The organism is Marinobacter sp., from assembly GCF_034669625.1.
GTDB lineage: Bacteria > Pseudomonadota > Gammaproteobacteria > Pseudomonadales > Oleiphilaceae > Marinobacter.
On sequence record NZ_JAXMOY010000004.1, the window covers coordinates 57672 to 172213 of the forward strand.

Genomic DNA, 114542 nt, shown 5'->3' on the forward strand with positions numbered 1-114542 from the left:
CGCGAAGAGTTACTTGCCATTGGTCTTTTCCGCGCTTTGCGTTTACGCATTTTGTGCGAGTCAGGATGGTTGCGCCGGCCTGTTGCGCTTTCTTGGCCGTCAGTACAACCAGCCTGGCATCGTCGACCCAGCCATCTGAGTATTCGAAACCGCGGGTCATTTCCGGCTTCAGTGGCCCGGAATCGTCAAAGCGGATAGAGCGGGAGCCCGGCAATATTTCACGCTTAGCCAGGTGATCATAGAGAAAGAGTCCCGTTCGAATCATCCAGGCCGGGCGCAAATGGGAGCGGTGGGGCAGGCGGAATCGCATCGGGCGCATAATATGCGGGGAGTTGCGCAGCAGAGACTCTCGTTCAGCCAGCGCTTTCTGCACCAACCGGAATTCGTAGTGCTCCAGATAGCGCAGTCCACCGTGGATGAGCTTGCTGCTATTTGAAGAGGTGGCAGAGGCCAGATCATTCATTTCGCACAACAGAACCTTTAGGCCCCGGCCTGCCGCATCCATGGCGATGCCCGTACCATTGATGCCTCCGCCCACGACGACGACATCATAATGTGGATGTTCTGCTGACATGGCTGATGATCTCCCGACGCCTTAATAAATTCGTTTCATCATTATGCGAAAGTCCGCAATGTTCGTAAAGGAAAATTGGAAAGAAAACGAAAATGGAAAGAGAGTGTTCGAGGCGGGTGAGAGGAGGGGGATCAAACCAAATGCAGGGTTACGCTGTGTTCTTTGAGCATCTTCGCAATTTCTTCAGGCGGCTTCTCATCGGTAAACACGTGATCGGCCTGGGTGATGGTACCCAGCCGCACCATTGCGTTACGACCAAACTTGGAGTGGTCTGCAGCCAGCAGTGTTTGGCCGGAGTTAGCAATAATGGCCTGTGCGACGCGCACTTCACGGTAATCGAAATCCAGAAGTGAACCGTCGTTGTGAATACCGCTGATCCCGATAATGCCGAAATCCATCTTGAATTGGTTGATGAAATCGCGGGTTGCCTCACCAACTATGCCGCCATCACGGCTCCTTACTTCACCGCCGGCGATAATGACGTGAAAGTCTTCTTTGGCGGAAAGGATCGAGGCCACATGCAGGTTGTTCGTCACCACCTGTAAACCGCTCTTCCCTAGTAGAGCTTTAGCAATGGTTTCAGTGGTGGTACCGATATTAATGAACAGCGAAGAATTGTCGGGGATGAGTTTTACCATGGCGTCGGCGATACGCTCTTTCGCTTCAAGATCCATTATTTTCCGGTCTTGATACGCGGTATTCACAGTGCTCGAGTCTATGCCCGCACCGCCGTGGTGACGCCGCAACTTCTTATGCTTGGCCAGCTCGTTTAAATCCCGGCGAATAGTTTGTGGCGTAACCTGAAACTGATCTACCAGCTGGTCGGTGGTGACAAAGCCGTTTTCCTGGATCAACTCCAGGATGAGTTCCTGCCGACGCCTTTGTGCCATTCAATATGCCCTGCCTATGCCAGTCTATTGTTCGAGTGTGAGTGTCACCGAAAATTCAGCGAAAGTTTAGTTGTTTTGCCAACTTTATGCAGCCGTTACGGCAGGTCGGATGCCGCTTTGAATGCTATATATGGGTAATGAACCGAAAAATCTTGGTATTTGTTGTTCAAAAAAGCAAAAATGCGAACAAAAATGAACGTGAGGCCGATAACGCATGAGTCAGTACCTACTTTCCATTGATCAAGGAACCACCAGCTCCCGAGCCATACTCTTTGATCTGGACGGCAATATACACGCAGTTCGACAAGAGGAATTCCCTCAGCATTTCCCGGACAGCGGTTGGGTAGAGCACGATCCCGAGGACCTTTGGTCAACGGTGAAGCGTACGTGCGACTCTGTGATGGCAGAAGAATTCGGCCCAGACGATGAAGTACTCGGGGTAGGTATCACCAATCAGCGTGAAACAACCATTATATGGGACCGAAAAACCGGCGAGCCGGTGTACAACGCCATTGTCTGGCAAGACCGGCGAACGGCGGATTACTGTAAATCCTTGAAGCTAAGCAGCCACGAACCCTGGGTGCACGGAAAGACGGGTTTGCTAATCGACCCTTATTTTTCCGCCACAAAGATTCGCTGGGTGCTCGAGAACGTTGCGGGTGTCAGAGAGCGAGCTGAACGTGGGGAGTTGGCATTCGGTACCGTGGATACGTTCATACTTTGGCGGTTGACCGAAGGCCAGGTGCACCGCACCGATGCCACCAACGCCAGTCGCACGCTCCTGTTTAACATTCATACCCAGCAGTGGGACACAGACCTGCTGGAAATGTTCGATATTCCGGCATCGCTGTTGCCGGAGGTTATGGACTCATCCGATGACTTCGGTGAAATTACCGAGGGCGGCGCGCTTAACGGTACGCGAGTGTACGGTGTCGCTGGGGATCAGCAGGCTGCCTTGTTCGGGCAGACTTGCTTCGAGGTTGGAATGGCCAAAAGCACCTACGGCACAGGCTGTTTTTTAATGCTCAACACTGGAGACAAGGCGCTGCGTTCGGAACATCGCCTACTGACTACCGTAGCGTATCGCCTTAATGGAAAAACCACCTATGCTTTGGAAGGCAGCATTTTTATCGCCGGAGCTGCCATTCAGTGGTTGCGGGACGGTTTGCAGCTGATCAACGACGCCTGCGATACCGAACCTTTAGCGCAGGGAACACCGGTCGACCATGGGGTGTATTTGGTGCCTGCATTTACCGGGCTCGGGGCACCTTACTGGGATCCTGACGCCCGAGGGGCTATCTTTGGATTAACGCGGGACACGGGAATCAAAGAGATTGTTACCGCCGGGTTGCAGTCCGTGTGTTACCAGACGAAGGATTTGCAGAAGGCCATGGAGAAGGACGGCATTCGGCCAACTACACTCCGGGTAGACGGCGGAATGGTTGCGAACAGTTGGGTATTGCAGTTCCTGGCTGACATTCTTGGGGCAACCGTAGACCGGCCGTCATTGGTGGAAACCACGGCTCTGGGTGTGGCGTATCTGGCAGGGTTGAAGGCCGGCGTTTACGACTCGCTGGAAGACCTTTCGGATTTGTGGCGATGCGATCGTCGCTTTACCCCGATGATGACGAAAGAGCATCGTGACCGTTTGTATGAGGGCTGGATTAATGCTGTACAAAAGCTATAGGCCGGCATGGCTTTGCCATCGTGAGCCCTTGTTCTATCGCAGCTAACACTGGATAACAGGGCGCGATTCGTTGCCCGGACACGTTTTCACAAGAACAACAAGGAAGACACATGTCCTTAACGCTCGAGAACCTTTCCCGAATAGTCGACGGTGTCGATTACATTCGGAATGCTAACCTGACATTTGAGGCCGGCTCGTTCAACGTTTTGCTGGGTCGGACGCTCGCGGGTAAAACCTCGTTAATGCGACTGATGGCGGGGCTGGACAAGCCGACACAAGGCCGGTTGATTTACAACGGAGACGATGTAACCGGACAAAGTGTCCAGCGCCGCAATATTTCAATGATCTATCAGCAGTTCATCAATTATCCGAACCTTTCTGTCTACGAAAATATCGCCTCACCGCTGCGGCTTGCGAAAATGCCGGAATCGGAAATCGATCGGCGAGTGAAAGAAACCGCGGCGATGCTGCAAATTGAACCGCTGCTGAAGCGGTTTCCCCTTGAACTTTCCGGTGGTCAGCAGCAGCGCACGGCGATGGCGCGAGCCTTGGTTAAAGACGCCACGCTTGTGCTGTTCGATGAACCCCTGGTTAACCTCGATTACAAGTTGCGAGAGGAGTTGAGGGCCGAACTTCGGGATTTGTTCCGGGAACGCCAGTGCATTGCTGTCTACGCGACAACCGAGGCAAACGAAGCCTTGGCCTTGGGTGGCACTACCACACTGCTGCATGAAGGCAAGGTGGTGCAGAGCGGCCCGGTGATGGAGGTATATCGCAAGCCGGTGAATACGCTGGCAGCTCAGCTATTCAGCGAACCGCCTATGAATCTGCTTCGCGGCCGCGTTTCCGATACCGAACTTTCGTTTGACGAAGACACCCGCCACGCTCTGACGCAAGAGCTAGCCAATCTAAAACCTGGCGAATACTGGTTTGGAATCCGGCCCAGCCATATCGCTCTGGCTCCCACCAACGATGACGACCTTGAAATACCTGTGGAAGTGGCTCTGAGTGAAATCAGTGGCTCTGAAACCTTTATGCATGTCGAGAACCGCCATTTCGAAATGGTGACTCAATCGATGGGGGTGCATCAATATCACACAGGCGCCCCCATCAACGTGTACCTGCCGATGAACAAACTGTTCGTTTTCGACACCCACGAACAACTGGTGCACATGCCGTCGCAGGTTTCGGGGAGGGGAGTGTAATGGCTGAGATTCACTTAAAGTCACTGGCTCACAGCTACAGTAAATCGCCCGCAGGCCCGGAAGATTACGCGATTCGTCAGCTCGACCACGTCTGGCACAAAGGCGGTGCTTATGCGCTCTTGGGGCCGTCCGGGTGCGGGAAGAGCACGATGCTCAACATTATTTCAGGCCTGGTTCAGCCATCGGAAGGCGAAGTGTTGTTTGACGGCAAACGAGTCAATGCGCTCTCGCCACGGGATCGGAATATCGCACAGGTTTTCCAGTTTCCGGTGATTTACGACTCGATGACCGTCTACCAAAACCTCGCGTTTCCGTTGAAGAACAACAAAGTCCCAGCAGCGCGTATCAAGGAGCGTGTGCAAGAGATCGCCGAAGTTCTGGAGATCGAGGACAAGCTGCACAAGAAAGCCAAGAACCTGACGGCCGACGAAAAGCAGAAGGTGTCCATGGGGCGAGGGCTAGTGCGAGAAGACGTGTCCGCCATCCTGTTCGATGAGCCTCTGACAGTCATCGACCCTCAGCTCAAGTGGAAGTTGCGCCGCAAGCTCAAGCAAATCCACGAGCAATTCGATATCACCATGGTTTATGTGACGCATGATCAATTAGAAGCGTCCACCTTTGCCGACAAAATAGCGGTTATGTATGACGGCCAGATTGTCCAGTTCGGCACGCCTACCGAGTTGTTCGAGCAACCCAATCACACCTTCGTTGGCTACTTTATTGGTAGCCCCGGAATGAACCTCATTGAAGTTGAGCGGTGCGAGGCTGGCGTCCGCTTTGGTGCAACGGAGGTGAACTTGACGTCCTGGCAGATCGAGCATTTGAATCGCCTTGACTCCAATAATCTTAAGATTGGTATACGCCCTGAATTCATGGAGTTAACTCTTGAAGATAAAAAGAATTCTTATGAGGTAGAGGTCCTGGATATGGAAGATCTTGGGACTTACAAAATAATCGATGTAGGGCTCGATGCCAAGACACTGAAAGTACGAGTCGATGAGGATTTCGAGGCGAAGATTGGCAGTCGCGTCCACCTTTCGATGCCACCTCAGTGGACGATGCTGTATGTCGACGAATTCCTGATGCAGGAGCGATCGTGATGGATAAGATCCCGAACAATCGAGCTTGGTGGTTGGTGTTGCCGGTGTTCTTGTTGGTGGCGTTTTCGGCGCTCATTCCACTGATGACCGTGGTCAACTATTCCGTTCAGGATATCTTTGGGCCGGGGCAAGCGTATTTTGTGGGTACGGAATGGTTCAAGGAGGTGCTCACCGACGAGCGCTTGCAAGACTCTTTGCTTCGCCAGTTTTTGTTTTCGGGCGCCGTGCTGTTGATACAGATCCCACTGGGCATCAGCGTTGCGCTGATGATGCCTAAGTCTGGCATCAAGGGCTCGCTGTGCTTGATTCTGGTGGCTATTCCGTTACTGATCCCCTGGAACGTGGTTGGAACGATCTGGCAAATCTTCGCCCGGGGTGACATCGGCTTGTTTGGCTGGGGGATCAACCAATTGGGTGTTGATTATAACTATACCGGTAACACCGTCGACGCCTGGCTAACGGTATTGTTGATGGATGTCTGGCACTGGACTCCCTTGGTAGCATTACTTTGTTATTCCGGCCTGCGTGCGATTCCTGAAGCCTTTTATCAAGCGGCAGAAATAGACCGGGCATCCAAGTGGGCGGTTTTCCGCTACATACAGCTCCCACGACTAAAAAGTGTGCTGATTATTGCTGTGCTGTTGCGCTTTATGGACAGCTTTATGATTTACACCGAGCCGTTTGTTCTAACCGGGGGGGGCCCGGGCAGTTCGACCACCTTCCTGAGCCAAACCTTGACGACCATGGCGATAGGGCAGTTTGATCTGGGCCGTGCGGCGGCATTCTCCCTGATTTATTTCCTGATCGTTCTGCTGATTTCATGGCTGTTCTTCACTGCGATCACTCACGCCGACAAAGAACAATAAGGAGAGTGTGATGAAGCAAGCCCGCTCGAAAAATATCGCGATCACGGCCTTTATTATTCTGTTGCTAACCCCCGTCTATTGGTTGTTGAACATGTCGTTCAAAACCAATCAGGAGATCCTTGGCGGGCTAACCATGTGGCCGGAGAATTTTACCCTTGAGAATTACGTGGTGATTTTCACCGACCCAAGTTGGTACAACGGCTATCTGAATTCCATGGCCTACGTGACCATTAACGTGGTTATCACGTTGCTGGTGGCTTTACCAGCGGCATACGCGTTCAGTCGATACAAGTTCCTGGGCGACAAGCATCTGTTCTTCTGGCTGCTCAGCAATCGTATGGCGCCACCCGCGGTTTTCCTGCTGCCCTTTTTCCAACTGTATTCATCGATTGGCCTGTTCGATACCCACATTGCGGTAGCGCTGGCTCACTGCTTGTTCAACGTGCCCCTGGCCGTATGGATTCTCGAAGGGTTCATGAAAGGGGTCCCTCGGGAATACGACGAAATGGCGTACATCGATGGTTACAGCTTTCCGAGATTCTTCGTGAAAGTGTTTCTGCCGATGATTCGCTCTGGTATCGGCGTCACGGCTTTCTTCGCTTTCATGTTCTCTTGGGTCGAGTTGTTGTTGGCGAGAACGTTGACGTCGGTGGATGCCCAACCCATTGGAGCCATCATGACTCGCACCATCGGAGCGAGCGGTATTGATTGGGGTGTTCTGGCCGCCGCCGGTGTGTTGACCATTATTCCCGGCTTGCTGGTGATCTGGTTTGTTCGCAACCACGTGGCTAAAGGCTTCGCGCTCGGGCGCGTTTGAGGAGAAAACTTATGATTGCATGGATGAACTGGACTCCCAGCGTTGCCATGTTCTTTGCGGTCATCGCTGCCATTTTGGCCGTTATGACGGTTTACGAAATCGTTTCACCTTGCTCGGAACGCAAGGGTTTCCTGCCCATTGAAACGACCCGCGGAGACCGCCTTTTCATTGGCTTGTTGTCAGCGGCCTATATTCACCTCGCCTTTCTGGCCGTCAGCGACATTAGTTTGTGGGTCGCATTGGGTGTCTCGGTGCTTTGGTTGCTGGTGCTGCTGCGGTGGGGCTAATAGACCCGTGTTGAAATTTGTAAAGGGTTCGTTTGCGAACTAGCTTGTAAACAGTGTTTGAAAACGCTCATCAAACCTAAACGAACACAATTTTCATGGTGTATGTGATGTTGAAATAAACCCCGAGTGCGGTTTGTGGCGCGCTCCCAACAAAAACAGTAAATGAGGTCGGATATGTCCAAGAATAAAAAACATCCCGGGGCCCTAATACTCAGCGCTGCTATCGCCGCAGCCACGATGGGGCTCAGCCTGCAAGCCTACGCGGATCAGTATTCAGATGCCGCTGAAAAGTGGGTAACTGACGAATTCAAGAGATCAACCCTGACCAAAGAGCAGCAGCTGGAAGAGATGGCCTGGTTCACCAACGCTGCGAAAGATTTCCGTGGTATGGAGATCAACGTAGTCTCCGAAACCATTGCGACCCACGAGTACGAATCCAACGTTTTAGCCAAAGCATTTTCTGACATTACCGGTATCAAGCTTAATCATACCTTGATCCAGGAAGGCGACGTTATCGAGAAGCTGCAAACCCAAATGCAGTCTGGCAGGAATATCTACGACGGTTATGTAAACGACTCCGACCTGATTGGTACCCACGTTCGCTACGGCAAAGTGGTGGCGGTCGAGGACATCATGAACGGGTCGGGCAAAGACCTGACGCTACCCACTCTGGATCTCGATGATTTTATCGGACTGGATTTCACCACGGGACCGGACGGCAAGCTGTATCAACTGCCTAGTCAGCAATTTGCAAACCTGTATTGGTTCCGCGCGGACTGGTTCGAAAGAGACGATCTGAAGAAGCAGTTTAAGGACCGCTACGGCTATGAGCTGGGCGTTCCTATTAATTGGTCTGCGTATGAAGATATTGCCGAGTTCTTTACCGTCTACGTGAAGGAGATTGACGGTAAGAAGGTCTATGGTCACATGGATTACGGTAAGAAAGACCCGTCACTGGGTTGGCGCTTTACCGATGCGTGGTTCTCCATGGCCGGTGCCGGCGATAAAGGCTTGCCTAACGGTCTGCCAGTGGACGAGTGGGGGATTCGTGTTGAAGGCTGCCACCCGGTAGGTTCGAACGTATCACGTGGCGGTGCCACGAACGGGCCTGCGGCGGTTTATGCGACCACCAAATATGTCGATTGGATGGAGAAATACGCGCCACCTGAAGCAACCGGTATGACGTTCTCTGAATCCGGCCCGGTTCCGGCTCAAGGTAATATTGCCCAGCAGGTGTTCTGGTACACCGCTTTCACCGCAAGCATGATCGAAGATGGCCTGCCAGTGGTTAATGAAGACGGCACGCCTAAATGGCGCATGGCGCCTTCACCTCGAGGCCCATACTGGGAAGAGGGCATGAAGCTGGGTTATCAGGACGTAGGTTCATGGACTTTCCTGAACTCCACACCCGAGAAGCGTCGTTTGGCCGCGTGGCTTTATGCCCAGTTCACCGTTGCCAAGACCGTGTCGCTGGAGAAAACCATCGCAGGCCTTACACCCATTCGTGACTCTGATATCAACTCGGAGCACATGACAGCGATGGCCCCGAAACTCGGCGGTCTTGTCGAGTTCTATCGCAGCCCGGCACGCGTCCAGTGGACTCCGACCGGTACCAACGTTCCGGATTATCCGAAACTGGCACAACTCTGGTGGCAGTACATTGCACAGGCTGCCAGTGGTGAAGCAACGCCGCAAGAAGCTCTGAACGGTCTTGCTGATGCTCAAGACCGTGTGATGGAGCGTCTGGAGCGAGCCAATGTCATGCCTAACTGTGGTCCGAAACTGAACAAACCCCGCGACCCTCAGTACTGGCTGGAGCAGCCAGGCGCACCTAAGCCAAAACTGGAGAACGAGAAAGCACCGGGCAGAACAGTTCCCTATGCGGAGCTGCTCAAAACCTGGGAAGATGCTCGTAAAAACTGATGTCTGAAAGGATCTGCCCGCCGTCGCTTTGTGCGGTGGGTAGATCATCCCGCCCTGAAGCCCAGTCCGTCTAACCTCGTATAGCGTTTGCCTAGCGGTTTCGCGACCATCAAGATTGTACTGAAGGGAGGTATTTTATGTCGCATAACGATAGGCTTTCCGATCAGGAAAAGCGTAAAGATCGTCGATTTTCGGTATCGGCCAATCGTGGCAATGCAAGCCACAGAATTCGCTATGTAGAATCGGGCGGAGCGGCGATTGATACGGAAGAGTGCACGTTCTGCCAAGCCTTGCCTGACCTGGAACGTGAAGGGGAAGTGGCGAAAACTGAAGTCGCCAAGAGCCACCACCCCAAGTAAGAGTGGTGGCACTTGGTCTCAAGCGCTCAGATATCGTCCCGGCCAGCGAAGGTGGCCTTTTTGCGTTCTTCTGCCATCTTGCCTCGAACTTCCAGCTGTTCACTATCGTTCGTGGGCATGGTCCAGCCTTGAATGTTCTCCTCAACAAGCTGCACCAGCGCATCAATGTGGCCCGGCGTGGCATTCAAGCAGGGGATGTAAGCAAAGTCGTCACCACCGGCTTCCATAAAGTACTCCCGGTTCTCCTCATCGATTTCCTCAACGGTTTCCAGACAGTCGGCCGAAAATCCGGGGCAAAACACATCTATGGACTTCACGCCGGCGGCGGGCAGTGATTTCAGCGTTTCATCGGTATAGGGCTGAAGCCATTCCTCGCGCCCGAAACGCGATTGGAAGGTGGTGTGGTATTCGTCACTCTTGAGTCCCAGCCGTTCCGCCAGCAGGCGAGACGTTTTATGGCACTCGCAATGATAGGGATCGCCCTTCAGCAGATACTTAAGCGGTATGCCGTGATACGAGAGAATCAGTTTCTGTTTACGACCGTGTTCTGCCCAGTGTGACTCGATATGCTGAGCCATCGCCTCGATATAGGCAGGGAAGTCGTGGTAATGGGATACGAAGCGGAAATCAGGGAGCCAGCGGCGGCCCATAAAGTTCTTGGAAATCGCATCGAAGGTGGAAGCGGAGGTTGAGGCGGAATACTGCGGGTACAGGGGCAGCACCAGAAGTTTATTCACGCCCTGCTGTTGCATTTCATCCAGTACACGGGGAATAGATGGATTGCCATATCGCATCGCAAAGCCAACCACAACGTTACTGCCATAGCGCGATTGTAATGCTTCTCTGATGCCTTCCGCTTGCTTGGCCGTGTGTACCAAGAGCGGAGACCCTTCGGGAGACCATACCCCTGCATAGGCTTTTGCGCTTCGTCTGGGGCGGATGCGTAGGATGACCCCATGCAGTATCAGCCACCAAAGTGGACGTGGTACTTCGACAACACGCGGGTCCCATAGAAATTCCGCCAGATATTTTCGTAACGCTGATGGGGTAGGTGCGTCTGGTGTGCCCAGATTGGTGACAAGAACACCCAGGCGCTCGGCCTGGTTGTGGCTGAAATTTTCAGTCCCTTGGTATGGCATTGAAACTTTCCGGTTGATGGGTGTTAACTTTGGTTATTTTGCTGCTGCATACGGCCAATCAGCCCGGTCAGATCATAACCCGCCCGATACGCTGCTGAGAGCAGGTCCTGTGGATCCTGTTCCCGCGCTGAGCTGAGTGCCCACAATACGGTACAACGGGTGCCGGATCGGCAAAACGCCAAGGCTGGTTTTTCTGCCTCCTGAAACATGGGGGCGAAGGCATCGACATCCTCATCGGTAATATGGCCGGAAGCAACAGGCAGATAGACCCATTTTAACCCATGTTCCTCGGCACTTGCCTGGATGTCGGACATCGGGGGCTGCCCGTATTCTTCGCCATCAGGCCGGTTCGCTATCAATGTCTTGAAACCAAGGCGGGCAATTTCGGCGATATCTTCGATGGCAATTTGGGGGGCAACAGAAATGTTGTCGTCAATTTTTCTGATATCCACGGGTCTTCTCCGAAGTTTGGGTGAGCCGGACGACTGATAAGTCCGGCACGGATATGAGCACAATCTTTGGATTAGCTTCCGACTGAATGCGCGCGTTTCCGCTCAATGAGTTCAAAGAGCATCATACCTGCCACCATGGACGCGACAAAGACTATCCCTTTAATTTCGCCTGCGCCAGCGGCAACCAAAGCCGGGCCAGGGCAGAAGCCAGCAATGCCCCAGCCAACACCAAACATTAAGCTGCCGCCGACAAGGCGTTTGTCGATCTTGGTGTTCGTCGGAAGCTTCATGTTAAAGCCGAGCAGCGATAGGCTTCGCTTGCGCGCGACCGAAAAGGCAAAAAGGCCGATGAGAATGGCCCCGCCCATAACGAGAGCGAGCGAAGGGTCCCAAAGACCGGCAAGGTCCAGAAAGCCAAGAACTTTAGCCGGGTTAGCCAAGCCAGAAATGATGAGCCCCAAACCGAAGATCAAGCCGGCACCCAAAGAAGCAACGTTATATTTCATGGGATCAGGCTCCGATCAGGTGACGAATAATATAAACCGTGACAAAGCCCGCTGCCATGAAGCTCAGCGTGGCAACCAGAGAGCGGGGCGACAGCCTCGACAAGCCGCACACACCGTGACCGCTCGTACAACCGGACCCGTAGCGGGTGCCAACACCGACCAATAGCCCGGCAATGATAATGGCCGGGAAGCCGGCGTTGATCTCGATTTCCGGTAGCTCGGCAAACAGCTGCCAAACGATGGGCATTCCGATCAGACCGCCGAGAAACGCCAGGCGCCAAATCATATCGTTACGCATCGGCGTAAGCAGTCCGCCGAGAATGCCGCTAATACCGGCAATGCGACCGTTCAACAGAAGGAAGCTGGCGGCGGCGAGGCCAATCAGAGCTCCGCCAGTCAATGCGCTGAGGGGCGTAAACTCACTCCAGGCAATGTCTATCATGGATCACCTCTTGATCAATTTCCGCGTTTGGAATAAGCATATAATAACAGGAGATAAGGTAAAAAAAAGCCCGGCTTGGGATGCCGGGCTGAGGCGTGCGAGTAGTATCCATGAAAGACTTCCAGACAAACCGGCATCAACTGGGACACCGGTATCGAGAAGTATTGACCATATTTCGTACAACTCAAGCTTTGAGCCATTTCCTTTGAAAACATTTCTTCATATGCCAACGTTCTTTATATTGCGGCCTTTCGTAACAAGGGCTCCAGCGGTATCGCTACAAGCACTGCAATCAAAAGGTGGCTGTAATATAATGGGCAACTAATCCTATTGCTCGTATTCAAGAGGTACTCATGTCTGAGCACGATGATCAAACACCCGAGACAGATCCGCAGCTTCCAGGAAAGATTAAGGACTCTGCTCGTCAGATCTGGTTGGCTGGACTTGGTGCCTATACCAAAGCCGAAGAAGACGCTGGCAAATTCTTTGAACGCCTAGTTCAGGAAGGTGAGCAGCTTGAGTCCAAAACTCGCGGAGTTGTCGGCAAGCAAATTCGTACCGTGGAAGACCGGGTCGACGAAGTCCGTGAGCGAGCAACCGGCACTTGGGATAAGCTTGAGCACATGTTCGATCAGCGCGTTTCCGGAGCTTTGCGTCGATTAGGCATTCATCGCAAGGAAGACATCCAGGCGCTGGAAAGTCGTATCGAATACCTGGAAGCTGAACTAGCCAAGCTTCGTGGAAATGGATCAAACCGCAGAGATGAAGAAGAGTAAGTGACCGTTAGATATAGGTTTCACTGATCAGCTTTACTTCCTCTTTATTGTCCTCGGTGAGATGGGGCAGTATCAGATGCAAAATCTGATACACCCCTTTACCGGGATCGACGAACTCCCGATCATCCAGATGCGAGAGTGTGTCGAAACTGCTCCAGTAGCAAACCGTCAGTGTTAGCTGTTGGCAGATGGCATCGAGTTCTTTCGCTTCAATGTTCATCAATCCCTGCCGCTGAAAGCTTGTGCACAGCGATTGAAAAGCCAGATTTTTCTTCTTCAATATCCGTCGAAAACGCACCTGTAGCTGATCGTATCGAGACAGCACGTTCACCAAATCCTGATACAGGAAGCGGTAGCGGGCAACCGTCTCGAACAGTAGGTGCAGAAAGAAGCTGAATTGGTCCAGTGGTACCTCTGCATCTTCCGGTACCGCGAGCAAATCCAGCATTTCAGCCTCAAAGCTCTCAAACAGCTCCTCAACAATGTCGCCTTTACTTTTGAAGTGGTAGTAAAGGTTGCCTGGACTGATTTCCAGCTCGTCAGAGATCAACAAGGTGGTGACGTTCGGTTCACCAAGACTGTTGAACAGCTGCAAGCTGATGTTGAGTATCCTGTCCCTGGTTTTTATTTTTTTCATGACGGATCTGTCGGCCTATCAGAGTTCGAAACTGGCCCAAATCGGGCAGTGGTCAGAGGGGCGTTCCATACCTCGGATCTCATAGCTGACGCCGGCGTCCTTAGCTTTCGGCAACAAGTTATCGCTGGCCATTACCAAGTCAATACGAAGGCCACGTTTGGGCTCGCGCTCAAAGCCTTTGCTGCGGTAGTCAAACCAGCTAAAGGTATCGGATTCGTCAGGGTTTAAGTGACGGAATACATCGGTAAAACCGCGAGCTTCTACCTGACTTAGCCATTCACGCTCTTCCGGCAGGAAGCTGCATTTGCCCGAGCGAAGCCAGCGCTTGGCGTTATCCGGGCCGATCCCGATGTCTTTGTCGGTCGGTGAGATGTTCATGTCGCCCATCAAGACAAGGTGTCCGGGCCGTTGGTTCAGTTCGTCCAACAGGTCCATGAGGTTCGCGTAGAACTTTTGTTTGGCAGGGAACTTGGTGGGATGGTCCCGGCTTTCCCCTTGGGGGAAGTAACCATTGATCACGGTGAGCGGCTCACCGTTCACCGTGAAATGACCGGTTATCAGGCGGCGCTGCGCCTCGTCGTCATCGGTTGCGTAGCCTTTCACCACCTCATCGGGCGCTTGCTTGGAAAGAAGCGCCACGCCGTAATGGGTTTTCTGACCATGAAAATGCACGTGGTAGCCGAGTTCCCGAATGGCTTCCTCCGGGAATTCCTCATCTCTGACCTTGGTTTCCTGAAGCCCGATAAAATCAGGGTTCAGCTGTTCAATAACAGCCTCCAGCTGGTGCAGGCGAGTGCGGATACTGTTGACGTTGAACGACACGAACATCATGGTTTTGGAGTCTCCGAATCAGTTTGATCCAGAGTTTACCATACCGAAGGCGTGTAGCAGGGTGGCCGTATGGCCGCGGGTAAAACCTTAGAAAGTCAGGTCACAGTCCGGGTATTGGATGATGCGATAGCGAATGTCGGCGGTGTAGTTGGTGTCGCCATTCGCGCGGATATTGGTCAACCCCTGATAATGGGTTAATGCACCGCTTTGGTTGTAGCCCAGGATGATGGGATCAACCAGAAACCGCAGCACCAGACTGGTTGGGCGAATCTGCACCACCACATCGGCATCCATCTTTGCTGCCGGAGCCGGTTCAAGTACGAACCCGTAATGATCCCCGCGAGTTGGCGCCAGAAACTGGAAAGAAAGAGACTCGCCGGCTTTGACTGCCGGCCAGTTGGCCCTGACAAAATGGTCAAAGCCCGCATCGACCACCAAACGATTGTCATACCTCACCCGGAAGCTCCTACGGCTATCTGAAGGCGGTTGCCAGTCAATGGTCAAGTAGTTTGAATCGGGGTAACGGATCTCTAACCGTTCACCGAAATCCGGTTGGCGGAAATCGACACTGGGTCGGCGCGGGTCTTCATCGTATTGCAGTGTTTTGAATGCAAACCGGCCATTGTCGGGACCTTTCTGGTACTCCACGGTGTGTGCAGCGGGTTCGAATCCAGCGTTTGTGCAGGCCCCGGTAACCCGGTGCAGTTCTTCGTAGAGTACATTTTGTTGGTTGACGGCTTTGGCGGTCCCGATAAAGGCAAATGTGGAGGCCGCGTGTGCCGTCGGCGCGGCTGACAAGAAAACCGCAAAGCAAGCCGCCCTTCGAATCATGATGACAGCTCCGAAACCAAATGTTTGCGAATGGTCAGTAGTAACGGGAACAGAACCAACCAGCCCACTGCGATGGCCGCCAGAGACACGAAGTGATTGGGGAGTGTGACCGCGCCCAGCTTGCTGGCAGACCAGTAGGCAAATGACCCGGCAATAGGCGCAAGAACGAACGGAAGCCATTGCCGCTTCGCAACCCAGCCGAGCGAATGGCACAAAGTTGTCATGAAGAGGGCCCAGATGGCAACGAGCCAAATGGGCGCAAATAAAGTGGTTTCAGCGCCTTCGATGCCGAGTACACCCATTCGGAACCACAGCGTGTCCAGCAGGCCGCCGAGCAGAATGCCAACTGCGATGAACTGGAGTTCAGCGCCACGCTGAGTGCTCACCAGCAAAACGTGAAGGGCGAGGAAAAGCACAGCCAGACCTGCGGCCGCGAGGCCGGGGAAGAGCACGCAAACCAGCCAACCGGCTTGAAACAGCAAAAAGTTAAGCGCATTGCGGCCCGTCTTGAAGGAAATCATGAACGGACAATGCTGGCGCGCTTGTTAGCAGGTTTGGCCATCAGTATATGGGCAACACCAATGGCCCGTTCACTGAAACCGGCTTCGCAATAGGCAAAATAGAACTGCCATAAGCGTTGAAATTGCGTGTCATAGCCTTGTTCAGCCAGCACCTCACGCTTCGCCATAAAGCGCTGACACCAGTCATGTAACGTGCGAGCGTAATGAAAGCCGAAATCGTCTACCTGCGTGAGCACCATGTCAGAGCCCCGGCTCATGGACGCCAGGATGGCACCAAAGGAGGGAATGAAGCTGCCTGGGAAGATATATCGCTGAATAAAATCCACGTTCTTCAAGGCGCGCTCGTAGCGTTGCTCGGGCATATTGATAGCTTGCACCAACGCGAGTCCGTCTGGCTTGAGCAACATGTTGATCCGGCTCAGGTAGCTGTCGAGAAACTGCGGGCCGACCGCCTCTATCATTTCAATGGAGACCAGCTTGTCGTACTGGCCAGTCAGATCCCGATAGTCGTCAAACAACAGAGTGATTTTGTCTTCAAGGCCTTCGGCTTTCACTTGTGCCCGGGCTAGTTCCAGCTGTTCCTTGGAGATGGTTGTGGTAGTTACGTGGCAGCCATAATGCTTCGCGGCATGAATAGCGAAGCCGCCCCAACCGGTGCCGATTTCCACCACTTGCTCGTCGGGCTGCAAGTCGAGTTTTTGGCAAATCACATCTAACTTATGGATGGCTGCTTCTTCGAGGCTTGATTCTTCGCTTGGGTAAATAGCGGAGGAGTACATCATGGTTGGGTCAAGAAACTGACTGAACAGTTCATTGCCCAGATCATAGTGAGCGCTGATGTTTTTACGAGAGCCTTCGGGGGTGTTGCGGTTCAGCCAGTGCAACCCTTTGAGTGCCGGTTTGCTGATCCAGCTGAATTTATCCTCGAACGCATTCATGGTATCCAGATTTCGAGTGAAAAACCGAAGCAGGGCGATGAGGTCGGGTGAACTCCAGTCACCGGCTACATACGACTCGGCCGCGCCGACGCTGCCGCCAGTCAGCAGATCTCGCCAGGTGCTGTGGTTGTGAATCAACAACTCTGCGGAGGGATAACGCGAGTCACCATCGCCAAACACCCGATCTTCGAAGCCGGCTTCCCGAATGCGAAGTATTCCTTTACCAAATTGCGCCAACTGATGGCAAACCAGCTGCTTTGCGATGCGACTTACCGCGGGCAATCGTTCGCTAACGTTGCCTGATTTATCGGCGGAGGTGTTCACGTTCGCCATGAGCTTACCCTTCCTTTCGGTTTTGTATCCAGTTGTTCCATTGTCTGCGGCTCGGTGATATCAAGACCCAAATCCTCTGAACCTCTCCGGTAGCCCGACTCATTTTCGTCAAGCTTGTCCGGATGGGTGTAGAAGGGCGTACCCTTAAGCTTCAGTTTCAGGGCGTTCCAATAAATCCCCGCAACGCCTTTTAAGGTTTCTATCGGGAACCGACGCAGGCTTCGATGAAGGCTTATACGATTGAGGGGCGTGCGTTGGACTACCAATGTGGCATCAAAATGTTTCCGCCGTTCCTGTTCCACATTCATGTGGATGCGCAGCTCTGATCCGCGAAAGCTGAATAACCATTGATAATGTTGGTCCATGCCGTTGAAAGGCGATACATGGAAGCGCTTGCTGAAGGCGAAGTGCTCGCTTTGCCACTGGCCAGAAATGTGAGTGCCGGGCTGTTGGCATTCCATGCAGTAGAGGTGACGCTCTTTCCAGGGCGTATTGGTGATTTGTGCAAGAATGACTTTGGGTACATCGCCTTGTCCCGGGCTCAATCCGGGCTCGTAACACAGATAAAAACTGACCGGGTTGAAGATATGGCCGAAATAGCGAGGATGGGTGATCAGCTGTATCGGACCATCCGGGAGCCAGCCGGTCGCTGCCTGAACCCGTTGGTCTACCGCTCGGCGCAAATTTGGCTCGTCGGGGTCAAGATAATCCTCCCGATGCAGCCCCAACCAGTTAAACCGCTCCAGTGAAAAGAACGGGCTGATGCTGGTCACCGAGTCCCAATCGTCAACATCCAGTGCCAGCATCCCGATGTCGTAACAAAACTGATGCTGTGTCGGTAACTTACGCCGATGTCTTATAGTGCCTTCTAGCCATTCGCTGGCCATGTTTAGAGCTCCACTCCAAAGGCTTTCGCTACTCGTAACCCACTGCGTACCCCGTCTTCATGGAAGCCATTGAACCAGTAGGCGCCGCAGAAGTGTGTGCGGTCATGGTTGCCAATTTCGTGGTAGCGCTCTTGGGCGGCCACCGCATCGAGAGTGAACACCGGGTGGTCGTATTCAAAGCGTTTAATGACTTTGTCCGGGGCTATGTCCTGGCTTCGGTTCAGGGTTACACAGAAGGTTTCCGGGGCGTCGTCAAAGTTCTGAAGAATGTTCATGTTGTAGGTGACCGATACCGGCTGAGTGCTGTGTTCCGGCAACATGTAATTCCATGCCGCCCACGCCAAAGGATTCGAGGGCAACACGCTGGCATCGGTGTGAAGCACAACATCGTTTTTCTGGTAGCCAATAGCGCCCAGAATGGCCCGTTCCTTATCGGACGGGTCGCTCAGCATGGCCAGGGCTTGATTGCTGTGGCAGGCAAGGATGATCTGGTCAAACCTATGGCTTTGGCCATTTGCTACGAAGGTTACACCGTTCTCATCGCGCTGGATGTCAGAGACACGGCTGTTGAGATGGGTTTTATCACCCAAGCGTTCCATCATGCGCGTCACGTAGGTAGCCGAGCCGCCTGAGATGACCCGCCAGGTAGGTCGGTCATCGACCGACAACATGCCATGATTGTTGAAGAACTGGAGGAAAAAACGAATAGGAAACTGCTCCAGAACCAGCTCAGGGGCGGACCAGATCGCGGCGCCCATGGGTACGATGTAGTGCTTTCGGAAATAGTGGCTGTAGCGGTTTCGATTCAGGTATTCGCCCAGAGTTTCACCTTCCGGGATCTGGCCATCGTCGAGATCGGCCCGGGATTCTTTGTTGAACCGAAGAATCTCGCGGACCATTTTCAGGAATTTGATGTTAAACAGGTTCGTGCGCTGGGCAAACAGGGTGTTGAGACTGGTGCCGTTGTATTGCAACCCGCTGGCGTGACTGTCCACACTGAAACTCATGGTGCTGACCTCTGAGGCCACCCCAAGGCGGTCCATCAACTTTATGAAGTTGGGGTAGGTCCAGTCGTTAAAGACAATAAATCCGGTATTCACCAGCCAGGTTTTCCCATCGAGATTGACCTGTTCGGTATTGGTATGACCGCCGGCGTAATCCGCTGCTTCAAACAATTCGACGTCGTGTTTTTCGCTGAGCAGCCACGCTGCGGTCAAGCCGGATATTCCGGCACCGATTACTGCAATCCGTTGGCGTTCCTGATTCATCAAAGCAATTCCTGTAGCAGATCCATTCAAGCGTGGTTGTCGGTGTTTCGGGCCATAGCTGCCGCCAGACGGTCAATCAGTCCCTGTGGCAAACAGCCGAGGGCTTTCAGCGACCAGGTAAAACGTCTAGGAAAGGCGATTTCCCGTTTACCTTTGGCGAGACCCTGGTGAATGCGGGTGGCGGCTTCTTCTGCGCTCACCAGAAATGGCATGGGGAAATCGTTGCGGTCGGTTAAGGGGGTTTTCACAAAACCCGGCGACACGACAACCACCTCGATACCTTCTGTGGCCAGATCGGCTCGCAGTGACTGGGCGAAATAGGTGAGGGCAGCTTTTGATGCGCCATAGCCTTCGGCACGGCTGAACGGAAACCACCAAGCGGAGGAGCTGACAATGACCACGCTGGCCGGTTTACCTTTAGCGCGTGTAGCACGCAGGGCGGGCAGGGCAACATCCAGGCAGCGGGCGGTACCCAGCACATTGGTGGTGAGGTTGGCCTCAATGATCGAGCTGTCGTAAGCCGTTACGTCCAGGTATTCGCAAGTGCCTGCGTTGAGAATGACCATGTCGAGGTCGCCAAAGTGATTCAGCGTGTCGCCAAGAGTGGCCAGTTCCACTCGACTGGTCGTGTTGGCCACCGCGGTGTGGATTTGCTCTGGCCATGCCTCTGCCAGTTGATTCAGCGGTTGCTGGCGACGACCACTGATCACGAGGTTGTGACCATGATTGGCTAATTCACTAACCAGCGCCGCGCCGATGCCGGATGACGCTCCCGTCAGCCAGATGTTTGATTTGGAAAGAACGCGCTTACTCATCCAGCATGCCTCTTCACCCAGCGGATAGCGCCACCGACCAACGGGAGGTGCTCGTACAGCAATTCGCCCACATCGAAGTAGTCCCGATGCGTACGTACTTTACCGTTCCGGATTTCCAAATGGCTGATACCCTCGACGTAAATGGGCTTTCCGCGTTGGATGCGCTTGTGGCTCAGCTCCATCACCCAAGGGATACAGCACCGCGAATGCTGCAAAACGGGTTCGCCGAAACGGAATTGGCACCGGATGACGTTTTGATAAGCCCCAGCCATGTATTCGGTTAGCGCATCCAGTCCGATAACCTGTCCGAACGGGTCTTGAAACTCGACTTTCTCCGAATACACCGCCGCCAATTCATTGAGATGGCCTTTGTCCAACTTGTTGTATAAGCGGCAGAACGCATTGACCGTAATCTGCATGGCTTTTTCTTTGGAGCCAACTTCCACAACATTGTCTGAAGGAGTCATTGTTTTGGCTTCCTTGATCGGTTTTGGTCTGTGGCCAGGGTTTCGTTCACGATGTGTGGCGGGATCGGTGCCAGATCCCAAATGATGCCCAGCTTGGAAAGAAACCATAAGCCGTACCAGGTAATATCAATCTCATACCAGCGGAAACCCTGACGAGCAGATTGCGGCCAGCGGTGATGGTTGTTGTGCCAGCCTTCACCCAGGGTCAGTAACGCCAGCCAGAAATTGTTGCGGCTGTCGTCGTTGGTTTCGAAGCGGCGCTTTCCCCACACATGAGACAGTGAGTTGATGGATACCGTGGCGTGGAACAAGGCTACGGTTGAAATGAAGAATCCCCACGCCAGCATTTGCAGGCCATTGGTACCGAGGCCGGGAGCCCATTTGGCCAAGGCTTCACCCATTAGATAGATCAGCACCGCGAAGGCCGCAGGAACCAGCGAATCAAATCGATTGATGAATCGAAGCTCCGAAAATTTCAGCCAGTCCCGAACTCTGCGTTCATCCATGACGAAGCCGGCGTCGCAGGTAAACCACCCCACGTGGGACCACCAGAACCCACCCTGATGAGGCGAATGCAAGTCTTCAGGTCGATCTGAATGCTGGTGATGGTGGCGATGGTGGGCCGCCCACCACAACGGACCACGTTGCGCGGAGCTGGCGCCCAATATGGCGAACACAAATTGAGCAACTCGGCCGGTTTTGAATGATTTGTGAGCAAAATAGCGGTGGTAGAACGCGGTGATCGAGAACATGCGCACCACGAAGAAAAGTACGGCAAAGCCGACAGCAAAGGCACTGGTTCCGGTGTAAAGTACCAAAAGGCAGGCTGCGTGCAGCGCTAAAAAAGGAAGAACCCTGACGATATTGAACCTTCGACACTGGGTGTCGAGGTGATCCAATCCCGCTTCAGAGTCGAACCATCTTAGAATGTTTGTAAACAAGTCATTAGCTCGGGTCATAAATAGCCATGGAAAGTGAAACCTCAGATAACTCAAGCATACGCAACATTGCCGTCATCGGATCAGGGCTGGCGGGATTAACCGCAGCGATTATGCTTGGCCAATCGGGCCATCGAGTGAGGGTCTTCGAAAAAAGCCGGGGGCCGGGCGGTCGCATGGCTTCGAAAAGAGTGGCAGACGGCGCTGTCGATGTCGGCGCGCAGTACTTTACGAGCCGAAGCCCGGCGTTTTTGGAGTTCCTTGAGCAATATGCCGGAAACAATTGTTTTGGCTCTTGGGCCGCGACCTTCGGATTTCAGCAGTCAGACAAAAGCTGGCAGCCGTTCCCGGATGAGCCGCGCTACGTTGGCATTCCAAGAATGACCGCCATTACCCGAAGGCTTTCCGAGCACGTCGAGCTCACGGCGCAGGTACGGATTGCGCGGCTGAATCGTATAGGCGCTCGTTGGCAGTTGGTTTGCACCGAGGGTAAGGAACATGGAGAGTTTGATCAGGTGGTGGTAACCGCACCTCCTGCGCAGACTCAAGAGCTATTGGCGGCGAGTGGTTTGACGTCCCTGATGAATGAAACGCAAGCACCGGGCGGCGACATACTGCCTTGCTGGGCCGTGGCGGCTTATTTCACGGAAGCCCCCCCGGCAGCATTTGATGCCATGCGACCGGATTCCGACGTGCTTTATTGGGTGGCAAACAATTCCTCAAAGCCGGGGCGAAACGATTCCGGGCAATGGTGGGTCTTGCACGCAACCGCCGAATGGACGGAGGCCAATGTCGATGCCAGCCCGGAACGAGTCAGCTACGATCTGCTGGCGGCATTTCGACAACTCACAGGGTTTAATGGCGCAGCCAGCGAGAGTGTGACTCATCGGTGGTTGTATGCACGGTCAGAATCCAGGGTGAAACCCGTTTATCTGTGGAATCAGAGTGAGGGCGTTGGCATTGCCGGTGATTGGCTGGTTGGTGGTCGGGTGGAAGGGGCCTGGACTAGCGCCAGCCGGCTGGCTCAGGCCATGAGGGCTGGCTAATTGTCGGGAACTGGCTTTATTCAGACAGCTCAGGGGGGTTGGCCGCAACCTCGGGCTGACGATAGAAGTGGATAATCGTGCCATCCTCGAATTTCGAGAAGAACGCGCTCACGTCAGTAATCTTGCGAAGTGAGCGCTTCCGGGTAATGGGATCTCTGGCCAGCACTTGAATGCCGTTAAAATTATCCTGAATATTTGAGAATCGGGCTTTCATGGTGCAAGTCACCACGTCGTCTGCTGATAAGCCGAGTTCGCCCGCTAGCCACTGACTGTGTTTCAGGATTTCCGGCTTGCTCAGGTTTTCCCGGGTATCCAGATGTTTGAGCTTTACCCGGTTCACGATCAGGAACGAGTAACTCTTGGGCTGTTTGCGGGCAACTTTACGGAAAGCCTCCCAGAAAAAGCTGTCGGTTAACTCCGCGAAAAAGCTCATATCGCTCAGGCAGGTATCAACCCATTCGAAACTTTCAGTATCTTCCAGCACTTCGTTAATGGCTTCCCGCAACAGCCAGTCGAAACCAAGCGCGGTTTTGTGGCCGTATACTTTGCGGTACATCTGATAACGGCTGTAAACGAAATCTTCCAGTGCCCCCAGACCCTTCTGGGTGATGGCAAGACCCATCCAGGGTTCTGATACATCCCAGCCAAACCGCAGGTTGCTAAGCAAGTGGTCCAGATTGAAGCCGCCGATGGTGACAGAACTGTGGAAGCCATCCCTTAGCATGTAATCGGCCCGGTCGGCGTCGATTTCACCTGACACGATAGACGACAACAGGCCCATCACCATCCCCGGAACTTCTTGCCCGCCGGTGGATTCCGACAAAGACTGATCGCCCGCAATAAAGGCGATAAAGGTATGAGCGTGGCGGCAGAAGGTTTCACTAGGCGTTACTTGAGTGGTTTCCATAATGCCGATGATATCTTCAGCGTGCAGACCGGCCGCTTCGAGATCAATCGACGACAGCACCTCGTGCGCCACCCGAACCGAGTAGTGCTCGTGTTCCAGCTCTTCGGGTTCCTCAGTGTGATATTGGGTGTAGTCTTGCCCTCGCCACAGCTCCCGAAAACGTTCAGGGCGTGACATGAGTTCCCGAATTCGGCGAGCCTGAGTGAACTGGTGAGAAAAACTGGAGTGCCCGCTGTCGTGCAACAAGCAGCCTAAGCGAATAATCTTGGCCAGGTAATCAATCGCGTCCAGTTGATTAAGGCTGAGCTCCGTCTGTTCACTGAGCTTCCGTTCCCGGAGATAGGCATCGATCATCGCCCGAAACATTCGCGTACCCACATGCATGACGCCGATGCTGTGTAGAAAGCGGGAGTGGGTTGCGCCGGGGAAAACGAGGCTGAGAATGTCGTTCTGGCAAATATTGCGCAGGCGCTGAAAGAGGGGGTGGTCAATAACCTGAATTTCGTGCCGGTAAAGTGGAATCCCGCCATGGACAGGGTCCATGATCAGTTTGTCGTAGGCTCCCAGAAGGTCGTTGACGGCACGTCGCATAGTTACAAATCCCCCAAAAAGATCAGTATGGCCTTGTTATATCACAAGGTCATGCCAGAATAGACTTTATAACGCCTATTTTTCTTTTACCGCTGGTAGTTTAGGGCAACTAACATGACCTCGCGCACCGAGCGCATTTTAATTATTGACGCCAATGAGCAGGCCCGTTCAGACCTGTCACGATACCTGGAAGCCAGAGGCTTCTATGTCAGCCTTTGTTCGGATATTGGCGCAGCCCGCAGTTTGTTCGCTGATACCATTCCCGACGCCATATTTGCCGATCTTGCTCCGGAGGTCATAGAAGATCTCTCCCGCCGCTTGGACGCAGCTGATAGCTATACGCCGATTGTTGCCTACACCAGTAGCTCATCCAGCACAGCGGTCGTCCAGCTGCTTCGTGCAGGTGCAGAAGATGTCGTTCTTAAACCGTGCAATGCCGACAAGGTTGCGCTGGACGACGTCATTGAAAAACTGTTCGATCGAATTCGGGTGAATCGCCTGAACAAGCTTTATCGTGAAGAGCTGGAAGAGGCAAATGTAGATCTTCGTAGTGGTATTGCTGAACTGCGGGCGGATCAAAATGCAGGCCGCAAAGTTCAGTTGAAAATGCTGCCAGATCATAACCAGGAAATTTGCGGCCTTCATGCCGATTACCTGATCAAGCCGTCTTTATACCTGAGCGGTGATTTTCTGGATTACATCCGGTTATCGAGTGACAAGGTGCTGGTGTACATCGCTGATGTCTCCGGCCACGGCGCCAGCTCGGCGTTCGTCACTGTATTGCTTAAAAATCTGACCAACCGATTGAAGCGAAATCTCCGGCGGCAATCCAGTGAAGACATTTTGCATCCGGTGCGTATTCTTGAACGTATTAACTCAGAACTGATGGATACGAGCTTAGGTAAACACGTCACTGTGTTTGTCGGGATCATCACGCTGTCAGAACGAACGTTAAGTTACGCAGTGGGGGCGCATTTTCCCATGCCAATATTGTCGTTTGAAGATGGAGAGACCCGGTTTCTCGAAGGAAGCGGCCTACCGGTCGGTTTATTTGATGACCCCGAGTGGGAGTTGTATGAGGTGAAACTGGACCGACCATTCCGCCTTTTGCTTTTCTCAGACGGCATTTTGGAGGTCATTCCGGACAAATCTCTGGACGAAAAGGAACGTACACTACTTGAACTCGTATCAGGAGGTAGTCACACTATCGCATCGCTGAGCGAAGCCTTGGGGTTAGAAGCAATCTCGGAGCTGCCTGACGATATAGCGATAGTATCGGTAACTGACCAGTTAGCTGGTTCAGATCAAACGTCGTCGACTTAGTGGCACTGTGAAAAAAATGGCTGGTTATAAAATCCTGCAAGCAGACAAGCAGGGAATCTACGTCCTGAAGTTTATTGGAGAAATCCGGCTGAACCTATGTTCGACGCTGGACCATCTGGTCGAAACCATAACCCGGGACCCAGAATTTAAAACCGTCGTTATCGATCTCACCGAAACAGAGATAGTCGATAGCACCACACTCGGTTTACTGGCCAAGATCGCCTTGGCAGCTCACAAACAGAGCCATTTTCTTCCGACTCTGATCTCCACGAACCCCGATGTCACTCGTATCATCTCCTCCATGGGCTTCGACAAAATCTTTATTATTGTCCGCGAGCCGGCTTCCCGAATCGAAGATCTAGAAGAAATTCCTGTCTTGAAGGCCAGCGAGCAGCAAGTTCGTGAGAAAGTGCTTGATGCCCATAAAGTCTTGATGGGAATGAACAGTAAAAACCGGGAAGAATTCAAGAATCTCGTTCGTGCCCTTGAGTGTGAAGAGCCCGGCTGATCGTTTGAGCTCCATGCCGGGTCTTGCCTAACACCAACCTACGGAAAAACTATGCCTGAAAACGTAATGCCTGAAACTGATATGGCTAAAACGCAGAATGTGGCCGTACTGGGCGGCGGTAGTTTCGGAACCGCCATGGCCAAGGTGCTTGGCGAAAACGGTCATACCGTGCATTTTTGGATGCGTGATGAGGGCCAGGTCGAAGAAATTCGCGCAACTCGCACCAATTCCCGCTACATGCCCGGCATCGTTCTTGAAGGCGAGATTCAGCCAACAACAGATCTCCAGAAAGCCGTGGGCAGTGCCGATGTGGTCTTTGTCGCGATTCCTTCGAAGGCGTTCCGTTCGGTCATTCGTGACAACGGCAGTGCCTTTAAAGATGAGCAAATCGTTGTCAGCCTGACCAAAGGTATCGAAGAGCAAGGCTTCAAGCTGATGAGTGAAATTTTGCTTGAAGAAATTCCGCGCTGTCGCTCAGGTGTACTGAGTGGTCCGAACCTCGCGGGCGAGATCGTGAATCGCGAGCTGACGGCTACGGTCATTGCCGCGAAAGATCCCGCTGTACGCCGCACCGTTCAGGAACTGCTCGGTTGTGAGTACTTCCGTGTGTACGCCAACGTCGACGTTTACGGGGTTGAACTGGCGGGGGCTCTGAAAAATATCTACGCCATTGTGGCCGGTTTGGCCTCGGCGCAAAATCTTGGCGAGAATGCCAAAGCCATGCTGATCACCCGTGGACTGGCGGAAATGAGCCGGTTTGCGGTCAGCCTTGGCGCCAACCCGATGACCTTCATGGGGCTGGCCGGCGTGGGCGACCTGATTGCAACTTGTACGTCCAGCAAGAGCCGAAACTTCAGGGTCGGCTATGCCGTGGGCACCGGCAAAAAGCTTGATGAAGCAGCTGAAGAATTGGGTCAGGTGGCTGAGGGCATCTATACTCTGAAGTTAGTAAGAGATAAATCTGAAGCCATCGGTATTCATATGCCTTTGGTGCGCGGGCTGTACGAGATTCTCTATAACGATGCTCCGATTGAGGCCGTTATCAGCAATCTGATGAATGCGGTTCAGAACTCAGATGTTGAATTCATCCTACCGCGTACAGTGGCTCAGTAATTCGGCGAACTCAACGAGGAGAGTGTTATGCAGCTGATCATCATGCGCCACGGTGAGGCAGGAAGGCACTCCCTCGATCATGAGCGAGAGCTAACAGAGGTCGGGCGCAAGCAGGCCGTCATTGTCGCCGAGCAGATCGCGAATTCCGATTCCAAGCCAAGCCTCATTTGGTACAGTCCATACATTCGCGCGCGCCAAACGGCGGCCATTGTTGCCGATATATTGGGGTGTCCGATGCAGGAGAAGTCATTCATTACTCCGGATGATGATCCGGGGCGGTGTCTGGACGCTCTGCTCGAAAACAAAGAATCGCCGCTGATGCTGGTATCGCACATGCCCTTAGTCGGCAGCCTTACGACCCTGTTATCGGACGGTCATCGCAATGGCATGCCATTCCTGACCGCGCAAGCGGTGATGCTCGATATGCCAGTAGCCGGGCCGGACTGTGCCATCTTGAAAACGCAGTTTGTGCCCTGATTGTTTGTCCTACCGTCTTCATTTTCCAATACGACTGAGCCGTTATGTACAGTTTCCCGATTGAATACATTGAACCGGTTTTTCGCCCGCCGAGTGAGGCAAAATCACTTATTTTGCCCGTCACGAATGGCTGCTCATGGAACCAATGCACGTTCTGCGAGATGTACACTCAGGAGCAGAAAAAGTTCCGAGCCCGTAAGCCTGCGGATGTTCGGGCTGACATAGAAAAAGCGGCTAAAGCGTTTAGCAGCGTTCCTCGTGTCTTTCTGGCCGACGGCGATGCTATGGTGCTGCCAACTCGGCGGTTACTCGAAATCCTCCACGAGTTGAAAGAGGCGTTTCCGGGGCTTCAACGGGTATCCAGTTACTGTTTGCCGAGAAATCTTGCCAAAAAATCGGTCGAAGACCTAAAGGCGCTTCGTGAAGCCGGATTGGGCATTTTGTACGTCGGTATGGAGTCAGGCGATGACGAAGTGCTGCGCCGGATCAATAAAGGCGAAACCTGGGAGTCCACCCGTTCAGCTTTGGAGAAGATTAAAAAGGCCGGTTTGACCAGTTCTGTGATGGTTCTGAATGGGCTTGGCGGCCAAACCCTGTCACGTCAGCACGCGATCAACACCGCGACCCTGTGCAACGAAACCCAGCCGGATTTTCTGTCGACATTGGTGGTCAGTTTCCCGCAAGGTGAAGAACGTTTCCGCGAAGGTTTTGGCGGCGATTTTGAGCCGCTTGACCAACAGGGGCTATTTGAAGAAATCCGTGTATTCCTTGAGCATCTGGAGCTGGAGAACACGACCTTCCGCAGTGACCATGCATCGAATTACCTGGTTCTTAAAGGCACGCTGGGTAAAGATAAGCCGCGCTTGCTGGATCAGGTGAACCTGGCCATTACTAATCCGGGCGCCGTGCCTCTAAGGCACGAGTCCATGCGGGGCCTGTGATATCTGTCGTTCCAAAGTAAAAGGAGGTCACGCGTGAGCAGTAAACCAGAAGACATAGCCAAGGTTGTCACCGAACACTCGAAAAAGCGCGGTCTGCCACCTCTGGATCAATGGCACCCGGAATTATCCGGCGACATGGATTTGGTGATCACTCGTGATGGGCAGTGGATCTTTAAAGGCAACCCGATTGAGCGCGAAGCTATTGTTAAGCTCTTTTCGACCATTTTGCGCCGCGAGGATGATGGCCACTACTATCTTGTGACTCCGGTCGAAAAATGGCGCATTCAGGTTGAAGATTCGCCATTACTGGCGCACACGCTCACAGCAACCGGAGAAGGTAACAGTCAGATCCTTCAGCTGACGACGAACATGGGCGAAACGCTCGAGATCGGCAACGACCACGTCCTGACAATCGAAAACTATCCGGATACTGACGAGCCAAGGCCGACCGTCTCCGTACGTCATGGCGTTGAAGCGCGGCTTCAAACCAGCGCGTTTTACGATTTGGTGGCGCTTGCTGAAGAGCGTGAAAACGACGGAAATGCAGTGGTGGGTGTTATGAGTCACGGAAATTTCTGGAAAATCGGGTAGGGCGGTTGAAAAGCCCCGTGCCGTCTCCATAAAGGAGGTAGAAAACGCAGTCTGTCACTTGTTAAACTGTGGTTTCTTTCTTGTTATCGAGCCAGGCTCTCTAACGAGGCCGGTGGTCGTTAGTCCCTCTGTGCAGTGCAGCTGTTCACGTTCCTTTCGATTACCTCCATTTTAAATACATAGTCACTGCGACTCGCAAGGAGATCACATGGCCCAACCACGTGTTGTCACCATCCATTACACGCTCACCAACGACCAGGGAGAGCAGCTTGACTCCTCCCGTGTAGAAGGCCGTGAGCCTCTGTCTTACCTGGAAGGTGCACAGAACATCATCGGTGGACTGGAAAGCGCACTGAACGAAAAGAACGCTGGCGACCAGGTTAAAGTTTCCGTAGAACCTGCTGAAGGCTACGGCGAAGTTAACGAAGAGCTGATCCAGCCTGTTCCTCGCTCCGCTTTCGAAGGTGTAGACACCATCGAGCCGGGCATGCAGTTCCAAGCACAAACTCCGGGCGGCCCTCAGGTTGTTCGTGTTGTTGAAGTGAGCGAAGAAACGGTCACTATCGATGCAAACCACCCGCTGGCGGGTGAGACTCTGCACTTCGACGTGGAAGTTGTAGAAGCTCGCGAAGCAACTGACGAAGAGCAAGAGCACGGTCACGTGCACTGATCTCTTCCGAAAGGTAGATTGAAAGCGGCTCCCTCGGGAGCCGTTTTTTTGTGCCATCAAAACACAAAAAGCCGGGAAAATCCCGGCTTTTTTGGTCATATCAGAACATTTTCTTACATGTTCGGATAGTTTGGTCCACCGCTTCCTTCCGGTGTTACCCAGGTAATGTTCTGTGAAGGATCCTTGATGTCACAGGTCTTACAGTGAACACAGTTCTGGGCGTTGATCTGGAACTTCTTACCGCTTCCGTCTTCGGCTTCAACCACTTCGTACACGCCAGCCGGGCAGTAACGCTGCGCGGGCTCGTCGTACTTTGGCAGGTTAACCTGCAGCGGAATGTCCGGGTCGGTCAGCTTCAGGTGAATCGGCTGATCTTCCTCGTGGTTGGTGTTCGAGATGAACACAGAGCTCAGGCGGTCGAAGGTCAACTTGTTGTCCGGTTTCGGGTAATCGATCTTCTTGCAGTCGGCTGCTGGCTTCATCGTTGCGTAATCGGGAGTGGTATCACGGAACGTGAACGGCAGGCTTCCGCGCAGAATGTTCTGCTCGAAGAAGGCAATTGCTCCGCCAACAAAGTTGCCGAACTTGTGCATGGCCGGGCCAAAGTTACGCTCTGCGTAAAGCTCTTTGTACAACCAGCTGTCTTCAAAACGCTTCGCAAAGCTGGTGATCTCTTCGCCGTTCTTGCCTTCTTTCAGGGCTTCAAACACCGCTTCAGCACCCAACAGACCAGACTTCATGGCTGTGTGGGAACCTTTGATCTTGGAGCTGTTCAGCGTACCGGCATCACAGCCCAGCAGCAGACCACCCGGGAAGCTCATCTTAGGCAGGGCGTTGTAGCCGCCTTTGGTGATGGCTCGGGCACCGTAAGCAACACGCTTACCGCCTTCCAGGTACTTCTTCACTTCAGGGTGGTGCTTGAGGCGCTGGAATTCTTCAAACGGGCTCAGGTGCGGGTTACTGTAGGACAGGTCAGTAATCAGACCCACATACACCTGACCACCTTCAAGGTGATACAGGAAGGAACCGCCGGTAGAGCCGGATTCGTTCAGTGGCCAGCCAGTGGTGTGAACAACCAGGCCTGGCTCGTGTTTAGCCGGATCGATGTCCCACAGCTCTTTGATGCCGATGCCGTAGTGCTGGGGGTCTTTGCCTTCGTCCAGCTTGAAATCGTTAATCAGGCGCTTGCCCAGATGGCCACGACAACCTTCGGTGAACAGGGTGTACTTGGCACGCAGTTCCATGCCCGGCATGTAGCCGTCTTTCTCGGAACCGTCACGGGCTACGCCCATATCGCCAGTAATGATGCCTTTAACCTGACCATCTTCAACGATGGTTTCTGACGCGGCAAAGCCTGGATAAACTTCTACGCCCAGCTGCTCGGCTTGTTCGGCCAACCAGCGGCACAGGTTGCCAAGGCTGATGATGTAGTTGCCGTGGTTGTGCATGTTCTTGGGCACAAACGCGTTAGGAATCTTGGTGGCTTTTTCCTGATCTTTAAGCAGGAAAATGTCGTCCCGGGTAACCGGAGTGTTCAGAGGCGCGCCTCTTTCTTTCCAGTCAGGGAAGAGTTCGTTCAAAGCGGTAGGTTCGAAAACGGTACCGGCGAGGATATGTGCACCAACCTCGGAACCTTTCTCAACTACACAAACAGTCAGTTCTTCACCGGCTTCTTGGGCCAGTTGCATGACTCGGCAGGCTGCCGACAGTCCCGCAGGGCCGCCGCCTACGATCAGAACATCAAACTCCATTGATTCGCGTTCCACGTTGGTCTCCTCATACAGCTTTAATGAATGTTATTTTCCGAAGGATAACGCATTTGACAAATCAAACAAACGTTTGTTTGAAATTTGCACTCACCTTTGGCATTGTACGTATACACCGAAATAACGTGTGTTTTGAGTCGATTTTTAGTATCGTCTCATTGCCTGGCCGGGTCAACCCGGTCGATTGGCTGTGAACGCAGGCCTGGAGCGTCGGATGGGGCAATTACCCCTTCTGTTTTAACCTGCAGTATTGTCATGCTTTCCGTGGCAGGCGCTCTGTTTAGCACTGTGCATCATTAAACCCATTGTAGAAGAACGAGGAATCTATGAAGGTTCTGGTCGCTGTAAAACGAGTTATCGACTACAACGTAAAGGTGCGCGTCAAGCCGGACAACACCGGTGTTGACCTCGCCAACGTCAAAATGGCAATGAACCCGTTCTGCGAAATCGCAGTTGAAGAAGCGGTTCGTTTGAAAGAAAAAGGCGTTGCCACTGAAATCGTTGTTGTATCCATTGGCCCGAAGGCCTCCCAGGAGCAAATCCGTACTGCTCTGGCACTGGGCGCTGACCGTGGTATTCACATCGAGACTGACGAAGAAGCCCAGTCCCTCGAAGCGGCCAAGCTGCTTAAAGCTGTCGTTGAGAAAGAAGAGCCCAAGCTGGTTATTCTGGGCAAACAGTCCATCGATTCCGACAACAACCAGACTGGCCAGATGCTGGCCGCTCTGACCGGTATGGGTCAGGGTACTTTCGCTTCAGAAGTAGTTGTTGACGGTGAAAAAGTTAACGTAACCCGTGAAGTAGACGGCGGTCTGATGACTGTTGCTCTGAACTTGCCTGCGGTTGTTACCACTGACTTGCGTTTGAACGAGCCGCGCTACGCTTCTTTGCCGAACATCATGAAGGCTAAGAAGAAGCCCCTCGAGACAGTAAGTGCAGCTGACCTGGGTGTTGAAATCGCACCTCGTCTGTCCACCCTGAAAGTAGAAGCACCTGCTTCACGTCAGGCTGGTATCAAGGTGGCTGACGTTGCTGAGCTGGTTGATAAACTGAAGAACGAAGCGAAGGTGATCTAAATGAGCATCCTGGTAATTGCTGAACACGACAACAGCAGCCTGAAGCAGGCTACTCTGAACGTTGTAGCGGCAGCCAAGGCCATCGGTGGTGACATCGACGTGCTGGTTGCTGGTGAGAACGTAGGCGCCATCGCTGAAGCCGCTGCTAAAGCAGAAGGCGTAAACAAGGTTTTGGTTGCTGACAACGCTGCCTACGGCCATTTCCTGGCTGAAAACCTGGGTGAGCTGGTTGCAGAAGTTGGTAAGGGCTACAGCCACATTCTGACCTCTGCCGGCACCACCGGTAAAGACTTCATGCCTCGCGTTGCTGCGTTGCTGGACGTTGCTCAGATTTCTGACATCATCCGTGTTGAATCAGAAGACACGTTTGTACGTCCGATCTACGCGGGTAACGCCATCGCTACTGTAAAAGCTAGTGACAGCATCAAAGTTATCACCGTTCGTCCGACTGGTTTCGATCCAGTAGCTGCTGAAGGCGGTTCTGCTTCTGTAGAACAGCTTGACGTTGTTAAAGACGCTGGCCTGTCCTCTTTCGTAGGTGAAGAGAAGGCTAAGTCTGACCGTCCTGACCTGGCTTCTGCCGGCATCGTTATCTCCGGTGGTCGTGGCATGCAGAACGGCGACAACTTCAAGATGCTTGAGCAAGTTGCTGACGTGATGGGCGCCGCTGTAGGTGCTTCCCGTGCCGCAGTTGACGCAGGCTTCGTGCCGAACGACATGCAGGTAGGCCAGACTGGTAAGATCGTTGCACCGCAGCTGTACGTAGCGGTTGGTATCTCCGGTGCTATCCAGCACTTGGCAGGTATGTCTGACTCCAAAGTGATCGTTGCGATCAACAAGGACGAAGAAGCTCCGATCTTCCAGGTTGCCGATTACGGCCTGGTAGCGGATCTGTTTGAAGCTGTTCCTCAGCTTGAAGAAGAGTTGAAGAAAGTTCTTTAACTTTCTGACTTCTCAAAAAAGGCACCTTAGGGTGCCTTTTTTGTTTTAGAAATAATGCGTTTTTCCGCTTTGTCGATGAACAGACTATCGGCCAGTAAATGCATGGCCCGATTGGTGGTTCTCACCACCTGATAAACCTGCTTACTTTTCTCGTGGTGGGTCTGCTTAACCTTACGAGCGGTGCTCTTGAACTCTTCATCTTTGGCGAATCGGTCAATCAAACCAAACGTGGTATTGGCGATGACCTTGTGCACTTTTTCAACGGCTGTTGCACCGCCGGACACGGTATCTTCCATAAGCTTGGCGCGATTGCGCACCTCAAACAGCTCCATTCTTCGTTGTTGAACCCGGGAACGGGCATGAAGACGACTGGTGTTAAGGACTCGAAGCTTTCTGCGAGAGCTTGTCGACTGTCGAAAGCCTGCGGCTAGCAAACACGCGCTCAAGGTTAAACAAACACCGGCAATGATTAGAGTGTTCATGATGATTTACCTCAGCGATATTCAATTTGTATGTCGACATCAATCTCACGCGATTCCAATTCGGTCGCTAATTCCTTGAGCACTTCCTGATACACCATTTTCTTCGCCATCGTAGGAAGGCGATCACCCATGATGCGGCCAGCTCTGGACTCCCGCTTGGCCAGACCGATGGGGTCAACCACTTTCAGTATGATTGCCAGTTCGGGGTCGGGTTGTTGTTCCGGTATGTCTTCGCGCTCAAGCATTTGATCAATCATCTTTCGCTGTTCCAGCAACTGCCATAATAGAACGCCGCTGAGGCACGCAAGAACAAGACTTGTTATAACCAGGAATGCAGTCACCTATGTCCTCCGAGGTATTTGTTAGGATGTCTCCAGTTTGAACCTGCTTGCGCTCTAAGCGATTGGCCGGAAGGACGGAGTTTTTCCGAAAAGATGAAAGTAACACGCACGATTAAACCTGTTACCATCGTTTTGATCATAAAATCGAATAAAGACAAGGACTCTCAATGACAACCACACAGACAAATTACGATCTGATTGTATTCGGGGCCACCAGCTTTGTAGGCCAAATACTCACCAGCTACCTCGCCAAGAATTACGGTGTAGGCGGAGACGTGAAGTGGGCCATTGCAGGCCGCTCCGAAAGCAAACTGAACGACCTTAAGTCCACGTTGGGTACTGAATCCGCTGACTTGCCTGTGCTGATTGCTGATGCCAGCGATGAAACCGCTTTGGTTGCCATGTGCGAGCAAACCAAGGTAGTGATCTCCACTGTCGGTCCTTATGCACTATACGGTGAGCCATTGATCAAAGCGTGCGTGGCGACCGGCACTGACTACTGTGACCTGACCGGTGAGGTTCAGTGGATTAGCCGGATGGTTAAGCGCTATGAAGATCAGGCCAAGCAGAGCGGCGCGCGCATTGTTCATTGTTGTGGTTTTGACTCAATTCCATCTGATATGGGCGTCTGGTTCCTGCAGCAAGAAGCTGAGAAAGCCTTCGGCCAGCCGTGTCAGGACGTTCGCATGCGGGTTAAAGCGGCCAAGGGTGGCATGTCCGGCGGTACCGTCGCTTCTATGATCAACATCGCCAAGGAAGCCGGCGCTGATCCGCAATTGCGTAAAGAGCTGGCGAACCCGTTTTCCATCTGCCCACCGGAGCACCGCTCGAACGTAAGGCAGCCTAGCCTGAAGTCCGCAGAATTCGATAAGGATTTCGGTGTTTGGCTTGCGCCGTTTGTGATGGGAGCCATCAACACTCGTGTGGTTCATCGCTCGAACGCGATGCAGGGCGCTCGCTACGGCAAAGAGTTCACCTACGATGAAGCTATGATGACAGGGAAGGGCACCAAAGGCCGACTGACCGCATACGGTATCGTGGCAGCGCTGGGTACATTCTTCACTGCGTCAGCCATCAAGCCAACCCGTTGGGTGGTTGAAAAGCTGGTTCCTCAGCCTGGTGAAGGCCCGACACCAGAAGCGCAGGAAGCCGGTTTCTACGACCTTCGCTTCATTGGCCGCACCCAGGATGGCAAAACCATGATCACCAAGGTGACTGGCGACCGTGACCCTGGATACGGTTCAACCGCGAAAATGCTGGGTGAAGCCGGCGTGTGTCTGGCTCAGGATATTAAGGACGATTTGCCGGGTGGTTTCTGGACTCCGTCTTCTGCCATGAACGGCAACCTGCATGAACGTCTGACCAGCAAGGCTGGCCTGACCTTCGAGGTGCTGGAAACCCGTTAAGGGCCTAGCTCAGGTGTAGTATGTGGTCGGCAGGCAGGAGTGCTTCCGACCTATGCCCCAGACTGATGACCGCCCGGCCTTCGAGCCAGCGGTCAATCAGCGGAGCAATACGAGTACGCGTGTCGGCATCTACCCCGGTGAAAGGTTCGTCCAGAATCACCAGAGGCGCACTCGATAGCAGCACTCGAGCCAGAACCAAACGGCGGGCTTCGCCCCCGGATAACCGATTGCCACTGCTCCCTAACCAGGTATTCAACCCTTCAGCTTCCCGCGTGAATCGCTCCGCCAATTCCACCAGTTCCAATACCCGCCACAATTCTGCATCCGTCGCCTTGGGGTCGCCCAAAAGGAGATTGGCTTTGACGGTATCCTCGAACACCACAGTACTTTGAGTCAGGTAAGCGCAAGCGGGACGTTCAAGATTCCCTGAAAGCACAGGAATGACGCCAGCCAAAGTATCTGCCAACGACGATTTACCACTCCCTGACACACCAACAATACCAAGCCGTTCTCCGGCACTGACCGTCAGCGAGAAATGCGTCATGACCGGGGCAGAGCCTGCATGCCCAATGGCAAGGTCGGAAGCGGTCAACGCGTCGTCGGCGGCCGTGGTGGCTGGGTTCACCGTTGAAGGCTTAACATCCTCATTCAACCGCTTTGCCGCAGCGACAGTCGCACCCAGCTTGCCGAAGGCATCGGGTAGCATCGCATAGACTTCGTTAAGCCCCAGCAACACGATGGGAAGCATCACCAAGACCGGCCCGGAGACAGATCCGTTCTGAAACAGTTGAAACCCGGTCCAGAGCACGAATACCGCAGAGAGGTTGATCAATAATTGCGTAAAGGCCAAATGCCAACCGGTCTGTGTTTCGATTACGGCTTGATCTTTGGAAAGTGCGAGCGATTGCCGTTTCAGCACTGCGGCATGTTTCCCAATCCTTCCGGCCGCGGTCAGCTCGGCAAACCCTTCCAGGTGTTCAATGACGTCGCTGCGCAAATGCTCTTGGCGTTCGTTCAGTTGCCCCGAAAGAGCCTGTGTTCTGCGATACAGTGCCCAGGTAGCGATCACAAACGCAGTCGCCAGAAACCCTAGCAAGGTTAAGGCAATCTGAAGGTTGAGCAGCAGCCAAACCAGCGCACCCACCAGCAATGCCACCACCGCAGCCAAAGCCGTCGGGGCTACAAGCCGAAGGTAGAGCGTATCCAGTGCGTCTACATCTGCTGTCAGCCGGGACAGCCAGTGAGCGCCTTTCTGACGACCCCGGTCGCGATGCCCAGACTCTGCCATTCGATTGAATAACGCCACGCGGATATCGGTTAACAAACGCAGAACCGTGTTGTGGTTATACAGCCGCTCGAAATACCGAGCCACGGTACGAGACACCGCAAAAAAACGGATACCGCCACCGGGTACGTACAGGTTGATGTAGGCCTGAATACCCGCCGCAAAAAATAGACCTACCAGCGCGGTTTCGGTCAAAAACCAACCGGAAAGGGCGAGGAGGGCAATGCCCGAAATCAAGGTTGCCAACAACAGCAGCGCACCAACCACAAGGCGCCCGCGCCTTTGCAATATCAAACGAAGCCAGGGCCGGAGGTTATGCATCTTTCACCTTACCGTCGTTGACGATCAACAACCGATCGGCCAGCGTGAGCAGGGCTTGATGGTGGGTCGACAGAATCAGCGTTTTGCCCGCTTGGGAGAGTTTGTGCAGGGCCTCCAGAACATGGATTTCACTGGTGGCGTCCAAACCGGCAGTAGGTTCGTCCAGAAGCACCAGATCATAATCAGCCAGAAAAATTCGGGCCAAACTCAAACGCCGTGCCTGACCGCCCGACAATCCCTGACCGTCTTCTCCAATCGTGCTGTATATGCCTTGTTCCCGGCGCTCCACCAAGTCGGCTAATCCCACCTGATGCAGAGCGTTTTCAATCGCAATGTCTGAGGTCTCAGGGCTGGTCATGCGAAGGTTGTCGGCCCAGGTGCCTTGAATCCAGAAACCTTTCTGGCCCAGCCACCCGACAGGCTCCTCACCAGCGGCCTTGCCAAAGATCGAGATTGAACCCGAATCCGGCTGAAGGAAACCCGCTAGCATGTGTAGCAACGACGACTTGCCGCCACCGGAGGGGCCCGTCAGTACAATGGTTTCGCCTTGCTTCACGGTTAGCGACACGTTCTTTATGACTTTTGGGCTGTTACCGTAGTTAAGGGATACGCCGTCGATCGCTATGACAGAAGCATTCTCGGTAGTAACCGAGCTTTCTGCTTGTAATGGTTGGGAAACCGGTTGATCAAGCCGGGCCATAATCTCTGCGCTGGCCCCGAGTGCAGCCGCCCGGTCGTGGTAATGCTGGGACAGAATACGTAGAGGTTGAAAGAATTCCGGTGCCAACAACAAGATAAACAGGCCCGAAAACAGCGTGAGCTCCGAGCTTGGGCCAAAAGAGATGTAACCAAGCAGCCCGAACCCGATGTAAATAGCGATCACCGCAATCGCCACGGAGGCGAAGAACTCCAACACCGCAGACGACAGGAAGGCAATCTTCAGGGTCTTCAGGGTGACCAGGCGGAACTGATCGGAACGCCGGTGCAGCGTTGCACTGGCTTGCGCGGTTTGCCCGAATAGTTGAAGCGTGGTCAGCCCGCGAACCTTATCGAGAAATTGGCCTGAAAGCCGGCTGACGGTTTCAAAATGTTGCTGATTCACCTTCTCAGCCCCCATGCCGACTAGCGCCATAAACAAGGGAATCAACGGTGCGGATAAAACCAGGAAAATTCCGGCCAACCAATCTAGCCAGAACACCACAACCAGAATCAGGACCGGCACAATGACCGCTAACATCATTTGCGGTAGAAACCGAGCAAAGTACCCATTCAAGGCTTCAACATGATCCAGCCATTCCCGGGTGAGGGAAGCGGCGGAAGCATCTGACAGGGCTACGGGGCCGAGGGATTGCCATTGACGATGCAGCAGTCGGCGCACTTCTCGGCGCACCTCCTCACTGCAACGGGCGGCAAATCTGGTTTGTAAGCCTTGGCCAAGGGCACGCAGTATGATTACGGCCACCAATCCGAGAAATGCCAGGGTCAGGCTGGCGACCGGTTGTTGCTCGATCACCCCTTGGTATACCAGCCAGGCCAACAGCGCCATCTGTGCGATGGTTGCCAGCCCGACCCATACACCGGCCAAAACCGTGGCGCGTATCCACCGCTGACTGCTCTTGGTTAACCCAGACAGCCAACGCCGGACACGAGCCGGGTCCGACGGTTCCACTTAGTGGTACCCCTCTCCGGCACGCACCTTGCCGCGGAATACCCAATAGGTCCATGCGGTGTATACCAGAATGATCGGGATGACGAACAGCAAGCCGAGCAGCAAGAAAAGTTGCGACTCATAAGCCGACGCGGCATCCCAGAGGGTGTAGTTCGGCGGTACCACATACGGCCAGCGGCTGACGATCAAACCCAAATAGGTGGTGATGAACAGCCCCATGGTGGCAACAAACGGCATGCCTTCAAAACGATTGCGAACCGAACGCCAGATCTGGAATGCGCACAGCAACGTGAGTGCAGGCAGTATCCAGATAATGCCCAGATTCGAGAACCAGCGATCCCAAACCATGTGGTCAACGAAGGGCGTCCACACGCTGATAATGCCGAATACGACTAGAACACTGAACAGCAATGGCGTGGTTATGCGGTAAGCCCAGTCTTGCAGTCGGCCTTCGGTTTTCAGGATCAACCAGGTGGAACCCAGCAAGGCGTAGCCCGCCAAGGTGCCCAGACCGGTTAACACGGTAAAGGGTGTTAGCCAGTCCAGTGCACCGCCGACATAGATGCCATCCACGGTGTTGAAACCCTGAATATAGGCACCAACTACGGCGCCCTGCGCGAAAGTGGCGATAGTAGAGCCACCCGCGAACGCCCAGTTCCAAAGGTAGCGCGAGCTACGGGCCTTGAATCGGAATTCAAAGGCAACACCCCGGAAAATCAAACCGGCCAGCATCAAAAACACACCGATGTACATGGCCGGAAGAATGATGCTGTACACCATGGGAAATGCAGCCAGCAAACCGGCACCACCCAGCACCAGCCAGGTTTCGTTGCCATCCCAAACCGGCGCCACCGTGTTCATCATGGTGTCCCGATCTTCTTCCGAAGGCGCAAAGGGAAACAGGATGCCGATCCCCAAATCGAAGCCGTCCATCAGAACGTACATGATGACGCCAAAACCGATGATAAATGCCCAAATGAGGGCCAAGTCGAACACTTCCATTATTGCTGCCCCCCTTCATTGGCTGTTTTGGCCGGGTTTGCCGAGTTTTCATCCGCATCGTATTCGAACTGAACGTGTGCCGCAGACAGTGGACGGGCAGGGCGGTCAGCTTCGTAATCGCCATCTTCGTCATCGCCTTCCAGCCCCACGTACAGTACCCGCATCAGGTAGTACAAGCCGGCAGAGAAGATGGAGGCATACACCACGATATAGCCGATCAACGTGAATAAGGCCATGCCGCCGGTCAGTGACGGTGTGACCGCTTCTGCCTGAGTCATAAAACCATAAACCAACCAAGGTCCACGGCCCACTTCGGTAACAAACCAACCCGTTAACACGGCAATAAACGGCGCAATACTCATGGCACGAAGCCCCTGCAAGTACCAGCGAGCCGTATATAAGCGGCCACCCTTACGCAGAGCCAGCCCGGTGAGCGCGAACAAAATCATAAGCAAGCCAAGGCCGACCATGATCCGGAAAGACCAGAACACAATTGCAACCGGCGGCTGCTTATCAACCGAAACCTCATTCAAGCCCAGAATCTCACCATCCAAATCGTGGGTTAGGATGAGACTGGCAAGGCTGGGAATGCCGATTTCGAAATGGTTGGTCTGGTTCTCTTGATCTGGAATGGCAAACAGCAGAAGCGGCACGTTGGTAGACGTTTCCCAGTGGCCTTCCATTGCGGCCACCTTCATGGGCTGGTGCTCCAGCGTGTTCAGACCGTGGAAGTCGCCCACAACCGCTTGAGTCGGCGCAATAATCAAAAGCAGCCACAAGCACATCGACAGCGCTTTCTTGTTTGCTTCAACTTCGCGGCCTTTAAGCAAGTACCACGCACTCACACCGGCAACCACAAAACTCCCGGTTAGGAAGGACGCCAGCACCATGTGCATCAAACGGTATTTAAAGGAGGGGTTAAAGATCGCCTCACTCCAGGACAAGATATGAAACGCGCCGTCTCTGAATTCTGTACCGGCGGGCGTTTGCATCCAACTGTTAGCGGAGAGAATCCAGAACGTGGAAATCAGAGTACCGGTGGCCACCATGATGGCGGAGAACAAGTGTGCCCCAGCAGGCACTTTGTCTCGCCCAAAGAGCAGAACCCCCAGGAATGCCGCTTCCAGGAAGAAAGCCGTCAGCACCTCATAGCTAAGAATAGGCCCTAAAAAGTTGGCTGACGCCTGCGCGAAGTTACTCCAGTTGGTACCGAACTGGAACGACATTACGATGCCAGACACCACGCCCATACCGAACACGACCGCGAACACTTTGGTCCAGAACGTGGATAGAGTGGTCCAGACCGGGTTCTTGGTTTTATAGCCAAGCCCTTCCAGTAGCGCGATGTAAGATGCAAGACCGATGGTGAACACCGGAAAAATGGCGTGAAATGACACGACAAACGCGAACTGAATTCGCGATAGGATGAGGGGATCTAGTTCCAAAGGAACCTCCAGTAATGACATGCTTACAAAAGGGCACAGCCCGCACAGCAACTGCCTGGTGCATCTTGTAAAATTGTTATTACCAGCGGTTTGGCCAATGCTACCGCGATCGTACCAGAGAAGCACGGGGCATTTTGTCGCACTCTTGACTTAGAACAACAACTAAACCAGCCAACACGGTGAACCGATGAGCTTTTACGAAAACCGAATTCTGCCTCACATCATCGACAAGGCTTGCTCTATGGGGCAGGTCATGAAACTTCGCAGCCAGGTGGTGCCCCGCGCTAAAGGCCGTGTTCTGGAAGTTGGCATGGGCTCCGGAATCAACCTTGAATTCTACGACCCCGACCGAATCGACATGGTGTACGGCCTGGAGCCCTCAGAGGGTATGCGCCGCAAAGCCCAAGCAAACCTGAACCGCTCGTCTATCCAAGTAGAATGGCTAGACCTTCCGGGCGAGAAAATCCCGCTGGAAGATGACTCCGTAGACACCATCCTGCTGACATTCACCCTGTGTACCATCCCGGACTGGCATGCCGCTCTTGAACAAATGAAACGTGTACTCAAGCCGGGCGGGGAACTGCTGTTTCTGGAGCACGGTGAATCGCCAGATGAAGGTACCTGCAAATGGCAGCACCGGATCACTCCGGGCTGGAAAAAACTCGCCGGAGGCTGCCATCTGAACCGCAACATCGCCGAGTTACTCAAGCAGGGCGGATTCGAGATCCAGGAGCTTGAGAATCTATACATACCCAAAGCGCCAAAAATTGCGGGCTACATCTACAAGGGCATTGCGGTAAACCCGGAAACCTAGCCAAATTGTTCGCGAAATGAACAGAGTGATAACGAAGTTCAAGAACGGAATTGCGTTAGGCAACGGAGCCTTATACAATCTCCGCCTTCAGATTTACCCCTCCGATGCCCGGATGGTGAAATTGGTAGACACAAGAGACTTAAAATCTCTCGACCGTTAGGTCGTGCCGGTTCGATTCCGGCTCCGGGCACCATTTAAAGCAATACGTTAGACAACCACTCCTTCGGTTTTACCATCTTCACTCTCTATATGTAGACCTAACTTAGCAAACTAGGATTGCGGCTTCTCGCCTTCCATTTGTCTCCGTGCTTGGTTCTGCGCAGTCAGCAAGTCATTCCATAATGATTTAGTTCTTCGATTCCCTTGTGGCATTTAGCATCAGCCAATGACGTGAAAAGCTTGCTAACTGATAGCTTGTGCAAGTTTCTGACGCTATCAGGTCTTATGGTAATATTTGCCAGTGGTTTTCTTTATGGCAAGTTGAGCGAGAGCCGAACGACAAGATTTATGAGACTGAATATTCTCAGGCAAAAAGCGAGGCGCGACTTAACTTTCTGGAAGCTCAGGAATGCCCTAATCAAGAGCAAGTGTTACCCTATTTTGCACCAAAGAAGCCCGGCGTCTCTTGACTGAGTTTCAGGCTCTCCGCCATATTTTCTTCTGGTCTATTATAGTGAGGCTAGGGATGACTGTAGGAGGGTTCTATCTTTGGTATCAAAAAGTACAAGCCCACCAGGATTTATTTCTTAAGCTCCAAGTTGAGGAAATACGTCAAAGTGCTAACCAATCGGTCAAGCGAACGCCATAACCTTGGCGGGTTCTGGTCCGCTGCGCTTCAGCGCCAGTTGCCATCAGCGTTATAGTTAAGTTAAGTGTTTCAATCTTAAAAGAGAGTTAATAAGCAATATGCGAGAAAGCAGCAATAATTTATCAGATCGGTCTTTGGTGCCTAAAGAATCTAGTTGTGGTGACACAAGTTGTTGTCCACCACCACAAACGCCAGTAACCAGGGTTGAACCAAAAATTGGGCGTAATGATCCTTGTATTTGCGGTAATGGTCGTAAATATAAGAAATGTTGCGGTAAAAATGCATAAACCATTGAAGAAAATAAAGAGCGTCATAGACGACCTAAACTAGGCATTGTAGTTCGCTCCGGCTCTCGTGGGGCCTCCACCGGTCGCGCCTTTCGGGCCGCCGCTTATTTCAGCGTTAAACAGCACAAAAAGAGATTCAGGCTGCTGGAGCCATTCTTACTCCAGCAGCCTAGGATGGCCTTTCGGCCAGAGAGCAAACGTTAGCTTTGTGGTTTGATCAGGAACTTCTCTCCGGTAGCCTGTTTGCCATAAACCGCGATCGCGTTCAGTTGTAAAGCACCGGCCAGGGATACTTCGTGAGTGTAGTGGCTGGCGAACGTGGTTTTTATCTCGGCGGCTATGCGTTTCCGCATGGCGATGGTGGTTTCCTTGCTCAGTTTTCCTAATGCATTAAACAATAAAAAGCCGTTCACTCCCCAGGCAAAACCAAAGCTGCGGCTTAGCGTGATGGGGCCGCGATCAAGCCCGCCATAAATATAAACCTGTTTAAAGATGTCAGATCCGTACACGCTGTATTCAGTGATGTTGCGAGCGACGGCGGCTTCCATGCAGGTGAGAATATCACTAGCCAATCTACCGCCACCAATAGGGTCGAACGCGATCGTCGCACCGGTTTCGATCAGTGCTTGGGTCAGGTCTGCCATAAAGCTGTCGCTACTGGAGTTAACCACGTATTTGGCACCCAATTCGCGCAGCAACGTTTCCTGTTCTGGCTTGCGGACGATATTCACCAGGTCGATGCCGTCGGCGATGCAGATGCGGTTGAGCATTTGGCCGAGGTTAGAGGCGGCGGCAGCGTGAACGATAGCCTTGTGACCTTCAGCGCGCATGGTTTCTACCATGGTCAATGCTGTCAGCGGGTTAACAAAGCTTGAAGCGCCTTCTGCTGCAGTAGTACCCGGCTCTAGTTCCAGACAGCTTTGTACCTTGGCACAGAGGTATTTGCGGTAGCTACCACCGCCAATTATCGCGACGGTTTTGCCCATCAAGCTTTGTGCAGCGGCTGATGCGCCCGCAGCGACGACTGTACCGGCCCCTTCGTTGCCTACGGGTATAGGCTTGCCAACCCGCTTTTTAACGGCACCCATGAACTTGGCCGGGACATCGGCACTGATGACCGGGCGATCGGCGCTACCGGATTGGGTGGCCGTCGTCATATCGGCCGCGCTGAACATCACCCCCAGATCAGACGGGTTAATAGGGGCGGCTTCGATACGGATAACCACTTCGTTTTCGCCGGGCTGGGGAATCTCGATCTCGCGCAGGGCAAGTTCCAGTTTATTGTCTTCGCTAATGGTGGAAATAAGTTCGATGTTGGCATCCGACATGTTTTACTCCTGAAAAAGTTTGGTGGCCTGGTACCTCGCTAACCGATGTTGCCTCGTAAAATGAGGGGCAAGCCCTCAGCAACTGCGTGACCCGCGTCGCTGGACTGTCTTATCGTAGCGAAAACCTGGGGTCAGGTTAGCATTTCACCCGGCATAATGTTCATCTGTCCCAAAAGACACCGACAATGAGCAGATGGGTGGGGTACCTAACACTGGCGCTATGAGTAACAAGGCACCACTACATACCACGATACCTTGAAACGGACTATTTTCTAGAACCTACGGGTATCATGATGTGTGCGTATGGAGTCCCTTTCCACATTACGTAAGGGCCACCAAGGTTAGGGTCCGTTGGTAATGACTCTAAGAGAGCTGCATCTGGAGTAATCATCATTAGATGTGGCCCTTCGACGATCCATTCATTATCAGCGGTTGGCCCCTCAGCGTACGGGTCTGTATTACTAGCCCCTTCATCACCTGCGAGCATGTAAGAGATTCCGATGGCTTTCGCCTGAAAAGGTTCTTTGTTCATCCAGGCTTGGGCCCAGTCTATCCATGGCCCATCCATACACATTGGTGCTTTTCCCGTGAGTTGGGGTGGGGTCGGGAAGCAGGTGTAGTTGCTTGTTCCTTCTTGAAGGACATTTTGGTCCCAGTCTAAAACGGTCACGGTGTCCCGTAATGTCGGAGGTGCGGCACTGAGCGCATCTTCTAATAGAGATTGCGGTTTTTCGGCAGCATACCCGCTAAAACTATAAGTTATAGCGAGTGCAAATACGGTCACGAGGGGAGTGTTCAGTTTCATGGGAATTATCCTCGAGGTATTTAACAAACGTAAAAACCTCAGGTAAATTATAAAAAAGCCACCTCGGTTGAGATGGCTTAAGTGATTAGGCTTTTCATTAATTATTATTTTTGAATTCTTCGCCTGGCGATTCCAACTCCCAACAATCCTAATCCCATCAAGGCGAGGATGCTTGGCTCTGGAACTTTCATCATCGGTTCACCCTGATAATAGATCGAGGCGTGCGACAGCCCCTTACCTGAGAACCATGTGCCGCTGAGCGGATCACCGACAGTCAAATCCAGGAGAAAGGCCCCGAATCCGTTTCCTGCCTTAAGCGTGATCACGATATTATCCAGTCCTGCAAGCGTATCGATTGCCCAATTCCCGGATTTAGCACCATTAACCGGTGCGGTGGTAAAGTTAATTGTGCCATCACCATCTGGGCCATCGTTCTTGTCCGCGAGCATCCACCCCGTCATTCCAAACAGCGAAAAACTAGCATCAATTTGGTTGCTGTCATTACCACTGAAACACGCGCTTTGCGTTGCATTAGACAACGAATAGGTTGTGGCAGAGGAACATGACATCAGCCCCGCCTGTGCTTGGCTGGCTGCCAGCAAAGACAACGCAAGAACATTCATTGTCATTAGTCGAATTGTAGTTTTCATAGCTACTTCACCTATATGAATCGGATAACGACCACACCGGTAGAAAAAAGCATTTATTGCACCACCGTGTGTAATTTCAATTCAATACAGGTGTTTATCAAACAAGCCGTTCGGCCCTGATACTTCAATGTGTAAAAAATTCCGACAAACTGCGGGCCGTTAACTTCCAGTTATTCATTTCTCCTTCTTATCTTTCTTTTCCTCACCCTCGGGTTTCGGCCAATTCGCTTTCTTTTTCTCGCATTCCACAATGCCACTGCTGCTTAGCCGCAGGCTCCAGCGTTGCGCGGATTCGTGGTCTTGGCCAGATTGGGAATACACCAGAAGCAGGTCGTAATCGTGCTGTTTCTCGATGGGGTGGGCTTTGATTTCCGAGGTGATGTCGCCCTTTTCGCTCCAGGCGTAGAGCTTGTTGTTGGTGGGCTGAATCATTTCGCACAGGGCTTCGCAATCCAGACTCAGGCGCTCCTGAAGGTGACTTTTCTCCAGTGCTGAGTGGTCCAGGTAAGTGACCGAGCGGTAGCACACGATTTGTTGCGCTTCGTTCGTTACCCATTTCCCGGAGCTTTCTTTCACTTGTTGGGGCAGGTCTGAGCGCTTGCGATAATCCAGCCACACGCGTTTTCCGGCAAAGGGTTTGTTGGTGTAGGGCGTTAGCAGGCGAATTTTCCACCGCGGCTTTCCTTTACGCAGCCAGCGGGTGATGGCGGTGATCATGTCGTCGCGCAGGAGATCCCGAACGGCGTAGATCAGCGCTATGCCAAACAACAGGCTGAGGGACAGTTGCTCACTGATGGTTCGGGTGTTGAACAGAATGTAAGTGAACAGCGCCATAATCAGCGTGGTTGAGACGGCCTTAACCAGCTTGCGCGTGCCGTCACCGAGCGCGATCACTTTGGGCCTGAGCAACACCGGATATTCGAGCAAGCGGTGGTAAAGGCCCATTCGGTTCCACACACGTGTTGCGTCGCCTTTGAAGCTGCTTTGGTATTCGTGTTCCTGCCGGTGCTGGTATTCCTGTTCCAGCAATTCGATAACAGAATCCCGGATCTCTTCGCCCAGCTTGTCAAAGCCTTCTATCGCAAGGCATTCCAACAAGAATTGTTCGGTATGCCAGGAGTAATAAATGTCCGCTAAGCGGTAATAGCGTTGTTGACTGCTTTTAGCCGGTGATGAGTTGCGCAAACGTTGGGCAAAGTTGCGGCTCAAGCGAAGCGCCCGTTTGATCAGGTCGACACTCAGGCCGGAGCTTTCGATTTGCTGGCGCAGGCGCTCCATCGAGGCCCGATACTGAAACAGCCAGGAGCCAAAGGTTATCTCGTAGTGGGGTGAGAGCAGGGCGAAGTCGTGGTTGGATTTGCTGATACGATCCTGCTCGGGAAGCCCCAGCAAGCTGTACCGGTGTTCGATCGAATTGAACAGGAACTGCTGCTCTGAAAGCGTCCAGGCAGTCAGGCTGTCTTCATGCGGGGTGAACAGGTACAGGTCGACCTGATAGCGACCGGGCTCCGACAGTGTGCGAGTCAGCTGTAGGCGGTGATTACCTTTGCGTTTCATTAAAAACACACTGTTCTCCCAACAACCAATACACGTTTCAGGGCTAGCCTTGTCGAATCCGGCGATTTATCAAGTAGCTAGGAACACCTTAGAGTATAGGGAAATGGCGCATGTTGCCGCCACTATTAGACAGGTAAAGCAACTTGTCTGATACTGGGCGCATCATAATAAACAGGACTTTCGGAGATATCGGCAATGACAGATCTGCTCACACTCACCACTGATGACAATGGCATCACAACGCTGAGTTTAAACCAACCAGACCGGCGCAACAGCCTCTCGATGGAGATGCTACATGCGTTAGGCGATGCACTTTCGGACATCTCGAAGAATGACGCCTCCCGGGTGGTAGTTCTGGCAGCAGCCGGCAAGGTGTTCTGCGCGGGGCATGATCTCAAGGAGATTCGTGGCCAGTTTGACAGCTATGCCTTTCAAAAAGAGCTGTTCGATAAATGCAGTGAAGTGATGCAGCAGATCGTCAACCTGCGCCAACCCGTGATTGCCCGTGTTGCCGGTGTCGCCACGGCTGCCGGGTGCCAGTTGGTTGCAAGCTGCGATCTGGCGGTCGCCGAGACGGGCGCACGGTTTGCGACACCTGGCGTCAATATCGGTTTGTTCTGTTCAACGCCGATGGTGGCGCTGTCACGCAACGTATCTCGCAAGCACGCGATGGAGATGCTGCTGACTGGTGACATGATCGACGCCGAACGGGCAGAGCGGATGGGGCTGGTGAACCGGGTTGTTGAACCGGCGATGCTGGATGAGACCGTTTACGCCATGGCCGCCACGATTGCGGGGAAATCCGCTCATACCCTAAACGTGGGTAAAACAGCCTTCTACCGCCAACTGGAAATGCCACTTAACGAAGCCTATGACTATACGGCGGAGGTGATGGCCAGCAACGTCGTTACGCACGATGCGAAAGAAGGTATTTCGGCGTTTCTCGATAAGCGCCAGCCCGAATGGCGCCATAAATAATCAGCGCGGGCAGGTGCCGTCAGGAGGCCAAATGAGCCGGTCACCCACTTCAAGGTCCTGAGACTTGAAGTAACCGGAATTCATTTCCACGGCGCTCCAGAAAGACGTTCCTGCCGGGTAAACCGGGCAACCTGAGCTGTGGGAGGATGTGCAGGGCAGCATATGGCGCATGCTGACAATCACGCCGTCTTCATCGAGAAATGCGATGTCGAGCGGTATGAGCGTTTTGTACATCCAGAACCCGTAGCTGGCTGGCCGCTCTTCCTGATACTCAAACACCATCCCGGCGTGCTTGTCCAAAGTGCGCCGCCCCATCAGCCCTTTTTTCCGGGCTTCTGATTCGCTGGCAATCTCGACCGTAACCGGGTAACTGGCGTCTTCACTGACAAAGCAGGCTCGTACACTTGCCAGTTCAGCGGGGGCACTGTCTTTACCCGCTTCTGCCGCGCCACAGCCCGCCAGGGCCAGCGCACAGAAGGGGATGAGATAGGTAAAGGCTTTCATGAGCGTAAACGGTAGCCGGTTTTAAAGATCCACCAGATGGTGGTCAGGCACATGCCGAGGAACATAAGGGTCATGCCCACGCTCACGCCAATGTGCACATCGGATACTCCGTAGAACGCCCAGCGGAAGCCGCTGATCAGGTACACCACGGGGTTGAACAGGCTGATGGTTTGCCAGATTTCAGGCAGCATATCGATGGAATAAAAGGTGCCGCCCAGAAAGACGAGGGGAGTCACGATCATCATGGGAACGATCTGAAGCTTCTCGAAACCGTCAGCCCAAATGCCAATGATGAAGCCGAACAAGCTGAAAGTGACCGCGGTCAGGGCCAGAAAGGCGACCATCCAGAACGGGTGAAGAACCGAGTAGTCAACGAACAGGCGAGCCGTCGCGAGAATGATCAACCCCAGCAGAACCGACTTGGTCGCCGCTGCGCCCACGTAGCCGATCACGATCTCCAGGTAGGAAACCGGTGCGGACAGCACTTCGTAAATGGTGCCGGAAAATTTCGGCATGTAGATGCCAAACGAGGCGTTGGAAATGCTTTGCATGAGCAAGGAAAGCATCACCAGGCCCGGGATGATGTACGCGCCGTAACTGATGCTGTCGATGTCGCCCATTCGAGAGCCAATGGCGGACCCGAACACCACGAAGTATAGGCAGGTAGAGATCACCGGCGACAACACGCTTTGCATCAGCGTGCGCCGCATACGCGCCATTTCGAACTTATAAATTGCTTTTACACCGTACAAATTCATTTTTATCTCCGTCCGGGCGCAGTGTTACTCGTTAACCAGGCCAACAAAAATCTCTTCCAGAGAGCTTTCCCGTGTTTGCAGATCACGGTACTCAATGCCCAAATCACCCAACGTACGAAGCAGTCTGGCAACACCTGCCTGTTGCTTCTGAGAGTCAAACGTATAGATAAGCTGGTAGCCATCATCAGATAATTCCACGGGCTCCAGCGTCAGCTCGCCCGGCACGGCTTCCAGCTTGTTCTGCAGGTGCAGTCGCAGTTCCTTTTTTCCCAGCTTCGACATCAGGCGATCTTTGTCTTCCACCAGAATGATCTTGCCCTGGCGAATCACGCCGATGCGATCCGCCATTTCTTCGGCTTCTTCGATGTAGTGGGTCGTCAGAATAACGGTGGTGCCGTTTTCGCGGAGCTTCCTTACCATTTCCCACATGTCGCGGCGCAATTCTACGTCAACGCCTGCGGTGGGTTCGTCCAGAAACAGAATGCGAGGTTCATGAGACAAGGCTTTGGCAATCATCACCCGGCGCTTCATACCGCCGGAAAGCGACATGATTCGGTTGTTTCGCTTATCCCACAAGGACAGGTCTTTCAAAACTTTTTCGATGTGGTTGGGTTTCGGGGATTTACCAAACAGCCCTCGGCTGAAGGAAACCGCATCCCACACCGTTTCGAACGAGTCGGTGCTGAGTTCTTGCGGCACCAAACCGATGGTTTCACGGGCTTTGCGGTAATCTTTAACGATGTCGTAGCCCGCCGCTGTGGCCTGCCCATTGGTTTTATTGACGATGCCGCAGATGATGGAGATCAGCGTCGTTTTACCAGCACCGTTGGGGCCGAGTAGGGCGAAAATCTCCCCTGGGTAGATGTCCAGATTGATATCGTTGAGCGCCTGAAAACCACCTTCGTAAATCTTGTTCAGGTTCTTTATCGAGATATCCGGCTGCACGGCTATGTGTCCTGTCTATGTGGGTGACTCAAACCAGAAAGCCGGACATTTTCTCATGGTGGCGGCAGTTTAGAAACCTTTGCCTTGTGCGCATATATCCCCATAATGCGTACCTGCTAACAAACGGGGGCTGATGATGTTTCGTGTTTTTGGAGTATCGATTGTTTTAATCGCAGTCATTGGGTTGGCGGTGTTTGCGTCACAGTACATGGGGGATTCTGAAGAGGACGTCGCTCGCCCGGAATGTGACCTTTTGGCTGGCCCATGCACGTGGGACACTCCCGAAGGGCAATGGAGCGTTAGCCTGATCCCTCAGCAAGGCGGTGCCGGTAAGCACCTGTATACGCTGAACGTGAAGAGCCCGGGTGCTCCCGACCGTTTTCTTGCCGTATTGCGCGGACGCACCATGTACATGGGGGAATACCCGGTTCCTCTCCAGCGGCAGTCCGCGACCCACTTCGTTGCTGAATTTGAGGCCCCGTTGTGTGCGACCGGCTCTGAGATGGTCTGGCAGATCGACTTACAAAGTGGCCAACAAAAGCTGGAAAGTGTGCCACCCATCCTATTCTTCAGAGCGCATAGGTAGTGGTATTTCCACTGGCTTTATTTTCGCGCTTTCGGGGAAAGAAGGTTAGATAAAAGCGTTGCTGGTAACCGCTTCATACAGGCTTGAGGTTGGTGGTACGTAGTGCTTTTCTTCCCAGAACTCTGCACCGTCCAGCCCCGCCCGATAACACGCCAGTAGAATGTCGCTGGATGTCAGCGTCGCAATGGCTTGTATGGCTTCCGATTGGCGAATGCCGGATTTACGACTGGCAATGCCCGCCACGATGCTGGCTAACGGCTCAGAGTGTCGCACAACGCTGGGACACAACGCGCAACTTGCGCCATAAAGCCAAACGGTTGCATACGTTCGCACAGCGTTCGGCGCTTCCGGTAACAACAGTCCTTTCGCCCGGCAATCACGCTCCTGAAGACCCACCAGAATGTGGAGCTTTGAAGAAAGCTCTGCGCGATCGAGGGGTAACGGCGTGGGATGGGTGGTCGACGCAATTGTACCGTGAGGAACGGTAAGCTCGGTCCGGCTCAAGGTGTACATGCGCACGCCTAACAAACCGACCAATAGCAGAAGCCCGCATTGAGTTATTGCCACCACTTCGTAAACCATCGCTTTAAGTCCCTGAAAACATAGCTGATGTAACGCTAGATGTTATGAAGTGTAACATTGAGTAACTAAAGGACATTGCAACCAATTCCACAGTTCAACGCGGATTTTGTGCGGTCTTGTGTATCTGTGACGCTCGTCCCAGATAAAAGAGCTAATTCAGCAGGTTGGCATGGTTTTGAGGGCAAGCTTGCGGCGAATATAACGGCCCAGAGCGTCCACACCAATATTGAGCAGCGCAGTAATCAGGATAAGAACCATCGCCCGATCGAAACGAATGTTCTGAATCGCGCTGTCGACGTAGAAGCCTAAGGTGTAGATACCCAAAATACCTAAGATGGCAGTTTCCCGCATGATGATTTCCCACCGATAAAACAGGAAGGCCAAAAAGGAACGGTAAACGCGGGGAACCAGCTCCCAGCTGTAGCGGGAAAAACCGGTCGGGGCATCAGGGCGAAGTTCAATGGTATTCGACTGCCTGCCAATCAGATATCCGATGATACCGCCGTTATGCAGTGCCAGAGCGACCACCGCAGGCAGCATGGAAGGCCCCCAAAGCTGGAGCAGAATATACGCCAGGATGTACTCCGGCGTGGAGCGCACGATCACCAACAGAACATGGCCAGAGGTGCGCCGAACCGGCCCACCGAAATGTTTGGAAATCAGAGGGAATGCCAACAATGACAAGATGCCGGTCGCTACCAGAGCAATCTGGGTGAGCACCACGGTGTTCCAGATGCCGGGCATAGCCTCGTTAACCCAGACATCACTCATCCACTCGGTAAGCCCGACCACACCCTCACCGTTGCGAATGGGCGCTGGAATAATGTCTTCCGTGAAGAAACGTTTCACGTTCCCCCAAATGATCGGCATGCCATCGCCAAGGAAGAACGGCGCGGCCAATATGTAAGCCGGCAGCAATTTAGGGCGCACCCAAAGCGGCATAGTGGCGATCAATATGTAAAACAGAATCAGCATGGCGCCGGCATCGGAATACAAACCTTGGGAGAAGGACGATTCCAGGTAGAAGCCCAACGTAGGCAATCCGACAAAGCCGAGAATGGCGGAAGAACGCATGCCGCATTCAAGGCGATACGCGGTGTAAGTTCTCAGCTGTACCCAGCAGTCAGGAATTTTGGTGTAAAGGAATGCTGAGATTGACCGGGTTTTAGGGGGTAAAAGCCGGCCTGGCTCGGGATCCGCCTCTTCAAAGATCTCAGAATACACTTTGGCAAAGATACCGGCGTAGGGAATGGCGATCGCCAATACGCCGGTGAGCGGATGAAAGCCGAAAAACTGTAAGAAGATCAGCGCCCAGAATAATTCGTGAATGGAACGAATAAACGCGCAGAACATGCGCACGGGTAAGAACCGATACGCCAGCGAAAGCAGGAAACCACATGCGCTGCCGAGAGCCACGCCGACAAATGCAAACGCGACCGTGCGCAGGAGCGCGGTCAGCAAGCCTTCGGTGCTGAAGAAGTTGGGCGTTACGATACCCAAAAACAGCCTGCCCAGATCTTGCCAGGGGTTTGCCGTGGTAATGGCAATGTCGGCCACCAACAATCCGCCTATGGCGATTGCCAGAAAAATGAAGCTGGTGCGGACGGTGGGGTAGGCGAACATGGGTCGTTATCGGCCGGTCAGTAAATCGAAGCGATGTCTGACGCCGCCAAATTAGACGCTGCTTCATCCAGCGCAATCTGGCCGTCTTGAATGCCGATAATCCGGTCGCAGTAAGCAAGTGCCATCTCCACATCGTGGAGCGCAACAATGCTGGTATTGAAGCGACGGGTGAGTAATTTCATGGCGGCATGTGCCATAGGGCCATCCAGGGCTGATATCGGTTCATCAGCCAGCAGTATTGGTGCCTGCCGATACAGGGCACGGGCAATAGCCACACGTTGGCGCTGACCGCCTGACAGTGCAGCTGCAGGAATCCAGAGCTTCTCGGAAATCGAGAGTTCTTCCAACAGGGTTTTAACGGCGTGTTTATCCTTCGAAAAGGGACGAAGCAACGTCAGCGTATTGTACCAAGTCGGGTGTCGGTCGAGCTGACCAATGAACACATTGTGGAAGACCGGCAATGCGTTAACCAGTCCCAAGCCTTGGGGAATCAAAGACGCTTGTTGCTGCAGGCGTTCGTAAATCACTTTAATCAATGTGGATTTACCCGCGCCACTTTTGCCGACCAGCGCGATGTGCTCACCTTCGCGGACATGAAGAGACAGCGGGCCAATAACCCGCTGTCCTTCAAAGCTGGCTGTCAGGCCATGAAAATCAAACTCTGACATTAATCGAGGATTCCGATGCTTTCAGCAGTCTTACGAATCGGCTCGTAGTCATCGTTAGATGCAGGAATAAATCCGGACCGTGGGAAGCTCTCCAGCAAGTCTGGATCATCCAGTTCCAACAGGGCTTTGGTGACACGATCCTTGAAGCCCTCACCGAAGGTTTCGTTTACATCGCCACGGATGGTCCACTGGTAATCAGGGTAGGCCGGTGTCTTCCAGATCACCTGAACGGCGTCAGTATCAATGTTACCATTGGCCAATTCTTTTTCCCAAACCTGGAAGTTCAGAGCGCCGACTTCATAGGTGCCAGCTTCTACCAGGCGCAGGGTGCGGGTGTGGTTGCCGCTGAAGCCTACGCGTGAGAATACAGAATCCGGCGCTTCATCAAAGGTGTCTCGAATGTAGAATTCTGGCATCAAACGCCCAGAGGTCGAGCCTTTGGAGCCAAAGGTAAACGTTTTTCCGCGTAGATTGTCTTCCAGGCTTTCCAGTGAATCGGAAGGTTCAATGCCGGTTTCGGTGTTGGCGATGAAATAGGTCTCGAACGCTTCATCTTCAACGCCTTGAGCGATGGCCTCGGAGCCATCAACCAAACGACGAGCCTGAACACCAGACAGGCCACCAAACCACGCAAGTTGTACCTGATTGTTGCGGAACGCTGATACGGCTGCGGCATAGGATTTAACCGGGATATAACGAACGTCTACGTCCAACTCTTCCGCCAGGTAATCCGCTACGCCCTGAAACCGTTCAACCAGTTTGGTTTCGTCTTCATCAGGGATTGCAGTGAAAATGAACGTTTCTGCTTGAGCTGTTGAAAACGCAGACATTGAGATAAGGCCAGTGGCTAACCACTTGCGCAATTGTTTCATCGCCATGGAATTCATTCCTTTGTTATTTCGGAGCCGCGAGGGAAAGGCGGCGGGTGCCAGTTTCTATTTCAGGATACCTTGAATTACACGTTTGATGAACCGCTTTCCAAGTCAACGCTTTACCTAACGCATAGACCCATGCAGAATCTTTGAAACCTCCGAACTTGACGATTATGAAACTCATTATTAATACCCCGGCTGGTCCGGATTCCAAAGCTGGCAACCGGGCAACAGCCGTTCGATGGCAAAGGCTGCTCCAAGAGTCGGGCCACCAGGTAACGATTGAAACGGAGTATCAGGGTGCGCAGTGCGATGTGTTCATCGGCCTGCATGCATGGCGCAGCGCTGCAGCGATCAAAGCATTCAAACGTGCGTGGCCAGACACACCGCTGATTGTGGTGCTCACAGGAACAGACATTTATCACCATCAGCATGCCTACCCGGAAGCCACCTATGAGTCGATGGATCTTGCCGACCTTCTGATCGGCCTGCACGATCGGGTAGGGCAGGACATCCCTGAACGCTATGAAAGCAAGTTGCTAACGCTACGCCAGTCGGCAGACAGGCCAGAGTCCATCGGCGGATCTCGCCTGGAACCCGGACAATTCCATATCTGTGTGCTGGGTCACCTCAGAGATGAAAAAGATTCCCTGAGAGCCGCCATCGCGAGTCACCACCTGCCAGAGGATTCAAACATCATTGTCTCCTGTGCCGGTAAACCTCACAGTGACGCGTGGCGAGAATTGGCATTGCAGGAGAGCCGAAGCAATCCCCGGTTTCATTGGCTGGGTGAGCTGAACGCCTCGGAGTTAGGGACGCTGGTAGCGGTCAGCAGTGTGATGGTGATCAGCTCCGTGATGGAGGGTGGCGCCAATGTGATTTCGGAAGCTTGTCGAGCCGAATTACCCATTCTGGCATCAGACATTCCGGGAAACAGAGGTTTGCTGGGCGATGATTACCCCGGGTATTTCCCTGTTAAAGATGACCGGGCTCTTGCGGATTTGATGGCGCGTGCCGAAAACGATGAAGAGTTTTTGGCGGCGCTTAAAAAGAAGGTGGTAAAACTGGCCGAGACCTTCGAGCCTGAACAAGAACGCCAGAGCTTGGAGAAAGCCCTGGCGCTCGTTGTTCAGCCAAAAGATTAAAGTACTTTTTTCGCTTCAGTAGAAAAGCTATCGAAGCCTTTTACGCTCTTAAAACCTTCCAGTTTTTTCTTGTCGGCGTCACTCGGATTCGCGATTTGTTCAATCGAGGTGATGCCGGCATCTTTCATTTTCTTGGCTGTTGCAGGCCCAATACCCTTAACCAGCGTCAGATCAGACTTGTCAGCTGTCTTAGTTGCTTTTTTCGCTGCTGGCTTCTTGGCTGCAGGCTTCTTAGCGGGGGCCTTTTTCGCAGCAGGCTTCTTGGCGGCAGGCTTAGCGGTTTTCGTCGCGCTTTTTGCTTTTTTAGCCGTGCCTTTCGCTAGCTTTTTAACGTCGGTTTCGACTTCTTTGGACGCGATCCCCAGCCGCTCAAGCAAGCTTGTCTGCAGCTCGTGGAAATCATTCATGCGGCGTTCAAGTTCGTCGTTAAAACGCCCGATTTCCCGTTCCCGAAGCTCTTCGACTTCCTTCAGAAGCTTCCGGACAGGTTCCTGAACCTGACTTTGCAGTTGGTCCAGCTGCTTCAAGGCATCATTGATCAGACCTTCAATCTGATTGGACGCTTTATCAAATTCTTTGTTTACGGATTTAACGATTGCTTCAATACTTGGCTTGGATTTCTTTGCCATCTGGCTGTCTCCTTGCGGGGTAGGCTTGGTTAGAGAACGATTCAGGCTGTTTGTCTTGATAGTAGTGAAGGTCCGCCAGCTCTGCGCGACCGGAGTGTCTGCTTCTTGTAGAGCACTTCTCGAATGCGGCGCATTTTTTCGGTCAGGGGCGAGCTTGCGTTTTCATCAAGTTGAATAAAATCAATCGAGTAAAAGAAGTTGCTACAGTGCTTTCGTTTCTCAGTGACGAGCCCGGATATGCCCTCGGCGCGGATGTCGTCCAAGGGCATTTTCATCACAAGATCAAGTGTTACTGTATCTCCAGGTTCGAAAGGCTTATCGGTTTTCATCACACATCCGAAGCTGTCCAGCTCATAGAGCCGGGCGTGAACGTCTTCTCGGCGAAAGAAGCCATGACGGTAGCGGAAGTGGGCGACGAGATCCGGTAATGCGTTATTCATGAAACCTGTTCTCTGTTTCCAATGATGGCAACTGGGAATGAGCGTAAATTGAACAATAGACGGACTCGAACCGTTTGGCAATTACACCCAGCCTTTGCTGATACACGTATACCGCTGTTTAGCGGTTCCTTATTTGATACAAATCAACCCGGCGATCTTTCAAATTGGTCACCGACCCTTCGTTCCGAACCAGCTTCAGTTTTTCCAGATCCATATCGGAAAACATGATCATTTCGGTGTTCGGTGTTGTCTCAGCCATCACCGCATCGTGAGGGAAGGCAAAGTCCGAAGGGGAGAACACAGACGACTGAGCGTACTGAACGTCCAGGTTCTCTACCTTAGGCAGGTTACCAACGCTGCCAGTAATAACAACATAGCATTCGTTTTCAATGGCTCTGGCCTGAGCGCAATGACGCACCCTCAGGTAACCGTTCTTGGTATCGGTCCAGAACGGCACGCAAATGATATCGACCTCTTGTTCTGCGGCGATACGCCCCAACTCCGGGAACTCAATGTCGTAACAAATAAGGATAGCGACCCGGCCTGCGTCGGTTTCAAACACGTTGAATTCGTTACCGCCCTCGATAACCCAGTCACGGCGCTCGTGCGGTGTTATGTGGATTTTACGTTGCTCATCAACGCGACCATCCCGGTGGCACAAGTAAGAAACGTTGTACACGCGATCATCTTCGATGAGGGGCATGGAGCCGGTGATGATGTTGATGTTGTAGCTGACCGCCATGTCGGACATTTCATTACGGAACTGCTCAGTAAATCCGGCCAGGAAACGAATCGCCCGGGTTTGATCCAGCTGATCCGTCAGCCCCATTAACGGCGCGTTAAAAAATTCGGGGAAAAGGGCAAAGTCACTTTTGTAGTCCGAGAGCGCATCCACGAAGTACTCAACTTGCTTGAGAACTTCCTCCACCGACCCAAACTCGCGCATCTGCCACTGAACAGCACCCATGCGAACCTGGGTTTTCTTTACATCCAACACAGAGGTAGGGGGCAGGTAGAGAATGTTTCGCCATTCCAACAGAGTGGCATAGCCCAGCGACTTTTCATCCTCTGGCAGATACTTATGCATCAACCGGGTAACTTGGAAGTCGTTGGAAAGCTGGAAGCTCAGGATAGGATCGTAAATCTCTTTTCTGTCTACGCGCTGAATGTATTCTTCCGGCGTGTATTGCTCGGCATACTTGAAGTAGTTAGGGATTCGTCCGCCAGCCAGAATAGCTCTGAGGTTCATCGATCGACAGAGTTCTTTCCGCGCCTCGTATAAGCGGCGACCTAAACGATAACCTCGGTATTCCGGGTGAATGAACACATCGAGGCCGTATAGCGAATCCCCGTTAGGGTTATGCCAAAGCTTTTCGTTTCTAAGAATCAGATCATCGTAGGCGTGGGGGTTGCTGAACCTTTCGTATTTCACTGATACAGTGAGTGCAACGGCGACGAGCTTGCCGCTCTCCTCAATACAGACTTGCCCATCCGGAAACTGTTCGACCAATGCTTTAATGGTGTCTTTTGGCCAGGCACCTCCGATGTCGTCATAGACATCGTCCATCAATGCTTGTAATTCACTGTAGTCATCAAGGGTGAGATTACGCAGATTCAGGTGTAGATCTTCGTGGGCCATTCAAACTCTCTCCGTTAGGTATCAGCATCGGCATAAGACGACAGTGCAAGAATCTTAGCAGAGTAGGCGTGCACCCACACGTTCATCTACAGAACGCCTTACGACCGCCGATACACTTGGTAACTGCTCCATCTAAGCATTTCAATTAGTATCGCGCACCGCTCAATTCTTGGAGGAAATTTACCGTGGAACTTTCATTCGGGCAGAAGCTGCTTATTGCGGTCGGCGTGCTGATTGCAATCATCATGGCCGCATTCACATTTACAGCTGATCGCCAGATCCAGAAGACCACATACACCTATTTATACGCGATGTTAGATGGTGCAATTAACCAGAGCACCGATACCATTGCAGATTGGCTGAATACCCGTTTGGATATGACGACGGCCGCGGCTAAGGCCCTGGCCAAAACTGAAACGGATGAGCAGGCACGTTTGCTATTAAACAGCATGACCGAAGGCAGCAACGCCAAAGATGTTTACGTTGGCACTTCCGAAGGCCGCATGATCATGAGGTCTGAAGCCTCCGAGCAAGGGCTAGGTGACAGCTTTGATCCCAGAGATCGCCCTTGGTACAAACAGGCACACGCGGAAGGCACTGTTTCGTTCACCGGTACTTATCAGGATGCGCAATCAGGCGAGACCCTCATCTCTGCCGTTGCACCGGTTTCTTCTGGCATTTTTGAAGGTGTTGCCGGTATGGACATCAGCCTGAACGTGATTCAAGAGCTTCTGGCAACGATCACGCTTGGAGATGCCGGCTACGCCATGCTGATGGATAGCAACGGTACTATCTTGTTTCACCCTGACCAGTCTCTGATCGGCAAAAGAGCACGGGATTTCCTGGGGTATACGCCCGAAAAAGATGGCACCCCGGCCAAATTTGAGCGAGACGGGGCAGAGTGGAGTGTCGCGCTCTTTCCCATCGCCGATGCTCGAGGCGTCGATTGGTATATTGGCTCTTTCGTTAATTGGGACAAAATCACCCAGCCAGTCGTCAATGCAAGAATTGCCGGCCTGACGGTTGCCATTATTGGTTTGATCGTCGCGCTTATCCTCCTTCATTTTGGCATTCGTGCATTGATGGCTCCGGTCCGCAGATTGAACGACGCCATGTCAGACATTGCATCTGGTGATGCTGACCTGACCCAGCGTCTTGATGACCGAGCCAGCGATGAGTTCGGGATTCTCGCGAATAGTTTCAACCAGTTTGTTGCTAATATTCAGCAAGTCGTGAGTGAAGTTAAGGAACGAAGTGAGGAGTTGTCCCGCAACGTTAAGTCGCTCAGACAAACCTCCAGCAATAGCCGCGACAGCGTGGAAGGGCAGCAAGGCGAGATCAACATGGTGGCTACTGCCATCAACGAAATGTCCGCTGCTGCGAATGAAATTGCGCAAAGCGCCCAGCAAACAGCGGAAGCCGCTGAACAAGCGGATCATGAAAGCCTGGGTTCTCGTGAAACGGTCGCGGCTTCTCGCGATGCCGTACAAAAACTTTCTCATGAGATTACGGCAGCGGCCGAGGTGATTGATAAGCTCGGTCAGGACGTTTCTTCAATCACCACGGTTCTTGAGGTCATTCAAGGGATCGCTGAGCAAACCAACCTGCTTGCGCTTAACGCTGCGATCGAAGCTGCCCGTGCCGGCGAAGCAGGCCGTGGCTTTGCGGTTGTTGCCGACGAAGTGAGGAATCTGGCGCAGCGCACCCGTGCGTCTACAGAAGAAATAAATAATATGATTGAACGCCTGCAGCAGGGTGCTAATGATGCTGTGGATGTGATGAAGGCATCAACTGCGGTTTCGAACGTGAGCATGGAAAAAGCCCAGGATGCGATGGAGTCTTTGAATCGCATTGCAGAAGCTATCACCTCAATCAGTCAAATGACCTCCCAGATTGCCACCGCGTCGGAAGAACAGACTTCTGTAACGGAAGAGTTGAATGCATCAATCACACGTATTGCCGAGCAAGGTCAGACTGCAGCGGAAGCCACCAGTGAGAATGATGTATACAGTAGTCAGATTGAAACCATCGGCCACACGCTTAACGATAAAGTGAGCCGTTTTAAAGTAGAGTGATCTGATGGATGTCGGGAGCGGTCAGGGATAGCCGCTCCGCGCATTTAATCGTCGTTGGTTAGGTAGTCAATTCTGCTTTTAAGATTATCCAGAATGTGTCGGGTAACATCCTCGGAATCTTCGGTCAGGTAAGGGTTGTCGATAGAAATGACCGTCCGGCGATTGAGGTTCAGGCTAGCCACACTTTTGCCAAAAGACTGCTTCAAGTAGATTGCAAAACTACCGTCACTCATCGCTCGCTCCAGCCCAAGTTGCAAGCGGTGTGCGGTTTCATGGTCAGCTGGAGCCACAAAAAAGTAAGAAGGCATGGGATAGGCCAATAGGAGCGTAGGTTCAATAACCAGCTCTTCCGAAGAATCGCCCTTAAGCTCAAACATCACCTCACTGATACCCCTTGCGAAGCATTCGAACCGGTGGTTTCTAAGCATCCCGAAAAGGATTTCATAGCGGGTGTGGGTGATAACGTTTACCCCGTTACCCTCCAGAATGGGCGTATCAGGCCAGTGGGCGCCCTGTCCGATACGAATATTTCGTGAGTCCATATCTTCAATATTTTGGATGCCTTGGAACATCCCCAGGTTTTCCGGTAATACCAGGCAGACTCGAAACCCTAAAAGGCCACCATCCACGGGTATGGGGATCGCTGTAAGCCCGTTTTCACGGTCGGGCGAGGAGGCTACATTGGCGATATCGACTAAATCAGAATGGTTACCGGTTAGCTCTCGAAGTGCGCGCCCCTGACTTAACTCCTGACTTCGAATCAACTGAAAGCTGCCGTACTCAGGCGTTTTTTCGAGCGCAAGCTCAACAAGAGCATGTATGGCTGGGTTGTCGTAATTTCGATACCAGAGAACGTAATCGTTGGATTCTGGCTTAACCGGTATTTCAGCAAAGAGTGGCGTTGATACCAGGGCGGTTATTAAGCCCAGGAGACAGCTTGTTTCTACTATTCGGATTCCGAAAAGGGGTGCCAAGCTCAAAGTCCTCCTTATCGCTGATAACACAATTAAACAGACTGCACTGTGAGTCACAGGGTAACGCAAAACAACGAATGTGCACGAAATGTAGGGGATATTCCTAGAAGTTTCTTGAACTAGGGCACTAGTATTGCAATCATTCCGACCTCAATAAGCATAGGAATCGGATTATGGCCATCATTGATACGCTCATCGGCACTGCGGGCCAGTGGGTTGGACATACTGATGCAAAAGCAACCTTGTTGCAGCCCGTAGAGTGGATTAAAAAGACAGGCAGTTATACTGCGATCAATCGAATCGTTGGCATGACGATTCCGTTTACCACTCGTAACGGTTTCTCCGTGCAGGAAATTCGCCCAGGCTATGTTCGTGCAAAGGTGAAGCTGAAGGGCAACAAAAACCACTTTGGCAGCCTGTATGCCGGTGCCTACTTTCTGGTGGCTGAGATCCCGGGCGGCATTTTGGCGCTGTTTGATCTTGGTCCGGCTTATACGCCGATATTGAAAAGCATGACGCTGGAATTTCTGCAGCCCGCCGATTCAGACGTAGAAGTTGAATTCACGCTACCGGAAGAAACCGTCGCCGCGGTCTTGGCCGAAGCGGATGCAACCGGGCGAGGCAAGTTCACGTTGGAAGGGGTGCTAAGAGACAAGAACGGTAACCATGTCGCCACGTCTTACGCTCAATACCGGGTGCGCAAGAAAGGCTTCAAGCCTCAGGTCTGAGCAATCTCGCGCAGCGTTTGCAGGAAAATGTCACCGTATTTCTCCAGCTTCGCTGCGCCGACACCGCTGACCTCTGCAAGCTCTTTCAGTGAGTTCGGCCGACGTTCCAGCATATCGAAGAGCGTGGTGTCGTGAAAGATCACGTAAGGCGGTACACCTTGCTTGTCCGCCAGAGCTTTCCGACAGGCGCGCAAAGCGTCCCATCCGGCTTGATCGGTAATCTGGTCTTTTACGTTGGCACCACTGCGTTTACCCGAGCCTGAACCGGACGACGACTTCTTTACTTCCGGATCTTTCCGCAATTCGATTTGCTGTTCGCCTTTGAGCAACGGGCGGCACATCTCTGTTAATTGAAGCGCTCCGTAGCCGTCTGGATCTGCCCGCAGGTAGCCGTTAGCCACCAATTGCCGGTAGACCGACTTCCATTCGTTTGCGGACAGTTCTGTACCAATCCCGAAAGTTGATATGGCCTGATGGCCAGCCTGAAGGATACGTTCGTTGCTTGAGCCTCTGAGCACGTCAATCAGATAGGTCACGCCGTAACGCTGACCCGTGCGGAATACGCAGGACAGCGCTTTCTGGACGGCAACAGTACCATCCCAGGTTTTCGGTGGGGTCAGGCAGGTATCACAGTTTCCGCAGGGTTCTTCCAGAGTATCGCCAAAATAGCGAAGTAAAACCTGACGACGGCACTGGGTCACCTCACACAGCCCCAGCATGGCGTCCAGCTTTTGGCGCTCAACCCGCTTGAATTGATCGTTGCCTTGGGAGGCTTCCAGCATCTGGCGCAGCTTGATCACGTCTTGCAGGCCATAGACCATCCAAGCCGTAGAAGGCTTTCCATCCCGCCCGGCTCGACCGGTTTCCTGGTAATAGGCTTCCAGGCTTTTCGGCAAATCAAGATGCGCAACGAAGCGCACATCGGGTTTATCGATGCCCATGCCAAAAGCAATGGTGGCCACCACAATGACGCCGTCTTCCCTCAGAAAACGTTCCTGATTACGCGACCGCTCTTCATTGGACAGGCCAGCATGATAGGGAAGGGCGGTATAACCTTTGTCGGCCAGTAACTTCGCCGTAGCATCTACCTTGTTTCGGGAAAGGCAGTAGACTATGCCACAATCATCCTGATGTTCAGCTTTAATGAACTCCAATAACTGCTTGTTTGCATTGATCTTAGGCGTGATTCGATATTGAATGTTCGGGCGATCAAAGCCGCTGACGAAATGCTTGGCGTTCGTCAGCGACAGACGCTCAGCAATCTCTTTACGGGTGCGCTCGTCTGCCGTTGCGGTCAGGGCAATGCGAGGCACACCGGGAAACTCTTCGGCCAACATGGTGAGCTGAAGATAATCGGAGCGGAAGTCGTGTCCCCATTGAGACACACAGTGGGCTTCATCAATCGCGAACATGGACAGCGAGGCGTTGTGAAGCAACTCGATAATGCGAGGTTGAATAAGGCGTTCGGGCGCGCAGTAGAGCAGATCCAGCTCTCCGGTCATCAGCGCATATTCGGTCTCGCGCGCCTGCTCAAAGTCCATTGATGAGTTCAGAAACGCCGCTTTGACGCCCAATTCCCGTAACGCGTTGACCTGATCTTGCATCAGAGCAATCAGCGGGGAAATAACAATCGCTGTACCGGTTCGAACCAGCGCGGGCACTTGATAGCAGAGTGACTTACCGCCGCCGGTGGGCATCAGTACCAGGGCATCGCCGCCGCTGATCACTTCATGAACAATCTCTCCCTGCAATGGGCGAAAGCTTTCATAACCAAAAACCTCATGGAGCACCTGTTCCGGGCTCTTGTCAGAAACCGATGGGCGCTCTTTGGCTAATTGCTCGAAGTCATGATCGTGGTACATGATGGGCGCTGGCCTTTGGGCAGGGTACATTTCAGGCCCGGAATCATACCAGATATAGGCTACTGAAGGATGCCCAAGGCACTTAGGTAGAGGAAAACCGGTAATAGACCGGCTACAATATCGCACCATTTATAAATTCGATTAACATCCGCGAACAACAACAGGGCCCGCATGCAGGATTTTGACTCAATTCGACCCTACTCGGACGAAGAAACTGCTCCAACCATCCAACGGCTGGTTAATGACTCTGAATTCCTGAACATGATCGGCCGCTTCAGATCCCCGCGACTGGCTGCTTGGGCACCTGCACCGCTGAGGTTCTATGTTCGCCATTGGCTGTTGAAGCGCTTTGGCCATATCAAGACTGTCGACGACCTCCAAACAAGCTTGTCGGGCTATGTAGCTGAGTTGGTTGAAAACACCACGCTAAAAGTCACCCACAGTGGCCTTGAGAATTTAAGCAAGACCAGTGCCCATCTTTTCATCTCGAACCATCGCGATATCGTCTTTGACCCGATGATCGTGAACTACCTGTTATTCCAGAATGGATTTCAAACGACTCGGATCGCTATCGGGGACAACCTGTTGTCCAACCGGGTGTTTGCCGAAATGATGAAGCTCAACAAGAGCTTTCTGGTACGCCGTAACATTACCAGTCCACGCGAGATGCGTGACGCCTATTTGACCCTGTCAGGGTTTATCAATCACAGCATTGATACCAATCACAGCGTATGGATTGCTCAGCGCGAAGGCCGGGCGAAAGACGGCATCGATGCCACAGACCCAGCCATCATCAAAATGTTCTATATGAGCAAGAAGAAGTCCGGACTCGGATTTGATGAGGCGCTCAGTCGATTGCACGTTGTGCCGGTGTCTATCTCCTACGAATACGACCCCTGTGATGTCGACAAAGCCAGAGAGCTGGAGATTCGGGAGCGTACCGGGACCTATCAGAAGACTGAGGGCGAAGATTCCGATCAGATCATTAAAGGCCTAACCGGGCCGAAAGGGCATGTTCACGTACACTTTGGGGCTCCTATATCTGAAGCGCCTGACACTCCCAAAGCGCTGGCCGCACACATCGATCATGAAATGCATGCCAACTACCATCTGCACGCCTCCAATCTCGCAGCGTATGAAATGCGCGACCTGCAAGTGGATACGCCAGAAACGGCAAACAGCTTAGGGATCGACGCTATCGCGGCAGGCGCTTATTCGAACGAAGAGCGAGAAGAGGCGAAGGCGGAAATCGCAAAGCGTCTAGAAGCTTGCGACGAAGCTGGCAGGAAGTATTTGCTTGATATGTATTCCAACCCGGTTGTTAATGCCCTGGCAGCACGTAGACAGGCTGAGATCATCGAAACCGAGCATGAATAACAGGTGTTCTGGCGCGGCAGGGTCAGCCGCGCCAGAACCCTGGTGATAGCACAATCACGACGCTCAGAATTTCCAACCGCCCCATCAGCATACCCACCGACAGAATCCATTTCGCAGCTTCTGGTAGCGGCCCGAACGTACCGGCAGGGCCGATAATGTCACCCAGGCCCGGGCCAACGTTGGTTAGCGACGTCAAAGCACCGGATAAGGACGTGATGAAGTCCAGCTGCAGCGAGGCTAGTAACACGGTAATCGCCAGCAGACACAGCAGGAACATAAAGGTGTAGGCGATCATCGATGAGATGATTTCATCACTGACTGCTCTGCCGTTGTAGTTTCGGGTAAATACGGCTCTTGGATGCAGAAGCCTTAAGAGCTGCTCCCGCAGAACAATCAACGAGAGTTGAAATCGGAAGATCTTCATGCCGCCTGCAGTTGAACCAGAACACCCGCCTACGAACATCAGAAAGAAGAACACTACGAACGCTAAAGGCCCCCAGGCGGAATAGTCTTCGGATGCGTAACCGGATGTGCTGATCACTGACGTAACATTAAACAGAACCGAAATGTAGTTATGCAGCGGATCAAAAGGAACCGGGGATACCCACCAGCGGTAGAGCGTGAGCAGCGCCGGAACGGTCAGCAGTATGGTCAGGAAAAGACGAACCTGCTGGTCCCGGAATAAGGCGAAGTGCTGACCGTGCATTTCCCGGACAAACAGGAAAAACGGCAAACTGCCCAGAATCATGAAAAAGGTGGCTTCTGCCAGTATCAGGTCGTTGAACTTGCCCATTGAGAAGTCGGATGTTGAAAAACCGCCGGTTGCGATGCTGGTCAAGCCGTGGTTAAAGGCATCAAACAGCGTCATACCCGATACCCAATAGGTCAACACTGCCACGGTTGTAAATATTAGATAAACGATCAACAGGCCGCGACTCAGGGTTTTCATGCGCGGAAGCGCTTTGTCCGTCCACTCAGAGGACTCAGTGGCAAACAGGCGCATGCCGCCCACTCGCAGGAACGGCAATACGGCAACGAACATGCCGATAATACCTATGCCCCCCAGCCACTGAAGAATCGAGCGCCATAGCAAAAGATCTTTATCGAAATCGTCGAGCCCCGTTAACACCGTTGCCCCGGTGGTGGTGATCCCGGAGGTGGCTTCAAAAATGGCGTCTGCGGGGGATAACCCGTTGTCACTCAGGTAAAAGGGGAGTGCCGATAACGCTGAAATGATGAACCAGCTAGAGACGGTCAGCACGAACATGTAGCGAGGTTTCAGATCTCTTGAACGGTGGCGGGTGCTCAATACGCCAATTATCCCGAGGATAAGAACCAGTGCCGACGACTCCGCGAACGCAATGGCATTGGGCGCACCGGACGGCGTGAAAAAAAGCAGAACAACCGGTAACGTCATGAATACACTGAGAAGTATAAACATGAAGCTGACGATTAAAATGACAGGACTAAGGTTTCTCAAGGGGTGTCCAAAACAGCTAACAGTGAGATGCGGAAGGATACCCCCCGTTCCGCGCAACCGCAAGGAAACAGGGCCTTCGACAAAGGATTAACGGGAGATTAAAAGACAGTAAATTTGGATTTTACCTATGGCTATATTGGCATTGATCGTCCACGTTAGTAAGAGAAGCAAAACAACGCTGTCCATGCTGAGGAGAATGCTGATGACTATCAAAAAGAACTTGCTGATTGCCTCTATCGCGACCGCCGGTATCGCCGCGGCAAGCACGGCATCGGCTGCGGACATGTACAAGTCTGGAGTTGGCGGGCTGTATGCGGGTCTGAATTACACGTTTATGGATCTGGATTTTGATGGAGAGGATGCCGATGTAGGCACTCTGTCAGGTAAGGTTGGCGTAATGGCTAACGACTATATTGGCTTTGAAGCTCGTGCTGGTTTTGGCGTTAATGATGACGATATTGGAGGGGTAGCAGATGTCGAAGTGAACAACTTCTTCGGCGGCTACGCGACCTTTAACATGGTTAACGAAAGCCCCGTGACGCCCTACGCTGTCATCGGTTTTACCCGCACTGAAGTTGAGGTCGACACCGCTTTTGGTTCTGATTCGGATGATGATTCCGACTTTTCATACGGGGCAGGCCTAAAGTTCGAGATGGCCCAAAACCTGTCAGGTAACCTCGAATACATGCGTTACTACGATGATGATGACGTGACCCTAGATGGCATTGGTTTAGGCGTTCAGTTTAACTTCTAATCCAGTCAGCCCAGAAATGCCCGTGAGCCAAAAGCCCACGGGCATTTTTCGTTAAGCGGTTATAAAACGACCCAACACCAACACGCCACCGTAACCCAACGAATAAGCCAGCAGCAGGTGCAGGGTATAACGCATATAGGCGCCGAAGGTGAGCCCGTCGATTTTGCTCATGGCAACAATACCGGCAGCAGAACCGATTACCAGTAACGACCCGCCGACACCAACCGCATAGGTCAGACCCATCCACTCAGCCGGACTCATTTCGATACCCGCTTTCAGCAACGCAGCGGTTAGTGGCACGTTATCGATGACTGCAGAGAAAATGCCCATCAGGTAATTGGCATAGATCGGGGGCAGGACATCGTAAATCGCGACAAGGGAATCCAAGGCGTGAATTTCCTTGAGCATGCCCACCAGCAGCAATATACCGAGGAAGAACAACAAAGTTTCAAACTCGATCACTCGAATGTATTCGAGGATAGGGTCCAGATCGTTGTCGTTGCTCATGAAGCGGGACACCAGGAACATAATCGAAAGGCCGAACAGAAAGGTAAGCACGGGGGGCACGCTGAACAAGGCGTTTACCGTGATGGTTCCGATGATGGTGACCAGGAATAACCCCGCAATCACCGCATCTACTTTGCGAACGGTGTTCGTGTTTCCCTTGAGTTCAACAGTGCCGTCTAAACCCCGAGACAGCAGTACTGCAAGTATGAACACGGTAATAGAAGCCGGGATGGCCAGCGTGAGCAAAGTGAGAATTTCAACTTTCTTAGCCAGGAAGATCATCAAGGTGGTGACATCACCCGTGATCAGAGAGACACCACCAGAGTTCACAGCAAAAACAACCAAAACAATAAATTGAAGCCGCTTCTTAAGATCAAGGTTTAACGATAAGATCAGCGAGCAAGACACCAGCGTGGCTGTAATGTTGTCTGCCAGCGATGAAAATAAAAAGCAGAATAGGCCCGTCAGGAACAATAAGCGCCGCTCTGTAACGTGCCGCGGCATAATCAGGTAGATCATGTTCTCGATCATGCCTTTTTTGTTCAGGTAGGCAACAAACGTCATTGCTGCAACTAGGAATAGCCAGAGGCCGGCAATTTCAGCAATACTCTCGGCCAAGCCCGCGCTAATGGCAGCCGTTTCATCCGAACCTCCGCTGAATAAAAACAGCAGCATCCAACTCAAGGTTCCGAAGAACAACGTCGTTTTTGCTTTATTTACGTGAATAACTTCTTCGAAGATAACGCCTAGCAGCGCCAGTACGGCAAAGGATATGAGGGCAATATCGAGGACAGTCATAGGGGCAGGGATCCTGATACTAGAGTGGTCGGAACATGACTAGTGGTCAGCCAAAATTTGAGCGATTCTAAACCTTTGATGATGAGCAAGCTATCACTAGGCTGTTCCGGACTTGATTCAGGTTAAGAGCACTTTTTCACGCTTCGGATGCCATGGGATTTCGGTGCTCGTAGGGTGTTGATTTTTCGCCTTTATATGCAGCGGCATAGCTAGAACAAAACGGCCTGCCGTTGTCATCATGTGAGACGGAAGTTTCGACTCGAAAGACCCGCCGGATCAAAGTTTCGGTAATGACCTCGCTCGGGCTGCCCGAAACCTCGAGCTGGCCCTCGGCCATAATGGCAATCTGGTCGGCGAATTGGGCTGCCTGATTTAGGTCGTGCAGGGACATAACCACGGTTAATCCATGCTCACGATTGAGCTTGGTTAACAGCTCCAGGACTTCCAGCTGATAGCCCCAATCCAGAAATGTGGTGGGCTCATCCAGCAGCAGAATACTGGTTTCCTGCGCCAGCGCCATGGCGATCCAGACGCGCTGTTGTTGGCCGCCTGAAAGTGACTCAACGGGCCGCCCAGCCAATTCGGATACCCCGGTCATCACCATGGATTCGAAGGCGATTCGATTATCGCCGGCTTGGTTATTCTGCCACCACTTTCGATGAGGAAAGCGCCCCAGCGCGACCAGATCTTTCACCAGAATCCCGTCGGGTACTATCGGTTTTTGCGGCAACATGGCGAGTCGCAATGCCAAACGCCGGCGATCCCATTCGCTCACCGGCATGTCGTCCAGCAAGACCTCACCGGAACGAGCCGGTAACAATCCGGCGAAACTTTTCAGTAACGTGCTTTTGCCAGACCCGTTCGGTCCCAGTAAACAAGTGATGCCGCCTTCAGGAATGGTCAGGGAAACGTTGTTTACAACCGGTGTTGCGCCATACGCCAACGAAAGCTGTTCGGTTCGTATCATGGTGGTATCAGGCCTCAGGATTGCCGCGATAACAGATAAAGGAAGAAGGGCACGCCAAGGATGGCGGACACCACGCCTACGGGCACCTCGTAGGGCGTGAACAGGGTTCGCCCCAGCACATCAGCGCCAACCGTTAACAAGGCGCCGAACACCACACAAAACACCAGTTGTACGGGAAGGTTTGCGCCAGCCAGTTTGCGGCTGATATGCGGGATCACCAATCCAATGAAGCCCACAGGGCCTACGACGCCAACCGCACTGGCTGCGAGCAGGGTTGCAATCAATAACGCAAACGCGCGCCAGCGATTGAGCTTCAAACCCAGGGTATGAACGTGTTGGTCGTCCAGCTGCATCACTTTCAACGGCTTTACCAGCAGGCCAACACCAACCAGCCCGATCACGGTCCAAGGCAGCAACGTAAACAGGTAATCCCACTTCGCGCCATACAGCGAGCCAGCCAACCACTGCGCCACCAGTTCGGTGTGAGCGTGACCCCAGAACGCCAGTACACCAGTGGTCAAGGCATGCAGCATCCCGGCAATCACGGCGCCAGTCAGGGTCATCTTGAGAGGTGATAATTGGCCGTTGCGCAGGCCGAGCAAATACACCGCGACCGCAGCCACCAATCCACCGGCCATAGCAAACCACGGCAAATATTGAAGTACCGGTGAGGTGTTGTTGTATGGATTCGCTCCGGACACAACCCAGTCGCCGATAACAAAAGCGATCACGGCAATCAGGCTGGCTCCCGCGGAAATACCCAGAATGCCAGGTTCGGCCAGGGGGTTTCGACTTAACAGCTGCAGCAACCATCCAGACACAGCAAAGTGAATTCCGATCAGCAGGCCAATGAGCGTTCGAGGCAATCGTATGTCGAAAATAACTCGCTGTACGTGTTCGGAACTGTCGCCGGTTAAACCTACCCAGATTTGGCCCCATGTAAGGTCTACAGCGCCTGACTGCACGCCAGTTACAATGGCCAGAATCAAGCCAATCCCACCTAGTATTATGCCAATGACTGCCCGGTTCGATGGCTTTTGAGCTGTTACGATCGCCGTCACCCTATACGCTCCGAGGTGATTGTTTGGTATTAAGAAGGTAAATCAGCCAAGGTGCGCCGATCAGGGCGGTCAGCATGCCCACCGGCAACTCCTGCGGGAAAGCCAGCTGTCGGGCTAGTATGTCGGCAGCCAGCAAGAGCAACGCGCCAAATAATGCACTCAGCGGGAGCCAGTGTTTGATCTGGCTGCCAATCAAACGTTTGGCTATGTGTGGCGCGACCAATCCGATAAATACGATAGGGCCGGTGAAAGCCACCAATGCAGCTGCAACTAGGAGCGCTAACAGCAAAAATGTGAGGCGCCAGCGCCCAACGGCTAATCCCATGGCAAGCGCAAGGTCGTCGTCCAATTGAAGCAGCTTGAACGGGCGGTGCATAAAGAACAAAACCACCAAGGGCAGTACTAGCCACGGCAAGACTAATTCGAGTTGCACCCAGCCGCGCCCCATCAGGCTTCCCGCCAACCAGTAGTAGAGTTCAGCGGCTTCAGCGCCAGAGACCAATAACAGGCCGGTGGTCACAGCCGTCGCCAGTGAGGTGACGGCGATCCCTGCGAGTACTACCCGCTCGGGCTGAAGTTGCTGTCGGCCGGCAATGACAAAGGTGAGCGCGCCGCCCACAAGGCCTCCGGCCAGCGCCATCAGGGGAAGCCAGAACGCATCCGGTGACGCTAAGGTTCTAAGTGACACCACTGCTAATGCCGCAGATGCAATCACACCGGTCAGTCCTGGCGACGCTAACGGGTTTCGTGTAACGCCCTGTATGACCGCTCCGGCGACGCCCAGTGCTGCACCGCCAAGCATTCCCAGCATATTTCTGGGTAAGCGTAACTCCACCACACTGATTTTGGTGAGCAAATCGCCACCACCGTTCAGCGCGGCCCACAAAGACGAAAGCGATACCCACCGGGAGCCTGCCATTAACCCCAATACAAATAATATCGACAAAATCAGTATTGCTAGCGCGTATAACCTGCAGGGGCGAACGGTGGGTTCACTTTCCATCATTCACCAACCACACTTTCAGGATGGGGCAACAACAGTCGCTCAATATCACCAAGGATGCGATCTCGCGCGATGGGACCTGCACCTTCTTTCCAATAGTGTGGCACCTCAAATACACGTTCGTCGCGAACTGCTTTCAGGTAGGGCCAGATCGGGTTCATTGTAAATGCACGCTGCCGGCTGGTTGGCAACAAAAGTATGGTGTCCGGGTTTAACTCGAGCAGGGCTTCGAGGCTGATTCGGTAGCCCAAAGGAATGCCGTGTTCCGGGTTTGGAGGCTCGCCACCAACATTGTCGAAGCCCAGACGTTCCAGCAATGCGGTCGGCAGAAAGTGATCGTAATAAATGAAGGGGGTCTCGCTGCCGCTGGTCAGCAACGCAATGGTCTTCCCGGACCTACCCACTTCATGCGCGGCGAGTGTTTCAATACGCTTCAGAAACTCCACATTCAGCGCCTCGGCCTTTTCCTGCGCACCCAAGGCACGGCCGGTCACTTCCACCGCACGAAGACTGTCTTGCAAGGTAATGAGATCAAGCGCGAGTAGGGGAGCGATGGATTCGATATGGGAACCGTCTTTCTCGGTATAGCGCCGAATGGCGATAACGAGATCTGGAGCCACTTCTGACAGCACCTCCAGATTTGGCTGATGCCGAGGGCCTAGACCTTGAACGTCTGCTAGTTGAGAGGCCAGATAATCCGGCACACCTTGAAGGCCGTAATCGGTAACGGCCACCGGCTTGACGCCAAGCGCCAGCGACACATCAGCGCCAAAGGTGGAAATCGCTGCGGGTCGGGCCGCCACTGAAGACAACCGCAGGGTAACCCCGCGGTCATCCATCAGCTCGATGTTCTGATTGCCCGCCCAACCGGCCGGTGCAATCAGAACAAAGACCAACGCTATTACCAGGTTCCGTAAACCAAGCATCAGAAATCGAGCTGTGCTTCGAGAACAAAGCTCCGACCAGGCTGAGGTACACGGCCAACCGGGCTGACGTCTACGCCACGGAAGTAATAGTCTTCATCCAGTAGGTTGTTGACCGCCAAACCAAGGTTTAACAAGTTATCGCCGCCGAGAGCGAAGTCACGGCCAACCCGGAAATTAACCAAGTGATAGTCCGGTAGTTCACCCGCGCTGCCGTCTTCGGTTTCCTCTTCGGTGTTGGCTGCATCGCTGTAGCTCGAACCGACGTAAACCCAGTTTAAGCGAGCATCCCAAGCCTGATAGTTGTATACCGCATCGGCACTGACTTTGTGGCGCGGCGCATTGGCCAGCTCGTTACCTTCGTTGTCGCCGGTTAGCTGTTCTGTATCAACGAAGGTATAGCCAAGCCCCAGCTCCCATTCATTGTTGAGGAACCAGCGGTTTGCCAACTCGATGCCTTGATGGCGGGTTTCGCCCAGGTTTTCGTAACGGCTGGTTGAAGAATCGTACTGAATCTGATCTTCATAATCGATGCGGAACAGCGTCGCCGAAGACTCGAGATCCGGTGTGACCTGAAGCCAAGCGCCCAGTTCGTAGTTCCATGCGGTTTCATTTCCCACAGTGCCTTCAAGAGTGGTTTGAGCAATCTGCACAGGAACAAGCGACCGCTGACCGTTGGCAAAGACGTACAGGTCGTCTGAAGCTTGGTAACCGATGGTCAGTCCCGGCAACCATTCGTCAACGTCATTTTCTTCCTTGGCGTTGGTCAGATTATCCCGGAAGTCCATGGCAACATCTTCATACCGAAGCCCCGGCGTTACCGTCAGGCGATCATCCAGGAACGACACTGTATCGCTCACGTAAAACGCCATGGCACGGGTATCCAAATGCCAAGCTCGGATGGCAGTTTCATCGCCTGTAGCCAGTTCAAGCCGGTTCACATCAAATTCAACATCTTCGCTGACAAACCGCGCGCCAAGCGTAATATCGTGGCTACCATGTTTAATCGCGAGTCGTGGCTCGGTGCTATAGACGGTGAACAAACGTGGGGAATCGGCGACAAGGGTAGAGTCTACCGCTGGATCTGCCCAATGGGCGCCACTTGTGAAATTCTGGCCGAAAAAGAACGTACGATCGGCATCGTGAATGAAGTTACGCAATTGAAACTCAACGTCATCCGACGGCGTATAGGTCCAGGTAAATGTGGCGCGAGTCATGTCAGCTTCGTAGCCATCGTACGGACGTTGGCTCTGAGCGCGATCATCCTCATAGGCCTCAGGTGAAAGTGCGCCTGGAAGGTCTGCATCGACACGGTAATATTGGAGCTGGGAAGCCAGTTCATGCTGATCGTTCAGGTAATAGCGAGCGTCCAGAATAAAGTTGTCGACTTCGGTGTCGGCATGATCACGGAACCCGTCACCACGCTGGATGTTTGCCTGAAGCTGCAGGTCGAGATTATCTGTGGCTCGCCCACCAACACGGTAATAGGTATCGGTAAAGACATTGCCGGTTTCTTCGGCAATGGTAATGCGCTCGCGCAGCGTTTGGGTGGTTTCCTCGGAAATGGGTTTAGTCACCATATTGACGACACCACCAACGTTGTTGGGCCCGTAATGCACAGATGCGCCGCCCCGCACTATATCCACGACTTCAAGGCTTGGAAGCGTGACCGGGAATAGTGAAACACCGACATTGCTGTAGGGCCCAATCGCAATCGGATAGCCGTCAACCAACAGCTGCAATCGCTCACTTCGTATAGGGCTCAATCCACGAACACCGATGTTCGGCAGAATACCCGTACCGGTTTCATCCAGCACCGTCACACCCGCTACCGGACGCAAAGCATCCTCCAGGTTCAGGGCACCGGAACTCTGTAACTGGTCTTTTTCTACCACGGTGCGGGCACCGGTGTAGGTTTTTTCAGATTCTTTGGTTGGAGGCCCTAACCAGTCCGCTGTGACAGTAAAACCGGGAAGTAGGGCAGTGCCTTCCGAATTGTCTTGGGCTGCTACTGGAGCTGCCCAGATAGCGGCAAACGACAAGGGAAATAAGGATATGGCAACAGCTAGGGGGTGGCGTTTCAGCGGCTTTACATCTTCTCGTTTGGACATGGAGGCTCCGGCGCTCTCAATAAAGAAAGTGCGCATTATACTGAGAAGCATTCTCATTACAATGCATGGTGACGGAGAAGTTTCAGTGAATTAACCTACAAATTACTCACCAGTATCCATGTGCCGACGCCTGCAAGTGTCAGCCCACCAAAGATTTCCGCCCGATGGCCCAGCAGGGAGCCGACCGTCCGTCCCAACAATACACCAATAGTGACCATCAGAGTTGTTGCTGCACCAATCAAACCAGCCGCGATCCAGATATTGACGTTGATGAACGCCAAACCAACACCTACCGCCATGGCGTCGATGCTGGTGCCGATAGCGGTCAGGCAAACTTTCAACGGCGAATGACTGGAGGGTTTTTCGACATCTTCAGCGCCAGGTTTCAGACCTTCATAAATCATGTGCGCGCCTAAACCCACGAGTAAGAAGAAGGCAATCCAATGCGCCCAGGTCTCAACATAAGCGGAAGCCGTTCGACCAATCAGCCAGCCAATCAGAGGCGTGATTGCTTCAATGGTGCCGAAAACCAGCCCCATACGCAGGGCATCAAAGAACCGAGGATTTCTTAACGTCGCTCCTTTGGCAATGGCAGCAGCAAAGGCGTCGGTCGACATGGCAAAAGCGAGTAACAGGAGCGCGACGGGATTCATTGTGTGGGTACGGACTCGTCTAGTTTTCGGAAGCAGGCTCAGGCTACTTCTCAAAGAGGCGCGAACTTTAGCAACGAGTCTTTCCGCTGACAACTTAACAACAATGATTTAACATAATATACATTATGCGCAGTCGTGGATGCGCTAAACTCTGTATATTCGAAAACCGTGGACAACCACAGAACGTGCTAAAGAATGGCCACAGAAAATCATGAACAAAAAAATCGTTGGCTATGTGTCATCGGCAACAACGCTCATCTACGGAGAACTTCCTGAAGGAAACGTTGCAGGATGCTCGGTACAAATTAGTGCAGCAAACGAAACCTTTGGGGCGCATGGATTATCACAGTTCAAACGCCCCTCGTATGCCACTGGTTTGCTTACCTGATTTAGCTCACTTGTCATGAGTCTTGTTGATCGCGCCGTATAGCTTCCCTGCCCCACTAAACCTAGGTTTCGTTGCTATTTGAGATGTTTTGGTGACTTGAGCGTGAAGTTCAGTATGGTCGCACAGCGAACATTCAGATTTTGGAATAACGCGTGCATAAACGGCGCCCGACTAGGGCGTCCGGTGGAGGCCCACCGGGCTGGAACGAATTTGATGTAATTGTTAGAGATCGTTAACCATGTAATTCCCGAAACGCCAAAGTCTCCATCAACGCTTCCTCAGTTCCGAAAAGAGAAAACGCATTGATATTCATCGAGTCCAGCCTACGCAAAATTTCGCGTCGCAGGTGACTAGGTATGAGGACCTTAGAAATCCTATCTTGGGTATCACTTGAAGTCCCGGTAGCCGCCTCGTGGGGGTGAAAACACCACTCACCGTCTATCTCTGCGATACAGGCCGTGTAATTAGACTGCTGGATAAAATGTCGCTTATGAGTAGTCACATACTGCCCGAGAGTCGCAATTTCAGGCCCACCAACGACTCCTCCCTTTCCATAGCCTAAGTTTCCCACATACATGTAGAGCGCCGAATCTTCATCGTGCATAGGCCCTGAACATGCAAAAAAAAGAGCTACGTATAAAGATCTAGTCCAGTCCAAAAGTGGTGTCGGAAACCCATGATGTCTTAGGTACACCATGAATTCGTATTGTCCCTTTAGAAAGCTCACATCAGAGAGTAAAAAAGTGCGTCCCTCTGTAACACCGTTACTAAAATGGAAGGTAAACTCCCTGTCAGTGAATGACTCAATGGCAGGCTTCACTCGACTCAAATATCGAAGATATTCCTCAAGGCTAAGATCTTGCTTACCAAAACGTTCGAGTGTGGTTTCTAGGCTCCAGCTAGCCCTTGAATGTCCACGAAAGAGAACTGGGGACACGTAAGAGTGCGGATTTGGCTTGCCTGAAAGACATTCTTTCTCCAGGGCGTTGGCAAGCTTTTCAATATCCTGAAATTCTGAAACTTTCTCAATGCTCAAAAGAAACCTCTAACGCCTCAATCAGAGGCAAAAAATAGTTGGTTGTAATTAGCGACGCAGGAGAAAAACCAACTGTTGTTTTGTCCTGCTGAATTGACTTGTTAGGGCTATGGTTTACACAGTATATGAGCTTGAACCCCAAAATCTTTGCACGAACTTATAAACGTATTAATAAGCCAAATTAACTGCACATAGTGAGGTTTGCATTTTTGACCCAAAGCTAATTTGTTTAATTCTCTAGCCAATTTAGTCTTACTCAAAAAAGGTGTCGCAAGTACAATTTTCTTTATAGAGTTAGGGTTTTGATTTACAGCGTCTAGAGCTATTTCTAAATCTTGCCAGTTTTTGGCACCTGTGACCCTACTAATATTGGTGCTTTCATAGTTCTTGTGCCACTCACTATCATATTTATTTTTAAATAGTTGCTTTTCTGCTTGAGTTCGACCAATGTTTTTTAATGCTTGAGCAACAACGTCATGAAAAGCACTAGCACCATATGTATCTTTCTTAGTAAATTTAGAGTGGATAAAAGAGATAGACGGAATAGCGCTATTGCTATCTATAGCAATATGATCAGCCCATTCGTCATTCATGTCATCACAGATAACAATATTATAAGGAACACAATATTGATCTTCTACCTTCCTAAATAGTGAGCTGGCAGGAAATCTAGTTAAATTGGCTGTATGCGGCTTCTCTTTTTCGCTAGAGGTACCAGTAAAGTTATAACTGTCATCGAAAATATTAAGTATTGACTGAATATTATTAACTAAGTGCTTATCTTCAAAACATGACTTTGAATAATATGAATAATTTGGCGAGTCGAACACCGCAGAAAAAGGCTTTTCTTTATTTATATACCCACCTATCGAATAAATATCAGAGCCATTTTCAGTCACTGAAATGCTATCAAGAAGTTTGTTTTTAATTGTAATCAAGCTTTTTGAGTATGATACTTTGCCCGCTAAAGTCACTCCTTTCACCTTCATTAAATTACCATCGACTAAAATAGGAGATTTTAATTGATTAAAAATACTATTAATTTCTCCCCTATCTAATTGGCTGCCATCAGCCTTAGTTAAAACCGCTACACCATTCAACACCTTATTTTCTATTTCAGTCAAATCTATGAGAATAGCCACGACTTTATGGCCTAAATCTAGAATATCCTTTAAGCAAATCGGGGACGCAAAATTACGAAGAAAATCACTTTGATTAGTGGTTACTTTAATTTCCTCTTTAATTTCAACAACCCAATCAACTAGCCCATCAAATGTGGATTTTTTATCTCTATGACTAACTCGAGAAGTACTTGGTGTTAGTGTGTATGAGTCTTCTCCAACTTTCATTCTGAAGTTACTTGGGATTGATCGACTAGACGAATTAGATGAGACAATACCATTCAAGCTTTTAGCTTCTAATGAGCGGGATCTAATGACTGCATTTGATATGCTCATATTTTTCATGGTAACTCGTTCATACTCAGGTTTTTTATCACCATGAAAATGACAGAATTTCTCATAATCAAACTCATCTATAAAAGAAGAAAAATGTTTCTCAGGTGAATCTACATACTTCTTCAAAATAGCCAAGGCATCATCACACTCTATTAATAACAAATAGGCGTACTTTTGTTCTTTAATCAAAGTGCCTTCTAAAAACGAGGGCTCTGCTTCTATCTTGTATGAAACAATAGAATATATGACTTGATTGCCCGATGCAGTTGTATGGTTTTCTTTAGACTCGTTTAAAAGGTAATTTCCTACACGATCTTGAGAGATCTCTTTGAATGTATCTTCAATAGATTTTTTGGTAAGTGCTTTATTTAGCTTATAAAACTGAGCATTCTTACTTAGACTTAAGTCACTAATCATTTTACTAAAATCCCTTTATATACGACTAAATCAGAAAAAATAGCCCTAACGCTTGCAGCATGCGCGCCTACGAAATGGAGCTGAAGACGCAATGTAGAGGGCATCGCCGTGCCTGCACTTGTTAAAACCTGCCATTAGGAACCACCAGGCTTAACCAGTCGCACTGCGACATTGCTGTCTTGCGACCCAGCTTCGTTTTCATGCTGCGAACCGAAAAGAATGAGCCACTGCCCCTGAACCAGCAACAACCCTCCGTTGCCAGCACTGCTCCCATAACTCGTAGTGTAATTACCAGAATAGCTGAATTGAGATTGATCAGACGAGCCAGAGACTGGCTTTAGCTCATAACCTATGGACAACTCATGTGAAGAAACAAAGCCTTTATCCACGCTCGATACTCCAACCTTTAAAAGACTCGACTCCTTCAGAAAACTGGGCAAAAGGTCAGAGGGTGCGCTATCAGCTTTGGTCGCTTGGCACTCACAATACCGAACCTCTAATACCAGCGACTTACTCGAGAGATAGTCTTCAGGAGCGGAGTTTTCGGCAAGAGCAAAGCCGGGGAGCAGGATTAGAAAGAGCAGAATAGACTGCCAAACAATTTGTGATGCTATCCGTTGCATGTGACCTCCTGTTTTTGAGTTTTAACGCTTGCAGCATGCGCGCCCTTGAAATGGAGCCGAAGGCGCAATGGAAAGGGGGTCGCCTTGCCTGCTTTTGTTATGCATCGATGATTCCATGGTTGACTAAATATTCGTATCCATCGTTCGTGACCGAATATTGACCAATTACATTGCTGGAGACTAACCCCTCCGACTCAGCTTGGCTCAAGTACCGTTCAAGCTTGAGGCGATGAATATCGGTAAATCCTGAAATCTTGCCAACATCGAGTTTATCGTACGGGCTTCTTTCAAACGCTTTCGCAATAGCGGTCATCGCAGCCTTCAGGCCATCCGCGGTCCGATCAGGTTTTGACCCGTGTAGTGGCTTGAAGGGGTTTGCCCCTATATCCGGTTTTTCGTATAGCGGAGCATTAAGGAGTGCCCGCAACAACTCATCGAGCGAATATTCCACTTCAGAATCATCAGAAAAATTAATGTACAACTTTGACTGCAAGAATGTGGGAAGAACTGGCGCAGAGGATTGTCGAACGACAGGGATAATTTTATTGCTGTCAATTCTCTTTAACAATGACGCTGTAACGATCATCTTTTCGTAGCCAACACCTCCCTCTCCTGCATTGGCTTTTGCTACGTAGGTTTCTGAGCAAACGATTATGACGTAGTCACATTTTGCCAATTCAGTTTCCATGAAGTGCGGTAGGTCATCACCTGGCCTCAAATCCCATTGATCTAAGGTAGCATCAATTCCGCGATTCCGGAGAGTAGTAGCAAAATCCAAAACCCAGCTTTTGTGTTCAGCTGAGTCATGAGAGTAGGAGATGAATACTCTAGGTGGTGTCATTTATATATGGCCCAGATTGAAATAGATCTCGATGTATAACGCTCGCAGCATGCGCGCCCTTTACATGGTGCCCCAAGCACCATGTAAAGGGCGTCACCGTGCCTGCGCTGTATACAGTCACTCGTCGCCCGGAGGCGCGGGCTTGTTAGTTGGGTTATCACCAGAACTGATAGGTTGATAGCCACCTTTCGGTCGCGGATCTCCAGATGGCATGTCTTGTGGCGACTGCGGCTGATAACCTTTTTTCTCTATATTTTTTGGTTGATAGCCTTCATGAATTGGTCTCTTTCCAGTCTTATCACTCATACAAATTCTCCTTAATTCCTGAGCTCTACGTGTGAAATCTCTGCATGTAATACAATGACGCCAGCAGTGTTATTCTTCTGCCGTTCAAATCCGCCTTTATCACCTACTATCCATGCCTCTTCCAAGTAAATTTGCTCCTCAGCGGGAGCGCTTGACGCAAACGAATTCTCAGCATATCGGCCAGCGATAACCGTACCATCCTTGAGCGTGATTTTTACCCAATATGGCTTTCTTTGGGAAAACACATAATCCCATGGCTTAGCTGTCGGGTGAGGTGCATTTTTCTGGAAAAAGTCTCTAGTTCTCAGATACTTCCAAGCAAGAACCCACATGATAGGCGCGAAGAAGAGAACAAAAATGTAAAAGAGGTAGTAAAGAAACGGATGAACAGAATCTAGCTGGCTATTTTCAACTGCAATGATCGGCAACATCAGAAAAGCATAGTTTATCGAACTGTAAGCAACTGCATCTACGAGCTTCTCTGACGTAGGCCGCTCAGTACCGGGAAATATAAGTTGATAGCACTTGATTGCGATAAAGCCGGGTATCACAAACGCGATAAAAAGCATCAGCTTATCGATTTCCCAGATGTCCATTTAGACTCCTTTGACTGTATAACGCTGGGCTTTGCGGCGGTTTTAGAGGAGCGAAGCGACGGAAAAACCGTCCGGCAACAGCCCTTGGTTAAATCCTGCCCAAGGCATACTGAACCGCCTGCTCAGCATGTATTTCTGTAGTGTCATACAGTTTAACCTCTGTGTCCGAGCTCTTGATCAAAAGGCCTATCTCTGTGCACCCCAAAATTACGCCCTGTGCACCACGTTCAGCCAATGATGCTACAACGTCTAGGTACACAGCTTTTGAATCCGATTTGACTACACCCTTGCACAACTCTTTGTAAATTACAGAATGAACGCTCTCTCTTTGGGACTCATTCGGCACAACAACCCGGATACCATGATCTTCGAGACGCCCAAGATAAAAGGTCTGCTCCATAGTAAAACGTGTTCCAAGTAGCCCTGCACAGGTTACCCCGTCCTTTTTGAGCAAGTTGGCCGTGGCATCCGCGATGTGAAGAATTGGAATGCTTACCGCATGTTCAATTTGGGAGGCGACTTTGTGCATTGTGTTCGTACAGAGAACTAAGAATTCTGCACCTGCCGATTCAACTGACCGTCCGACTGAACCTAGTATTTCCGCTGTTGCCTGCCAATCTCCTTGGTGTTGCAACGCCTCAATCTCGGCAAAATCCACGCTATAGAGAACAAGTTTTGCCGAATGGAGCCCACCGAGTTCGTCTCTTACTCTCTGGTTGATAAGTCGATAATAAGTCTGAGTTGACTCCCAACTCATTCCACCAATTAGACCTATTGTTTTCATCGAGCACCTCCCTGTCGGCACTTTGATTTAACGCCTTGGGTAAGCTGCCGGTGCGGAGCGCAGCGGAGTACCGGTCAGCTTCACCCGTTGGTTAGACGATTTGTGGCTGATAATCAGCATCACAATTTTGCCAAATCATCGATAAGCTGGGGATTTCTATGCATAAAGGTTACGTAAGACCGACCCCGCTTTGACAGAGTGTACCCTCCATTTTCATCCACCAATAAACCTGAGCTAACGGGGTATGCAACGTACTTAACCCAGTCCCAGCCTTCTAGGCCTTCCCCTACAAAATTTTTGATCTCTGTAAAGTGATTTTGCAGACCTTCCTTAGAAATGAAGTTATTGTTTTCAGCCATTATTGCAAATAGGTTGAACTGGGATCTGAAGATCACTTTGTTGATAGCAAAGAAATTAATCGCACTCTGCAAAAGCGAGATTTCTCGCGCCAAGATCTCCCTTTCTTCCTCGCGCGGCAGCTCGAGTGCTCGTAAATGAGTTGAGATTCCTTCATAAATTTCTTCACTGAACTCAGTGGCGGCACTTGAATGCTTTTCCTTGATGGCCTCAACAGTCATATTCTCAGGGAGAGAGACTGAGTTACTCCCGATCGATTCTCTTGTTTCAGTTGTCTGTTTTGCGGCAACGAATTTCGCCGAAATGCCAGCAGTAGTCGCGGAAACTTCCGATACTGCATTTCTCGCGAAGAACCCACGTACGGACTCCAAAATTCCAGATCGAAACCTAAAACCAATCGCTAAGACGACCAACGGCCATGCAAGCGCTTTTGTGATCTCAACGATTACCTCGGGAGTCCATGTACACGCTAAATCTTCCATGATCATTCCTCTCGTCGGTCGTCTAACGCTTACAGCATGCGCGCCAGCCGAAGGCGCAATGTAATGGGCGTCGTCGTGCCTGCAATTGTTATAAAATCACTGCTCGCTGATGTCTCTTGATTTGGGTGTGGGGATTAACCCTATAAACCTTGCCAAACTCAACAAAGTCATGAACAGACCAATCATCGCTTGCCCAATAACCAAAGAATACGCCAACACTCCCAATGGGGTCACGTTGTAATAACCAAAACTGGTCATAACTACAAAGCTTGTGTACACAGCACCAAAGACACTCTCGTGTGATCCTTCTACAGAGAATGAAAAAAGACTATCAAAGAAAATATACTGTGCTGCAAACCAAAATATTATTTCAAAGTAGTTTTGCATAAGAAGCACAACCATTCTTCGATAGCCATGCAGTGTGTAGTCTTTCCCTGCTTTTGTTGCCCTATACTCGTCGAACAGGAGGACATTAGTCTGATAAACAACTACTTCGAAAACTCGTAACAAGGCATACGCAGCAATAGTTAAACCAACGTAGTAGTTTTTTATATACAAAACAGCGGGAACTGATAAAACAGACAGTACCACATGCCCAAGTGCCCAAGCTTCGGAAAAAAGACCCGTTCTAGCGCTAGGAAACAAAAATCTCACAAAGTTAAAAAAAGAGACTTTTCCCAGCACTTTAAAAATAAACGCCCAAAAATCGAGAATGAATGCCTTTGGATTGTCCGAATTTCTCATGTAACTCTCATTTTTTATAACAGCTTATTAGTTTGAATTCTTATTAAACCGCAAACCCACTACCTCATTTAAAACTGCGTCACAGCTCCAATAATCGTTCTTTTTCATCGTTTTACAAGCCTAGTTTTGCGGTCGCAACCAGCCTCGCCTCTGTCAAAAGTTTGCACGCGGGTTTAGCGTGCACGTTTTTGCAAGTTAAATCCAGAGGGTCTAAAAATTCCGTTTCTTAAACAGTAACCTACAGAGGTGCTCTGTGAAAAGTGTGCAGCATTGTGCAAATTAAACCGCAAAAAATTTAGCATTTTTGAGGGTTTTTAATTATAACTGTGCATATATACAGTTATTTAGCCAAGGAGGGCGATTATAGTGAAATCACCGTTTCTGGAATCGATTCGCACAGAGATCAGAACAAAACAGTACAGCTACCGAACCGAGAAGTCCTATCTCTACTGGGTTCGCCAGTTCATTCTGTTCAATGACAAGAAACACCCGGAAATAATGGGAAATTACGAAATTGAGCGCTTTCTGAATCACCTGGCCGTCAATCGCGGAGTTAGCCCAGGCACCCAAAACCAGGCACTGTGCGCAATCATTTTCGTCTACAAGAACGTGTTGAAACGGGAGATCGAAAACCTTCAGTACAAGATGACCAAAACACCTCGGCGAATGCCGACTGTTCTCAACCCCGAAGAAGTTGCATCGATTCTTGGTAATCTGGAAGCTGAATATTGGCTCATCACCGCTCTCCTGTATGGTTGCGGTTTGAGAATCAACGAAGCACTTTCGCTGCGCATCAAGGATCTCGACCTGAAAAGCCGGAGCTTACTGGTGTTTAACGGGAAGGGCCGCAAGGATCGATACACACTCCTACCGGGCAATCTCAGAGAGAGCGTTAAACGCCAGGTCGCCCATGCCCGGGAGGTACATCAGTCCGATATCGCCGATGGATTCGGGCTCACATCAGTTCCGGGTTCACTGCATAAGAAGTATGGACCAGCGATGAAAGACTTCGGGTGGCAGTACCTCTTTCCTTCTTCAACGCGTTGCCTTCATCCCATTGCTGGATACGTTTGCCGGCACCACCTTCATCACTCAACGTATTCCCGACAGTTACGACAAGCCGTTCAGTCTAGTGGGATTACGAAGAGAGTAACGGCGCATACCTTCCGGCATGCCTTTGCAACAGAGTTATTGCGATCGGGAAGCGATATCCGGACAGTTCAGGAGATTCTCGGCCATAGCGACATTCGCACGACCGAAATCTACACGCACGTTATTGGCGATAAACGTGCAGGAACGGTGAGTCCATTTGATCGTTTGCCAGAGTGAAAACGACCAAATTACGGCGTCAATCTGAGCGGAAATTCAGTTGAAATGGGAGCAGTGCGAATGTTCGCTTTTGTTTACAGCTTGGGGGCTCTGCCTGTTCGCAACCGGATTGTGCAGATTTCTGGAATTACAACAGCCTTCGGCAGAGGCCAAAAAGCGCTTCTACTTGGTGGGTGTTGGCTGAAACAATCTTCTTCAGATCTTGAGTGTTATTCCTTTTTTCGTGGACGATTGCGCTCACACCTAAAAGAGAACGCCGCCGGCGTAATTCCTGTTTTCAAGGTTTCCGTAAGCAAGTTATCCACCTCAGAAACCTACGCAGATCCTACTATCCCAGCTAAGTTGCGAAATCCGCTTTCGGTAACGGCAAAGGCTACGAATTTGAGACGCCGAAACAGAAGAGCCAATGTCATAGTTTTCTCGACATACTAACTAACTTCGGAAACTACGAGCCTAGGTTTATACCGCCGAGACCAGACGCGTTGCGGAGTCAAACCAGTCGGCTTCCAACCCCATAGATTGACTGAATATCGCCTTCACAACGTTCGAGAAGGTGCCTGTCGAATGCAAGGACAATTTCATTAAAACATATATTTAACTTTATATTACATGTGAAATATATCGTTTGGAGAGTCAGGTTCGATAAGGTGAGCTCGGTTTTCGTAAGTGGCTGTTGTGGCCACTTACGCTCGCCATAGGAGAGCTTTACTAGAAAGGTACCAACAAGGACTCAATATGCTTAAAAAAACAGGCCTCAGCCTCGCCATTGCCGCGACAATATCGCTCACCGCATGCGGAGGGGGCGCGTCGTCGGGCTCACCAAGTGCCGCTGACAACAACACGGACAGCAATCAGACCACAACGGTCAGCGGTCGTGCCGCAGACGGTTACCTGGCACAGGCTCGAGTGTTCATCGACCTCAATGGAAATGGCGCTCTGGATTCGGATGAGCCGCGCACGGATACCGATGGTTCGGGCTTTTTCACGCTGGAAACTCCGAGCGTAGACGCCGCTCTGATCGTTGAGGCGATCCAGAACCTGACAGTGGATCTGGACACTAACCAGCCGGTACCGAACGCCTTCACGCTCCGCGCTCCGATCGTTGCCGACAACGCCGAACAGTTCGTCTCCCCCATCACCACGATGGTTTTGAACGAAATGGACGATGGCCAATCGCTCGAACAGGCCAAGCAAACCGTGGCTGATCGCCTAGGTACCACACTGGACCCAATGGATGACTTTCTGGCAGCCAAAGAGAGCACCGACCAGTCCGTGGCTGATAACGCCGAACGTCTGCACCGGATTGCCCAAGTCACTGCACGGATCGCCGCACAGGTTGAATCCCAGACCACACAATCCGATCTGGACGCACTGGGACTCACCAAGGCTGAGTTGATCGAATTGATTAACCAGCAGATTGAAACACTCTTGCCCGCCCTCCTGATCGATATTGATGGTTCACTGGCAGACGGGACCTTTGATCCGGACCTGGTGGTGGAGAACGGCGATTACGAGGTGACGCCACCTACCACAGAGAACCCGGGTCCGATTGACCCGCCTGAAGAGTTCCCTGAGTTGGATCAGCGGATTGCCAACGCCACAGCGGATTCACCCTTCCTGGACTGGAGCACCGGCTCTCCCCAAGGTAACGGGGAAGGTTCCGCCAACTATCTGAAGTTTGAGTCGGCAACGAATGGACAGTTCATCTATGATGGCATCCAGCAGGAGGTTCTATTCGGCAGTGAAGACAGTGCTACTGTCTCATCACGAGAATTCTTCCCGCGCCTCGATTCCACCGGCATCACCACCGAGATCGGCTTCATTAGTTCCGATAACAGTAATGTGTTTCTGTATCAGAACGGTGAATTTACCGGTGAAACCGTTGAGGACAATCTGATCGGCTTCCGCGAAGTTGGATCCGTGAAGGGCAACTTCTCTGGCTTTGAGCCCTCGGAAAAAGGAACAGAGGTTTCCTCCGCGTACAACTCCAAGATCACCACCGAAGCGGTGTATGAAACCATTGATCTCAGTGGTATCAGCATTCGCAACACCCTAATGCAGTTCTATCCCGAGCTGGCCGGCACCCTGGCCAACGAGACCGATCCGGCCGTTTTCTCCGAAGGGTCGACCGCATACCTTCGCGAGGAAGTATTCGGCAACGATATCTTTATGGTTGACTGGCGTGGCGGTCTTGGCTTCTCGGGTTGCGATTCCAGCTACAGCTATCTCGAACTTCAAAGCTGCAATACGGTCTACGGTGCGGGCACCGATGGCAACATTGATAACCCGTTGCCGGCAACAACGCTGGATGACCTGCTTTACCCAACGAGCACTCCCTCCGATCAGCTCTATGGCACGATTGGCTTTGAGAACAATGGAACCGATTACTACATGGCGCTTTATGGCAGCACAGCCGAAGGCTCCGGTGAAATCCGAATCTGGAAAGCAGGCGTCTCTGGACCCAATGGCGAGATTCCGTCACCCGTGGCAACGGGAACCTGGGAACTGTTCGAGCGTCCATTTACGCACCTGAAAATGAACATGCCGGATGGCTTCTACTTCCGCGCCTTCCAGAAAGAGCGTGGCGATCTAGATTACAACAGCTATCCGTTCCTGACCGAATTCAGGGACTTCGTTCGCGCTGGCCGATTCGCTCAGGTGGGAACCAACGTCACCGAGTTCTTCCGTCGTGACTCAAGCGCACCGCTTCTAAACAACCAGGCGCGGGACGAAGTGTTGGCCAAGCTCAACGAGTGGAGGCTGCTGACCGGCCATCCAGGCTGGGAGGATACTGGGCAACCGATCAAGTAAATTCGGTTGTTTTGAGACGCTTTAAGGCCGCACTCAATGCGGCCTTTCCGTCCTTGGAGGTAGGGTAAGACTCTGTTGAAGGATGGTAGCGTTCACGTCAGTGGGGTTTCCTTGGATTTCGCATGTGTAGAATACTGCGCGAAATCTCGGTTTAGCCAGGTAAAATGGAAGGAGCATAAAGAATGCCCAAGCACAAAGAAAAGAAGACATTTAACGGGAACGAAATTGAATTTGAAGCAGGAACCGGTCAAGTCCTTGATGAAAAGACATCGACCAGCACACAAATCTCTTAAAATTACAATGCAATAACGGAAACCGAATCGATTAATTCTTCTCAGACTCGGAAAGGCTCTATCCTCCTTTCCACTGACGATGGGAAAGAAGTTGCGCTGAACGTGACTAATTCAGACCTGACCATTCGCAATGGCTCTAATCTAGGCTATGTGCGAGTGACCATGCCTGGTAAAGGAAAAGCTGAGACGATGGGGGTCGCTAATCTCGATACCGGTGAATATGAGATGAATAATCACCCCATGGGATCGTTTCAGAAATGGTTTCAATGGATGTTACCGGGAGGTGGGTTTGCCATTTTTTGGTTTGGCGGGATATTTTTGCTAGATATGGTCGGCATTTCGTTTTTGGTAGATTTGCTGCTCAGTGGCCCGGTCGGGATTGTGGTATCCATCCTGATTTCTGTAGCGGCCTACCATGCCTGTCTTGGAAGATTTCACATAAAGGCTGTAAACATGGCAAACGCTATGACCAGTCACGCTCATGAAATGCTCCGGTCTCTGGTTGCTGAACACTCTTAAGTGAGCCTTTGCGCCCTGACGATGCGTTTGGGCGCCCCCCCCCCCCCTCTGACTCCAAATTTTTGAGGCATTCTAATCCTGCCTACTTTATATTTTTACAATAAGAACGAATGTTTTGGGTTCTATCCCGTTCCCACGGACGGTATTAGAACGACTGTGGACTTACACCGAAACACATGACAAACCACGACTCTAAGCGGAGGCCATTTCATCGGCCTGATTGCTCAACTTGAATGTCTGCTATTGTTTAAAAGCTTGGGGAGCTCGGCTTGGTCGCAAAGCGGACCTTCAGATCGATCACATTGCGAACGGCGTAATCCGACAACAAAGGAAGGCCTGAATAACCGCTACTACACACCCGTATCGGAATGGTTCGGAAAAACAACGAATATCCAGACGCGATGCTCTATGTTTGTTTTTTAACACCCGCCGTTTGACCGAACAGAAGTTTTTTCCCTTCATCGGTGACCGCTGGGCGAGTGGACCAGGGAAGCCCTTTCTCATATGCCGCGACCACTGCCGGCCTTGCCTGCATGACGCTGAACCACCGCTCAAGTTCGGGGAAGTCAGACAGAGTTTGCTGTTGCCGCTCGTGAGGAACGATCCAGGGATAGATGGCAATATCGGCGATGGAATAGTCGTCAGCAATCCAGGCCCGGCCCGCCAAGCGGGCATCGAGTACTCCGTAAAGACGGTTGGTTTCTTTGACGTAACGATCGATCGCATACGGAATTTGTTCAGGGGCATACTGGACGAAGTGATGGTTCTGGCCCGCCATCGGCCCCAGCCCTCCCATCTGCCACATCAGCCATTCCAGTACTGTTTTCCTCCCTCGGAGATCATCCGGAAGGAAACGACCGGTTTTTTCCGCGAGGTAAAGAAGGATGGCACCGGATTCAAACACGGTAACAGGTCTACCGCCATCTTCAGGGGCGTAGTCGATGATAGCGGGCATACGATTGTTGGGTGAGAAGGTGAGGAATTCCGGCTTGAACTGGTCTCCGGCACTGATGTCCACTGGATGGATTCGGTATTCCAGCCCCGCTTCCTCAAGAAATATGGTGACTTTGTGGCCATTAGGCGTGGGCCAGTAATAGAGATCGATCATTGCTTCACACCGCGTTGGGATTCCAGAGTCTCCGCCAGCAACTCAATCCGGTCCTGACCCCAGAACTGCTCCCCATTTAACAGGTAGGCCGGCGCGCCCAGCACCCCTTGGTCAACCGCGTCTTCGGTGTTGCGGTCGTACTGGTCACCGACAGCGACTGACCCACTTGCCGCAACCAAAGCTTCGGCATCCAGTTGTAGGTTGCTCAGAATCTCACGAATCACGGCTTCGTCCGCGATGTTTTTCTCCTCCGCCCAACAGGCTGCCAGAACGAGCTGAACAAACTCGCCAGGGTTTTCGCCGGCCTGTTGCAGGGCAATCACGCACCGGTCTGCCATGCCGGGGTCTGTTGGAAAATGCGCAGGTTTGAGGTTGATCGCCAGACTGCGTTTCTTCGCCCATCGCTCGATTTCGAGCAGGCGATACTCCTGACGGCATACCGGGCGCTCAGGGACGGGTTTCACGCCGGAATTGGCAAATACTTTTGCCAGCCTAACGGGCTTGAAGTTGACGTCAGCGCCAGTGGTTCTGGCTGTCTCAAGGAATGCCTGGTGGCCAAGATAGGTAAATGGGGAAATGCAGGTAAAGTAATAATCGATCTTCGGATTCATCGCTTCCAGCTCCTAGGCAATCACGGTTTTTTTTTCCGTCCGACCAGCACTCTAGCGATTATTGAGCAATCACTCAATTTAATTTAGCACCACCTCTCTGGAACGGAAGACCAAGGATCAATGGCTTTTACGGCCAGCGAAGCCCGCTTCACTGGACCATCCCGGCGCCGTAAAAAGGCCCGCTATCCCATAGAAGCATGCATCTTTAGAGCGGGCTTACCAATTGGATCTCTGCTACCGAAATCTTTAATCGGATCTTCTTCGTATTCCAGCAAGATGACCGGAACGTATGACGAGGCAGCAAGATAGAACTTTTCGAGCTCCGAGGGAGAGAGTCGAATCTTCTCCCGCTCGAGGAGCGCAAGTCTAGTGCTTTCACGCGTGACGGTGTATTCCGCCCAATCATCCGTCATTGCGGTGCGACAGGCCGCGTCAAATGCCCTGTGAAATGCGAGATAGACACCGATGTTGTTAGCGGCCGAGGCGCTTCCCCGATTGTTTCTCTCGAGTATACTCGCGAAGTTGCCATTGTTTTCATTATAAATGTTGGGTTTTGTGTAGCCCGGGACTATAGTTCGCGTCAATTATAATCAACGCCCAGACCCGGAGAATGTTCATGTTAAGGATAAAGCGCCCACTGATTGTTTTCGCCCTCTTTGGCAACGCAAGCCTGCTCGCGGGTTGTGGTGGTTCCTCTGATTCAGCATCCACTGAACAAGCGCCGGCGGATACAACGCCACCGAGCGTAACATCGGTCACCCCTGCGGCTGGAATGACCGATGTGCAGCGAGATGTGGAACTGACCGCCAGTTTCAATGAAGACATGCTGGGTACCAGTGTCAGTGATCGCACGGTGCACCTCTCGCTCAATGGCAGTGACGTACCTGCCAGTGTGACGTTTGATGGCGCCAGCAATGTCGCAACATTAACGCCGGAGAAACCGCTCAGCCTGCTAGGCCATTACCAGGTCACGCTGGATGCCGCTGTTGCCGATTTATCGGGCAATGGGTTGTCGTCCTCGGTAACGTCTTCATTTACCGTGCGTGACGGCGCATGGGGCAACACAGCGACACCGTTCAACATACAGCAACCTCTCGATAAATTTGATGTTCAGATAGCGACAGACACCGACGGCAATGCGATCGCCGCATGGGTGACGGCCCAAAATAAACCGGTCAGTAGCCGCTATACGCCGGAAGCAGGTTGGAGTACGCCAGTCGATCTTTATGACAATGATTACAACTATGCCATCGCCGGCACCCCCCGGGTTGCCATTGACAACGAAGGCAATGCTACCGCTGTCTGGTTTACCTATTACAACAACGGGGGTTATTACATCCTGTCCAACCGTTACACCAAGGGCAGCGGCTGGGGTACAGCGGTAAAGATAGATGACGACTACGTCTATCCAGGAGTGATTCAGCTTGGGTTTGATGAGCAAGGTAACGCACTGGTGATCTGGAGTGGTCGGAGTCCAACTAATATCCATCGAGTTCGGACCAATCGGTATTCTCAGCAGAGTGAAAGCTGGGGTGACGCGACCACCATTGCATCCACCAGTGATTCGATAGACTTGAAAGAACCGCAGATCGCTACCTCGGCGGATGGAAATGGGTTTGCAGTGTGGGTACAGGACAACGCCGGCACCTGCACCATCCAGGTCAGCCGCTACTCTGCAGACAATAGTGTTTGGGGGGCAGCGCAAAATGTCGGTCCGGGGCTTTGTTCCGCTAAGCCTCAGATCGGAGCAGATGGCGCCGGCAACGCCATCGTGGCATGGGAGCAGGCCGAGTCGGTTTTTAGTATCCAGGCAAACCGCTATACGGCAGGCGAAGGGTGGGGAACCATTCAGGAGATTGAGCCGAATGTACTCGCTGAAACATACCCGCAAATTGCAGTGACGCCGAAGGGTGACGCGATGGTGGTCTGGCGTCAGCGTCAGCCTATGTATACGGGCTACTGGATCCGTGCCAGTCGTTATATGAAACAGAGTAATAGCTGGAGCCAGCCGGAAAACATCGATGAGGGTGATAGCGACGAGATTCGCTTCCATCAGGTAGCGCTTGATGTGGATGGCAATGCGCTAGCGCTGTGGCGGCACGTTGAAAACAGTAAAGATGAAGTCCGCGCTGCCCGTTACGTCGCAGGCAGTGGCTGGAATGCAGCGGTGACGATTTCACCGGAGAACCCTGCCTACACCACAACCTCACTTCAGATAACCGTGGATCCCAGCGGCGCTGGCACTGCGTTTTGGGTGCAGACTCCGGGGTCTGACTCGGATATTTACCGCAAGCGCTTCGATTAAAGGCTTGGCGCTGTTCAGAGTCCGGCGCGATTGTGCCGGACTTTTTTGTCTGCCAAGTAACCGGGATCGGGAAGTGATATCCAAACGGTCCAGGAAATCCTCGGCCACAGCGATATTCGGACGACTGAAATCTACACTCACTCCTTGGTTTCAACGCCAACAATAAGCGGCGACCTGACAGCGGCGTCCGGTGGACGGCCGCTAGGCCGGGAACGAACTTGATTGATTTGTTAAATGTCGTCGCGCCATTCCCTATGCTTACACACCCTGTCGTACTCAAGCCATGGCACATCGTGCGACACCCAAATATGAGCCTCTGGCTTCAAACCGGGGTCATCGTCCAGAGTGGCTACCCGAACAATCACGTGTGGCTGCGCAGGCCTCTCGGCGACCAAATGAGAACCACAGCGTTTGCAGAAATGGCGCAATTTGCCAGGAGATGATTCGAACGTAGAAATAGAGTTTGTGCCGCTGAGCCAACGGAAATTCTCGCGCTTTACTCCCGCAGTGGAGGCAAATTGGGCCGCATGGGCTTTACGACAAGTCTGACAATGACAATGCACAATCGGCATATCCACAGAATCTATTTCGTAACTTATCTCGCCACACAAACAGCTTCCCTTCAGCCCCATGACGGGATCTCCTTCTGTACATTTAACAGCTTATTAGTTTGAATTCTTATTAAACCGCAACGCCGCCACCCCGTCCAAAACCGAGTATCGACCTGAGTAATCTCGACTCTTCAAACTCTTACTATCCGGCTCTTAGGCGCTTTTCCTCTACCGGGTCTGTGAAAAGTTTGCAGGCGAGTTATTGTTGCACGTTTTTTCTAGTTAAAGCCAAAATACGAAAAACTTCCTTTTCTAAATCAATGGGCTACTAGAATCCTCTGTGGAAAATGTACAGCGCCCTTAAAATTAAACCCCAGAATTTTTGGAATGTTCGGGGCTTTTAACGGGCGAGAAAGGATCAAACTCGCGCTAATTCATCGCCCTACTCGGGTTCCATTTGCACTTTAATCTGCTCTAGCATCTGACTGACTTCCTTAATAAAGGCTTCGACCGTGGGTCGAAGCGGATGCTGCATATAGTGAAGCTCGAGCGCTATTGGTGGTTGAGTTGGGCGCGGTGTGATAAAGACGCAGCCGTCGCTTTGCAAAAAACGAATACAGGCCGGTGCAATGGCCACTCCTATGCCGCTGGCAACCTGGCTTAGTAATGTTTGCATCTGAGGAGGCTGCCGTATCACCCGTGGGGAGAACCTGGCCTCGCCGCAAGCGCTGATTATCCTGTCGAACAGACCACTGGCCTGCCCTCGCTCAAACAGCACGAAGTCTTCCTGGGAAAGCTCATCTAAGGAAAGCCGCTTACGCTTGGCCAAAGCATGCTCTTGGGGAAGGACAGCCATTAAGCGATCCTCATAGACCAATAGGTTGGCCAAACCGAGATGAGCAGGCTCTGGCAGCGGACGGGAAAAACCTAGATCGATCTCCTGGCGTGCGAAGGCTTCAAGCTGCTGTTGTGCTGTCATCTCGAAAAGTTCTATGTGAACGTCAGGATGACGGTGGCTGAAGTGCCGGAGCAAAACAGGCATGAAGCGGGCGGTCGCTGAACCCATATAACCGATGCGAAGCTGGCCGCTTTGCCCTCTGGCTGCGCGCGTCACTCGCTCACGAGCCTCGCCCTCGAGCGCCAGCAAACGGCGAGCATCCTCCAGCAAAACCTCTCCTGCTGCCGTCACTCTCACCTCCCGAGTGCTGCGCCACAACAAAGGTGTACCAAGCTCCTCTTCCAGATCGGCAATCTGCCGACTGACGGCCGGCTGAACTGTATGAAGCAGGCGTGCAGCGGCCGAAAAGTTGCGTAACTCCGCCACTGCCACAAAGGTTTTAAGAGTTTTGAGTTCCATCAGGCTTTCCGGATTAATACAGCTCAGGTATAGATTACATACCATATCATTATTTCTGTTATCGAATAGACATCACTAAGATCGCCACACTGCTCGCTACTCGGGCGTATCTACTGAGGCGTAAAAATGTCATCTACATGTTCTAACGAGGCATCACTACCGCCTTCCAGGGTAGAAGCACCCTCGTCTTTTCTGCTGTTAATGATGGCGACAGCGGTGGCCTTTACGGCTGCCAACCTTTTCTACTACCAGCCTTTATTGCCAGCGCTGCGTGATGGCTTATCGTTGAACGATACACAGTTGGGACTGGTGCCCTTCGCCACCCAGGCCGGCTATGCCGCAGCCATTCTCCTGATCTCGCCGTTGGGCGATGTCATGCCACGCCGCAAGCTGATTGCAATATTGTCTTGCCTGCTGGTGGGCTCGCTTGTGATGCAGGCCACTGCCGTGAGCGGTTTGATCTTGGTGCTAGGCACATTTCTGATGGGACTGGGTGCCAATATCACCCAACAACTGATTCCATTAGCGGCCTCCATGTCGTCGCAACAGCAACGAGGCCGAGTGCTAGGCACGATGATGAGCGGCCTGACAGTCGGTATTTTGCTGTCACGGGTGTTCAGCGGCAGCATCGCAGAGCACCTGGATTGGCGAGCCGTATATTGGATGGCCGCTGCCACTGCGTTGGTTTGGGGGCTGGTGCTGTGGCGTCTTTTGCCGGATGAATCCTCCCGGGCTAATGACATGCGTTATCCAGCCTTGATCGTTTCTATGGCCAGTCTCTTTCGCAAGCATTCAATGCTGAGAGTATCAGCACTAACCGGCGCGCTGTGGTTTGCCGCCTTCAACGCCATATGGGCCAGCCTTGCCCTGCACCTGACGAATGCGCCACTCGACCTGAATCTGCAACAGGCGGGAATGTTCGGCTTTGCGGGCATGGCTGGCGTTGTTGGTGCTAAAGCGTCCGGTCGGTTGGTTGTGTCCTTCGGCACCTGGAGGACTATCGCCCTGGCGCTGCTGGTATTGCTGGTCGGTACCTTGGTGTTGTGGGGGTATCAATATTCACTGGTTGGCCTGGTCGTTGGCATCGTTCTGATAGACCTAGGCGTTTTCGCCGCCCAGGTGCCCAATCAGGTGCGCGTTTTTGCCATCGAACCCTCAGCCCAGAGCCGTCTGAATGCCGTCTACATGTTGTTCTATTACCTCGGTGCCGCAATAGGCGCTGCCGCCGGCGTTCAGTTGATGACCAGTTACGGGTGGCCGGGCGTGATGGGGCTCACGGTAGCACTGTCGCTGGGCGCATTGCTTCTGCACATTACAATGCGCAGAACAGATCCAAGCATGGCGTCGGCAGCGGTCTGATTATGCCCAACATTTGCACCCTCTGATGAACTTCAGAAAGTACTAAACAACATCCATCAGCGGGCCCTCCGCCCGCTGATGGATGTTAGCAGCAAACAACCTGATTTATGCTTTGGCGGCCAGATAGCTACCGAACAAGTTGCCGTAGAAATTCAGGTGCTCGCCCATGATCTGGCCGAGGCCCTCACCGGTTTCTTTGCGCCAATCCGCTTGCAGTTCGGCACCCACGGCAACCCAGGTCATCGGGGTAACACCGGCCTGCACCATGCGGGCAATTGACACTTCTTGCACCAGCTTGTTCCAGGTACCGGACGAATCGATTACCGCATATACGTCGTAGCCCGCCTTGATGGCCGAAAGCGCAACGAAGGCAACGCAGACCTCAGTAGAAATGCCGGCGATGATCAGCTTCTTTCGGCCTATCTCAGCAACGGCGGCGACGAAGTCGGCGTTGTCCCAAGCGTTGATTTCGCCCGGACGATGAACAACCGGTGCATTCGGCAGCTGTTGCGTGATCTGGGGCATCACCGGACCGTTGGGGCCATCGGCGGCGCTAGTGGTGATCACGGTCGGCAAATCGAACAGCTTGGCCAGTTTGGCCAGTGCGACAACATTGGTTGTGAACTCAGGCTGACTCTGATCAGCCACACCGTTGGCAAGGCCGGTTTGGTGGTCGATGAACAGAACGGCAGCGTTGTCAGGGGTAAGGCGGTCATTATTCATAGTCGTTTTCCTAGGGAAATCCAGCCAAGGCCGGAGGTATCGCCATTACTGGCAGGGGTGAATGAAATAGTTCGTTGCACTGGGGTGAAAAACACTCAGACCGGTTCCCGGGAATCCTGCCCGGACAGTAACAACAGATGGGCCGAATCCTTCGGCTCAATACGCAGATCGCCCGCGGAGAATTGCAAGCTCACAGTCATGGGCTCCTATGCGTTTAATCGATGAATTGAGTATATGCTCGCAATAACCGCCCGATAAGACGCCTAAATCACCAAAGATTGGTGCATCTATGCAACAATAGAGACATGGATGATTTAAACGACCTCTATTTCTTTTCCGCGGTGGTTCAACACAACGGGTTTTCCGCCGCAGCGCGCGTGACTGGCGTTCAGAAAACCCGGCTCAGTCGCCGGGTCGCGAACTTGGAAAAGCGCTTGGGCGTGCGATTGCTTCACCGGTCAACACGAACTATGGCGTTAACCGAAGCAGGAGAGCGCTTTTATGAGCAATGCGTTGCCACGGTAGAAGGAGCGCAGGCTGCCTACGAAAGCATCGCGGACTTGAGAAAGGAGCCGGCAGGCACCGTCCGTGTCAGTTGCCCTGTTGTATTAGCTCAGAGCTACCTTGCCCCCATACTGCCGGGCTATATGGCGTTACACCCGAAGGTTAAGGTGTTCATCGAGGCGACGGACCATTCCGTCAACTTGATCGAAGAGCGTTTCGACCTTGCCTTGAGAGCCCGGCAGCAGATAGAAGATACGGCCGGGCTGGTTGCAAAAAACCTCGGTAGCGCGAGACGCATCTTAGTGGCGAGTCCGGCATTTCTGGACCGATATGGACGACCACAAGCACCCTCAGACCTAGCCGAGCTCGATACGATGAGCCAGGCTTCAGAAATACACGATGAGTACGCACGCTGGAACTTGGTAAACACGGATGCGGACACCAAACAAGTTCAGCTTAAACCCCGGCTCATCTCCGGCGACCTGCGCGTGCAGCTTGAAGCGTGTACCCACGGCATCGGTATTGCACTGCTGCCAGAACCAATCGTTTCCACGGCGTTGCGTGCCAACTTGGTAGAGCAGGTATTACCGGACTGGTCTGCCCCTGAGCACATCATCCACCTTGTCTACCCGCCACCAAGAGGTATGCTGCCCTCGGTACGAAGCCTCATCGACTATCTGATGATTCACCTACCTGCGGGCATCATGGAAAGAAACGTTTAATGTCGCCGGTCACCTATGGGGGAACTCGTGGGTAAGTCTCTGATATGAGGTTCAGAAGTTTAGTACTTTCTGTGGTCGTCCACAGGCAGCACAAAATCGATATCGTCTAGCTCGTCTGCCAGAAAGTCCAAAAAGGCTCGTACCGCCGGCAGCAGGCCTCTACGCGACGGAAACACGGCGTGAAAGATTCCACCGCGTGGTCGCCAGTCGGGTAAAACACTGATGAGGTTCCCCGCAACCAAGTCATTTCCACCGACGATGAGAGGCATTTTCACCACCCCCAAACCGCCAATAGCGGCCTTGAGCAGTGTGAAAACATCGTCGGTCACCAACCGTGGCTGGTGATGGATTTTAACGGACGCACCATCGGGCCCATCCAGACACCAAACATGCTGTCCATCCCATTGCTCAAAATCGATACTGGGGAGCTTTGACAAATCATCCGGTGTTAGTGGTTTCGGATAATCCGCAACCAACTCCGGTGTTGCCATCAAACACTGAGGGCTCTGAGACAGGACCTTCATCGTCAAATCACTGTCTTCGAGGGGCGGGTATCTCACCCTCAACGCAACATCGAACCCTTCCCTAACGACGTCGACACGGCGGCTCGTTGCGTCCATCTCGACATTTATTTTCGGGTACTTCTGCATAAACTGGACAATCAGCGGAGCCATTAAAAAGTAGTTAATGCCCGACGGGCAACTTACTCGTATCGATCCCACAGGTTCGGAACGGGAATGATCAATGACTTCCTGAGCCGCTTCTGCCTCAAGAAGCATCGCCACGCAGTGACGGTAATAATCTTTTCCCAGCTCCGTAACGTTAAAGACGCGGGGCGATCGATTGATTAGCCGAACATCAAGACGTTCCTCAAGCTCTGAAATTCGCCGACTAAGCTTGGATTTGGGAACGCCAAGCGCCCTACCCGCTGGCGCAAACCCTCCATGCTCAACCACTTTCACAAAGTAAAAAAGATCGTTTAAGTCCTGCATATGCGATCGTCCTATATTTAGAACCCTGAGTATAAGATTTGTGTCTACTCAAGTCACTTTGCCTCAACTATCTTCAACTTTACCCTTCCATTACCAATAACGATTGGCAAGGGGGTAACAAGCTTGGTGCTACGCACCGCTCAAACAAAGGAAAGGAGAATGTCATGGGTAAACCTTACGTAAGGCTCGATAAAAACGACGCGGCTGTATTGTTGGTGGATCACCAAACCGGCCTGCTTTCCCTGGTCCGCGATATTGACCCGGATAAGTTTAAGAACAATGTGTTGGCTTTGGGTGATCTCGCCCAATATTTTGGTTTGCCCACCATTCTGACCACCAGTTTCGAAACGGGCCCCAACGGTCCATTGGTTCCGGAGCTGAAAGAACAGTTTCCTAATGCTCCTTACATTGCGCGTCCGGGACAAATTAACGCGTGGGACAATGAGGACTTTGTTAAGGCCGTTAAGGATACCGGTAAAAAGCAACTGATCATCGCCGGGGTTGTGACCGAGGTATGCGTTGCATTTCCAGCTCTGTCCGCTCTGGCGGAAGACTATGACGTGTTCGTCGTGACTGATGCATCTGGTACGTTCAATGAACTGACCCGGCACTCCGCCTGGGAGCGGATGTCACAAGCCGGTGCTCAGTTGATGACCTGGTTCGGACTGGCTTGTGAGCTGCACCGTGACTGGCGCAACGACATTGAAGGGCTCGGCACCCTATTTTCAAACCACATCCCTGACTACCGTAACCTGATTAACAGTTACAACACATTGACTGAAAAGCAGTAACGCAATGGCGAGGTATTCGCCCTAGTCGGTGAATACCTCGCTCCCCCACTGGCCTCTTTTCCAATCATCACACCCTAATTACGACCGTTCTAAAAACAGGACACTGAGTGCGAAAATTGCTGTCTATTCAAGATTCGCACACTGTTTTATTGTCATCCTGACGCATTAATAACATCGGGTCGAAGGACCCGCAGGAGGCCAAAGTGAATAAAATTCTGACAACCTACGATCCCCCTCGTGGTCATTGGGTGGGTGATGGCTTTCCGGTTCGTTCGCTGTTTTCCTACGATCGGATGGGCGCAGCAAACGTTTCGCCGTTTCTACTCCTGGATTACGCTGGGCCCAAGGAATTCCCACCGGCTCAGCGCCCGCGGGGAGTTGGCCAGCACCCTCATCGGGGTTTCGAGACCGTTACCGTGGTGTACAGCGGTGAGGTAGAACACCGAGACACCTCGGGTGCAGGCGGGCGCATTGGCGAGGGAGACGTTCAGTGGATGACAGCTGGCTCAGGTATCGTGCATGAGGAGTTCCATTCACAGCAATTCACTGAGCAAGGTGGTTTGCTGAACATGGTGCAACTCTGGGTTAACCTGCCTGCATCGGCCAAGGACACACCGGCGGCCTACCAAACGTTGCTTAATGAGGACATTCCCCAAGTGTCCCTCGAGGACGGTGCTGGAACGCTGCGAGTCATAGCCGGCGATTATCTCGGAAACAAGGGCCCTGCAAGAACCTTCACGCCAATCAATGTATGGGATCTTGCCCTGAAATCGGGTGCGCGTGTCAATGTACCGCTACCGAAAGGCCACACCAAATTGGTGGCAGTCCTGCACGGTTCGGTATTGATCGATGATACCGAGGTGTTGCGTGAAGCTGGGCTGGCGAACCTGGACCGCGAAGGACAAGAGATTGTGCTCGAGTCTAATAATGATGCCCGGGTACTGGTCTTGAGCGGGGAGCCCATTGATGAACCAGTGGTCGGTTACGGACCTTTTGTGATGAATACACAGGAAGAAATTCAGCAAGCCATAACCGACTTTCAATCGGGGAAATTTGGCACGCTCTAACGGGGGCTAAATGACTGGCAGAGGCTTGGGCCGGAGAAGGAACCGGCCCCAAGCCCTCATCAATAGGACGAACGCTATGAACGAACAAGAGGCTAATGCCGCCCCAAGTATCCATTACAATTCCGGTCGTTCCATCATTATCCGGCATACCGTGAAATCCGGTCTCCGGGATCAATATGAAACGTGGCTCAGGCAAATCATTGCCGCCGCGGCCCAATTTCCCGGGCATCAAGGCGTTCATATCGTGCGCCCCCCTGAGGGCCACGACACCTTTGAAATCGCGGTTCGTTTTTCCCATGCGGATGGAGCCGAAACGTGGCTGAACTCTGATGTTCGGCGGGAATTGATATCTGACATCTTTCCAGCGCTCGATTCTGAAGAGCACGTGGAGATTCGAACGGGCATTGATTACTGGTTCACTCCGCCCACGTCAAAGGCCAAACAACCTACGCGCTGGAAGCAATGGCTCATTACAACAGCGGTGATTTGGCCACTGACATTGATCGTACCGATAGTTTTACAACCGGTTTTTGATCTACTTCCCGCACTTGCGATATGGGGGGTAAGCCATGGTTTGGTAGCAGCGACTATCGTCGCATTCGTGGTCTATTTAATCATGCCCCGAGTGGTGCGACTCGTTGCAAACTGGCTTTTTCGTTAACCGACAGGTCAGTTTTGCCGAATGCTTTGGTGCTCTAACTCATCTTGCTTTATGTCGGCAACCCTTTGTTCAAAAGATCTCCATAGGATTGCAGGCGTTAAATATGATTCGTTAATGTCCACCCCGTTCCGGTTTGTCAGTCTGGATTTTAAAGATGTGTTTATTGACGATTTGAATCTGTTGGCTAAACGCATCCTTAGCCTCCAATGCACCGGAGATTAACAATATGGGTAATAAGCACAATAGAAATAACCGGTGTATATTTGAAATGGGCGTATCTCTCTCAGCGAGTAAAATCTAGATTTATACATCATGCGCCGCTATCGACTCGGATTTTCAATCGTGCCTAATCCAGCTAAAAGCTGGGCGAAATTAGACCACTTAATGAGATAGCAAGCTACTGTATAAACCCCTACCTTCTTCGGATTTTGTGCAGAAAAACGTAACGGATTTTGTATGCGTGTGAACCTGAGAACGTCGAATGAGTTCTTGGTGAGCCAGGTTAGAAAAATCCATCCGCTGCCGGACCTTGTCGAAATTTTTGTTCCTTTACCGCCGATTGGCAAATGTCCAATATTCAAAGCATTGGATCTTTAAAGGGTAAATAGCTACCCTTGGCTGAAAACCGAATTCAGTCAGGTTCCAGATGTCATCATTTTCAGGCCACCCGCTTTTTGATACCGCCGAAAACCTTGAAGACCAAGGTGATTTTCACCGGCACCCTTCCATACCGGAGTTCTTTCAAAACCTCAGCATTCCCGAAGAATTGCTGCGTGCGGACTACGAGATCACTCGCAAATTTCTTCTCAAATATTCCGATGTCCAAGGCACCTTTGTTCGATTCCGGTCTGAGGTTCAGCGTTTCCTGAACTATCTGTGGGTCACATCGAAACGCACCCTGGCGCAAACAGACTCCGACGTGATGACGGCGTATTTCAAAACACTGACCATGCCTCCTAAGAGCTGGATCAGTAAGGGCATTTACTCCGCCTTCCAGGACCGTCAGGGCCTTCGCTTACCGAATTCTCAATGGCGCCCTTTTGCGATCCGTTCCAAGCAGGAAAAAACCGAAGGCACGGTCAACTACGCCATTACTCAAGCCTCGCTCAACGCCAGCAAGACCGCTCTTCAGACGTTTTTCAAATACCTGCTGATACAAGACTACATCCAGAAAAATCCGATGATTGGCATGCGCAAGCGTGATCAAAAGGTTCAGACCATCAACGATGTCGATACCGAAACCGATGTTCGCCGGCTTTCGGATATGCAATGGGCTTATCTACTGGAATCGCTGCTGTTGGCAGCTGAGGAAAACCGGAAATACGAACGTCACCTGTTCGTTGTAGTCACCATGAAATCGTTATTTTTGCGGGTGAGCGAATTAGCAACAAGGCAGAGGCAAAACGGCTCAACAAGAACGCCGGTGTTTGGAGATTTCAAACGAAAATTCGTACAAGGTGAAGAGTACTGGGCCTATTACGTGTTCAGTAAAGGTGACAAGGATCGTACGATCACCCTTCCCGATGAATACCTGCCTTATCTTCGGCGTTGGAGGGAACACCTTGGCTGCTTGACCGCGATGCCGGTGCAGGGAGACAACCACCCTATTCTGCCCTCGGCCAAAGGCGGCGCTTTAAGTAAGCGCCAGATCCAGCGAGTGTATGAACAGGCCATCATGCTTACCGTCGAAAGATTGGATGCCGAAGGTCGAACGGAGGAAGCGCGCCAGCTCGAAAGCATCCGAACCGAAACCCATTACCTCCGTCATACCGGTGCCAGCCAAGCCATTGAGGCCGGCGCTGATATCCGGCATATCAGTGAAGAACTTGGGCATGCCAGCGCCGCCTTCACTGAATCCGTTTACGTAAATTCAGATCAGGCGATGCGGCGGTTCGCTGGGCGAAAACGGCGGGTTTAATGAATCAAATCGACTCAACTGACATTTTTTCTCAGCAACTTCTGTAATTCACCGACCAGTCCCTTTCGGAACGCCAACACGCAGATCACGAACACTACGCCCATGACGACATGGATATAGTTTGCGAGAGGCCCGGAGGCGAGAACATTCTGCATGGAAACGATACTCGCTGCGCCAACAACCGGTCCCCAGATCGTGCCCATACCACCCAGCAAGGTCATCAAAACCACTTCGCCCGACATGAACCAGTGAACGTCGGTAAGGGACGCCAGCTGGAATACCAGTGCTTTGGTGGAACCCGCAAGGCCTGCCAGTGTGGCGGAGATGACGAACGTCATCAGCTTATACTGGTTTACCTTGTAACCCAGAGAAATGGCCCGTGGCTCGTTCTCGCGGATTGCCTTCATGATCTGACCAAAGGGGCTGTGAATGGTGCGGTAAATGGTCAGAAATCCAATAATGAAGACGGCCAAAACAAAGTAATACATGGTCATGTTGTCGGTCAGGTCGATCAGACCAAACAAGTTGCCACGCGGGATGCCCTGAAGACCGTCTTCGCCGCCCGTGAACGGTGTCTGAAGGTAAAAGAAGAACGCCAGCTGGGCCAGCGCCAGGGTAACCATGGCAAAATAAATGCCTTCACGCCTAACCGCCAGTTTGCCGTAGACGAAACCAACCAGCGCGGACACAACAACGCCTGCGAGAATGCCAAGTTCCGGCGTGAGACCGTAGGTGGTCATCACATAGCCGGTGACATAGGCGCCAGTTCCCAGAAAAACTGCGTGGCCGAAAGAAAGCAACCCGGCGAATCCCAGCAGCAGGTTAAAAGCACAGGCGAACAGAGCAAAGCAAAGCACCTTCATAAGAAAAACAGGATAAAAAACGAAAGGAGCGACCAGCGCTAGGCCCAGTAACACCAGGTTGAGCTTTTTGTTGTACATGTTTGTTACCTCACAACGAATCAGCGGCGAAAATGTAGCGCAGGGATTTCTACGCTTCCTTGCCAAACAAGCCGGCTGGCTTAACCAGCAGCACCAGCACCATTACCAGGAAGATCACGGTATTGGAGGCCTCGGGATAAAAGTACTTGGTGAGCCCTTCGACAATACCCATCGCCAGTCCGGTGAGAATTGCGCCGCCGATGGAACCCATGCCGCCGATAACGACGATCGCAAAGACCACGATCAGGATGTTCGCCCCCATGTCCGGGGACACTGTGTAAACTGGCGCGGCTAATACACCAGCCAGGCCCGCGAGGCCAACGCCAAAACCATATGTCAGGGTGACCAGTAGCGGTACGTTGATCCCGAAAGCCTTCATCAATTGAGGGTTTTCGGTACCAGCACGCAGATAGGCGCCTAGTCTGGTTTTCTCGATCATGAACCAGGTGCTCGCGCAAACCAGTAATGAGAATACGATGATCCAGGCCCGGTAGTTGGGCAAATACATAAAGGACAGACGCGTCCCGCCTCTGAGCTCTTCAGGCATTGGGTAGGACAAACCGGAAGAACCAAAGCCGTGACTGAAAAGGCCTTGCAGTATCAAGGCAATGCCAAACGTGAGCAGCAGGCTGTATAGGTGGTCTTCGTTCGCGATGGGCCGGATGAGCACGCGCTCCATTAAAATTCCGAATGCGCCCACGGCCAGTGGAACCAGTACCAGCGCCCACCAATAGCTGATTCCCAGATAATTCAGGCCGATCCACGCGGCAAAAGCGCCAAGCATGTAGAGCGCGCCCTGAGAGAAATTAATGATCTTCAGCAAACCGAAGATGATCGCAAGGCCCAGAGCAAGCAACGCGTAGAAAGAGCCGTTGATCAATCCGATCAGCAGTTGTCCGAACAGGGCAAATAGATTGATATCGAAAAAAGTTGCCATAACCACACCCAACAGTAGCTAGAAGGAGGCCGAAGCTTCCCTTTCTTGTCGTAAATCAGGGATTAAGGGGCAGGCAACCCTGCCCCGGTCAGGTTACTGATGGTTCAGTGCGAATTCACAACCACCATCTTCGAGCTTCAAGAAGGCGTCTTCACCCTTGATCACTTTCTCGATTTCGAAGATATCGTTCGGATTGCTACGCTCGGCAGCGGTCTTGATCCGAACCTGCAGCATGTCGTGAACCATTCGGCCGTCCATACGCAGGTAGCCGTTACGTGAAAAGAAGTCTTCGACTGGCGTTTCTTTCATCTTGGCCATAACAGCATCAGACTCGTCGGTGCCGGCTGCCTCTACCGCTTTCAGGTAATGCATAGTGGAAGAATAAGCACCGGCCTGAGCCATAGAAGGGATTGTGCCGTCCATGCGGGCCATATAGCGCTTGGACCATTCGCGGGTCTGATCATCCATATCCCAGTAGAAACCAGTGGTCAGTTTCATGCCACCTGCGATGGCAGGATCCAGGGCCTGGGCATTCGGGGTAAACACCAGCAAACCGGCTACTTCAGCCATCTCGGTGACACCAAATTCCGCGGCTGTTTTAAGGGCGTTAACCATGTCGCTGCCCGTGTTGGCCAGCGCAATGACGTCTGCGCCGGAAGCCTGAGCCTGCAGGATATAGGAGGAGAAGTCGGTAGTAGCCAGCGGCGCACGCACAGCACCCACAACTTCACCGCCATTCGCCTCGATCACGCCCGTTGCAACAGACTCCAGTGAATGACCAAAACCGTAGTCCGCTGTGATGAAGAACCACCGGTTCTTGCCAGCCTCAACCATGGGTTTCACGGTGCCGTTGGCCAGCGATACCACGTCGTAGCTCCAATGCGCGTTATAAGGAGAGCAACCCTTGGTGGTGAATGCATGACTGGCTGGAGCGGCGATCAAAGTGATCTTTCCGGCGTCGCTCATGAGCTTGGTAACAGCACCGGTAACCGAGCTGGCAACCGCACCATTAATAACATCAACCTGCTCGCTTTCAATCCACTGGCGAGCGATCGTGGACCCGATGTCCGGCTTGAGCTGGGTGTCTGCACCAACCACCTCGATCGGCTTGCCGAGCACTTCACCGCCGAAATCATCGACAGCCATTTGTACAGCCTCGACGCTGCCCTGACCGGTGATATCAGAGTAGACACCGCCCATGTCGGTGAGGACACCAATTTTGACTTTGTCGTCTGACAAATTCCCGTGAGCCATGCCGGCAGCGGCAATCAAAGCAGTAGCAGCAGCAGTTTTGAACATCAGTTTCATAATAATCTCCAAACTCATTGTTTTTGTTACAGGTTATGCTTCGTTCAGGTAAAACATCCTCGGTTTTAGACGCCGAGGTAGGTATTCAACAGATCCGTCTTTTCGACAAGTTCGTGGGCTTTGATTTCGTCCACCATATGACCGTGTTCCATCAAGTAGTGACGGTCCGCGATCGGCGCAGCGAAGCGAAAATTTTGCTCTACCAGAATTATCGTCAAGCCACGTTCTTTGAGTTTCGCCAGCACGCCAGCGAGGTTCTGAACGATCACTGGAGCCAGACCTTCGGTTATTTCGTCCAGCAGCAGAATATTGGCTCCGGTACGCAGGATTCGAGCCATGGCCAGCATCTGCTGTTCGCCACCGGAGAGGCGAGTACCCTGACTTTTGCGGCGCTCGGCAAGGTTCGGAAACATGTCATAAATCTCTTCGACCGACATGCCATCAGAACGAACCTTGGGGGGCAGCATCAGGTTTTCCTCAACATTGAGGCTGGCGAAGATGCCGCGTTCTTCCGGGCAGAACCCTACACCCAGGTGAGCAATCTTATGGGCCGGTACATTCAGGGTTTCCTGACCGTTGATCACGATAGATCCGGTGCGCTTACCGACCATGTTCATGATCGCCCTCAGGGTGGTGCTTCGCCCTGAGCCATTTCGCCCAAGCAGAGTCACCAGTTCGCCCTGGTTAACCGTCATGTCGATGCCATGGAGAATGTGGGATTCGCCGTAAAAAGCGTGCAGATCGCTGATTCGGAGCTTTTCGCGGTTGGATTGAACCTTCGTCGCCGTGCTCATACCGATGCCTCCACGACCGGGCCATTGTGTTCGGTGCCCTCGCCCTCAAGCTGATCTTCTTCAACGCCCATATAGGCTTCACGCACCCTTGGATCTGCCGATACGGTCTCGTAGTTGCCCTCGGTCAGGATCGCTCCGCGTTGAAGCACGGTAATGGTGTCGGAGAGGTCTGCGACCACGTTCAGATTGTGCTCGACCATCAGGATGGTGCGATCCTTGCCGACCTCTTTGATCAGTTCGGCAACCACACTGATATCCTCATGACCCATACCTTGGGTAGGTTCATCCAGAAGCAGCAGTTCGGGATCAAGCGCGAGGGTGGTGGCGATCTCCAGCGAGCGTTTACGACCGTATGGAAGGTCGACGGCCTGTGCATGGGAGAACTCCCGAAGGCCCACCGAATCCAGCAACTCCAGAGCCCGACTGTTCAGTTCGTCGAGAATCTTTTCTGAACGCCAGAAGGCAAAGGTGTCTTTTCTTTTTTGCTGCAGCGCAACCCGAACGTTTTCGAGTACCGTCAGATGCGGAAATACGGCCGAGATCTGAAAGGAGCGAACAATCCCCATGTGCGCGATTGAGGCAGAATCTTTCTTGGTAATATCCTGACCGTTAAACAGCAGCTGGCCCCGGGTAGGCGTCAGAAATTTGGTCAACAGATTGAAGACAGTCGTTTTGCCCGCGCCGTTTGGGCCGATCAGGGCATGGATGGTACCCCGTTCGATTTTCAGATTAACGTCGTCGACGGCGGTAAAACCCTTGAACTCTTTGACGAGGCCTCTCGTCTCGAGGATCAGATCCTGGTTCATAGGTGTTCCTTGTTCTTATTTGTTGTTGGACATCGCCCACACCTCACCTTTCAACAACCGTCAAAAGGTGAGGCGAAGGGATGACTAACTGGCTGGTGAGTGCGTGCTAATGGCACTCAGAGGCATGAAGCAAGATTCAGTTTTATGGGAGCAATTCGCTACGAATTACCTTTTTATTGATTTTCCCAACACTGGTTTTTGGAATCGAAACAGCGAATTCAATTCGCTCTGGAATTGCCCACTTCGCAATTTCACCACTGTCGACAAACTGTCTGAGATGGTCCTTGATGGTATCCGGGGTGAGTTCTTCGCCTTCGCGAGGCACGATGGTAGCGACTGGACGCTCGTCCCAACGCTCATCAGGAATACCAACCACTGCCACCTCGGACACGCCAGGATGCTTGCTGATCAGGTTTTCCAATTCGATGGTGGAGATCCACTCGCCACCTGTCTTGATCACATCTTTAATTCGATCTTTGATCTGCAGGGTGTGTTTACTGTTAATCGAACCCACATCACCGGTATGGAGCCAGCCTCCTTCCCATAGCTCGGCGCTTTTTTCAGGTTCTTTCAGGTAGCCCTGAGTCAGCCAGGGTGCCCGCGCAACCACTTCGCCGACAGCCTCACCGTCGTGGGGAACGTCGTTGCCATCTGCGTCAACAATACGAATATCAACCAGAGGTGTTGCGATACCGGCGAGAATTCGGGCGGCGCTCTGCTCAGCAACTGGCAGCGCACGTTCCTCATCGCTCAGGTTCACCATCGTGATGACCGGACAGGTCTCGGACATGCCGTACGCAGTTACGAAATTAATACCTCGCTCTGCCATCTGAGCCGACAAAGCCTGAGTGGGTGCAGACCCACCAGTGAGCATATTCCAGCCAGACAGATCGGTCGTCTTGGCTTCTTCGCAATTGAGCACCATCTGCAGAACGGTCGGGACGCCATGAGAGAAGGTAACGCCTTCATCACGGAACAGCTGAACCAGACGATTCGGCTCGTAACGGCCCGGATAGACCTGCTTAACTCCGAGCATGGTGGCGATATAAGGAACACCCCAAGCGTGCACATGGAACATCGGCGTCATCGGCATGTAGACGTCGTCGCTCCGCAACAGCGCGTTTGAATCGGAGCTACCCAGCGTTATAGCTGTAACCAGTGTGTGCAACACTAACTGACGGTGGCTGAAGTAAACCCCTTTAGGGTTACCCGTGGTGCCAGTGGTATAGAAGGTTGTTGCAATCGAGTTCTCATCAAAATCCGGGAAATCATATTCAGTGCTAGCCTCAGCCAGCATCGACTCGTACTCGCCGACCACATTCAGGGTGGTCGAAGCGGCAGTCGGGCCGTCTGTCAGCTGGATAAAGTCACGAACCGTGTTGAGCTGAGGAGCAACCTGCTCGACCATCGGAAGAAAATCATCGTGAATCAGCAGAATGTCATCTTCGGCGTGATTCATGGTGTAAATGATCTGTTCCGGACTCAGGCGAATATTCACGTGATGCAACACAGCGCCGATCATGGGAACCGCAAAATAGGCTTCCAGATAACGGTGGCTGTCCCAATCCATTACCGCAACGGTATCGCCTGCACCGATTCCAGCTTTTTCCAAAGCATTCGCCAAACGTGCGATGCGCTCGTTCAGAGTCGCGTAGTCGTAACGAAAGATGTCGCTGTAAACGATTTCGCGGTTCGGAGAATAACGCTTACCTGACAACAACAGGCTTTTGATCAGCAGAGGGTACTCGTAAGCGTTTTCAGCAGAAGGAAGCAGTTTGGTTTTTTTCATGGTTGGCCTCGATTTTTTATTTGGGCTTTGCCGGGATAGAGCAATCCTGATGCCAACCTTAAAAAAAAGAATATTCCGCTGTTTTAGGCGAATAAAACCGAGATGAGTTTGAGAGAAGAGGAGTTATGAGCGGAAACCGCTCGGATTAGGCCGAACCGATGAGCGGTTTTCGCTCACCCCCTATCTGATCAAGAGCGGCGTGCGCTCATGATCAGATAGGATGGCAGTGACCGATCTCGATGCCTGACGGCTCAGCCAATCAAGGCTGAATTTCCGGCAGATAGATCTTCCAGTTGCCCAACATGCGTTTAGCGGGCGGATAGTTTTCATTGGGCTCCGATTCGCCGATGGCAGTCACCTGCATTATTTGATGACTCACGGGATCGATCCATGACTGAAACCCTGGCGGGTCTTCGGGCAAAGGCAGCTTCAGTCCCTCGAGCGTCCGGCGCATCCCTTCAGCGTCGGTGGTCTCTGCCTGCCGCCAGGCCTCGGCAACTGCAAATATCGCGGCATAAGCACTTTCGGCCATGAAACTCGGATACCGGCCGCTGCGTCGGTGAAACTCCGCTACAAACTCACGGTTTCTCGCCGTGTCCGGCCAATTGATATGGTGATGCCCTGAAAGAATGACTCCGGGAGGCAGGTCATTTCCAAGGGCGGCAATCACATCGTAACCACCGCCAGTGTCAAAGTTGGCCAGACGGCTGACTTCTAACAATCCCTGCAAATGCGCTTGGCGTACAAAGTTGGCAAAATCATCGCCGAAAAAATTGGAGATCACGATATCTGGAGGCGAGATCAAAAGTGCTTCAATATAAGCTGAAAAATCCGGCTCCGAGGGCTTGGGATAATACTCCCCGCTGATCTCAAAGGGCACATTGAGATCCTCCAGTCCTTCCAGCAAGTCCTCCAATGCCTGGTGGCCATAATCGTAATCGGGCCCGACGTAGGCTAGCGTCGTCCATGGCTGCTCTGACTTCATTTCCTTCAAGTAGCGCGCACCGGCCCTCATCGATTGCCGGCTGTCATTGTTGACCCTGAAATACCACGGATTAACCGGTTCCTGCGTCAGTCTTGACGAACTGTGCCCTGCGCCAATGAATAGCATTTCCTGCTGTTGCGCATAAGCACTGATCTCCAGTGCAATGCTTGAGTACACCACGCCGCAAAGAACACTGACGCCCTGCTCTTCAACCAACTGACGAGCAAGGGTTGCGCTACGATGGCGCTTACCTTTGCTGTCTTCAAGAAGAACCTCAAGACGGGGATAGAGCTTAGACTCGCCAGCCTCCGTCAACTGATGATTCAATTGCTGAAGTCGGTCTAAAGCCATCCCGATGCCAACATCCGCGTCGCGCCCGAAAAACCCCATCGGCCCGGTCAAAGGGTAAATGCAGCCAACCCTAAGCTCAGCTTCGGTCGGGGACGCTCCTGTCAAAGGCTCTTGCCCAGCGGCAGAGGCCAGCGAAGGCCAGAATCCAATGGCTATGCCCAAAGCCGCAGCCGACAGCCGCGTTAGATTCAAAACACTTTCAGGCTTCATTCGCTAATTCCCAACTTCTGCAGCCGTCGCTTCAGGGCATGGCGGGATATTCCCAGTTTTTCTGCTGCGGCGCCCTTGCGCCCACCCGCCTGATTCAAGGTTCTGAGAATGATATCCCGCTCGGTTTCCGCCAGACGCGATTCAATAGAGCCATCACCCGCGAGGATAGGTTGATCGGTCGGGTGCATTTCCGGAGGCAGCATGGAGAGAGTCACCACTTCACCAGGATAAAGCACCGTCAGCCGTTCCAGCAGGTTTTTCAGTTCGCGGATGTTTCCTGGCCAGTCGTAATCAACGAGGTGGGCCATAATATCCGCCTCAAACAACACCGGAGAACAGCCTTCACTGGCGGCCATTTTCAAGCTGAAATGTTCGATAAGCAGCGGGATATCCTCCCTCCGCTGCGCCAACTCCGGAACCCGCACCGGCATCACATTTAGTCGATAATAAAGGTCCGCTCTGAAGTTACCCTCTTCAATCGCCAACTCCAATTCCCGATTGGTGGCCGCAATAATCCGCGCCTCTGCCTGATAAACGCGATTGGAACCAATGGGCCGGTAGGTATGGTCTTCAAGGAAGCTCAATAACTTAGCCTGAAGGGCCAAAGACATTTCGCCGATCTCGTCCAGGAAAAGCGTGCCCCCGTTCGCCAATTCAACCAGTCCTGAGCGTCGTTGGTGGGCCCCGGTATAGGCGCCCTTTTCCGCTCCGAATAGTTCGGCTTCGAGCAGTTGTTCAGGTAGAGCGGCGCAATTAACCTCAACAAAAGGACCGGATGCGACCTTTGAGAGTTGGTGGACCTCACGCGCTACCGCCGTTTTACCGGTGCCCGAAGCACCCTGCAACAGCAGCGTTTTGGCACCACTTCGGGCGATACGGGTGACGTCTTCCTGCAGGCGTCGCATCGCCTCACTTCGGCCGATCAGGCGGGCTTCTCCTAGCTGGCGCTCACGGAGAAAACGCACTTCCTTGTCCAATCTGCAACGTTCTAATGTGCGTGAAATTAAACGCTTAAGCTCGTGAATATCAAAAGGTTTTGTAATAAAATCCAAGGCGCCACTTTTGACAGCCTCAATGGCAACTTTGATATCCCCATGGGCGGAAAACATCACGACCGGACAAGCAGGCAACTGCAACTGCAATTGCTTCAATACCTCGAGTCCACTGAGATCCGGCAAACGCAGATCCAGTAACACCAGATCAGGCTGACGATCCAGCGCGGTTTCGATTCCATCATTACCGGTGTGGGCGGTTGCGATCCGGTAGCCATCGGCTCCCAGCGCTAACTGCAACGAGCGCACCAGGCGCTGCTCATCATCAATAATCAGAATGAGTGCATTATCCATGACTGTCCTTTGAAGCGTTGAAAGTCAACGAAACTCTCGTACCGGCTTCCGATTCACTGGTTATTCGCAAATCACCACCATTAAGCTGTACCAAGCGTTTTGAAATAGACAAGCCCAGGCCGGTGCCCTGACTTCGGGTCGTGTAAAATGGCTCTGTAGCCCTGTCGAGTGCTTCAGCTACCATCCCGATACCTGTGTCGCTGACGTTAATCACCGTTTTATCATTGAGGGTCTGAACATCGAGGTTCAGCTCGCCCCCTTCAGGCATAGCCTGAATACTGTTGAGCGCCAGGTTCATCAGCACCTGCTGGATCTGATTTTCATCGACACACAGGGGCGCATCGAGTTCTCCTGAGAGACTCAAATGGATGTTCTCTCTGGCTGCGAGGGGATCGATCAGAGCGGCCAAACGCCGAAGTAAATCACCAGCCGTAACCCAAACCCGCTCAGGATCGTACGGACGAGCAAAGCTCAGCAGATTCTCAACGACTTCATTAACGCGATCGATCTCTTCCAGAACCAGCGTGATCAGTTCAGTGTTGCGAGGGTTATCGTCCTGAGGGAAGCTTTGCACGCAGACCTTGATCGTGGCCAATGGGTTGCGAACCTCATGGGCGATACTGGCCGAAAATTCTCCAAGGACCGCTTTTTTCTCGACTTCAAGACGCGAATCAATCAGCGCTTGCAGGCGGCCGCCCATGCGGTTGAACGCATTGGCCATCAAGGTGAATTCATCATGCCCCTTAGAGGGGATATGAATATTCCAATCCCCTCTGGAGACCGCTTCTGCGCCCTCAAGCAACGGCCCAAATCGCCTTTTGGTCCGCAGAATGACAATCATGAATAACCCGATGACCAGCAGCACTGATACACCCGCCCCCATCAGAAAGGCGGGGCGCCTCAGTTCTTGGCTGAAGTCCACATCCGGATGATGCTTGATCACTTCAATCGACCAGCCGGGAGCGAACTCTTCACTAAGCCAACTGGGCGTTTGATCTTGAGCAACTCGACCCGTAACCGTAAACCGTTGGCCTTCGGAGGTGCTTATCAGCGGGGTAAAACCGTCGATCTGTGACTGGTTTTTTAGCAACTCGGTCAAGCTGGAAAAACGAATATGCAATGCCACAAACCCGGGGGATTC

Annotated in this window: 112 protein-coding genes and 1 tRNA gene (2 of these 113 cut by a window edge); 41 read left to right on the plus strand and 72 right to left on the minus strand. The window is 52.2% G+C overall.

Translation table 11 applies throughout. The features are described from left to right. Together glpD and VOI14_RS04860 are read right to left on the minus strand one after the other, a co-directional pair. Positions 1 to 574 carry the start of a glycerol-3-phosphate dehydrogenase gene (gene glpD, locus VOI14_RS04855; protein ID WP_323750908.1) on the minus strand. 923 nt of this gene lie to the left of the window's left edge, so only the first 574 of its 1497 coding nucleotides appear in the window; it begins with the start codon at positions 572 to 574; its stop codon lies beyond the left edge, outside the window. Between the two features lie 131 nt (positions 575 to 705). Continuing rightward, a complete protein-coding gene (locus VOI14_RS04860; protein ID WP_323750909.1) occupies positions 706 to 1464 on the minus strand; it encodes a DeoR/GlpR family transcriptional regulator in 759 nt (252 codons plus the stop codon). A 214-nt stretch (positions 1465 to 1678) separates the two neighbouring features. Here VOI14_RS04860 and glpK point away from each other — a divergent pair, with 214 nt between their 5' ends. The 8 genes from glpK to VOI14_RS04900 all read left to right on the plus strand — a co-directional run bounded on the left by glpK (position 1679) and on the right by VOI14_RS04900 (position 9708). After that, positions 1679 to 3151, plus strand: coding sequence for a glycerol kinase GlpK (gene glpK / locus VOI14_RS04865; protein WP_323750910.1), 1473 nt, complete (start codon positions 1679 to 1681; stop codon positions 3149 to 3151). A gap of 110 nt (positions 3152 to 3261) precedes the next feature. Then, on the plus strand, positions 3262 to 4356 hold the full coding sequence (locus VOI14_RS04870; RefSeq protein ID WP_323750911.1) for an ABC transporter ATP-binding protein: 1095 nt from the start codon (positions 3262 to 3264) through the stop codon (positions 4354 to 4356). After that, a complete protein-coding gene (locus VOI14_RS04875; protein WP_323750912.1) occupies positions 4356 to 5456 on the plus strand; it encodes an ABC transporter ATP-binding protein in 1101 nt (366 codons plus the stop codon). Before VOI14_RS04870 ends, VOI14_RS04875 begins: the two co-directional genes overlap by 1 nt. Next, positions 5456 to 6322 (plus strand): sugar ABC transporter permease, encoded by an 867-nt coding sequence (locus VOI14_RS04880; protein ID WP_323750913.1) that lies wholly within the window; start codon positions 5456 to 5458, stop codon positions 6320 to 6322. The genes VOI14_RS04875 and VOI14_RS04880 overlap by 1 nt, the downstream gene beginning before the upstream one ends. 10 nt (positions 6323 to 6332) lie before the next feature. Next, positions 6333 to 7139, plus strand: a complete 807-nt coding sequence (locus VOI14_RS04885) for a carbohydrate ABC transporter permease (RefSeq protein ID WP_323750914.1) — start codon at positions 6333 to 6335, stop codon at positions 7137 to 7139. An 11-nt stretch (positions 7140 to 7150) separates the two neighbouring features. Next, a complete protein-coding gene (locus VOI14_RS04890) occupies positions 7151 to 7426 on the plus strand; it encodes a DUF2160 domain-containing protein (RefSeq protein ID WP_323750915.1) in 276 nt (91 codons plus the stop codon). Positions 7427 to 7600: 174 nt separating this feature from the next. Beyond that, a complete protein-coding gene (locus VOI14_RS04895) occupies positions 7601 to 9349 on the plus strand; it encodes an ABC transporter substrate-binding protein (RefSeq protein WP_323750916.1) in 1749 nt (582 codons plus the stop codon). Positions 9350 to 9486: 137 nt separating this feature from the next. Next, entirely contained in the window at positions 9487 to 9708 is a 222-nt protein-coding gene (locus VOI14_RS04900) for a hypothetical protein (RefSeq protein WP_323750917.1), read from the plus strand. A gap of 26 nt (positions 9709 to 9734) precedes the next feature. Here the strand turns inward: VOI14_RS04900 and hemH are convergent, their stop codons facing one another. The 4 genes from hemH to VOI14_RS04920 form a co-directional block, all read right to left on the minus strand. After that, positions 9735 to 10847, minus strand: a complete 1113-nt coding sequence (gene hemH / locus VOI14_RS04905; RefSeq protein ID WP_323750918.1) for a ferrochelatase — start codon at positions 10845 to 10847, stop codon at positions 9735 to 9737. A 23-nt stretch (positions 10848 to 10870) separates the two neighbouring features. After that, positions 10871 to 11299: a TIGR01244 family sulfur transferase gene (locus tag VOI14_RS04910; protein ID WP_323750919.1), complete on the minus strand. Its 429-nt coding sequence runs from the start codon at positions 11297 to 11299 to the stop codon at positions 10871 to 10873. Between the two features lie 71 nt (positions 11300 to 11370). Continuing rightward, the gene (locus VOI14_RS04915; protein WP_323750920.1) at positions 11371 to 11805 is read right to left on the minus strand and encodes a DUF6691 family protein; all 435 of its coding nucleotides are present in this window, start codon (positions 11803 to 11805) and stop codon (positions 11371 to 11373) included. 4 nt (positions 11806 to 11809) lie between these two features. Further along, a complete protein-coding gene (locus VOI14_RS04920; RefSeq protein WP_323750921.1) occupies positions 11810 to 12247 on the minus strand; it encodes a YeeE/YedE family protein in 438 nt (145 codons plus the stop codon). A gap of 353 nt (positions 12248 to 12600) precedes the next feature. Between VOI14_RS04920 and VOI14_RS04925 the strand changes: the two genes are divergently transcribed. Continuing rightward, positions 12601 to 13023: a phasin family protein gene (locus VOI14_RS04925; RefSeq protein WP_323750922.1), complete on the plus strand. Its 423-nt coding sequence runs from the start codon at positions 12601 to 12603 to the stop codon at positions 13021 to 13023. 7 nt (positions 13024 to 13030) lie between these two features. Here the strand turns inward: VOI14_RS04925 and VOI14_RS04930 are convergent, their stop codons facing one another. The 10 genes from VOI14_RS04930 to VOI14_RS04975 form a co-directional block, all read right to left on the minus strand. Then, entirely contained in the window at positions 13031 to 13660 is a 630-nt protein-coding gene (locus tag VOI14_RS04930; protein ID WP_323750923.1) for a TetR/AcrR family transcriptional regulator, read from the minus strand. A gap of 18 nt (positions 13661 to 13678) precedes the next feature. Next, on the minus strand, positions 13679 to 14491 hold the full coding sequence (xthA, locus tag VOI14_RS04935; protein WP_323750924.1) for an exodeoxyribonuclease III: 813 nt from the start codon (positions 14489 to 14491) through the stop codon (positions 13679 to 13681). Positions 14492 to 14578: 87 nt separating this feature from the next. Next, positions 14579 to 15322, minus strand: a complete 744-nt coding sequence (locus tag VOI14_RS04940; protein ID WP_323750925.1) for a hypothetical protein — start codon at positions 15320 to 15322, stop codon at positions 14579 to 14581. Further along, on the minus strand, positions 15319 to 15843 hold the full coding sequence (locus VOI14_RS04945; RefSeq protein ID WP_323750926.1) for a DUF2878 domain-containing protein: 525 nt from the start codon (positions 15841 to 15843) through the stop codon (positions 15319 to 15321). The genes VOI14_RS04940 and VOI14_RS04945 overlap by 4 nt, the downstream gene beginning before the upstream one ends. Further along, on the minus strand, positions 15840 to 17114 hold the full coding sequence (locus VOI14_RS04950) for a cyclopropane-fatty-acyl-phospholipid synthase family protein (RefSeq protein ID WP_323750927.1): 1275 nt from the start codon (positions 17112 to 17114) through the stop codon (positions 15840 to 15842). Before VOI14_RS04950 ends, VOI14_RS04945 begins: the two co-directional genes overlap by 4 nt. After that, the gene (locus VOI14_RS04955; protein ID WP_323750928.1) at positions 17102 to 18001 is read right to left on the minus strand and encodes a DUF1365 domain-containing protein; all 900 of its coding nucleotides are present in this window, start codon (positions 17999 to 18001) and stop codon (positions 17102 to 17104) included. Before VOI14_RS04955 ends, VOI14_RS04950 begins: the two co-directional genes overlap by 13 nt. Positions 18002 to 18003: 2 nt before the next feature. Then, positions 18004 to 19269: an NAD(P)/FAD-dependent oxidoreductase gene (locus VOI14_RS04960; protein ID WP_323750929.1), complete on the minus strand. Its 1266-nt coding sequence runs from the start codon at positions 19267 to 19269 to the stop codon at positions 18004 to 18006. Between the two features lie 26 nt (positions 19270 to 19295). Continuing rightward, positions 19296 to 20084, minus strand: a complete 789-nt coding sequence (locus tag VOI14_RS04965; protein WP_323750930.1) for an SDR family NAD(P)-dependent oxidoreductase — start codon at positions 20082 to 20084, stop codon at positions 19296 to 19298. Continuing rightward, positions 20081 to 20551, minus strand: coding sequence for a nuclear transport factor 2 family protein (locus VOI14_RS04970; protein WP_323750931.1), 471 nt, complete (start codon positions 20549 to 20551; stop codon positions 20081 to 20083). Before VOI14_RS04970 ends, VOI14_RS04965 begins: the two co-directional genes overlap by 4 nt. Next, entirely contained in the window at positions 20548 to 21510 is a 963-nt protein-coding gene (locus tag VOI14_RS04975) for an acyl-CoA desaturase (protein WP_323750932.1), read from the minus strand. Before VOI14_RS04975 ends, VOI14_RS04970 begins: the two co-directional genes overlap by 4 nt. Before the next feature lie 8 nt (positions 21511 to 21518). Here VOI14_RS04975 and VOI14_RS04980 point away from each other — a divergent pair, with 8 nt between their 5' ends. After that, the gene (locus VOI14_RS04980; RefSeq protein ID WP_323750933.1) at positions 21519 to 22535 is read left to right on the plus strand and encodes an NAD(P)/FAD-dependent oxidoreductase; all 1017 of its coding nucleotides are present in this window, start codon (positions 21519 to 21521) and stop codon (positions 22533 to 22535) included. A gap of 16 nt (positions 22536 to 22551) precedes the next feature. Here the strand turns inward: VOI14_RS04980 and VOI14_RS04985 are convergent, their stop codons facing one another. After that, on the minus strand, positions 22552 to 24033 hold the full coding sequence (locus tag VOI14_RS04985; protein ID WP_323750934.1) for a phosphohydrolase: 1482 nt from the start codon (positions 24031 to 24033) through the stop codon (positions 22552 to 22554). 114 nt (positions 24034 to 24147) lie between these two features. Between VOI14_RS04985 and VOI14_RS04990 the strand changes: the two genes are divergently transcribed. The 7 genes from VOI14_RS04990 (at position 24148) to VOI14_RS05020 (ending at position 29656) form a co-directional block, all read left to right on the plus strand. Beyond that, positions 24148 to 25356 (plus strand): PP2C family protein-serine/threonine phosphatase, encoded by a 1209-nt coding sequence (locus VOI14_RS04990; RefSeq protein WP_323750935.1) that lies wholly within the window; start codon positions 24148 to 24150, stop codon positions 25354 to 25356. Between the two features lie 16 nt (positions 25357 to 25372). Then, a complete protein-coding gene (locus VOI14_RS04995) occupies positions 25373 to 25864 on the plus strand; it encodes an STAS domain-containing protein (protein WP_323750936.1) in 492 nt (163 codons plus the stop codon). A gap of 81 nt (positions 25865 to 25945) precedes the next feature. Beyond that, entirely contained in the window at positions 25946 to 26977 is a 1032-nt protein-coding gene (locus VOI14_RS05000) for an NAD(P)H-dependent glycerol-3-phosphate dehydrogenase (protein ID WP_323751093.1), read from the plus strand. Between the two features lie 27 nt (positions 26978 to 27004). Then, positions 27005 to 27454, plus strand: coding sequence for a phosphohistidine phosphatase SixA (sixA, locus tag VOI14_RS05005; RefSeq protein WP_323750937.1), 450 nt, complete (start codon positions 27005 to 27007; stop codon positions 27452 to 27454). A 44-nt stretch (positions 27455 to 27498) separates the two neighbouring features. Further along, on the plus strand, positions 27499 to 28395 hold the full coding sequence (locus VOI14_RS05010) for a radical SAM protein (RefSeq protein WP_323750938.1): 897 nt from the start codon (positions 27499 to 27501) through the stop codon (positions 28393 to 28395). A 33-nt stretch (positions 28396 to 28428) separates the two neighbouring features. Next, complete coding sequence (locus VOI14_RS05015; protein WP_323750939.1) at positions 28429 to 28986, plus strand: DUF1285 domain-containing protein; 558 nt, start codon at positions 28429 to 28431, stop codon at positions 28984 to 28986. 208 nt (positions 28987 to 29194) lie between these two features. Beyond that, the gene (locus VOI14_RS05020; RefSeq protein WP_305895342.1) at positions 29195 to 29656 is read left to right on the plus strand and encodes an FKBP-type peptidyl-prolyl cis-trans isomerase; all 462 of its coding nucleotides are present in this window, start codon (positions 29195 to 29197) and stop codon (positions 29654 to 29656) included. A 113-nt stretch (positions 29657 to 29769) separates the two neighbouring features. On the opposite strand, the gene VOI14_RS05025 is transcribed toward VOI14_RS05020, so the two are convergent. After that, positions 29770 to 31422, minus strand: a complete 1653-nt coding sequence (locus tag VOI14_RS05025; protein WP_305895341.1) for an electron transfer flavoprotein-ubiquinone oxidoreductase — start codon at positions 31420 to 31422, stop codon at positions 29770 to 29772. A gap of 326 nt (positions 31423 to 31748) precedes the next feature. Here VOI14_RS05025 and VOI14_RS05030 point away from each other — a divergent pair, with 326 nt between their 5' ends. Together VOI14_RS05030 and VOI14_RS05035 are read left to right on the plus strand one after the other, a co-directional pair. After that, entirely contained in the window at positions 31749 to 32498 is a 750-nt protein-coding gene (locus VOI14_RS05030; protein ID WP_323750940.1) for an electron transfer flavoprotein subunit beta/FixA family protein, read from the plus strand. After that, entirely contained in the window at positions 32499 to 33440 is a 942-nt protein-coding gene (locus tag VOI14_RS05035) for an electron transfer flavoprotein subunit alpha/FixB family protein (RefSeq protein WP_323750941.1), read from the plus strand. A gap of 26 nt (positions 33441 to 33466) precedes the next feature. Here the strand turns inward: VOI14_RS05035 and VOI14_RS05040 are convergent, their stop codons facing one another. Together VOI14_RS05040 and VOI14_RS05045 are read right to left on the minus strand one after the other, a co-directional pair. Next, positions 33467 to 33922, minus strand: coding sequence for a hypothetical protein (locus VOI14_RS05040; protein WP_323750942.1), 456 nt, complete (start codon positions 33920 to 33922; stop codon positions 33467 to 33469). A gap of 11 nt (positions 33923 to 33933) precedes the next feature. Next, a complete protein-coding gene (locus tag VOI14_RS05045) occupies positions 33934 to 34179 on the minus strand; it encodes a hypothetical protein (RefSeq protein ID WP_323750943.1) in 246 nt (81 codons plus the stop codon). Between the two features lie 251 nt (positions 34180 to 34430). On the opposite strand from VOI14_RS05045, the gene VOI14_RS05050 reads away from it, so the two are divergent. Beyond that, positions 34431 to 35669, plus strand: coding sequence for a saccharopine dehydrogenase family protein (locus VOI14_RS05050; RefSeq protein WP_323750944.1), 1239 nt, complete (start codon positions 34431 to 34433; stop codon positions 35667 to 35669). A 4-nt stretch (positions 35670 to 35673) separates the two neighbouring features. Here the strand turns inward: VOI14_RS05050 and cydC are convergent, their stop codons facing one another. Genes cydC through VOI14_RS05070 form a run of 4 tightly spaced genes read right to left on the minus strand, consistent with a single transcriptional unit; the run spans position 35674 to position 41391 of the window. Continuing rightward, positions 35674 to 37275 carry a thiol reductant ABC exporter subunit CydC gene (gene cydC / locus VOI14_RS05055; protein WP_323750945.1) on the minus strand — a complete coding sequence of 534 codons (1602 nt, stop codon included), beginning with the start codon at positions 37273 to 37275 and terminating at the stop codon, positions 35674 to 35676. Next, positions 37268 to 38944, minus strand: coding sequence for a thiol reductant ABC exporter subunit CydD (cydD, locus tag VOI14_RS05060; RefSeq protein WP_323750946.1), 1677 nt, complete (start codon positions 38942 to 38944; stop codon positions 37268 to 37270). The genes cydC and cydD overlap by 8 nt, the downstream gene beginning before the upstream one ends. Continuing rightward, the gene (cydB, locus tag VOI14_RS05065; RefSeq protein WP_323750947.1) at positions 38945 to 39946 is read right to left on the minus strand and encodes a cytochrome d ubiquinol oxidase subunit II; all 1002 of its coding nucleotides are present in this window, start codon (positions 39944 to 39946) and stop codon (positions 38945 to 38947) included. Next, positions 39946 to 41391: a cytochrome ubiquinol oxidase subunit I gene (locus VOI14_RS05070; protein ID WP_323750948.1), complete on the minus strand. Its 1446-nt coding sequence runs from the start codon at positions 41389 to 41391 to the stop codon at positions 39946 to 39948. The genes cydB and VOI14_RS05070 overlap by 1 nt, the downstream gene beginning before the upstream one ends. A gap of 187 nt (positions 41392 to 41578) precedes the next feature. Between VOI14_RS05070 and VOI14_RS05075 the strand changes: the two genes are divergently transcribed. From VOI14_RS05075 to VOI14_RS15620, 3 genes are all read left to right on the plus strand, one after another. Then, positions 41579 to 42205, plus strand: a complete 627-nt coding sequence (locus VOI14_RS05075; protein ID WP_323750949.1) for a class I SAM-dependent methyltransferase — start codon at positions 41579 to 41581, stop codon at positions 42203 to 42205. Positions 42206 to 42311: 106 nt separating this feature from the next. After that, positions 42312 to 42398 (plus strand) — tRNA-Leu (locus tag VOI14_RS05080). 713 nt (positions 42399 to 43111) lie between these two features. Next, positions 43112 to 43300, plus strand: a complete 189-nt coding sequence (locus VOI14_RS15620) for an SEC-C metal-binding domain-containing protein (protein ID WP_416361388.1) — start codon at positions 43112 to 43114, stop codon at positions 43298 to 43300. A gap of 200 nt (positions 43301 to 43500) precedes the next feature. On the opposite strand, the gene VOI14_RS05090 is transcribed toward VOI14_RS15620, so the two are convergent. The 4 genes from VOI14_RS05090 to VOI14_RS05105 all read right to left on the minus strand — a co-directional run bounded on the left by VOI14_RS05090 (position 43501) and on the right by VOI14_RS05105 (position 47649). Further along, positions 43501 to 44628, minus strand: coding sequence for a zinc-binding dehydrogenase (locus VOI14_RS05090; RefSeq protein WP_323750950.1), 1128 nt, complete (start codon positions 44626 to 44628; stop codon positions 43501 to 43503). Between the two features lie 265 nt (positions 44629 to 44893). Then, entirely contained in the window at positions 44894 to 45433 is a 540-nt protein-coding gene (locus VOI14_RS05095) for a hypothetical protein (protein ID WP_323750951.1), read from the minus strand. Between the two features lie 104 nt (positions 45434 to 45537). Further along, entirely contained in the window at positions 45538 to 46083 is a 546-nt protein-coding gene (locus tag VOI14_RS05100; RefSeq protein WP_323750952.1) for a PEP-CTERM sorting domain-containing protein, read from the minus strand. A gap of 174 nt (positions 46084 to 46257) precedes the next feature. Continuing rightward, on the minus strand, positions 46258 to 47649 hold the full coding sequence (locus VOI14_RS05105; protein ID WP_323750953.1) for a hypothetical protein: 1392 nt from the start codon (positions 47647 to 47649) through the stop codon (positions 46258 to 46260). 186 nt (positions 47650 to 47835) lie between these two features. Between VOI14_RS05105 and VOI14_RS05110 the strand changes: the two genes are divergently transcribed. Then, positions 47836 to 48618: an enoyl-CoA hydratase gene (locus VOI14_RS05110; RefSeq protein ID WP_323750954.1), complete on the plus strand. Its 783-nt coding sequence runs from the start codon at positions 47836 to 47838 to the stop codon at positions 48616 to 48618. Here VOI14_RS05110 and VOI14_RS05115 read toward each other — a convergent pair whose 3' ends face one another. Genes VOI14_RS05115 through VOI14_RS05125 form a run of 3 tightly spaced genes read right to left on the minus strand, consistent with a single transcriptional unit; the run spans position 48619 to position 50825 of the window. After that, the gene (locus VOI14_RS05115; RefSeq protein ID WP_323750955.1) at positions 48619 to 49122 is read right to left on the minus strand and encodes a DUF192 domain-containing protein; all 504 of its coding nucleotides are present in this window, start codon (positions 49120 to 49122) and stop codon (positions 48619 to 48621) included. It lies immediately after the preceding gene. Then, a complete protein-coding gene (locus tag VOI14_RS05120; RefSeq protein ID WP_323750956.1) occupies positions 49119 to 49880 on the minus strand; it encodes an ABC transporter permease in 762 nt (253 codons plus the stop codon). The genes VOI14_RS05115 and VOI14_RS05120 overlap by 4 nt, the downstream gene beginning before the upstream one ends. Before the next feature lie 24 nt (positions 49881 to 49904). Further along, the gene (locus tag VOI14_RS05125) at positions 49905 to 50825 is read right to left on the minus strand and encodes an ABC transporter ATP-binding protein (RefSeq protein WP_323750957.1); all 921 of its coding nucleotides are present in this window, start codon (positions 50823 to 50825) and stop codon (positions 49905 to 49907) included. Positions 50826 to 50958: 133 nt separating this feature from the next. Here VOI14_RS05125 and VOI14_RS05130 point away from each other — a divergent pair, with 133 nt between their 5' ends. Further along, on the plus strand, positions 50959 to 51411 hold the full coding sequence (locus tag VOI14_RS05130; RefSeq protein WP_323750958.1) for a hypothetical protein: 453 nt from the start codon (positions 50959 to 50961) through the stop codon (positions 51409 to 51411). A 45-nt stretch (positions 51412 to 51456) separates the two neighbouring features. Here VOI14_RS05130 and VOI14_RS05135 read toward each other — a convergent pair whose 3' ends face one another. From VOI14_RS05135 to VOI14_RS05150, 4 genes are all read right to left on the minus strand, one after another. Next, the gene (locus VOI14_RS05135; protein ID WP_323750959.1) at positions 51457 to 51993 is read right to left on the minus strand and encodes a hypothetical protein; all 537 of its coding nucleotides are present in this window, start codon (positions 51991 to 51993) and stop codon (positions 51457 to 51459) included. Positions 51994 to 52149: 156 nt separating this feature from the next. Further along, a complete protein-coding gene (locus tag VOI14_RS05140) occupies positions 52150 to 53616 on the minus strand; it encodes an ABC transporter permease (protein ID WP_323750960.1) in 1467 nt (488 codons plus the stop codon). Positions 53617 to 53633: 17 nt separating this feature from the next. Further along, positions 53634 to 54284, minus strand: a complete 651-nt coding sequence (locus tag VOI14_RS05145) for an ATP-binding cassette domain-containing protein (protein WP_323750961.1) — start codon at positions 54282 to 54284, stop codon at positions 53634 to 53636. Beyond that, positions 54284 to 55162 (minus strand): putative selenate ABC transporter substrate-binding protein, encoded by an 879-nt coding sequence (locus VOI14_RS05150; protein WP_323750962.1) that lies wholly within the window; start codon positions 55160 to 55162, stop codon positions 54284 to 54286. The genes VOI14_RS05145 and VOI14_RS05150 overlap by 1 nt, the downstream gene beginning before the upstream one ends. Before the next feature lie 167 nt (positions 55163 to 55329). Between VOI14_RS05150 and senB the strand changes: the two genes are divergently transcribed. Then, on the plus strand, positions 55330 to 56301 hold the full coding sequence (senB, locus tag VOI14_RS05155; RefSeq protein ID WP_323750963.1) for a selenoneine biosynthesis selenosugar synthase SenB: 972 nt from the start codon (positions 55330 to 55332) through the stop codon (positions 56299 to 56301). Here the strand turns inward: senB and VOI14_RS05160 are convergent. The 3 genes from VOI14_RS05160 to VOI14_RS05170 all read right to left on the minus strand — a co-directional run bounded on the left by VOI14_RS05160 (position 56298) and on the right by VOI14_RS05170 (position 59009). Beyond that, positions 56298 to 56930 (minus strand): helix-hairpin-helix domain-containing protein, encoded by a 633-nt coding sequence (locus VOI14_RS05160; protein WP_323750964.1) that lies wholly within the window; start codon positions 56928 to 56930, stop codon positions 56298 to 56300. The genes senB and VOI14_RS05160 overlap by 4 nt on opposite strands. Before the next feature lie 41 nt (positions 56931 to 56971). Then, a complete protein-coding gene (locus VOI14_RS05165) occupies positions 56972 to 57370 on the minus strand; it encodes a hypothetical protein (protein WP_323750965.1) in 399 nt (132 codons plus the stop codon). Between the two features lie 118 nt (positions 57371 to 57488). Then, a complete protein-coding gene (locus VOI14_RS05170; RefSeq protein ID WP_323750966.1) occupies positions 57489 to 59009 on the minus strand; it encodes a bifunctional GNAT family N-acetyltransferase/carbon-nitrogen hydrolase family protein in 1521 nt (506 codons plus the stop codon). A 185-nt stretch (positions 59010 to 59194) separates the two neighbouring features. Between VOI14_RS05170 and VOI14_RS05175 the strand changes: the two genes are divergently transcribed. Further along, complete coding sequence (locus VOI14_RS05175; RefSeq protein ID WP_323750967.1) at positions 59195 to 61084, plus strand: methyl-accepting chemotaxis protein; 1890 nt, start codon at positions 59195 to 59197, stop codon at positions 61082 to 61084. Between the two features lie 44 nt (positions 61085 to 61128). Here VOI14_RS05175 and VOI14_RS05180 read toward each other — a convergent pair whose 3' ends face one another. After that, positions 61129 to 62058 (minus strand): hypothetical protein, encoded by a 930-nt coding sequence (locus VOI14_RS05180; protein ID WP_323750968.1) that lies wholly within the window; start codon positions 62056 to 62058, stop codon positions 61129 to 61131. Between the two features lie 173 nt (positions 62059 to 62231). On the opposite strand from VOI14_RS05180, the gene VOI14_RS05185 reads away from it, so the two are divergent. Then, positions 62232 to 62786: a YiiD C-terminal domain-containing protein gene (locus tag VOI14_RS05185; RefSeq protein ID WP_323750969.1), complete on the plus strand. Its 555-nt coding sequence runs from the start codon at positions 62232 to 62234 to the stop codon at positions 62784 to 62786. Here the strand turns inward: VOI14_RS05185 and recQ are convergent. Continuing rightward, the gene (gene recQ / locus VOI14_RS05190; protein ID WP_323750970.1) at positions 62777 to 64648 is read right to left on the minus strand and encodes a DNA helicase RecQ; all 1872 of its coding nucleotides are present in this window, start codon (positions 64646 to 64648) and stop codon (positions 62777 to 62779) included. The genes VOI14_RS05185 and recQ overlap by 10 nt on opposite strands. Positions 64649 to 64819: 171 nt before the next feature. Between recQ and VOI14_RS05195 the strand changes: the two genes are divergently transcribed. Next, positions 64820 to 66025 (plus strand): 1-acyl-sn-glycerol-3-phosphate acyltransferase, encoded by a 1206-nt coding sequence (locus tag VOI14_RS05195; protein WP_323750971.1) that lies wholly within the window; start codon positions 64820 to 64822, stop codon positions 66023 to 66025. Positions 66026 to 66047: 22 nt separating this feature from the next. Here VOI14_RS05195 and VOI14_RS05200 read toward each other — a convergent pair whose 3' ends face one another. After that, positions 66048 to 67466 carry a TrkH family potassium uptake protein gene (locus VOI14_RS05200; protein ID WP_323750972.1) on the minus strand — a complete coding sequence of 473 codons (1419 nt, stop codon included), beginning with the start codon at positions 67464 to 67466 and terminating at the stop codon, positions 66048 to 66050. Positions 67467 to 67707: 241 nt separating this feature from the next. Between VOI14_RS05200 and VOI14_RS05205 the strand changes: the two genes are divergently transcribed. Next, a complete protein-coding gene (locus VOI14_RS05205) occupies positions 67708 to 68259 on the plus strand; it encodes a porin family protein (protein WP_323750973.1) in 552 nt (183 codons plus the stop codon). 51 nt (positions 68260 to 68310) lie between these two features. Here the strand turns inward: VOI14_RS05205 and nhaD are convergent, their stop codons facing one another. The 16 genes from nhaD to VOI14_RS05285 all read right to left on the minus strand — a co-directional run bounded on the left by nhaD (position 68311) and on the right by VOI14_RS05285 (position 84313). Further along, positions 68311 to 69564: a sodium:proton antiporter NhaD gene (gene nhaD, locus VOI14_RS05210; RefSeq protein WP_323750974.1), complete on the minus strand. Its 1254-nt coding sequence runs from the start codon at positions 69562 to 69564 to the stop codon at positions 68311 to 68313. Positions 69565 to 69700: 136 nt separating this feature from the next. Beyond that, complete coding sequence (locus VOI14_RS05215; RefSeq protein ID WP_323750975.1) at positions 69701 to 70531, minus strand: ABC transporter ATP-binding protein; 831 nt, start codon at positions 70529 to 70531, stop codon at positions 69701 to 69703. Positions 70532 to 70545: 14 nt separating this feature from the next. Continuing rightward, entirely contained in the window at positions 70546 to 71520 is a 975-nt protein-coding gene (locus tag VOI14_RS05220; RefSeq protein WP_323750976.1) for an iron ABC transporter permease, read from the minus strand. A gap of 73 nt (positions 71521 to 71593) precedes the next feature. Beyond that, positions 71594 to 72598 carry an iron ABC transporter permease gene (locus VOI14_RS05225; RefSeq protein WP_323750977.1) on the minus strand — a complete coding sequence of 335 codons (1005 nt, stop codon included), beginning with the start codon at positions 72596 to 72598 and terminating at the stop codon, positions 71594 to 71596. Further along, the gene (locus tag VOI14_RS05230) at positions 72595 to 73521 is read right to left on the minus strand and encodes an ABC transporter substrate-binding protein (RefSeq protein ID WP_323750978.1); all 927 of its coding nucleotides are present in this window, start codon (positions 73519 to 73521) and stop codon (positions 72595 to 72597) included. Before VOI14_RS05230 ends, VOI14_RS05225 begins: the two co-directional genes overlap by 4 nt. Next, positions 73521 to 75629: a TonB-dependent siderophore receptor gene (locus tag VOI14_RS05235; protein ID WP_323750979.1), complete on the minus strand. Its 2109-nt coding sequence runs from the start codon at positions 75627 to 75629 to the stop codon at positions 73521 to 73523. The genes VOI14_RS05230 and VOI14_RS05235 overlap by 1 nt, the downstream gene beginning before the upstream one ends. A gap of 95 nt (positions 75630 to 75724) precedes the next feature. Further along, complete coding sequence (locus VOI14_RS05240; RefSeq protein WP_323750980.1) at positions 75725 to 76282, minus strand: manganese efflux pump MntP family protein; 558 nt, start codon at positions 76280 to 76282, stop codon at positions 75725 to 75727. A gap of 620 nt (positions 76283 to 76902) precedes the next feature. Further along, positions 76903 to 77706 (minus strand): FRG domain-containing protein, encoded by an 804-nt coding sequence (locus VOI14_RS05245; protein ID WP_323750981.1) that lies wholly within the window; start codon positions 77704 to 77706, stop codon positions 76903 to 76905. A gap of 107 nt (positions 77707 to 77813) precedes the next feature. Beyond that, entirely contained in the window at positions 77814 to 79580 is a 1767-nt protein-coding gene (locus VOI14_RS05250) for a hypothetical protein (protein ID WP_323750982.1), read from the minus strand. A gap of 134 nt (positions 79581 to 79714) precedes the next feature. Continuing rightward, positions 79715 to 80203, minus strand: coding sequence for a hypothetical protein (locus VOI14_RS05255; protein WP_323750983.1), 489 nt, complete (start codon positions 80201 to 80203; stop codon positions 79715 to 79717). Between the two features lie 97 nt (positions 80204 to 80300). Continuing rightward, positions 80301 to 81044, minus strand: coding sequence for a toll/interleukin-1 receptor domain-containing protein (locus tag VOI14_RS05260; RefSeq protein WP_323750984.1), 744 nt, complete (start codon positions 81042 to 81044; stop codon positions 80301 to 80303). 117 nt (positions 81045 to 81161) lie between these two features. After that, complete coding sequence (locus VOI14_RS05265; RefSeq protein ID WP_224851627.1) at positions 81162 to 81350, minus strand: hypothetical protein; 189 nt, start codon at positions 81348 to 81350, stop codon at positions 81162 to 81164. Positions 81351 to 81361: 11 nt separating this feature from the next. Then, on the minus strand, positions 81362 to 81946 hold the full coding sequence (locus VOI14_RS05270) for a DUF6338 family protein (RefSeq protein ID WP_323750985.1): 585 nt from the start codon (positions 81944 to 81946) through the stop codon (positions 81362 to 81364). Between the two features lie 88 nt (positions 81947 to 82034). Continuing rightward, complete coding sequence (locus tag VOI14_RS05275; protein WP_323750986.1) at positions 82035 to 82730, minus strand: aspartate/glutamate racemase family protein; 696 nt, start codon at positions 82728 to 82730, stop codon at positions 82035 to 82037. A 119-nt stretch (positions 82731 to 82849) separates the two neighbouring features. Continuing rightward, positions 82850 to 83569: a hypothetical protein gene (locus VOI14_RS05280; protein WP_323750987.1), complete on the minus strand. Its 720-nt coding sequence runs from the start codon at positions 83567 to 83569 to the stop codon at positions 82850 to 82852. 96 nt (positions 83570 to 83665) lie between these two features. Continuing rightward, positions 83666 to 84313, minus strand: coding sequence for a hypothetical protein (locus tag VOI14_RS05285; RefSeq protein ID WP_323750988.1), 648 nt, complete (start codon positions 84311 to 84313; stop codon positions 83666 to 83668). 366 nt (positions 84314 to 84679) lie between these two features. On the opposite strand from VOI14_RS05285, the gene VOI14_RS05290 reads away from it, so the two are divergent. From VOI14_RS05290 to VOI14_RS05300, 3 genes are all read left to right on the plus strand, one after another. Beyond that, a complete protein-coding gene (locus VOI14_RS05290) occupies positions 84680 to 85642 on the plus strand; it encodes an integron integrase (protein ID WP_323750989.1) in 963 nt (320 codons plus the stop codon). 735 nt (positions 85643 to 86377) lie between these two features. Continuing rightward, entirely contained in the window at positions 86378 to 88453 is a 2076-nt protein-coding gene (locus VOI14_RS05295; RefSeq protein WP_323750990.1) for a hypothetical protein, read from the plus strand. A gap of 395 nt (positions 88454 to 88848) precedes the next feature. Further along, entirely contained in the window at positions 88849 to 89265 is a 417-nt protein-coding gene (locus VOI14_RS05300; protein ID WP_323750991.1) for a hypothetical protein, read from the plus strand. Positions 89266 to 89671: 406 nt separating this feature from the next. Here the strand turns inward: VOI14_RS05300 and VOI14_RS05305 are convergent, their stop codons facing one another. Both VOI14_RS05305 and VOI14_RS05310 read right to left on the minus strand, forming a co-directional pair. Continuing rightward, positions 89672 to 90373, minus strand: coding sequence for a glutathione S-transferase N-terminal domain-containing protein (locus tag VOI14_RS05305; RefSeq protein ID WP_323750992.1), 702 nt, complete (start codon positions 90371 to 90373; stop codon positions 89672 to 89674). After that, on the minus strand, positions 90370 to 90984 hold the full coding sequence (locus VOI14_RS05310) for a 2-hydroxychromene-2-carboxylate isomerase (RefSeq protein WP_323750993.1): 615 nt from the start codon (positions 90982 to 90984) through the stop codon (positions 90370 to 90372). Before VOI14_RS05310 ends, VOI14_RS05305 begins: the two co-directional genes overlap by 4 nt. Positions 90985 to 91600: 616 nt before the next feature. Here VOI14_RS05310 and VOI14_RS05315 point away from each other — a divergent pair. Both VOI14_RS05315 and VOI14_RS05320 read left to right on the plus strand, forming a co-directional pair. After that, a complete protein-coding gene (locus tag VOI14_RS05315) occupies positions 91601 to 93289 on the plus strand; it encodes an Ig-like domain-containing protein (protein ID WP_323750994.1) in 1689 nt (562 codons plus the stop codon). 78 nt (positions 93290 to 93367) lie between these two features. Then, the gene (locus VOI14_RS05320; protein WP_323751094.1) at positions 93368 to 93511 is read left to right on the plus strand and encodes a hypothetical protein; all 144 of its coding nucleotides are present in this window, start codon (positions 93368 to 93370) and stop codon (positions 93509 to 93511) included. An 8-nt stretch (positions 93512 to 93519) separates the two neighbouring features. Here VOI14_RS05320 and VOI14_RS05325 read toward each other — a convergent pair whose 3' ends face one another. Both VOI14_RS05325 and VOI14_RS05330 read right to left on the minus strand, forming a co-directional pair. Beyond that, positions 93520 to 93921: a GFA family protein gene (locus VOI14_RS05325; RefSeq protein ID WP_323750995.1), complete on the minus strand. Its 402-nt coding sequence runs from the start codon at positions 93919 to 93921 to the stop codon at positions 93520 to 93522. A gap of 361 nt (positions 93922 to 94282) precedes the next feature. After that, a complete protein-coding gene (locus VOI14_RS05330; RefSeq protein ID WP_323750996.1) occupies positions 94283 to 95197 on the minus strand; it encodes a LysR family transcriptional regulator in 915 nt (304 codons plus the stop codon). Between the two features lie 126 nt (positions 95198 to 95323). Here VOI14_RS05330 and VOI14_RS05335 point away from each other — a divergent pair, with 126 nt between their 5' ends. Then, on the plus strand, positions 95324 to 96556 hold the full coding sequence (locus VOI14_RS05335) for an MFS transporter (protein ID WP_323750997.1): 1233 nt from the start codon (positions 95324 to 95326) through the stop codon (positions 96554 to 96556). A gap of 105 nt (positions 96557 to 96661) precedes the next feature. Here VOI14_RS05335 and VOI14_RS05340 read toward each other — a convergent pair whose 3' ends face one another. Continuing rightward, positions 96662 to 97279, minus strand: coding sequence for an isochorismatase family protein (locus VOI14_RS05340; RefSeq protein ID WP_323750998.1), 618 nt, complete (start codon positions 97277 to 97279; stop codon positions 96662 to 96664). A 305-nt stretch (positions 97280 to 97584) separates the two neighbouring features. Between VOI14_RS05340 and VOI14_RS05345 the strand changes: the two genes are divergently transcribed. Further along, positions 97585 to 98505 carry a LysR family transcriptional regulator gene (locus VOI14_RS05345; RefSeq protein WP_323750999.1) on the plus strand — a complete coding sequence of 307 codons (921 nt, stop codon included), beginning with the start codon at positions 97585 to 97587 and terminating at the stop codon, positions 98503 to 98505. A gap of 59 nt (positions 98506 to 98564) precedes the next feature. Here VOI14_RS05345 and VOI14_RS05350 read toward each other — a convergent pair whose 3' ends face one another. Continuing rightward, a complete protein-coding gene (locus VOI14_RS05350; protein ID WP_323751000.1) occupies positions 98565 to 99497 on the minus strand; it encodes a LysR substrate-binding domain-containing protein in 933 nt (310 codons plus the stop codon). A 164-nt stretch (positions 99498 to 99661) separates the two neighbouring features. Here VOI14_RS05350 and ycaC point away from each other — a divergent pair, with 164 nt between their 5' ends. The 4 genes from ycaC (at position 99662) to VOI14_RS05370 (ending at position 103934) form a co-directional block, all read left to right on the plus strand. Continuing rightward, a complete protein-coding gene (gene ycaC, locus VOI14_RS05355; protein ID WP_323751001.1) occupies positions 99662 to 100288 on the plus strand; it encodes an isochorismate family cysteine hydrolase YcaC in 627 nt (208 codons plus the stop codon). 203 nt (positions 100289 to 100491) lie between these two features. Further along, the gene (locus VOI14_RS05360; RefSeq protein ID WP_323751002.1) at positions 100492 to 101355 is read left to right on the plus strand and encodes a pirin family protein; all 864 of its coding nucleotides are present in this window, start codon (positions 100492 to 100494) and stop codon (positions 101353 to 101355) included. A 76-nt stretch (positions 101356 to 101431) separates the two neighbouring features. Beyond that, positions 101432 to 102016, plus strand: coding sequence for an antibiotic biosynthesis monooxygenase (locus VOI14_RS05365; protein WP_323751003.1), 585 nt, complete (start codon positions 101432 to 101434; stop codon positions 102014 to 102016). A 646-nt stretch (positions 102017 to 102662) separates the two neighbouring features. Next, entirely contained in the window at positions 102663 to 103934 is a 1272-nt protein-coding gene (locus VOI14_RS05370; protein WP_323751004.1) for a tyrosine-type recombinase/integrase, read from the plus strand. Between the two features lie 14 nt (positions 103935 to 103948). Here the strand turns inward: VOI14_RS05370 and VOI14_RS05375 are convergent, their stop codons facing one another. The 9 genes from VOI14_RS05375 to VOI14_RS05415 all read right to left on the minus strand — a co-directional run. Next, complete coding sequence (locus tag VOI14_RS05375; protein ID WP_323751005.1) at positions 103949 to 104875, minus strand: branched-chain amino acid ABC transporter permease; 927 nt, start codon at positions 104873 to 104875, stop codon at positions 103949 to 103951. 49 nt (positions 104876 to 104924) lie between these two features. Further along, positions 104925 to 105812 (minus strand): branched-chain amino acid ABC transporter permease, encoded by an 888-nt coding sequence (locus VOI14_RS05380; protein WP_223133352.1) that lies wholly within the window; start codon positions 105810 to 105812, stop codon positions 104925 to 104927. Positions 105813 to 105905: 93 nt separating this feature from the next. Next, positions 105906 to 107120: an ABC transporter substrate-binding protein gene (locus tag VOI14_RS05385; protein ID WP_323751006.1), complete on the minus strand. Its 1215-nt coding sequence runs from the start codon at positions 107118 to 107120 to the stop codon at positions 105906 to 105908. A 65-nt stretch (positions 107121 to 107185) separates the two neighbouring features. Continuing rightward, positions 107186 to 107914, minus strand: coding sequence for an ABC transporter ATP-binding protein (locus tag VOI14_RS05390; protein WP_323751007.1), 729 nt, complete (start codon positions 107912 to 107914; stop codon positions 107186 to 107188). Next, complete coding sequence (locus tag VOI14_RS05395) at positions 107911 to 108720, minus strand: ABC transporter ATP-binding protein (RefSeq protein ID WP_323751008.1); 810 nt, start codon at positions 108718 to 108720, stop codon at positions 107911 to 107913. Before VOI14_RS05395 ends, VOI14_RS05390 begins: the two co-directional genes overlap by 4 nt. A gap of 142 nt (positions 108721 to 108862) precedes the next feature. After that, complete coding sequence (locus VOI14_RS05400; protein WP_323751009.1) at positions 108863 to 110509, minus strand: fatty acid--CoA ligase; 1647 nt, start codon at positions 110507 to 110509, stop codon at positions 108863 to 108865. A gap of 259 nt (positions 110510 to 110768) precedes the next feature. After that, a complete protein-coding gene (locus VOI14_RS05405) occupies positions 110769 to 112055 on the minus strand; it encodes an ABC transporter substrate-binding protein (protein ID WP_323751010.1) in 1287 nt (428 codons plus the stop codon). Next, positions 112052 to 113401 (minus strand): sigma-54 dependent transcriptional regulator, encoded by a 1350-nt coding sequence (locus VOI14_RS05410; protein ID WP_323751011.1) that lies wholly within the window; start codon positions 113399 to 113401, stop codon positions 112052 to 112054. Before VOI14_RS05410 ends, VOI14_RS05405 begins: the two co-directional genes overlap by 4 nt. Further along, positions 113394 to 114542, minus strand: the 3' portion of a protein-coding gene (locus tag VOI14_RS05415; RefSeq protein ID WP_323751012.1) for a sensor histidine kinase. 573 nt of this gene lie beyond the right edge of the window; the window shows 1149 of its 1722 coding nt (coding positions 574-1722); its start codon lies off the right edge, out of view — the gene reads right to left on this strand; the stop codon is at positions 113394 to 113396. The genes VOI14_RS05410 and VOI14_RS05415 overlap by 8 nt, the downstream gene beginning before the upstream one ends.

Excerpts from the sequence above, each read along its gene's own strand:
- VOI14_RS04860 (WP_323750909.1), bottom strand. The coding sequence starts at position 1,464 with ATGGCACAAAGGCGTCGGCAGGAACTCATCCTGGAGTTGATCCAGGAA.
- glpK (WP_323750910.1), top strand. The coding sequence starts at position 1,679 with ATGAGTCAGTACCTACTTTCCATTGATCAAGGAACCACCAGCTCCCGA.
- VOI14_RS04870 (WP_323750911.1), top strand. The coding sequence starts at position 3,262 with ATGTCCTTAACGCTCGAGAACCTTTCCCGAATAGTCGACGGTGTCGAT.
- VOI14_RS04875 (WP_323750912.1), top strand. The coding sequence starts at position 4,356 with ATGGCTGAGATTCACTTAAAGTCACTGGCTCACAGCTACAGTAAATCG.
- VOI14_RS04880 (WP_323750913.1), top strand. The coding sequence starts at position 5,456 with ATGGATAAGATCCCGAACAATCGAGCTTGGTGGTTGGTGTTGCCGGTG.
- VOI14_RS04885 (WP_323750914.1), top strand. The coding sequence starts at position 6,333 with ATGAAGCAAGCCCGCTCGAAAAATATCGCGATCACGGCCTTTATTATT.
- VOI14_RS04890 (WP_323750915.1), top strand. The coding sequence starts at position 7,151 with ATGATTGCATGGATGAACTGGACTCCCAGCGTTGCCATGTTCTTTGCG.
- VOI14_RS04895 (WP_323750916.1), top strand. The coding sequence starts at position 7,601 with ATGTCCAAGAATAAAAAACATCCCGGGGCCCTAATACTCAGCGCTGCT.
- VOI14_RS04900 (WP_323750917.1), top strand. The coding sequence starts at position 9,487 with ATGTCGCATAACGATAGGCTTTCCGATCAGGAAAAGCGTAAAGATCGT.
- hemH (WP_323750918.1), bottom strand. The coding sequence starts at position 10,847 with ATGCCATACCAAGGGACTGAAAATTTCAGCCACAACCAGGCCGAGCGC.
- VOI14_RS04915 (WP_323750920.1), bottom strand. The coding sequence starts at position 11,805 with ATGAAATATAACGTTGCTTCTTTGGGTGCCGGCTTGATCTTCGGTTTG.
- VOI14_RS04920 (WP_323750921.1), bottom strand. The coding sequence starts at position 12,247 with ATGATAGACATTGCCTGGAGTGAGTTTACGCCCCTCAGCGCATTGACT.
- VOI14_RS04925 (WP_323750922.1), top strand. The coding sequence starts at position 12,601 with ATGTCTGAGCACGATGATCAAACACCCGAGACAGATCCGCAGCTTCCA.
- VOI14_RS04930 (WP_323750923.1), bottom strand. The coding sequence starts at position 13,660 with ATGAAAAAAATAAAAACCAGGGACAGGATACTCAACATCAGCTTGCAG.
- xthA (WP_323750924.1), bottom strand. The coding sequence starts at position 14,491 with ATGATGTTCGTGTCGTTCAACGTCAACAGTATCCGCACTCGCCTGCAC.
- VOI14_RS04940 (WP_323750925.1), bottom strand. The coding sequence starts at position 15,322 with ATGATTCGAAGGGCGGCTTGCTTTGCGGTTTTCTTGTCAGCCGCGCCG.
- VOI14_RS04945 (WP_323750926.1), bottom strand. The coding sequence starts at position 15,843 with ATGATTTCCTTCAAGACGGGCCGCAATGCGCTTAACTTTTTGCTGTTT.
- VOI14_RS04950 (WP_323750927.1), bottom strand. The coding sequence starts at position 17,114 with ATGGCGAACGTGAACACCTCCGCCGATAAATCAGGCAACGTTAGCGAA.
- VOI14_RS04955 (WP_323750928.1), bottom strand. The coding sequence starts at position 18,001 with ATGGCCAGCGAATGGCTAGAAGGCACTATAAGACATCGGCGTAAGTTA.
- VOI14_RS04960 (WP_323750929.1), bottom strand. The coding sequence starts at position 19,269 with ATGAATCAGGAACGCCAACGGATTGCAGTAATCGGTGCCGGAATATCC.
- VOI14_RS04965 (WP_323750930.1), bottom strand. The coding sequence starts at position 20,084 with ATGAGTAAGCGCGTTCTTTCCAAATCAAACATCTGGCTGACGGGAGCG.
- VOI14_RS04970 (WP_323750931.1), bottom strand. The coding sequence starts at position 20,551 with ATGACTCCTTCAGACAATGTTGTGGAAGTTGGCTCCAAAGAAAAAGCC.
- VOI14_RS04975 (WP_323750932.1), bottom strand. The coding sequence starts at position 21,510 with ATGACCCGAGCTAATGACTTGTTTACAAACATTCTAAGATGGTTCGAC.
- VOI14_RS04980 (WP_323750933.1), top strand. The coding sequence starts at position 21,519 with ATGGAAAGTGAAACCTCAGATAACTCAAGCATACGCAACATTGCCGTC.
- VOI14_RS04985 (WP_323750934.1), bottom strand. The coding sequence starts at position 24,033 with ATGCGACGTGCCGTCAACGACCTTCTGGGAGCCTACGACAAACTGATC.
- VOI14_RS04990 (WP_323750935.1), top strand. The coding sequence starts at position 24,148 with ATGACCTCGCGCACCGAGCGCATTTTAATTATTGACGCCAATGAGCAG.
- VOI14_RS04995 (WP_323750936.1), top strand. The coding sequence starts at position 25,373 with ATGGCTGGTTATAAAATCCTGCAAGCAGACAAGCAGGGAATCTACGTC.
- VOI14_RS05000 (WP_323751093.1), top strand. The coding sequence starts at position 25,946 with ATGGCTAAAACGCAGAATGTGGCCGTACTGGGCGGCGGTAGTTTCGGA.
- sixA (WP_323750937.1), top strand. The coding sequence starts at position 27,005 with ATGCAGCTGATCATCATGCGCCACGGTGAGGCAGGAAGGCACTCCCTC.
- VOI14_RS05010 (WP_323750938.1), top strand. The coding sequence starts at position 27,499 with ATGTACAGTTTCCCGATTGAATACATTGAACCGGTTTTTCGCCCGCCG.
- VOI14_RS05020 (WP_305895342.1), top strand. The coding sequence starts at position 29,195 with ATGGCCCAACCACGTGTTGTCACCATCCATTACACGCTCACCAACGAC.
- VOI14_RS05030 (WP_323750940.1), top strand. The coding sequence starts at position 31,749 with ATGAAGGTTCTGGTCGCTGTAAAACGAGTTATCGACTACAACGTAAAG.
- VOI14_RS05035 (WP_323750941.1), top strand. The coding sequence starts at position 32,499 with ATGAGCATCCTGGTAATTGCTGAACACGACAACAGCAGCCTGAAGCAG.
- VOI14_RS05040 (WP_323750942.1), bottom strand. The coding sequence starts at position 33,922 with ATGAACACTCTAATCATTGCCGGTGTTTGTTTAACCTTGAGCGCGTGT.
- VOI14_RS05045 (WP_323750943.1), bottom strand. The coding sequence starts at position 34,179 with ATGATTGATCAAATGCTTGAGCGCGAAGACATACCGGAACAACAACCC.
- VOI14_RS05050 (WP_323750944.1), top strand. The coding sequence starts at position 34,431 with ATGACAACCACACAGACAAATTACGATCTGATTGTATTCGGGGCCACC.
- cydC (WP_323750945.1), bottom strand. The coding sequence starts at position 37,275 with ATGCATAACCTCCGGCCCTGGCTTCGTTTGATATTGCAAAGGCGCGGG.
- cydB (WP_323750947.1), bottom strand. The coding sequence starts at position 39,946 with ATGGAAGTGTTCGACTTGGCCCTCATTTGGGCATTTATCATCGGTTTT.
- VOI14_RS05075 (WP_323750949.1), top strand. The coding sequence starts at position 41,579 with ATGAGCTTTTACGAAAACCGAATTCTGCCTCACATCATCGACAAGGCT.
- VOI14_RS15620 (WP_416361388.1), top strand. The coding sequence starts at position 43,112 with ATGCGAGAAAGCAGCAATAATTTATCAGATCGGTCTTTGGTGCCTAAA.
- VOI14_RS05090 (WP_323750950.1), bottom strand. The coding sequence starts at position 44,628 with ATGTCGGATGCCAACATCGAACTTATTTCCACCATTAGCGAAGACAAT.
- VOI14_RS05095 (WP_323750951.1), bottom strand. The coding sequence starts at position 45,433 with ATGAAACTGAACACTCCCCTCGTGACCGTATTTGCACTCGCTATAACT.
- VOI14_RS05100 (WP_323750952.1), bottom strand. The coding sequence starts at position 46,083 with ATGAAAACTACAATTCGACTAATGACAATGAATGTTCTTGCGTTGTCT.
- VOI14_RS05110 (WP_323750954.1), top strand. The coding sequence starts at position 47,836 with ATGACAGATCTGCTCACACTCACCACTGATGACAATGGCATCACAACG.
- VOI14_RS05115 (WP_323750955.1), bottom strand. The coding sequence starts at position 49,122 with ATGAAAGCCTTTACCTATCTCATCCCCTTCTGTGCGCTGGCCCTGGCG.
- VOI14_RS05120 (WP_323750956.1), bottom strand. The coding sequence starts at position 49,880 with ATGAATTTGTACGGTGTAAAAGCAATTTATAAGTTCGAAATGGCGCGT.
- VOI14_RS05130 (WP_323750958.1), top strand. The coding sequence starts at position 50,959 with ATGATGTTTCGTGTTTTTGGAGTATCGATTGTTTTAATCGCAGTCATT.
- VOI14_RS05135 (WP_323750959.1), bottom strand. The coding sequence starts at position 51,993 with ATGGTTTACGAAGTGGTGGCAATAACTCAATGCGGGCTTCTGCTATTG.
- VOI14_RS05140 (WP_323750960.1), bottom strand. The coding sequence starts at position 53,616 with ATGTTCGCCTACCCCACCGTCCGCACCAGCTTCATTTTTCTGGCAATC.
- VOI14_RS05145 (WP_323750961.1), bottom strand. The coding sequence starts at position 54,284 with ATGTCAGAGTTTGATTTTCATGGCCTGACAGCCAGCTTTGAAGGACAG.
- VOI14_RS05150 (WP_323750962.1), bottom strand. The coding sequence starts at position 55,162 with ATGGCGATGAAACAATTGCGCAAGTGGTTAGCCACTGGCCTTATCTCA.
- senB (WP_323750963.1), top strand. The coding sequence starts at position 55,330 with ATGAAACTCATTATTAATACCCCGGCTGGTCCGGATTCCAAAGCTGGC.
- VOI14_RS05160 (WP_323750964.1), bottom strand. The coding sequence starts at position 56,930 with ATGGCAAAGAAATCCAAGCCAAGTATTGAAGCAATCGTTAAATCCGTA.
- VOI14_RS05165 (WP_323750965.1), bottom strand. The coding sequence starts at position 57,370 with ATGAATAACGCATTACCGGATCTCGTCGCCCACTTCCGCTACCGTCAT.
- VOI14_RS05170 (WP_323750966.1), bottom strand. The coding sequence starts at position 59,009 with ATGGCCCACGAAGATCTACACCTGAATCTGCGTAATCTCACCCTTGAT.
- VOI14_RS05185 (WP_323750969.1), top strand. The coding sequence starts at position 62,232 with ATGGCCATCATTGATACGCTCATCGGCACTGCGGGCCAGTGGGTTGGA.
- recQ (WP_323750970.1), bottom strand. The coding sequence starts at position 64,648 with ATGTACCACGATCATGACTTCGAGCAATTAGCCAAAGAGCGCCCATCG.
- VOI14_RS05195 (WP_323750971.1), top strand. The coding sequence starts at position 64,820 with ATGCAGGATTTTGACTCAATTCGACCCTACTCGGACGAAGAAACTGCT.
- VOI14_RS05200 (WP_323750972.1), bottom strand. The coding sequence starts at position 67,466 with ATGTTTATACTTCTCAGTGTATTCATGACGTTACCGGTTGTTCTGCTT.
- VOI14_RS05205 (WP_323750973.1), top strand. The coding sequence starts at position 67,708 with ATGACTATCAAAAAGAACTTGCTGATTGCCTCTATCGCGACCGCCGGT.
- nhaD (WP_323750974.1), bottom strand. The coding sequence starts at position 69,564 with ATGACTGTCCTCGATATTGCCCTCATATCCTTTGCCGTACTGGCGCTG.
- VOI14_RS05215 (WP_323750975.1), bottom strand. The coding sequence starts at position 70,531 with ATGATACGAACCGAACAGCTTTCGTTGGCGTATGGCGCAACACCGGTT.
- VOI14_RS05225 (WP_323750977.1), bottom strand. The coding sequence starts at position 72,598 with ATGATGGAAAGTGAACCCACCGTTCGCCCCTGCAGGTTATACGCGCTA.
- VOI14_RS05230 (WP_323750978.1), bottom strand. The coding sequence starts at position 73,521 with ATGCTTGGTTTACGGAACCTGGTAATAGCGTTGGTCTTTGTTCTGATT.
- VOI14_RS05235 (WP_323750979.1), bottom strand. The coding sequence starts at position 75,629 with ATGTCCAAACGAGAAGATGTAAAGCCGCTGAAACGCCACCCCCTAGCT.
- VOI14_RS05240 (WP_323750980.1), bottom strand. The coding sequence starts at position 76,282 with ATGAATCCCGTCGCGCTCCTGTTACTCGCTTTTGCCATGTCGACCGAC.
- VOI14_RS05250 (WP_323750982.1), bottom strand. The coding sequence starts at position 79,580 with ATGATTAGTGACTTAAGTCTAAGTAAGAATGCTCAGTTTTATAAGCTA.
- VOI14_RS05255 (WP_323750983.1), bottom strand. The coding sequence starts at position 80,203 with ATGCAACGGATAGCATCACAAATTGTTTGGCAGTCTATTCTGCTCTTT.
- VOI14_RS05260 (WP_323750984.1), bottom strand. The coding sequence starts at position 81,044 with ATGACACCACCTAGAGTATTCATCTCCTACTCTCATGACTCAGCTGAA.
- VOI14_RS05265 (WP_224851627.1), bottom strand. The coding sequence starts at position 81,350 with ATGAGTGATAAGACTGGAAAGAGACCAATTCATGAAGGCTATCAACCA.
- VOI14_RS05270 (WP_323750985.1), bottom strand. The coding sequence starts at position 81,946 with ATGGACATCTGGGAAATCGATAAGCTGATGCTTTTTATCGCGTTTGTG.
- VOI14_RS05275 (WP_323750986.1), bottom strand. The coding sequence starts at position 82,730 with ATGAAAACAATAGGTCTAATTGGTGGAATGAGTTGGGAGTCAACTCAG.
- VOI14_RS05280 (WP_323750987.1), bottom strand. The coding sequence starts at position 83,569 with ATGGAAGATTTAGCGTGTACATGGACTCCCGAGGTAATCGTTGAGATC.
- VOI14_RS05285 (WP_323750988.1), bottom strand. The coding sequence starts at position 84,313 with ATGAGAAATTCGGACAATCCAAAGGCATTCATTCTCGATTTTTGGGCG.
- VOI14_RS05295 (WP_323750990.1), top strand. The coding sequence starts at position 86,378 with ATGCTTAAAAAAACAGGCCTCAGCCTCGCCATTGCCGCGACAATATCG.
- VOI14_RS05305 (WP_323750992.1), bottom strand. The coding sequence starts at position 90,373 with ATGATCGATCTCTATTACTGGCCCACGCCTAATGGCCACAAAGTCACC.
- VOI14_RS05310 (WP_323750993.1), bottom strand. The coding sequence starts at position 90,984 with ATGAATCCGAAGATCGATTATTACTTTACCTGCATTTCCCCATTTACC.
- VOI14_RS05315 (WP_323750994.1), top strand. The coding sequence starts at position 91,601 with ATGTTAAGGATAAAGCGCCCACTGATTGTTTTCGCCCTCTTTGGCAAC.
- VOI14_RS05325 (WP_323750995.1), bottom strand. The coding sequence starts at position 93,921 with ATGGGGCTGAAGGGAAGCTGTTTGTGTGGCGAGATAAGTTACGAAATA.
- VOI14_RS05330 (WP_323750996.1), bottom strand. The coding sequence starts at position 95,197 with ATGGAACTCAAAACTCTTAAAACCTTTGTGGCAGTGGCGGAGTTACGC.
- VOI14_RS05335 (WP_323750997.1), top strand. The coding sequence starts at position 95,324 with ATGTCATCTACATGTTCTAACGAGGCATCACTACCGCCTTCCAGGGTA.
- VOI14_RS05340 (WP_323750998.1), bottom strand. The coding sequence starts at position 97,279 with ATGAATAATGACCGCCTTACCCCTGACAACGCTGCCGTTCTGTTCATC.
- VOI14_RS05345 (WP_323750999.1), top strand. The coding sequence starts at position 97,585 with ATGGATGATTTAAACGACCTCTATTTCTTTTCCGCGGTGGTTCAACAC.
- VOI14_RS05350 (WP_323751000.1), bottom strand. The coding sequence starts at position 99,497 with ATGCAGGACTTAAACGATCTTTTTTACTTTGTGAAAGTGGTTGAGCAT.
- ycaC (WP_323751001.1), top strand. The coding sequence starts at position 99,662 with ATGGGTAAACCTTACGTAAGGCTCGATAAAAACGACGCGGCTGTATTG.
- VOI14_RS05365 (WP_323751003.1), top strand. The coding sequence starts at position 101,432 with ATGAACGAACAAGAGGCTAATGCCGCCCCAAGTATCCATTACAATTCC.
- VOI14_RS05370 (WP_323751004.1), top strand. The coding sequence starts at position 102,663 with ATGTCATCATTTTCAGGCCACCCGCTTTTTGATACCGCCGAAAACCTT.
- VOI14_RS05375 (WP_323751005.1), bottom strand. The coding sequence starts at position 104,875 with ATGTACAACAAAAAGCTCAACCTGGTGTTACTGGGCCTAGCGCTGGTC.
- VOI14_RS05380 (WP_223133352.1), bottom strand. The coding sequence starts at position 105,812 with ATGGCAACTTTTTTCGATATCAATCTATTTGCCCTGTTCGGACAACTG.
- VOI14_RS05385 (WP_323751006.1), bottom strand. The coding sequence starts at position 107,120 with ATGAAACTGATGTTCAAAACTGCTGCTGCTACTGCTTTGATTGCCGCT.
- VOI14_RS05390 (WP_323751007.1), bottom strand. The coding sequence starts at position 107,914 with ATGAGCACGGCGACGAAGGTTCAATCCAACCGCGAAAAGCTCCGAATC.
- VOI14_RS05395 (WP_323751008.1), bottom strand. The coding sequence starts at position 108,720 with ATGAACCAGGATCTGATCCTCGAGACGAGAGGCCTCGTCAAAGAGTTC.
- VOI14_RS05400 (WP_323751009.1), bottom strand. The coding sequence starts at position 110,509 with ATGAAAAAAACCAAACTGCTTCCTTCTGCTGAAAACGCTTACGAGTAC.
- VOI14_RS05405 (WP_323751010.1), bottom strand. The coding sequence starts at position 112,055 with ATGAAGCCTGAAAGTGTTTTGAATCTAACGCGGCTGTCGGCTGCGGCT.
- VOI14_RS05410 (WP_323751011.1), bottom strand. The coding sequence starts at position 113,401 with ATGGATAATGCACTCATTCTGATTATTGATGATGAGCAGCGCCTGGTG.